The sequence below is a fragment of the Ensifer adhaerens genome (assembly GCF_002007205.1).
Lineage (GTDB): Bacteria > Pseudomonadota > Alphaproteobacteria > Rhizobiales > Rhizobiaceae > Ensifer > Ensifer adhaerens_D.
Window position 1 is genome coordinate 848,580 of the sequence record NZ_LAZS01000006.1, and the last position, 108,065, is coordinate 956,644.

The window sequence follows — 108,065 nt, forward strand, 5'->3', positions numbered from 1 at the left end:
GGCGCTCGAGACCGCCCAAGGCGCGTTTTCCGATCTGGTCGGCGCCTGGTCGACGATCGAGATCGTCAGGCTTGGTCCGGCGCTCGAACAGAACCGCTTCGAACGCTTCCTCTTCTATCCGGACCGCAAAAGCACCGGGCTGAAGCAGGTGCAGGCGATCATCTCGAAAAAGGACGAAAGCGCAACGGACGAGGCCAGGCTCAAGGGCAAGAGCGTCGCCGCCCAAGGGCTGGGCGCGCTCGAATATGTGCTCTACGGCACAGGCTCAGACACGCTTCTGAGCAAGGAGGGCGATTTCCGCTGCCGCTACGGCCTGGCGATCACCAGGAACCTCGACACCATCGCCAACGAGTTCCTGGCCGCATGGCAGAAGCCCGATGGCGTTCAGGCCGCCTGGAAACATCCAGGCCCCGACAATCCGGAGTTCCGCGACAGCCGCGAGGCGGCGACCGAACTGCTGGGCATTCTGGTCCACGGCGTCGAGACGGTGAAGGACCAGCGGCTGAAGCCGTTCTATGAGGGCAAGGACGACAAGGGTCGTCCGAAGCTTGCGATCTACTGGCGGTCCGGCAACACGATGGCGTCGATCGCGGGGAACGTCCGCGGCCTGAAGGCCCTGTTCGACGTTGCCGACATGCAGAGCCTCTTGCCGGAGGACAGCCGCTCGGTCGCAGGCTCCGCCGACTTCGTGTTCAAGTCCGTGATCGGCATGGCCGGCAATATCGACGGGCCGATCGATGCGGCGCTTGCCGATGAAGACAAGCGCGCCAAACTCGCCTTCCTCTCGCTCAACACCAACGATCTGCTCGACCGCCTGAACAAGGACTTCGGCGGCGCGATCGGGCTTGGTGCCGGCTTCTCCTTCGCCGACGGCGACTGAGAAATCCGGCTGCTCGACCGGGTGTTGACAATTCCGGCTTTTGGGCGCAAAGCGCTTCCCGTGTCCGCTCTCGCGGGCACGTTTCACCACAAGGACCAACTCACAATGAACCCCGACAGTCGAAGTCGAGCCTTCACGCTCACGGCCGTCCGGTCCTGATTGATCAGGGCTTCAGGCGGTCGGATGACTCGCCCTATGGAGCCCAATATGCTGCGCATTTTCAAAAGCCAGAACAGCCACCTCGTGCTTGTCGACATGCTCGATGGCATCGCCCTGCCGACCCCTGCCATCTGGTACGACCTTCTCAATCCGTCGCCTGAGGAAACGCGCCTGGTCGAGGGCCAGCTCGGCATCGAGATCCCGACCCGGGACGAGATGCAGGAGATCGAGCTCTCCGACCGCCTCTACCAGGAGGACGGTGCCGAATTCATGACGATGACGGCCGCCGCCAAGCTCGACAGCGATTACCCGGTCAAGGTGCCGGTGACCTTCATCCTGAAGGGCACGACGCTGGTCACCGTGCGCCATGCCGATCCCAAGCCGTTCCAGACCTTCTCCCACCGCATCCAGAAGGCCAACGGCCAGATCTGCGAAAGCGGCGAACTGGTGATGCTGGGCTTGCTTGAAGCGATCATCGACCGCACGGCGGATGCGCTGGAGCGCGCCGGCAGCGAGGTCGACGGAATTTCGCGGGACGTATTCCGCAAGACCAATGCCAGCGCCACCAAGAAGACGCGCGACCTGCAGTCGCTGATCGAGCAGATCGGCCAGAAGGGCGACCTCCTGACGGTCATCCGGGAAAGCCTGGTCAGCATCGGCCGGCTCGTCGCCTATCACGTGGCACTCGAGGGCATGGGACCACGCAAGGCGGCCAAGGAAAGCCGGCAGCGGATCAAGCTGATCCAGCGGGACGCGACCTCGCTCGGCGACCACGCGCTGTTCCTGTCGAACAAGATCAACTTCCTGCTCGACGCGACGCTCGGCCTCATCAATCTCGAGCAGAACCAGATCATCAAGATCTTCTCGGTCGCCGCCGTCGTCTTCCTGCCGCCGACGCTGGTCGCTTCGATCTACGGCATGAACTTCGAGGTGATGCCGGAACTGCAATGGCAGTTCGGCTACCCCGCGGCACTGATGCTGATGGTGATGTCGGCGATCGTGCCCTATTTCTACTTCAAGCGGCGGGGCTGGCTCTGAGCGCTCGATCGGCAAGCCGAAACGGCGGCGCAAGGGCCGCCGTTTCGCGATTAATCTTGTGGCTGGAGGCCATGTCATGCGGGCCGCGACAGACCTGATCGACCGGCGCAGTTTCCTGAAGATGGCGGGTGTGGCCTGGGTGGCGAGCCTTGCGCCTGATCGCGCTTTCGCCCTTACGAGGGCGGATGCGGTCTTCGCCTCGGCCTTCATGGCGCCGGACGGCAGCTATGGCGTTGCGACACTGACGGAAGCGGGCGAGATCATCGACCGCGCGGCGCTGCCGGCCCGGGCCCACGGCATGGCCTATTCGCCGGTGACGCGCCGGGCCGTCGCCTTTGCCCGCCGTCCCGGCACCTATGCGATGATCCTTGCGACCGACGGCACGGCCGAGCCGATCGTGATCGCCGCGGTGGAGGGCCGGCATTTCTACGGCCACGGCTGCTTTTCGGCGGACGGCCGGTTACTCTATGCCACCGAAAATGATTTCGCCTCAAATCGCGGCATGGTCGGCGTCTATGACGGCAGCGACAGGTTCACCCGCATCGGCGAGTTCCCAACCTACGGCATCGGCCCGCACGACATGACGCTTGCCGCCGACGGCCGCCTTCTCGCCATTGCCAATGGTGGCATCGAGACCCATCCGGATTTCGGCCGCACCAAGCTCAATCTCGACCATATGGAGCCGAGCCTGACGCTGGTCGATACCGCGACCGGCGCGCTCGTCCAGAAGCACGGATTGCCCGATGACCTCAGCCGCCTGTCGACCCGGCATGTCGATATCGGCCCGAAGGGCGAGATCTGGTTTGCCTGCCAGTATGAAGGCGCGCGCAACGATCTGCCGCCGCTCGTCGGTTCTTTCTCCAGGGGTGAGGACCTGAAATTCCTGTCGCTTCCCGAGCGCACGACGGAAGCGCTGGCAAACTATGTCGGCGCGATCGCGATCAACCGGCACGAAGGGCTTGTTGGACTGACATCGCCGAAGGGCAACGTGGCCGTGACCATCGATGCCCGCACGGGCGCCGTGCTGAGGCAAGAGCGCGTCGCCGATGCAGCCGGCGTGGCTGCAGCCGGTCACGGCTTTGCGGTTTCCTCCTATGACGGCCACTTCCAGGATTACCAGAGCCGCGTCGCCTGGGATCAGCACATCGTTCGGCTGGCCTAAGCCCGCAGCCGGCCTCAGGCCGAAAGGCGGCCCTCGCCGGCAAGTTTCGCCAGGTCGTTCCAACGGTAGGCTGTCTGGTCATGAATTTCGCCGCCGAGGCTCACCTGCCCTTGGCCGACGGCGACAGCACCGAGATGCTCGTAAAACGCCCGGTTCGGATTGCTGGAAAGCACCCAGGCAAACAGCGACTTTCCACCCAGCTCCCGGCAATGACCGGCGACGCTGCGCACCAGCGCCGAGCCGATGCCGGCGCCCTGGAATTCCTCGAGAACATAGAGCGCATAGAGCTCTCGGTCGAACCGCGGCGGCATCGAGCGGGCTTTTCCATAATTGGCAAAACCGATCACCTTGTTCGTGCTCACATCGACCGCGACCAGATGAAAGACGTCGGCGATGCGCATGCGCCTGGCATGGCGCAGCGCCTGTTCCTCGACGGTCATGGCGTCGAGGAAGCCGTCGGAAATCAGCCCGCGGAAGGTCGATCGCCAGGTTTCGACGATAACGGAGGCGATCATCATGATGTCATCCGGGCCGGCCGGCCGGATGTCGATGCGTCGGAAGGTCTTCATGGCACCTGATATAGGTGGGGCATGATGGCTTCAAAACGGCGGCGCTGCTGGAAAGACGGAAAGTCTGTTCTATCTGGCGAGATCATGAACAGAACCATCGTGTATGCAGTCTTCATCGCCGCCGTTCTCGGCCTCGGTCTCCTCATCGGCACCAACAACATCCCCGGCGATTGGTACCAGTCGCTGGCGAAACCGGCCTTTAATCCACCCGACTGGATCTTCGCGCCGGTCTGGTCGATCCTCTACGTGATGATCGGCATAGTCGGAGCGCGAATGTTTCTCGACCTTCGTCACACCGCCGCGATGCGCCTGTGGCTGGCGCAGATGATCTTCAACTTCCTCTGGTCGCCGCTGTTCTTCGGGATGCAGGACATCGCGTCAGCCCTGATCGTGATCATCGCACTGCTGATTGCGGTTGCCGGTTTCGTGGTGGCAAGCTGGCAGCGGGATCGCCTTTCGGCGCTGCTGTTCCTGCCCTATCTTGCCTGGGTGGCGTTCGCGACCGTGCTCAACGGCTCGATTTTCCTGATGAATTGAACTTGTCGTCCCCTGGCGGCCATGCCAGTGTCCAGCGACCTCAAGGCAATTCTGCCGCCAACAAGGACCTTGCCTGCCGATGGACGAGCGTGATCCTCCCGATTTCCGAAAGCGCATCCGCGACAGCTTTGCGCGGCAGGCGGCGATGCGCACGATCGGCGCCGAACTGACGCTGGTCGAACAGGGCACGGTCGAGATCGAACTGCCCTTCGACGACAAGCTGACGCAGCAGCACGGCTTTCTGCATGCGGGCGTGATCTCGGCGGCGCTGGATTCGGCCGGCACCTATGCGGCCTATTCGGTGATCGACCCGGATGCTTCGATCCTGACGATCGAGTTCAAGGTCAATCTGCTGTCACCGGGGCGTGGCGAGCGCTTTCTGTTTCGTGGCGAAGTGACGAAGCCCGGCTCGACGATCATTGTTTCCGACGGCCGTGGCTATGCGATCCGCGCCGACGGGCCGGCGAAGCTGATCGCCTCGATGACCGGAACGATGATGGTGGTGCGCGGACGCGAGGGGATCGAAGGATGAGTTTTGGGATCAAGGACGTCGCCGGACGCAGGGTTCTCTACGTCATGGCCGTGGACGCCGAATACGGACCGCACCTGAAACAACGGATCAAGCCGCTGATGACCGGCGTCGGCCCGGTCGAAGCCGCCGTCGTCTTGACGCGCACGCTTGCCGAACTCGCGGCCGAGCGGGCGCTGCCCGACCTCGTCGTCTCGCTCGGCTCGGCCGGCGCCGCCACGCTCGAACAGACGGAGGTCTACCAGGCCGTGTCGGTCGGCTACCGCGACATGGACGCTTCGCCGCTCGGCTTCGAGAAGGGCGCAACGCCGTTTCTCGACCTGCCGGCCGTGGTGCCGCTGCCGCTGCGCATCCCCGGCGTTCCGGAAGCGCGGCTTTCGACCGGCGCCAACATCGTCTCGGGCGCGGCCTATGAGACGATCGACGCCGACATGGTGGAGATGGAGACCTTCGCGGTGCTTCGCGCCTGCCAGTCCTTCGGTATTCCCTTGATTGCGCTTCGCGGCATTTCCGACGGCAAGGCAGAGCTCAAGCACGTCAACGACTGGACGGAATATCTTCACGTCATCGACGAGAAGCTTACCGGCGTGATCGACCGGTTGGAGAATGCAGTTTCGAGCGGCGCGATCCGGCTGTAGACGCTGATCCCGCTCTGAAACCCCGGAATTGTCGGGGTGCAATTGAATCGTTGCGCTGTTGGCGGGCTTTCATTAAAGGCTCGCCATGATCAAGCTTGTTTGAAGGCTTCCAATGACCCAGACAGCCCATCCCGACACCGTCCTCATCGTCGACTTCGGCAGCCAGGTGACGCAGCTCATCGCAAGGCGCGTGCGCGAATCCGGTGTCTATTGTGAAATCGTGCCGTTCCAGTCGGCGGAAGATGGTTTCCAGCGGCTGAAGCCGAAGGCCGTGATCCTCTCCGGCAGCCCCGCTTCGACGCTCGACATCGGCTCGCCGCGCGCCCCCTCGGTGATCTTCGATTCAGGTCTGCCGGTTTTCGGCATCTGCTATGGCCAGCAGACCATCTGCGCCCAGCTCGGCGGCAAGGTCGAAAGCGGCCACCACCGTGAATTCGGCCGCGCCTTCCTGGAAGTCGAAAAGGAATGCGCGCTGTTCGACGGTCTCTGGTCCCTCGGCTCGCGCCACCAGGTTTGGATGTCGCACGGTGACCGCGTCACCGCGATCCCCGAAGGCTTCGAGGTCGTCGCGACCTCGGCCAACGCCCCCTTTGCCTTCATCGCCGACGAGAAGCGCAAGTACTACGCCGTGCAGTTCCACCCGGAAGTCGTGCACACGCCCGACGGCGCCAAGCTGATTTCCAACTTCGTGCACAAGATCGCCGGCATCAAGGGCGACTGGTCGATGTCGGCCTACCGCGCCAAGGCGGTGGAGGCGATCCGCAAGCAAGTTGGCGACAAGAAGGTCATCTGCGCGCTTTCGGGCGGCGTCGACAGCTCTGTCGCGGCCCTTCTGATCCACGAGGCCGTCGGCGATCAGCTGACCTGCATCCTCGTCGACCACGGCCTGATGCGCAAGGACGAGGCCAAGAACGTCGTCGCCATGTTCGAGGAGCACTACAACCTGCACCTCCTGCACGTCGACGCGTCCGACCGCTTCATCGGCGAACTGGAAGGCCAAAGCGACCCCGAGACCAAGCGCAAGATCATCGGCCGCCTGTTCATCGAAGTGTTCGAGGAAGAGGCAAAGAAGCTCGGCGGCGCGGACTTCCTCGCGCAGGGCACGCTCTATCCCGACGTGATCGAAAGCGTTTCCTTCACCGGCGGCCCGTCGGTGACGATCAAGTCGCACCATAATGTCGGCGGCCTGCCGGAGCGCATGAACATGCAGCTCGTCGAGCCGCTGCGCGAACTGTTCAAGGACGAGGTCCGGGTGCTCGGCCGCGAGCTCGGCCTGCCCGACAGCTTCATCGGCCGCCACCCCTTCCCGGGTCCGGGCCTTGCCATCCGCTGCCCGGGCGGCATCACCCGCGAGAAGCTCGAGATTCTCCGCGAAGCGGATGCGATCTATCTCGACGAGATCCGCAAGGCCGGCCTCTACGACGCCATCTGGCAGGCCTTTGCCGTGCTGCTGCCGGTGCAGACCGTCGGCGTCATGGGCGACGGCCGCACCTACGAGTTCGTCTGCGCGCTGCGCGCCGTCACCTCGGTCGACGGGATGACCGCCGACTTCTACCACTACGACATGGAATTCCTCGGGCGCGCGGCAACGCGCATCATCAACGAGGTCCGCGGCATCAACCGCGTCGTCTACGACGTGACCTCGAAGCCACCGGGCACGATCGAGTGGGAATAATCCCGCGTCCCGCCGAGTAGCCGAGAATACAGACAAGCCCGCGTAACTGCGGGCTTTTCTCATTCTGGAGCCTGCGCTTGTCTGGCAGGCGGAGGCCATGCACCTGGAGCCAGGAAATCAACGCGCGAAAAGCGCATCTGAAGATCGCGGCGTGCGCTTCCGGTTTTTGGTTTTTCGCATGTCGTTACCGCAAAACCGCTTAGCACTTTTGCGCGCCATGCTTTAGGCGATCTCCAACTCCGCCAGCAGTTCCAGCATGGCGTCCACCTTGGGCAGCAATTGCCGCCCGACGGGCCAGATCAGATTGAGCGACAGACCATCCGTCGTCAGTTCCGGCAGAATTGGCACGAGCTCGCCACGCGCGATCTCGTCGCCGACTAGCCATGTCGCCAGTTGCGCGATGCCGCATCCGGCCTTGGCCGCGGCGACCAGAGCCTCGGCATTGCCAACGGTCATGCGGCCCTCCATCGTCCGCTGCTCGACCGCCCCGGGGGCATGCGCAATCAGCCAGGGGCTGGTCGTGCCATCGGCCTTGCCATAGAGCACGGCATCGTGCCGGGCGAGTTCGGCCGACGATAGAGGCGTGCTCCGCTTGGCCAGGTAGTCAGGCGCGGCGCAGAAGATCAGGCGTTCGCGGCCGAGGTAGCGATGCCCCACGGAGGCGGGCCAGTGATCCGGGCCGCCGATGCGCACCGCCACGTCGACGCCCTCATCCAGCAGGTCGACAAAGCGGTCGGTGAAGGTGACGTGCGGACGCAATTGCCGGTGCTGCTGCGCGAACCGCAGCATTAGCGGCCAGACGCGCAGACGGCCAAACGTCGTCGGCACATCGAGCCTCAGGCGCCCCACCGGCTCGCTGCGCTGCGCGGCGAGCACGGCCTCGGCTTCTTCCAGATCGGCCAGGACACGCACGCAGGTGCTGTAGAACGCCACGCCCGCATCCGTCAGGGCAAGGCGGCGGGTCGTGCGCTCGAACAACCGGGTGCCCAGCCGATCCTCGAGGCGCGCCACGCTCTTGCTGACTGCGGAACTGGTCAGGTGCAGTCGTTCCGCCGCCGCTGTGAAACTGCCTGCGGCAGCCGTTGCCACAAAGGTCTCGATACCCTTGAGGCGCTCCGCTGAAATCATGTTTTCCTCGTCTATTGCGGATCTCAATTCATCAATCCAAGGAAAACATATCCGAGATAAGAACAAAATTCTTGAATAGATTGGGGACATCGAATTCGCACAGGAACTTCTGATGTCATCCCTTGCAGCACCAGGCGACGCGGCTCCTGCCAGCCGCGACAGCCTCTCCATTGCCATCCTTGCGGTGGCGGCCTTCGTCATCGTTACCACCGAATACCTGATCGTCGGGCTGCTGCCGGCACTGGCCCGTGATCTCGAGATTTCGATTTCGGCCGCCGGTCAGCTCGTCACCCTTTTCGCCTTCACGGTCATGCTGTTCGGCCCTTTGCTGACGGCGATGCTGTCGCACCTCGAACGCAAGCGCCTGTTCATCGCCATTCTTCTGATCTTTGCCGCCTCCAATGCGCTCGCCGCGATCGCGCCTAACGTCTGGGTACTTGCGGTCGCCCGCTTCATTCCGGCGCTGGTGCTGCCGGTGTTCTGGGGCACGGCGAGTGAGACGGCCGGCCAGATCGTGGGGCCCCAGCGTGCCGGTCGTGCTGTTTCGCAGGTGTATCTCGGCATCTCCGCCGCCCTGCTCTTCGGCATTCCGCTGGGCACGCTGGCATCTGACGCGGTGGGCTGGCGCGGCACCTTCTGGATCCTGGCAGGTCTTTCTCTGGTGATGGCCTTGGCTCTGGCGGTCTTCATGCCGACCGTGGCGCTGCCCAGACGGCTGCGCCTGGCGGAACAGGCTCGCATCCTTAAAGACCCGTATTTCGCCGGCAACGTCGTTTTATCTGTGGTGGTGTTCACCGCCATGTTCACCGCTTACACCTACCTGGCCGACACTCTGGAACGCGTCGCTGGCGTGGCGCCGGCGCATGTGGGTTGGTGGCTCATGGGTTTCGGTGCCGTTGGCCTCATTGGCAACTGGTTGGGCGGACGTTTTGTGGACCGCAGCCCGCTCACTGCCACCGCCGCGTTCTCGCTGCTGCTGGGCGTCGGCATGGCGGCGAGCGTGCCGCTGGCGGGTTCCTTCGTCTTGCTGGGAATGGCGCTTTCGGTGTGGGGCATCGCCTATACCGCGCTCTTTCCCATCTGCCAGGTGCGGGTGATGAAGTCCGCGTCGCACGCCCAAGCTCTGGCCGGAACCTTGAACGTGTCCGCAGCCAATGCCGGTACAGGCTTCGGCGCAATCATCGGTGGCCTGGTGATTCCGCGGTGGGGATTGGAGAGTATCGGTTACGTCGCCACGGGCATTGCGGCCGTGGCCATTCTGCTCGCGACCTGGATCTCACGCTTGCGACCGCGATGAGCGAGCGTGTCACGACGGAGACTGCTTCACTGCGCTTTTGTTTTGATGCGCTATAAGCTATTGACGAAATTGGATAATTTCCATGGCCCACAATTGGGCGGGAGCAACCACCATGTCAATGCCGTCGGACAAGCTCTATAACGATCCAGATCTTGTGGCGTTCTACGACATCGAGAACGGCTGGACCGCCGATTCGCAATATCTGATGACCATGGCCGAAGGCCGCAACTCGATCCTCGATCTCGGGTGCGGCACCGGCATGCTCACGACTGCGCTTGCGGAGACGGGCAAGCGGGTCGTCGGCATCGATCCGGCAGCGGCCATGCTCGATGTCGCAAGGCAAAGGCCAGGCGGCGACCGGGTGCGCTGGGTCGAAGGCGACGGGCGGACGATCCGGCTTGGCGAGACCTTCGACATGGTGCTTCTGAGCGGTCATGCCTTTCAGGTCTTCCTGACCAGGCAAGATCAGCTCGCCGCACTGAGGACCATCGCCGCGCATCTTTCACCCGAAGGGCGTTTCATCTTCGACAGTCGCAACCCGGTGGTCGAGGAATGGCGGGAATGGACGCCGGAGGAATCCGAGCGGGATATCGTTCATCCGGCCCTCGGGCAGCTTCTCGCCTGGAACGACGTCAGCCATGACCCGGAGACCGGTGTCGTGGAATATGGAACCTTCTACCGGGCTACATCGGACGGGCGCCTTTACGAGGCCCGTTCGAAAATCGCCTTCCCGCCTTATCGCGACCTCGTCGCAATGATCAACGAAGCGGGGCTGGTCGTCGAAACCTGGCTTGGTGGCTGGGATGGCAGACCGTTCGAAGCGTCCGCGCCCGAGATCATCCCGATCGGCCGGCGGCGATAGGCGCGCGGTAGGCGGCCGCCAAGGCCTTCGCCCTACATGGCGCATGCGCGCCGCTGCTACTTCGCCGCGTCGCGCATGCCATCACGCAATTTCCGGACCCGTTCGTTGAGGTCGATCATCTCCGGCACGGTAAAGCCGGAGTTTTCCAGGAGCGCGTCGGTCAGGCAGCCGGTCTTCACATGCAGATCGCGTCCTTTCGCGGTGAGGTGGACTTCCACCTGCCGCTCGTCGGTGACGCTGCGATGCCGGCCGAGGAAACCGGCCGCCTCCAGCCGTTTGACCGCCGGTGTGATGGTGCTCGACTCCAGGCTCAGCCTGTCGGCGATCGCCGAGATCGTCAGCCCATCCTTTTCCCAGAGCGTGCTTAGGACGAGGTACTGCGTGTAGGTCACGCCGAGCGCGTCGAGCATCGGCTTGTACACCCGGTTGATGGCGATCGACGTGGAGTAGATCGAAAAACAGAGCTGGCTGTCGAGCGGCAGCGTCGTCGGTTCGTCGGGCATTTCGGCCTCCTTGCAGCGTGTTCGCAGGTTCCTGCCGCGAAAATCAATATCGCGATAATAAGTATCTTTACAAGAAAACCGAGCCGGCGTATACGATGATTATCGCGATAATGATTTTCGCGAAAACAACTTACCGAAGGAGACCCGAAATGCTCAAGTCCCTCATCGCCGCCGCCGCTTTCGCCCTCTCCGCAAGCGCGCTGACGCCGGCCCAGGCCGCCCCTGCCACCAAGAATGTCGTGCTCGTTCACGGTGCCTTTGCCGACGGTTCCGGTTGGCAGGGCGTCTACAACATCCTGAAGAAAGACGGTTACAACGTCACCATCGTGCAGAACCCGACCTTGACGCTTGCCGGCGACGTTGCGGCTACCAAGCGCGCGATCGCCGCCCAGGACGGCCCAGTCGTACTCGTCGGCCACTCCTATGGCGGCGTGGTCGTTTCGGAAGCCGGCACCGACGCGAAGGTGAAATCCGTCGTCTATATCGCCGCCTTCGCGCCGGATAAGGGCGAGTCCGTTTCCTCGCTCATCGCCAACCCGCCGGCAGGCGCGGCCGTTCCACCGATCCTGCCGCCGGTCGACGGCTTCCTGGCGCTCGACAAGGCGAAGTTCGCCGCCGCCTTCGCGGCCGACGTCGACCCCGAGATTGCCGCCTTCATGGCCGACTCCCAGGTCCCGTGGGGCGTCGAAGCGGCAGCCGGCGCCGTCACCGCCCCGGCCTGGAAGGAAAAGCCGAGCTTCTATCTGGTTGCGACCGACGACCACATGATCCCGCCGGCCGCCCAGCGCCAGATGGCAAAACGCGCCGGCTCCACCGTGGTCGAAACATCCGGCAGCCACGCCGTCTACGTCTCGAAGCCGGACGCGGTCGCCAAGCTGATCGAGCAGGCAGCGCAGGCGAGCGAATAAGCGACATCAACCGACAACGAACGCAAAGGGGCGAAGCGCGACGCTTCGCCCTTTCGCTTGTCTCGAAGCCAATCCGGAGGATCCTGGTGGACGCCAACTGCGTATTGCTCCGCCAGATCTTTGGTTAGAATTTCTGACCGCCCCATGCTCGATCGGCACCTCGATCGAACGGATCGCCCTTTCTATCTTCTGTCTCACCGGCGCTAAGGCCCAACGCCCGAGCCGAACTCAAACAGAAACGAACCATTCGAAAGGGGCATATCCATGGAAAATGTTCACGGAAAAGTCGTGGCCGTGACCGGCGCAAGCAGCGGCATCGGCGAAGCCACTGCGAAGCTGCTGGCGGCTGCCGGAGCCAAGGTCGTGATCGGCGCACGCCGGTCCGACCGGCTGGAACGCATCGCCGGCGAAATCGCCGCCGCCGGCGGCGAGGTCCGCTTTCGCACGCTGGACGTGACGAGCCGGGAGAGCGTTTCCGCCTTTGCCCGTTTCACGCAGACCGAATTCGGCCGCCTCGATGTCATCGTCAACAATGCGGGCGTGATGCCGCTGTCGCCACTGGCGGCGCTCAAGGTCGATGAGTGGGACCGCATGGTCGATGTGAACATCAAGGGCGTTCTCTACGGCATCGCAGCCGCCCTGCCGATCATGAGCAATCAAGGGTCCGGGCAGATCATCAACATCTCTTCGATCGGCGGCCATTCGGTGTCGCCAACGGCCGCAGTCTATTGCGCGACCAAATTTGCCGTCCGGGCGATCTCGGACGGCCTCAGGCAGGAGACCGACCGCATCCGCGTTACCGTCATCTCGCCCGGAACGACGACCTCCGAACTCGCCGATACGATCAGCGATGCGACCGCCCGAGAGGCGATGAACGAATGGCGGGCCATCTGCATCAGCCCGGACGCCATCGCCGCCTCGATCGCCTACGCCATCGGACAGCCAGACGATGTCGACGTCAGCGAGATCGTCGTGCGCCCGACGGCGAGCCCGCATTGAGGCACCCTTCGACCGCGATCGATCCGGCGAGAAAGGGCACGTTTCAAGCGTGTCTTTTCGTTTTATCAGCGTCAAAACAATAGTATTGACTAATCAATCAGTACAGGCTAATGATTTAGCCATGATGATTGAAACCGCCCCCGTCACCGCCGTCATGCGCGCCCTTGCCGATCCGACAAGGCGCGCCGTGTTCGAGCGTATCGCCAATGCCGACGAAATCACCGTCGTCGAACTGACGCGCGGTAGCGGCGTGACCCAGGGCGCGATCTCGCAGCACCTGAAATCGCTGAAACAGGCGGGCCTGGTCGCCGAGCGTCCGGAGGGCCGCAACGTCTATTACCGCGCCGAGCCCGAGGGCCTGGCGCCGCTCGCCGACTGGATGAGCCATTACGGCACCTTCTGGCGCGACCGCTTTGCCAACCTGCGCACCCTTCTCAAGGAGATCGATCCATGACCGACGCAGCCGCCCTGAAACTCGAGACCCAGGACATCGTCGTCGACGAGGTGTTTCCGCATACGCCCGAAACGATCTGGAAAACGCTGACCAACGGCGAGTTGATGGACCAGTGGATCATGCCGCCGACCGGCTTCCAGGCGGTCGAAGGCACCCGTTTCACCTTCCAGACGACGCCCGCCGGCGCGTGGGATGGGACCATCCATTGCCAGGTGCTGGAGGTGCGCCCGCACGAGCGCTTCGTCTATTCCTGGAAGGGCGGCCATGAAGACAATGCCGGCTACGGCTCCCGTCTCGATACGGTCGTCACCTGGACACTGACGAAGGTCGACAACGGCACCCGCCTTCGGCTTGTGCATTCCGGCTTTGTCACACCAAAGAACGACAGCGCCTATGCGAATATGAGCAATGGCTGGCCGAAGGTCCTGTCGCGGCTTGGCACCCTCTCCGACGAACAGCATTGAGGCGCAGGCCGGATCGCCTCGGCGATCCGGTAACGCCCCCCCGAAACAGGCAAAGAAACTCGTCGGCGCCGCGCTTGCGACGCCAGGCTTTGCCGTGCCCGAAACAGGAGCGAATGTATGAGCAAGTCATATATCGGCGGATGCGCCTGCGGTGCGATCCGCTACGAGATCGCAGGAGAGCCGGTCTTTTCCAACGACTGCCAGTGCCGTGATTGCCAGCACGAGAGCGGAACGGGGCATGGATCGCACATGACGTTCCGCCGCGAGGGCGTGAAGCTCGAAGGTAAGGCCACCCATTGGGACATGGTCGCCGACAGCGGCCACGTGAAGACGCGCGGCTTCTGCCCGACCTGCGGCTCGCCGGTCTACATGACCTTCTCGGCCATGCCGGAGTTCTTCAGCGTTCGTGCGGCAAGCCTCGACGACCCCAGCCGCTACAGCCCCCAGGCAGTGACCTACGCGGTGCGCGGCCATGCCTGGGACCGCCTCGATCCGGCCTTGCAGACATTCGACCGGATGCCGACGGAATAGCGACGCGGAGCTTCCGCCAAGGCACGAATTCTCGCCTGCCCGCCTGACGTCCTTGGCATCGTCGCCTGGCATCCCCATCTCCGGTTGAGCGCCCCCATCGTGGCGCGCGGCCGGGCGGAGGAGGATTGCATGTCGTCGAGCCAATTCGCCTTCGATCTCGGCGCTTCCGGCGGGGCGCCGGCAATCGACCTCCTCTACTTCGCACTGCGTCCGGACGCGCGAGCCGCCACGCGGGCAATTGCGATCGCCGAAAGGGATTTCGCGGATCAGGACTCCCACGGGTTCATCTATCGGCCGGACCGGCTGCATGTCTCCGTCGACAAGCGCTGGGAAGGCCGCGGCTTGCCCGACATTGCCATGGCAGATGCAATGAAGCGTGGCGCGCGGGTGGCATTGCCGCCCTTCGAGATCCGGCTCGATCAACTGAAAAGCAACGGCAACGGCGCGAACTGGCCAAGGGCGCTTCTGTCACGCGAGGCATCGCCGGGATTTGGCGCTTTGGTGCAGCAGCTCGGGCAAATGACCGACCGCGCGATCAAGGCCATCCCGCACATGACGCTGTATCGGGCCGACCGGCCGGCACCGGCAATCGAGATCGCCGACGCTATCGCCTGGACCGCGCGCGAACTCGTGCTGATCCATGCGCAGAAGGGAGCGGGTACCGCAAGGATCGCCGCCCGCTGGCCGCTTCGCTGAGCGGTTCAGTGCGCCCCCTCTCCGCTCCGATCGTCGTTTGAGCGCGAGAGGACGGTAACCACGAAGGGCGCGCGAACCGCAAAGCCCAAGGACCTGTAGAGGTCGATCGCCACCGTGTTTGCCGCATAGGCATGAAGAAACGGCGTTTCGCCGCGCCTGAGGATTGCGTCGGAAACCATACGGGAAAGAACCGCGGCATAACCGCGACCGCGAAAATCGGGATGGGTGCAGACGCCGCTCACCTCGGTAAAGCCGTCGAGCTTCATCCTTTCGCCGGCCATGGCAACGAGGCGTCCATGCTGCCGGATGCCCCAGAAGGAGCCGAGCCTGTGAGTGTTTTCGAAGAACGGCCCCGGCCTGGTCAGCGTGGCGAGCGCCAGCATTTCCGGCGCATCCGCCTCGCCGAGCGACTCGATGGGCGCGGCTCCTGCGCCGGCGCGAATTTCGGTCGCGACCATCTGCACGGCCTGCGCACTCACTTCGGCTTGGGTTCCGGCCGGCAACGGGCCTTCACCCGTCCGCAGATGGATGACGGTCCCGTCAGCGGGAATGAGCTCGCGAAACGCCGCATGCGATTCCGGCCGGTCGTTGCGCGCAGCCGCAAAGATCGAAACATCGGCAACGTAGCGCTTCGCAAGGCTGCCGCCGAGGGAGAATTGCGCCTGGCGTGACTGGAGCGCGTGCCAGTCCGGCCGGTCGAGCGGATGGTCAGCCACATTGGCACTCCCTTTTTTCGAGCGCCCGCCGGTCGAGCGACATCTCGTCAAGCCCCGCCTCGATGGCGTCAAGCTGGTCGAGAAGCGAACCCGAGAGCCCCGCGCAAAGGCCGGTGACGGCTGTCTCCACATGCCGCCAAACGTCGCGCTTCGACCGTTCGACGATGTTTCGGCCTTCGCTGCTGAGCACCACCGCTTTCTGCCTGCGATCGCGCTCATTCCGCTCGATCTCAATCAGTCCCTTTTCGGCGAGGAGCGTCAGGCTGCGCGTAACGCCGGGCTGACTGACGCCAAGCGCCTGAACCAGGTCGCCGACAGACAGCGCGCCATGGCGATCCAGGGCGGCGAGCACGGGGTATTGTCCGGCCGGAACGTCGAAGCCGACGCCCTCGCCGAACCGAGTGACATCCGCTTGCAAGCGCTCCGCGATCCGCTTCAGGCGACTGCCGAGGCAGAGGTAACCGAGCTGCCGAACCACGTCTTCCATGCATCAGATCTCCATTTGCATAACTTGATATATAACTTGTTATGTAAATGCAAGCATGGACGCTTGATCTGAAGAAGCAGACAGCCAATCACGCCTTGCCGAGGTGCCGACCCCTCCAGCTGAAGTCCTTATGGCAACTCACGCCGGCGGGATAAAGGGCTGGCTGATCGCCTGGAAAACCGGAAGCGCTTCAAGCTTCTCCGCATGCGCCTTGAGGCGCGGATAGTCTGCGATCGTCACGAGATCAGAGTGCACGTCGTTCAGGAATCGCAGTACGGCCGCAACGGCGATATCGGCGTGGCCGATACGCCCGCCGAACCAGAATTCGCCATTGCTTTCCGCGCGGCTCGCCTCGAGCACGCCGAGCGTTTCCGCGATCTGCCGACGGCACCGACCGACCCAGAGGTCGGAGACCTGTCCATGCAGCCGTTTCTCGTAGAAAAGGCTGACGGCCTTGTCACCGAGCCCGGTCGCAAGCGTGGCGATCCTGAGCGCCCGATGCCGCATCGGCTCGGTTCGCGGGAACAGGACCTGATCGTCGGAAACGAGACTGTCGAGATAATCGAGGATGATGTGGCTGTCGGTCAGCGCCGTCCCGTCGTCCAGCACGAGCGTGGGCACCCGCGTCAACGGATTATAGGCCCGAAGCTCGTCGGCATTGCCGAAGGAGGACCAGGGACGGTGTTCGAACGGGATGGCGTAAAGGCTGAGCGCGATGCCCACACGGCGGACGAACGGTGAGTCATATTGGCCGATCAGGATCATTTTCCATCTCCCGGGTACGCTGGCGGTTTCATGGAACAACAGCCGCACATCCGATGTCAAAGCCAAAGCGACGTCCAACCCGAAACCGCACCCCAGTTCTTAGCGACTTGCGGAGCGCTTTGGGAATGCCGATAAGCGCCACCAACAAACGATACGGGAGGAGCCCATGGACATTTCCGAAATCATCATCGCCGGCGATACGTCCGGCATCGAATGGCGCCTGCCGGTCTTCCGCTTCAAGGGCAGGACGGCGGCAGCACCCAAGACCTATGTCCAGGCGGCGTTGCACGCCAATGAGCTGCCGGGCACGGCGCTCGCGCATTTCCTGTTGCAACGGCTGCAGCAGGCGGAGAAGGACGGTGCCATCCTCGGCGACATCACCGTCGTGCCGCAGGCAAACCCGATCGGCACCGCGCAGTCGCATTTCGGCGAGCTGCAGGGTCGTTTCGACTTGGGCTCGCGCACCAACTTCAACCGCGATTTCCCGCTGATCTCCCTTGCCGATCGCGACGGCCTCATCGACGACCTCGACCGTTACTCGGCGACAGACCGGCTGAAGCGGCAGTTGCTGCATATGGCGCTCGGCGCCGACCTGATGCTCGACCTTCATTGCGACGACGAGGCGCTGCAATACGCCTATATCGACGAGGCCTTCTGGCCGGAGGCGGGCGACCTTGCATCGGCACTCGACATGGAAGCGGTCTTCCTATCGGACGGCGAAAGCTCCGCCTTCGAAGAGGCGGTTGCCTATGCCTGGAAGTACGAGACCGGCCAGAAGAAGACACGGCTGCCCGGGCGGCTTTCAGTGACGGTCGAGCTTCGCGGCACGCGCGATGTCTATCCGGAACTTGCCCGAAAGGATGCAGACGGCGTCTTCCGCTTCCTCATCGCCCGCGGCGTCGTTGCCGGCGACGAAGAGGCAATCGCGCCGTTTTCCGGCATCGTCGCGCCGCTCGACAACATCGAGATGATCCGGGCGCCGGAAGCCGGCGCCATCCTGTTCCACCGCGATATCGGCGAAAGCGTGAAAGCCGGCGACCTGCTCGCAACGATCCTCACGCGACCCGGCCAGATGGGGGGCGCCCTCGAGGTGCGCGCGCCGCAGGATGGGCTGATCGTCACCCGCGTCTCGACGCGCCTTGCGCGCCGCCGCTCGGACCTGATGAAGATCGCCTGCGCCGCGCCATCGAGCGCCGTGCGCAAGCCCGGGCTGCTCGAGGCCTGAGTACCAAGGCGGGCGGAACGCCAACGGCTTCCGTCCGCATTTTTGTCCAATGCGCACTCATCCCGCCGTGGCGCCCATCATTTTCGGGCTGTCGAGCAGGATCGTCGAGCGCAGCGTCTTGATTTCGGCGATCTGCTCGAACTCGCTCCAGAGCAAGCGCTTGTAATCCGCGACGTCGCGCACGGCGATCTTCAAGAGGAAGTCGAAGTCGCCGGCGACCGTGTGGCATTCCACCACCTCCGGCATGCGCGAGACCAGCTCGATGAAGCGCTGGCCGACCTTGCTGGCGGTCCGCTCCAGCGTCACCTCGACAAAGGCCTGGAAGCCTATGCCGGCTGCCTTCGGATCGACGACCACCGTCTGGCGGATGACACCGGCCGCATAGAGCCGGGCAAGGCGGCGCGACAGCGGCGCCGGCGACAGACCGACTCTCGCCGCAAGCGCATTGTTGCTCAAGGACGCATCTTCCACCAGCAAACGGATGATCCGCCGGTCGATCTGGTCCAGTTCCATCGCCATCTTTTCAACCATCGTCCAGCTCCCACGCGCAAATCAGCAAATGAATTGCAGAATTTTGCGCAAATAGCACGCTGTCGTTATTGTCTCCGTGGCAAAAATCCCATCGATTTTGCGCCTTTGCTGACTTAAGAAGGAAGCCGCAGGGCAGCCGGAGGAACGGCGGCCGGCAGGCTTCTCGGCCAACTTCGCATCGCTGCCACTCAAGGGGGAATTTCCGGCATGTTCGACGCTCTGACCCGACAACCCGACGATCCGCTGCTGGCCCTGATCGGGCTTTACCGCAAGGACGAGCGCCCCGGAAAGGTCGATCTCGGCGTCGGCGTCTACCGCGACGAAACCGGCCACACGCCGATCTTCCGCGCCGTGAAGGCAGCGGAGAAGCGTCTGCTCGAAACCCAGGACAGCAAGGCCTATGTCGGCCCCGAAGGCGACCTCGTCTTCATCGACCATCTCTGGACGCTGGTTGGCGGCGATGCCGTCGATCGCAGTCATGTTGCCGGCGTGCAGACGCCGGGCGGTTCCGGTGCCCTTCGGCTCGCCGCCGATCTCATCCACCAGATGGGCGGCAAGCGCATCTGGATCGGGCTGCCGAGCTGGCCGAACCATGCGAGCATCTTCAAGACGGCCGGACTTGAGCCCGCCGGCTACCCGTTCTTCGACGTGCCGACCCAGACCGTGCTCTTCGACACTATGATGACGGCGCTCCAGGGTGCCTCCACCGGCGACGCCGTGCTCCTGCATGCGAGCTGCCACAACCCGACCGGCGGCGTCATCACGCAAGCGCAGTGGATGGAGCTTGCCGCCGTCATCGCCGAGCGCGGCCTGCTGCCGCTCGTCGATCTTGCCTATCAGGGCTTCGGCCGCGGCCTCGACGAGGATGTCGCCGGGCTCCGCCACCTGATCGGCGTCGTGCCGGAAGCGCTGGTTGCCGTCTCCTGCTCCAAGTCCTTCGGTCTTTATCGCGAGCGCGCCGGCGCGATCTTCGCGGTGACGACCTCGTCCTCTTCGGCCGATACGGTCCGCTCCAACCTCGCCGGCCTTGCCCGCACCAGCTACTCGATGCCGCCGGATCATGGCGCGGCGATCGTGCGGATGATCCTTTCCGACGCCGAGCTCAAGCGTGACTGGATGGAAGAGCTCGAAACCATGCGGCTGCGCATCACCAACATTCGCCGGGCACTCGCCGAGGGCCTGCGCGACCGCTGGCAGGCGCTGGGCGCCGTCGCCTCACAGGAAGGCATGTTCTCGCTGCTACCGCTCGCCGAGGCCGACGTCATGCGGCTTCGAAACGAGCACGGCGTCTACATGCCCGGTTCCGGCCGCATCAACATTGCCGGCCTGAAGACGGCGGAAGTCGACGGCGTCATCGCCAACTTCAAGAACCTCTGAGGACCATGATGGCCGAGCGCAGCATCGACGCGACAGAAACCCCGACCGAACGCCATCGCCTCTATGAGGACGCGCTGGCGATTTTGACGGGCACGCTGATCATGTCGCTCGGCATCATCATCTACAGCAAGGCGATGCTGCTCACGGGCAGCACGTCCGGCCTGGCGCTGCTTCTGCAGTATGCGACCGGCGCAGAGTTCTGGCTGGTCTTCTCTCTCGTCAACCTGCCCTTCTACGTGCTGGCGGTCAGAAGGCTCGGCTGGATGTTTGCGCTGCGAACCTTCATCGCCGTCAGCCTGGTGTCGCTGTTCTCGCGGCTGACGGCCGGCTGGGTGGAGATCGCCCGGCTCGACCCGATCTATGCGGCTGTCGTCGGCGGTGGCCTGATGGGCATGGGCCTGTTGATCCTCTTTCGCCATCGCACCGGGCTTGGCGGCATCAACATCGTCGCGATCTATCTCCAGGAAAGGTTCGGCATCCGTGCCGGTTACTTCCAGCTTGCGGTCGATCTCGCCATTCTCGCTGCCGCCTTCTTCGTACTGCCGCCATCGAACCTGGTGCTTTCGGTGATCGGGGCGGCGGTCGTCAACATGACGCTGGCGATCAACCACAAGCCCGGCCGCTACGCCGGCGTGACCTGACAAACGAGCGCTCTTCCCTCCCGCGCATCGGGCGGCTATCACTCCCGTCACTCTTTGAAATCGTGTGATTCCGGTCGGCTTTCCGGACTGAGCGATGACGACGTTGGAGCATGGCAATGACGGTTACGATTTACGGCATCAAGAACTGCGACACGATGAAAAAGGCGCGAACCTGGCTCGACGGCCGCGGCATCGCCTATCGCTTCCACGACTACAAGGCCGAGGGCATCGACCGCCCGCATCTCGAGCGCTGGTGCAAGGAGGCCGGATGGGAAACGGTGCTGAACCGCGCCGGCACGACCTTCCGCAAGCTGGACGAGGCCGACAGGCAGGATCTCGACGAACAGAAGGCGATTGCGCTGATGCTCGCCCAGCCCTCGATGATCAAGCGCCCGGTGCTCGAATCCGGTGGCAACCTGCTGATCGGCTTCAAGCCGGATCTCTACGAGGCAGCGCTGTAGCGCCGGATCCGGAGCCCAACGATGTCGAAGACAACGCGCGCCACGCAGATGCTTTCGAAGGCCGGTGTCGTCTTCAGCGTGCACAGCTATGACTACGATCCCAACGCCGAACGGGTCGGCCTCCAGGCGGCAGAAGCGCTTGGCGAGGATCCATGCCGGGTGCTGAAGACGCTGATGGCTGAGGTCGACGGCAAGCCGGTCTGCTGCATCGTGCCCTCCGACCGCGAAGTGAGCATGAAGAAACTGGCCGCCGCCTTCGGCGGCAAGTCGGCCGCGATGATGAAGCCGGCCGATGCCGAGCGACTGACCGGCTACCATGTCGGCGGCATCAGCCCGTTCGGCCAGAAGAAGCTGGTTCCGACGGCGATCGAGGAGGCGGCGCTTGCGGAAGCGCAGGTCTATATCAACGGCGGACAGCGCGGGCTGCAGGTGCGGCTTGCACCGCGCGACGCTCAGGCAGCGCTGAAAGCAAACGCGGCACCGCTGATCGCCTGAAACAGCCGCCATCAAAACATCACAGATGCCTAATACGTGCCGAATAGCCGGGGCAAAAACTGTGCAGCAATCGCAGGCACACCCGCGCACGAACGCGTCGGATCTGTCTCATGGCATCTGCAGGATTTCTCACCGCGAAGCGTCTAATGAAACGCCTCGCCGCCGGCGGCGTCGCGCTCGTTTCGGCCCTGGTTCTCTATCTCGTGGGCCTGCAGTGGACCGGCAATTTCCACACGCTCGTGGCCGGTGAAGTCTACCGCTCCGCTCAACCGACGCCGGAAGCGATCGCCGGCTATTCCAAGGCCTACGGCATCCGCACCATTCTCAACCTGCGCGGCGAGAAGCCGGGCGAGCGCTGGTATCGCGACGAGGTCGCCGCTGCCGAGCGCAACGGTATCCGGCTCATCAACTTCCCCATGTCCGCCTCGGCGGAGATCGACCGCAAGGAAACCGATGCGCTGATGGCGATCCTCAGGGACGCACCGAAGCCGCTTTTGATCCACTGCAAGGCCGGGGCCGACCGCACCGGGCTCGTCTCGACGATCTACCTGCAGCAGATCGCCGGCGTCGACGAGGAAACGGCGGAGTGGCAGCTTTCGCCGCTCTACGGCCATGTCGCCATTCCCTATCTCTCCGGTACCTTCGCCATGGACGAGACCTGGGAAGCCCTCGAGAAGTCGTTCGGGCTCAGCAGCTAGGCGCATCTTGCTGAGGTCGACACTCCGCTGAACTGCCCCTCATCCCGCTGCCGCGACCTTCTCCCCGCGAGCGGGGAGAAGGGAACTCGTGGCGACTGATCGCCTCGACAACGGCCACCTCTGTTTACCGTGATGGCGGCTCGTTCTGTGACGGCGCCTGCGTTTCGACAACACTGCGAGGGGCACGTCCCCTCTCCCCGCCTGCGGGGAGAGGGTTAGGGTGAGGGGCAAACGTGCGTGGAAGTCGCGACCCAACGTCCACGGCGACGCTGTTCGGCGACTGAAACGCTCTAAAGCTTCGCCAGCAGCGCCGTCAGTTGCCGCGCCTCCGCCTCGCTCAGTCGGGCGCCGACATGGGCTTCGATCGATGGGCCATAGGTCAGCCACATGCGCGCGCGCATCGCCCGGCCAGCCTCGGTGATCACCACCCATTGACCTCGGCCGTCGGCGTCGAAAGACTCTCGGCGAACCAGGCCCTCCTTCGCCAGGCGGTCGATCAGCCGGGAGAGGTTGTACTGCGCCAGCAAGGTGCGCGCCCCGATCTCGAAAGGCCGCAGCCGGCCCCCTTCCGCCTGAACCAATTCCCACAACACGTCGTACCAGCCAAGCGGCGGCAGACTGGCTGCCTTGAAGTCCGTTTCGATCCGCGCAAGCACGCGTTCCCGCGCCCGCATCAGCCCGATCCAGGCTTCGGTCGTTTCCGGTCCGGGCCGCATTGCGTCGTTTTTCGTCCTGTCAGCCATAGATGCAATTACATCCATCTTGAAAGTCGAAGCAAGCCCACATACATGCATATGCATCTATCTTGCTTCAATCGGGAGATTGCCATGCTTACCCTCGTCAGCCACCATCTCTGCCCCTATGTGCAGCGCGCCTCGATCGCGCTCGACGAAAAAGGCGTCCGTTTCGAGCGGACCTATATCGACCTCAAGGCCAAGCCCGACTGGTTCCTGAAGATCTCGCCGCTCGGCAAGGTGCCGCTGCTGCAGGTGCCGCAGCAAGGCGGCGAGACCGTGCTGTTCGAGAGTTCGGTTATCGCCGAGTATGTCGAGGAGAGCCAGGCCGGCCCGAAGCTTCATCCTGAGGACGCATTGGAGCGTGCCCGCCATCGCGGCTGGATGGAGTTCGGCTCGTCGACCCTTTCGGATCTCTGGGGTTTCGAGACCGCCCGGGACCAGGAAACCTATGAACAGAAACGCACGACGCTCGCCGCGAAATTTGCGACCATCGAGGCGGCGCTCGGCGACGGTCCCTACTTCGCCGGCGCAAGGTTTTCGCTCGTGGATGCGGTCTTTGCGCCGATCTTCCGCTATTTCGACCTCTTCGATACGCTCGCCGATCACGGCATCTTCGTCGGGCTCGATCGTGTCGGTGCCTGGCGCACGGCGCTCGCCGCTCGGCCAAGCGTCAAAGCGGCCGTGACGCCGGACTATGGCGAGCGGCTGATGGTTTTCCTCAGGGAGCACGACGCCTATCTGCTGCGTGCCCGGCAGGCGTAAACCGACGGGCGCGGGGTCATGCCGTCCTTCAGTTTGGCGCGCACCTGCTCTATGACAGGGCGCAATCCATGCCGGAGGAGCGCCCTGTGACGGACATGACCTCGACCCTGACGATTCTTGAGCCCTACCCCGGCGTCTACGCCTATTATGACGGGCGTGTCGCCGGAGTGCGGCTGCATTCGGAGGCGCCGAACTGGCTCGATGACGGCGCCTACGAACTCGGCGTCGCCTCCTACGCCATCGTCGATGGCCACGAGGCGCTGGTCTACGATACACATATCTCGCTCGACCACGCCCGGGCGATCCGCACGCACCTCGAAGGCCTCGGCGTCACCGCGATCGGCGTCGTGCTCAGCCATTGGCACAAGGACCATGTGGCCGGAAACGCGGTCTTTGCCGATTGCGAGATCATCGCGCTGAAGCTGACGGCGGAGAGACTTGAAGAAAACCGCGAAAAGATCGAAGCGGCGTCCCCGCCGATCCAGCCTCTTGTCATGCCCAACCGAGTGTTCGAGGCGACGCTTGCACTGACCGTCGGAAAGCGCCGGGTAGAACTGCATCACTTCGCCATTCACAGTGCGGACGGCAACGTGATCTGGCTGCCCGAGGAGAAGGTGCTGCTTGCGGGCGACACGCTTGAAGACACCGTCACCTATATCAGCGAGGCCGATCAGACGGCAACGCACATCGCGGAACTGAAGCGCCTGCGGCAATGGCCGGTCGAAAGGATCCTGCCGAGCCATGGCGACCGCGACCGGATCGCCGCAGGCGGTTACGGACCGGAGCTGATCGATGCCAACAGGCGCTACATCGAGCGGCTGACGCATGCGATCGCGACCGGCGCCCCCATCGACACGCTCAAGGAATTCGCTGCCGATGAGATCGCCTCCGGCGCGATCCTCTATTTCGCGCCCTATGAGGCCGTTCACCAAAGCAATGTCGAGCGGGTGCATTCTGCCCTTAGCGCGCGCTGATTGAAACGAACCGCTGGCGCTCAGCCTTCATTTTCGCCGCAAAGCGCTCTAAGTCTTCTTCTTCCGATTAAAAAAGACAGGCAGATCATGACCTATCCCGCCAATACGCCAGATCCGATCGACCCGGTGAAACTCGACAAGCTCGCGGAAGTCGCGATCCAGGTCGGCCTGCAGCTTCAGCGCGGCCAGGACCTGGTGATGACGGCCCCGGTGGCGGCGATGCCGCTCGTTCGGCTCATCACCAAACACGCCTACAAGGCCGGCGCCGGCCTGGTGACTACGCTCTATTCGGACGAGGACACGACGCTTTCGCGTTATGCCTACGCGCCGGATGAAAGCTTCGACCGGGCGAGCGACTGGCTGTTCAAGGGCATGGCCGACGCCTTTGCCGGCGGCGCTGCGCGACTTGCGGTCTCCGGCGACAATCCGATGATGCTCTCGGCTCAGGACCCGGCCAAGGTCGCGCGCGCCAACAAGGCGAACTCGATCGCCTACAAGCCGGCGCTCGAAAAGATCTCGAACTTCGACATCAACTGGAACATTGTCTCCTACCCGAACCCCAGCTGGGCGAAGCTCGTTTTCCCGAATGATCCGGAAGCGGTTGCCGTCGAGAAGCTCGCCAACGCCATCTTCGCCGCCTCGCGCGTCGATGTCGCCGACCCGGTCGCCGCCTGGAAAGAGCACAACACCAACCTCGCGCGGCGCTCGGCCTGGCTGAACGGCGAACGTTTCGCGGCGCTGCACTTTACCGGCCCCGGCACCGACCTGACCGTGGGGCTTGCCGACGGTCACCTGTGGTGCGGCGGCGCGTCGGAAGCCAAGAACGGCGTCACCTGCAACCCGAACATCCCGACCGAGGAAGTCTTCACGACGCCGCACGCACTGCGCGTCGAAGGCCACGTCTCCTCGACCAAGCCGCTGTCGCACCAGGGCACGCTGATCGACAACATCCAGGTGCGCTTCGAAGGCGGCCGGATCGTCGAGGCGAAGGCTTCGCGCGGCGAGGAGGTATTGAACAAGGTGCTCGACACCGACGAAGGCGCACGCCGGCTCGGCGAAGTGGCGCTGGTGCCGCATTCCTCGCCGATCTCGGCAAGCGGCATCCTGTTCTACAACACGCTGTTCGACGAAAATGCCTCGTGCCATATCGCGCTCGGCCAGTGCTATTCCGGCTGCTTCGTCGACGACACCAAGCTGACGCCGGAACAGATCCGCGCCCAGGGCGGCAATTCGAGCCTGATCCACATCGACTGGATGATCGGCTCGGGTGAGGTCGACATCGACGGCGTGCGCGCCGACGGCAGCCGCGTTCCGGTCATGCGAAAGGGCGAGTGGGCCTGATCACGGCGCTCCCCGGTCTCGTCCGACCTGAAAGACTTGTGGCCGCCGCAACAGATGCGGCGGCCTTTTCTTTGGAGGAGATGGCCCGTCAGCCGTTGACGGCCCGCTTCAGGCGCGGCCTTTCCGCCGACTGGTAGAGCGACAGCACGTGGCCATCCGGATCAGCGAATTCCGCCGACCAGCCACCCGGCGCGTGGCTCACCGGCGTGACGATGGTGGTTCCCTTTTCAGCGAGGCCGGCGACCACATCGTCAATGCCGCCTTCGGGGAGATCGAACACGATGATGGGTGAATTGCCGGGCTTGCTATCCACGACGAAGAAGATCAACTCGACTTCGTCTTCTATCTTCGCCATCAGCCAGGCCCCGGCGTCGTCGTCATCCATGCGCTGCACTTCAAGTCCCAGCACGTCGCGATAGAAGGCCTCCGTCCGGTCGAGATCCGATATGTAGTAGCAGATGGCCCCGATACGTGGTTTCGACAGCATTGGTTGCTCCCTTTCTGTTTGTTACCCCGGCTTGTTGCCGCCGGTTGATGTTTCGTGAGGCGCGCGCGCAGAAAAATTGATCGCGAAGAGATGACCGTCCGGATCGTGGCTGGAGAACGCGGCGCGGCCCTTGCGCGTCACCGGCAGCAGAGACTGGCGGATACGTCCGCTATCCAAGGGGTAACGCAGCCCGGTCAGTTCGCGGATGGGCTCGGCGTGGCCGGCGTCACGCCAGGCACGGCGCAGCATCAGGATGCGCTGGCGCAGTGCCTCGTCGGAAATGCCGAGGAGATGACGGATCTCGGGACGGTTGTGACCGGTGATCGCGAGCAGCATCACGATCCGGAGGCTGGGCGCCAGCGTCGCCGCAAAAGCCATCGGAGCATCGGAGCGCACATCCTCCTCGGCTTCCGGCAAGTCTAGCTGCTGCTCGCGCCGGAAGCGTCGAGCCGCCGTTCGCGCATGCATGGCCGCGAGCTTGCGGACGACGCCGCAGAACCAGGCGCGATCGCCAACGGCCGGAAAACGCCCTGCCTTGAGCGCCACGATCAGCGCCTCATGCAGCAAATCCTCCGCTTCGGCGGCACGGCGGGTTTGCCGTCTGGCGAAACGGAGGAGATCGGAATAATGCGCCGGCGTCAGGTGCTCGGTCATTGCGGCACGCGCTTCTTGAGAGTTGAGGTCCCGGCAATGTGAAGCGCATGCCCAGTGGTTGCAAGCCCTGCTTTCAGGCGCGGGCCGGTCGCACCTTGGGGGTGAACTGCGCCCGCTGGCTGAGCCAGACGCTGGCGAAGACCACGAGGATGCCGAGCGCCTGGACCGGCGTCAGCTGCTCGCCGAGCACGCCCCAGCCGAGCAGGATGGCGACCACAGGGCTCAGGAAACCGAGCGGCGAGACGGCCGACGGTTCGAGGCGCGAGAGGCCGCGGAACCAGAGCAGATAGGTGAAGGCGGCGCCGATCAGGCCGAGATAGGCAAGTCCGAGGATGTTGGCCGTGGTCAGCGGCGGCAGCGACGGCTCGAAGAACAGCGCCACCGGCACGAGCAGCAGGCCGCCGGCTGCCAATTGCCAGGCGGTGAAGGTGAGCGGCGGCACCGGCGGCGCCCAGTGGCGGCTCAGCACCGTGCCGAAGGCCATGGAGACGGCGCCCGAGAGACCGGCGAACACCCCGAGCGGATCGAGCTTGGCGCCGGGCGTCAACACCAGCAGGGCGACACCGAAAATACCCGCGAGGCCGGCAACGACACTGAGCAGGCGGATCGGCGAACCGAGGAAGACACGCGACAACAGAATGACGATCAGCGGCTGGACGGCGCCGACGGTTGCGGCAACGCCGCCCGGCAGCCTGTAAGCCGAGACGAACAGCATCGCCCAGAAGAAGGAGAAGTTGAGCGCGCCGAGCACGAAGGTCCGCGGCCACCAGATGCCTTCCGGCAGGCGCCGGACGATGAGCAGCAGGAGCAGCCCCGCCGGCAGCGCGCGCAACAGGGCGACCGTCAAGGGATAACCGGCCGGCAGAAACTGCGTGGTGACGAGATAGGTGCTGCCCCAGATGGCCGGTGCTAGCGCGGTCAGGGCAAGGTCGATGCTGCGGTTCGAACTCATATCTCCACCTCAAGAATCTCTACATCAAGATAAATCAAACTTACCATGGTTTATCTCTACGTCAAGATACTCTATGCTGAGAAAAACAATGGAGGGACCTGATGGATCGCGTCGACAGGATATTGGCCCAGTGGAACCGGGAGCGGCCGGATCTCGACGTGTCGGCCATGGGTCTGCTCGGCCGTCTCTCGAGGCTCTCGGCACATATCGCCCGGGAGATCGACAAGAGCTTTTCCGAACGTGGCCTCAACGCCTCGAGTTTCGACGTGCTGGCAACGCTTCGCCGGTCGGGGCCACCCTATCGGCTGTCGCCCAGCGAATTGCTGGATACGACCATGGTCAGCTCCGGCACCATGACCAATCGCATCGATCAGCTGGAGAAGGCGGGGCTCGTCGAACGGATCGCCAATCCCGAGGACCGACGCAGCGTGATCATCGCGCTCACGGAAGAAGGCCTGCGCCGCGTCGACGAAGCGGCGACCGCGCATGTGGCGAACCAGCATCGGGTCGTTTCCGAGCTCTCGCCCGAGGAGCGCCTGGTGCTCAACGCACTGCTGCGCAAATATCTCGCCGCGTTCGAATAGCCGCGATCACAGACTGGAGGCAAGCCGGCGGACACGCTCCAAATGCGCCTTGCGCTTGGCGTCGGTCGCCCGGTCCATATCGTGCAGCGCGAGCATGCGGAAGTTCAGCCCCTTGGCGCAGAAGGCAGCGATGCCGCGCTTCAGCAGCCGCTTCACCGGATTGCCCATATAGAGATGCACCACCCACCAGGGCGAGCCGGTCGTCGTCAGCGCCCAGAAGAGCCTGATGTTGTGAAGCCGCGGGATGATGCGACCGCCGGCCGGGTCGTTGTCGAAGGCGACGCCCGGCGCAAAGACGCGGTCGAAGAAACCTTTCAGGATCGCCGGAAAATTGAACCACCATTGCGGGAAGACGAGCACGAGCCCTTCGGCCGCCTGCAGCCGGCCGATCCAATCTGCCGCGCCCGACCGATCATAGGCGTCGCTGAAGTAGCTGCCGCGCTCGGCGACGGTGAGACGCGGATCGAAGTCTTCGCGATAGAGATCGAGCAAGTCGACCGAATGGCCATTCGCCTCCAAAGCCGCGCGCGCTTCACGCGCCACACTGGCGGCAAAACTGTCTTCGAGCGGGTGAGCAAGCACGAGCAGGATACGCATGTTTCTCCCTATCGCCCAGGTGGGCCACTGAGACTCTTTACCGGATTCGGTTGTCGTGCGGCGGCCTAGAACAGGCTGCCCTGCTTCGGCGGGTTGCCCGAGGGCTCTGCGGGCTTCGTCTGTTTCTTGCGCGGCGCCGTCGACGAGGAAATAGGCTCGCTCTCGCCTTCCCCGGCAATGGCTGACACGCGACCGTCGGCAAATTCCAGGCTCAGCGCCATGCCCGGGGCAATCGCCGCAGCCTGGCGCACCGGGCCGCCCTCGCCATCCCGGACCAGCGCAAAACCGCGCTGCAGGACGTTGCGGTAGGAGAGCGACTGCAGGATGCGGTCCTGGGCGACGATGACACTGCGCAGGCGGCGAACGTCGGCGCGTACCGCGGCGTCGGACCGGGCGGCAAGCCCTGCGACACGATCGGATGCGCGATGGATCTGGCCGAGGAGGCGCGACGGCAGCGCGCGCAGCGCGGCATCCGCCGCCGAGATCCGCGCCTCGCCGCGGTGCACCTGCCGTTCGACGATGCGCTCGGCCTTGTTCATGGCATCGGCCAGGCGCTGACGGCGCTCGGAAAGCTTGCCCTTCAGAAGATCGGCGCGCAGTTCGGCAGAGACCCGCTCGAACTGGCGGCGCTTGTTGGCGGTGTTCATCGTGAGGCCGCGCCCGAGACCGAGGGCTGCCTCGTCGAAACGACGTCGTGGCAAGGCGAGCAACTGATCGAGCGAGGGCAGCGCCCGCGCCAGCGAACGCACCGCCTGGCGGCGATTGTCCATCTGGCGCCCCATTGCCGACTTGAGGCGTGCGGAGAGACCGGAAACTCCTGCCTCAAGATCGGACCGGACCGGCACCGCCATTTCGGCAGCCCCCGTCGGCGTTGGCGCCCGCTGGTCGGCGGCGTAATCGATCAATGTCCAGTCGGTCTCATGGCCGACGGCCGAAATCAGCGGGATATCCGAGGCGGCCGCGGCGCGAACGACGGCCTCGTCGTTGAAGCCCCAGAGGTCTTCGAGGCTGCCGCCGCCACGCGCGACGATCAGCACATCCGGCCGCGCAATCGGCCCACCCGGCTCGATCGCGTTGAAGCCGCGGATGGCCGCCGCCACCTCGTCGCCCGAGCCATCGCCCTGCACCCTGACCGGCCAGACGACGACATGAACGGGAAAGCGATCGGCGATGCGGTGCAGGATGTCGCGGATGACGGCGCCGGTCGGCGAGGTCACGACGCCGATCACCTTAGGCATATAGGGCAGCGGTCTCTTACGATTGGCGTCGAACAGCCCCTCGGCGGCGAGCTTGCGCTTGCGCTCTTCGAGCAGCGCCATCAGCGCACCGGCGCCGGCAGGCTCCATCGTTTCGATGACGATCTGGTACTTCGAAGAACCGGGAAAGGTCGTGACCTTGCCGGTTGCGATGACCTCCATGCCCTCTTCCGGGCGGAAACGCAGGCGCGAGAAAGTGCCCTTCCAGATCACCGCGTCGATGCGCGCCCGGTCGTCCTTGAGCGCGAAATAGGCATGGCCCGACGAATGCGGTCCGCGATAGCCGGAGATCTCGCCGCGCACACGCACCTGGTCGAAGGCCTGCTCGACCGTTCGCTTGATCGAGCCCGAAAGCTCGGACACCGAGTATTCGGTGAGGTTGCTCGGAGAATCGCTGTCGAAGAAAGAGGCCATAGCCTCTTTTACCGCACCCTTCGCCGAAGGCCAGCACATCGATCGTGCTTTCCACGCGCCAAAGGCATGGCGCTCAAGGTGTCAGCACATAGAGCCGGATGGGCGAGTCTGGCGAAACCGGTAGCGGCGAGAGGAACGCCGGCACGCGTCCGGCGGCCAGTTGAGCATAGAGGCCGTCGGGAGCGCGGGCGGCGATCACTTGGGTTTGAACCTCGCGCGCGCAGAAGGCAAGTACCGGTCGCCCGAGCTGGCGCAACATGACGCCGGCCGCTTCGGGCTCGGCGAGGCCGATCTTCAATTCCTGAAGCAGGCCGCCGGAATTGCGGTGATAGGGCGCACTGAGCACACGGTGTCCGGTGCGGCGAAGGAGCGTCGCGCCGATATCCGACGGCCCGACGACCAGCGACGGCGCCAGCCCCTTGAGATCGGCAAGCGCCCCCTCCGTCAGGCACGCCCCGCCGTTCGTGGTTGCGGTTTCCGCGACCAATCCCCCGATCCCCTTTGCGGCGAGTGTGCCGGCAACGGCCCACGTCGCCGGAACCGAAATGAGCAGCGCGCCGACATAGAGGAGAGAGGCGCGCGTGCCGGCCGTGCCGCCGTTGGAGCGAGCGCGGAGGTCGGCAAGCAAAAGCGCGATCGGCACGATGGCCAGCAGGTTGGAGAATGCCATCCCGCGCACCTGGACGAGCGCGATCGCCAGGCTCGAAAGCACCAGAGCGAGGAGAACGAGATTGAGGCCGGCCCTGTCACGGCGCCAGATGCGCCAGAGGCAAATGGCCGAAGCAAAGGCGCCGGTGAAATAGTAGGCGCCGATATTGGCGGGCTCCTGCGCGGCGATTGCCGCGAAGGAACGGGCTTCGGTGACATGATCGAGCCATAGCTCGACGAGCAGGGGATCAAGGCTAGCCAGCGGATTGCCGAGGCATTGCGGCGCCACAGCCAGCGCAACCGCGGCGACACCGACGCCGCAGAGAACGAGCGCCCCGAAGCGCATCGCCGGAGTGCTGCGACTTGCCGTGGCGGCAGCAAGCGCCAGCAGCACGCCTCCCGTCAGCGCCAGCGAATAGAAGGCAATCGAGAGATTGTCGCAGGTCGCGACGAAATAGAGGCGCGGCGGCACGGTCGCAAAGAAGATGGCGCTCAGGCCGGCTGCCAGCGACAGGCCAAAGGCGACGGTCGCGCGCGACGCCGGTTGACCCACCCAGAGCCATTGGCAGGCAACGATCGCGCAGACGACGGCCACGAGCGGCGTCGTTTCGGCACCGACAGCGATGGCGAGAGCGGCCGCCATTCCGGCAAGCGCGTAGCCTGCGGCACGATAATGCCGATCGACGAGCATTGCCGCCATGACGGCGGCAAGCACCAACTGCAGATTGTGGTGATCGATCGCGCCCCCGAGGAAACGGTTCGACGTGGCGATGAAGATCACGGTCAGCCCGAGGCAGAAGTGCATGGCGGCGGTGCCGCCTGCGCGGCGCCCGGCCAGCCCCATGGCCGCCAACAGCAAAACCGCCAGCGAGATCGGCCAGATCGCCAGCGCCAGGACCTCCGCCTGTATTGCGCCGACAAGGGGCCGGAACATGGACATGAGCCCGGCGATCGGCAGGTCGACCAGGCGCGACCAGTGCATCAGCGTTCCGCCATCGAGCCCCAGGCGGACCTGCGTCAGGTCGAACCAGCTCTGGCCGGCGAGAAGGTCGCGCACCTCGACCAGGCGCATGGCATCGTCATTGTCGCGACCAACGTAATCGGACGCCCTCAGGAACTGGACGACGAGGAAAAGCACGGTGGGCGCACCATAGGCGAGCAGCATCCAACGCAGGCTCGACCAGAGCTGCCTTTGCCTCCCTATCGCTGCCATTTCCGGTAGTGCCGCCGTGCCGCTCGACATAGGTTCCCGCCCCTCTCGATCCCGCGGGCATGCTACGCCAGCGCGATCAAGAAAGCGTAAAGCGCGAAGCGGCAAGGCCGGGCCTGTCGGCCGTCCCGTGCGGCGCACCTTGGCGTCTTGTTAACACCCTGATGCCTAAGATGGCGCAATCCAACACGAACCGAGCCTTCAGGATGTTCGAACGCTTCAACGTCGCCGTTCTCTTGCCTTGCTACAACGAAGCCTCGACCATCGGGCAAGTGGTCCAGGGCTTCCAGGCGGCGCTGCCGGCGGCGCGCATCTACGTCTACGACAACAACTCGACCGACGGCACGGCACTGAAGGCGATGCTTGCGGGCGCGACGGTCGTGCGCGAGCGCCGGCAGGGCAAGGGACATGTGGTGCGCCGCATGCTCGCCGATATCGACGCCGACATCTATGTGATGGCGGACGGCGACAGCACCTATTGCCCGACCGATGCGGAAGACCTCGTGCGCACCCTGATCACCGAGCGCGCCGACATGGTCGTCGGAACGCGACGCGGCGTTCACGACGACGCCGGCAGGCAGGGGCATGCGCTCGGCAACAGGCTCTTCAACCTGCTCTACCGCTCGATGTTCGGTACCGACTTCAACGACATCTTCTCCGGCTACCGGGTGTTCTCGCGGCGCTTCGCCAAGAGCTTTCCGGCCGTTTCCAACGGCTTCGAGATCGAAACGGAAATGTCGGTGCACGCCTCCCGGCTGAAACTGCCGGTCGCCGAACTCGAGCTCGACTACGGCCGGCGCCCCGAAGGATCCCATTCCAAGCTCTCGACCTTCAGGGACGGCGCAAAGATCCTCTGGACCTTCGTGATGCTGATGAAGGAGACGCGCCCGTTCACCTTCTTCGGCCTCATCAGCCTGATGTTTATGGCGGCAGGCGCGATCTTCATGACGCCGGTCCTCATCGAATATTTCGCGACCGGGCTCGTGCCGCGCATGCCGACCTGGGTGTTTTCCCTGGCGCTGCTTTTGGTGTCGATCATGATGTTTACCGCCGGCCTGATCCTCGATTCGGTGTCGCGCGCCCGCACCGAGCAGCTCCGGCTGCACTATATCGCGACGCCGTTACGGGCTGCACCCCTTGAGCGTTCGAGTGGCGACATCGCCCCAGCCCGGATCGAAGATCAGGAAACCGACTTGCAATCGGCACGGCGGATCGTGCGGGAGCGCCGCGGATGAACCGGGAAACGACCAACCGCATACGCTTCCTCATCGAAGACGTCATTCCGCCTGTTCTCAGGGATTCGCGCCTGTTCAAGGGCATGGCGAGCCTCGCCTGGGGCAAGCACATCGCGCATCTCGCGGAGTTTCGCGCTCGGGCGCCCTTCCTTTCGGCGGGCGAATATGAGGACCTCTACAGGAAGCATCCGCGGGTGCACGAGGGAACGGACAATTCCGAGGCCTGCGTGCGCAAGATCGCGGCGAGTATCGTCGGCAACAGTGTCTGTGATGTCGGTTGCGGAACCGGTGTCCTGTTGAAGCGGATCCGCGCGGCCAGCCCCGCCGTCAAGCGCCTCACCGGCGTCGACTTCGCCATCGACGATGCGGCCCGGATCGAAGGCATCGAATACCACGCGGCGATGATCGAGGACCTGCCCTTTGCGGACGGCGAATTCGACACGGTTGTGTGCACGCATGTGATCGAGCACATCCTCGACTACCGCAAGGCGATCGCCGAGCTCCGCCGGATCACCCGCCGGCGCCTGATCATCGTCGTGCCGCGCGAGCGCGAGTATCGCTACACCTTCAATCCGCACTTCAACTTCTTCCCCTACACCCACTCCTTCCTGCGGGCGATGCATCCCGTTCCGGCCGAGCACAGCTGCATCGATATCGGCCGCGACATCTTCTATTGCGAAGACAGAAATCAGGCGGTGTGAGCCATGGCGATGAACCTCAATCTCGCGCCCACCGTATGGTTCGGACTGTTCTTCACGCCGGTGCTGATTTCGGCCGGGCAGATCCTCTTCAAGCTAACGAGCGCGAAAACCGGGAGCGCCAGCACCCAGAACCTGCTGGCGCTTGCCCTCAGCCCGACCCTGCTGATCGCGCTCGCCGTCTACGGCATCGGCACGATCATCTGGATCTTCACGATCAAGTCGGTGCCGCTGACGATCGCCTATTCCTTCATGGCGCTCACCTTCTGCATCGTGCCGCTGCTTGCCGTCGTCTTTCTCGGCGAAGCGGTGACGCTGCGTTACGCCTTCGGTGCCGCGCTGATCATCAGCGGCATGATCATCATCAACTCTTGAACGGATGGCCAGGATCAGCGCCCCATGATCGTCACTGTTTCCTTCCTGCTCGGCATTGCCATATGCGGCCTCAGATCGGCACGCGCCTGCCTGTTCGCCGGCACGGCGCTGCTGGCGCTGTCTGGTGCCGCCGGCGACTGGATCCAGGCAGCCGCGGCGATCGGCGCCTACAACATGGGCGTCGCGCTGATGCTCTGCGGCGCGATTGCCATCGGCCTTGAGCGCGACCGGTAGTCGCTCATCCCTTCCGCTCGAAGAACAACTTGGTTTCCTCGTCCGCGGGGAAGAAGGACTCGATCAGCACGCCCTCCACCAGCGCATCTTGGGTCGAGCCGAAGGTCTGCAGCGTGGTGATGAAGCTTAAGCGCAGACCGCCGACATCGAGCTCGATCGGCAGCACCGGCAAGCGGTCGGTATCCGGATGGTTCTCGATAGCGCGCGCCACGGCGGGGTTGGACGCGGCCTTCTCCAGGCGCTTGCCGAGGCGGCTGCGCGGTCCCTGCAGCCAGGCTTCCGTGCGCACCCGCTGCACGAGATCGGCGGCCGCGGCCTCCCAATTGACGACCAGCTTGCGCACATTGTCGTTGCCGAGGAAGGTGTCGAGGAAGTTCTCTCCGGGCTGGAACGGAATGTCGGCGGCAACCGCCAGGCTCGCCAGCGCCGGATTGACGACGAGCAGCGTGTACTCGTGGTCGAGCACCAGGCCGGGATAGGGATCGTGGCGCGCCAGGATCAGCCTGATGGCATTGGCAACAACAGGCGGCATGGCGTCCAGTCCCGCGGCGGGCCGTGTCGCCATGCGCGGTCGATAGCCGGCAGCCGAAAACAGCGTGCCCTGGTCACGCGCCGGGATTTCCAGCACCGAGGCCAGCCGCAGGATCATGCCTTCGGATGGTTTCGAGCGGCCCGTTTCAAGGAAGGACAGGTGACGCGCCGAAATGCCGGCGGCGCCCGCGAGGTCGAGCTGGCTCATGCGGCGGTGTCCGCGCCACTCCTTCAGATGTTCGCCAAACTGCATGTGTGGTGATTCTCCGTTTGCCCGGCAGAGTGGCCCGCGTGCTCGGTAAAATCCATTACCTCAGAGGTAATTGGCTTGATGACGTCATCGGCGCAAATTCCGGCCATCGACAAACCGATGGAGCCGACGATGAACCTCTCGAACCGCAGCCTGCTCAACAAGACCTTCCTCGCCGACGGCGTCTTCTCGCTCGTCGCCGGCGCCGTGCTGATCCTCGCAGCGGCGCCGCTTGCCGCGCTGGTCAACGCCGACGCGACGCCCTTCATCACGCCGGTCGTGCTGAAGGCGCTGGGTGCGGGTCTGCTGATCTGGGGTCTGTTCCACCTCTCGGCGGCGCGTAATGGCGGCCCGGTGGCGACAGCGGCGCGCGTAAGCATTGCCGGCGACATGCTCTGGCAGGTGGCAAGCCTGGCACTGCTGCTGTCGGCTTACGCCTCCCTTTCCGCCGAAGGCATCGCCCTCGTCATGATCGGCATGGTCGGCGTTGCCGACTTCCTGTTCTTCAAGCTGCGAGGATTGGCGCGCGAGCGGACGGTGATTGCCTGACGGGGTCGCCTCAAGAATTCGGGAGAGAGGTCCGCCGGCGATGCCGGCGGGCCTTCTCGCATTATTGGGGAGGCTCAGATCGCCTCCCAGCCATCCTTGGCGCTGGCGCGGTAGATCGCATCGATGAATTTCTGGTTGAGGCGCGAGTTCTCGAGCGTCACCACTTCCTCGTCCTCGCCCTTGGCGGCCCGGGCAAAGGCTTCCGCCTGCAGCTTGTACTGGCGCGCATCCTGGAAGCGGAAGAGCTGGGACTGGGCGTGGTTCTGGTTCGTCAGCTCCACCTCCTCGCGGCCGTAGCGGTCGGCGTTGAAGGGCGACTTCACCTCGATGAAGCCCTTGTCGCCATGGAAGACCATGACCTGGCGCGCGGCAAGCTGGGTGGAGATATAGAAACTCAGCTCGAAATCACCGAAATCGGCCCTGACGCTCGAATAGATGTCCGTGCCGAACTCCGGATCGCGATCGGTATTCGCCTGCACCCGCACCGGCTCCTTGCCCGTGACGAAACGCGTGGTGATTGTCGGGTAGACGCCGATATCGGGCAGTCCGCCGCCGCCGAGCGCGGGGATGTTGCGCATGTTGTTGGGGTCGCGATTGAAATAGGTGAAGGCGCCCTGGACGTGCCGCAGCCGGCCGATCGCGCCTTCGGCAATCAGCGAGCGCACCTTGCGCCAGACGGGGCTGTAGGTGACCATGAAGGCTTCGGCGATCAGGACGCCGTTGCGGTCACGCGCGGCGATCAGCTGATCGATCTCCGAGGCGCGAAGCGCAATCGGCTTTTCGCACAGAACGTGCTTGCCGGCGTTGGCGGCCTTGACCGACCATTCCACGTGCTGCGCCGTCGGCAACGGAATATAGACCGCATCGATGACGTCGGATGCCAGCATCTCCTCGTAGGAGCCGAAAGCATGCGGCGCGGAGAAGCGATCGGCCATCGCCCGGGCCCTGGCGAAATCGCGGCTGGCAACGGCTGAAACGACGGCGTTTTCCGCATCCTGAATGGCCGGCACGACGAGATCGCGGCCGATCCGGGCCGTCGACAGAATTCCGAAACGTAACATGGTGGAGCTCCCTGGTTTTTGTCGCCGAGACTAGCGCCGAGGTACGTACCTAGCAAGCGGCAGACAGCAGTTTGGCCGAGAAGGGCGGCATGCAGAAAATTGCCGAAAGGCGGGTGACAATGTCAGCTTTTCTGCCCTATCTTTCCTTCGCAATCCTCCCGATCGCAACATGCCTTCATCCAGTCCAATGGAGCGAAACCATGGAAAAACTGAGACTTGGCCGCACCGACCTGACAATCGCGCCCCTCGTCTTCGGCGGCAATGTCTTCGGCTGGACGGCCGACGAGAAGACCTCTTTCGCGCTGCTCGACGCCTTTTTCGATGCCGGGTTCAACGCCATCGACACCGCCGATGTCTATTCCTCCTGGGCGCCCGGCAACCAGGGCGGCGAGTCCGAAACGATTATCGGCAAGTGGCTGAAACAGTCGGGCCGGTCGCGCGACAAGGCCGTCATCGTCACCAAGGTCGGCTCCGAGCTCGGCCCCGATCGCAAGGGGCTCTCACGCCGCTGGATCCTGCAGGCGGTGGAGGATTCGCTGAAACGGCTCAAGACCGACCATATCGATCTCTACCTCTCCCATTGGCCTGATCCGGACACGCCCTATGAGGAGACGCTTGCGGCCTACGACCAATTGCTGACCGAGGGCAAGGTGCGGGCGATCGGCGCCTCCAACCTGAATTCTCTGCAACTGCGCGAGGCGCTCGACGTTTCCGCCAACCAGGGCCTGCCGCGCTATCAGGTGCTGCAGCCGGAATACAATCTCTACGACCGCGACGCCTTCGAAGGGCCGCTGCGCGATCTTTGCATATCCGAGGAGATCGGCGTCATCAGCTATTTCGGACTGGCCCGCGGCTTCCTTTCGGGGAAATACCGGACGCACAAGGACCTCGAAGGCTCAGTGCGCGGCAGCGGTGTCGAGAAATATCTCGACGGACGCGGCATGCGCATCCTTGGCGTACTCGACGACATCTCGGCCGACACCGGCGCGACCCAGGCGGAAGTAGCCCTTGCCTGGATCCGGACACGCAAGGGCGTCACGGCACCGATCGCCAGCGCCACCAGCCTTGCGCAATTGCAGAGCCTCATTCGCTCCGCTGAACTTGAGTTGTCGGACGAGGCGGTGCGAAAACTCAACGACGTCGGTGAATGACGGGAGCAAAAACAACCAAATGGCATTGACGATACGCGCCGCGACAGGCGGCGACGAGGCGGACTGGCGCCGCCTCTGGGCGGGCTATGTCGCCTTTTCCGGCACCGATCTCGCCGGAGACATCATCGACCTTACCTGGAAGAGGCTGATCGATCCTTCGGCACCGCTCTTTGCGCGGCTGGCGATCCTCGACGCCCAGACGGTCGGATTCGCGATTTTCCAGGAACAGCTCGCGACCTTCTTCCGCCAGCCGATCTGCTACATCGAGGATCTCTATGTCGATCCCGCCGCGCGCGGAAAGGGCGTGGCGCGGACGATGATCGACGATCTCATTGCGCATTGCCAGGACAAGGGCTGGGACCGGCTCTACTGGTACACCGAGGCCGACAATACGACGGCACGGCGGCTCTACGACCGCTACTCCGAAACCGACGAGCACGTGCGCTACAAGGTCAATTTCGGCACATTTCTCAAGTCCGGAAACCCGGCGTAAGCGTCTTCATGACGGCCGGCCTGGTTCGCCATGCCGGCCTTGGTCAAAAGGCCGCGCGGCTGAATGAAACTTGAAATCCGCCGCGCCGGTCGCTCATGCCACTGGATGTTGAAGGCCCAGAGCTTGGGGAAGAAGCAGAGCGACGCGTAGGGCAGATGGTCGTGGATCCACCAGGCGATCGACTGCCAGCCGCCGATTTCGCCGCGCCGGTCCCAGACCCAGGGGATAACGATGCAGGCGGTGGCACCGATGCAGCCGTCGGCGTCGCGCATGTCCCAGATGTGGTCGGCGGCAGAGGCGGCATTGGTCGAGCAGTTGAGACCGTTGGCATTGCCGAAGCCATTGACGGCACGGTTGCGATAACCGGAGCGGATGACGAGACGGCCGAACGTCGCCTCCAGCGGCTCCAACAACTCCTCGCAGAGGCGGCGTCCTGCCTCGATCGCCAGGTCCGGATCATCGGGAATGTTCGGGATGCGGTAGAAATCGGCGATCTCCGAATGCAGGAAATCGCGGAAGAAGAAGTTTCGGGAAAGCCGCACCCGGCCGAGATCTTCAAGGCCTTTCATCGAGCCGGGCTTCTTCATCGTCTTTCCTTCTCGTCTCAATGGACGCGTGGACCAAACCGCAGGTATTCCAGTTCTTGCCCTGCCAGGACACCCGATTTCGCACCGGCGGCTAGCCGCTGTGGCGGAAGAAATCGATGAAGGCGCGCAGCGCCGGCCGCATCTGCCGCCGGCTCGGATAATAGAGATAGGGACCGGCATAGGGTGCGCACCAGTCCTCCATGACGCGCTGCAGCTTGCCTTCGGCGATCGCGGTCTCGACACGGGACAGAAAGAGATAGGCGAGGCCGGCCCCGCCCATTGCCGCCTTGATGATCGGACGGTCCTCGCCGAGGATCAGCGGCCCCTCGACCGATACCGTCAGTTCCTCGCCATCCTTCTCGAACTCCCAGCGATAGAGTGTGCCGTTGGAAAAACGCCGGCGGATGCAGCGATGTGCCGCGAGATCGCGCGGATGCTGCGGCCGCCCATGACGCTCGAAATAGCCGGGTGATGCGACAACGGCGCTTTCGAGCTCCGGCCCGACCTTTACCGCGATCATGTCGGCCTCCAGGCTCTCGCCGAGCCTGATGCCGGCGTCATAGCCCTCCTCGACGATATCGGTGAAACCGTCCTCGTTGGCGATTTCGAGCACGATCTCGGGATAGAGATCGAGGAAGGTCCCGAGCCGCGGCGCGAGAATGAGATCCGCGGCAAAACGCGGCGCGGTGATGCGGAGATTGCCGGCGGGACGCTCGCGGGCATCAGCGGCCGCTTCCAATGCATGGGCGATCTCTTCCAGTGCCGGCGCCAGCCTTTCCAACAAGCGGCGGCCCTCCTCCGTCGGCGCGACGCTGCGGGTGGTGCGTGCCAGCAGGCGAATGCCGAGGCTCGCCTCCAGGCTGCCGACGGCGTGACTGACGGCCGACGGCGCCACGCCGAGTTCCCGCGCAGCGCCGCGAAAGCTGCCATGGGCGGCAACGGCGGCCAATACCGCGAGTTGGGAGAGCTGCGTTCTGTTCATTGATCGAAATAATAGAACAGCCCGTGAGAATTGACAGTGATTTTCAGCCGACGCGTACGGGCCTATTCTCTCTGTGTCGCCAACGTCAGGACGCAGCGAGGATCTCGTCAGCGTTGGCAGAGGGAATCCATCGCTTGGCCACGAAGTGCCGCGACGGACCCAGCCACGAGTTCACGCATTGGACACCAGACGTGCCCTCCCAGCGCGTTTCCGACGCGTATCACCCGAAAGGAAACGACATGAAGACCCGCAAACTCGGGATTGAACTTACCGTCTCCACCATCGGCCTCGGCTGCATGGGCATGAGCTTCGCCTATGGCGCCGCCGACGAGGCGGAATCGATCCGCACGCTTCACCGCGCCGTCGATCTCGGAATCACCTTCTTCGACACGGCCGAAGTTTACGGTCCGTTCGAAAACGAAAAGCTCGTCGGCAAGGCGCTCGGCGCCGTGCGCGACAAGGTAACGATCGCCACCAAATTCGGCTTCCGCATCGAAAAAGGCGTGCCCGCCGCCCAGGCCATCAAAGGCGTCGACGGCCGGCCGGAACAGGCGAAGGCGGTGGCGGAAGCCTCGTTGAAGCGGCTCGGCGTCGATGTCATCGACCTCTACTACCAGCACCGCGTCGATCCCGAGGTGCCGATCGAAGACACTGTCGGCGCCATGGCCGAACTGGTGCGCGAGGGCAAGGTGCGGGCGCTTGGGCTCTCCGAAGCAAGTGCCGCCACCATCCGTCGGGCCCACAAGGTTCATCCGATCGCCGCCGTGCAGAGCGAATATTCGCTGTGGACGCGCGATCCTGAAGAAGAGGTGCTTGCCACCTGCCGCGAACTCGGCATCGGCTTCGTGCCCTACAGCCCGCTCGGACGCGGCATGCTGACCGGCGCCATCCGCAAGGCCGAGGATCTGGAGGCCGACGACTTCCGCCGCTCGCTGCCGCGGTTCCAGGCGGAGAACTTCGATGCCAACGTCCGGTTGGTCGAGACGCTGCAGGCGCTGGCCGAGGAGAAAGGCGTGACCGCCGCCCAGCTCGCGCTCGCCTGGGTGATCAACCAGGGTGACTTCATCGTGCCGATCCCCGGCGCCCGCAAGCTCGACCATCTGGAGCAGAACGCGGCGGCGGCGGATATCAGCCTCACGGCCGACGAGGCTCGCCGGCTCGGCGACACCCTCTCCCCGGCCCTGGTCGCCGGCAAACGCTACACGGACGCCTCGCTGGCGCTGACCAATCGTTGAGCCAAAAATTCTCTCCGCTTCCTGGAGCGGAGAGAATGCCCATCGAAATTCCCGCTGAACGCACTACCTCTGAGCTACAAGCAACCGGGGAGGAGCGGGATGTCCGACGAGCAAGCGATCAGTGCAGTGGTGCACCTCTATGTGGATGGCATGGCCTTTGCCAACGAGGGGGCGCTGCGCAAGGCTTTCCATCCCGATGCCGCGATCATCGGAAACTACAAGGGCGCGCTCGAATGGATGACGCGTGACGGCTTCATCAAGGCTATTCTCGACACCGGCGCTTCGCCGCCCGGCAGCCAGCCGGAAATGGACGTGCAGATGATCGACATCACCGGCGATGCGGCCACCGTGAAAGTCGTCGACAGCTTCGCCGGCGAGCGCTTTTCCGACTATCTGTCGTTGGTCAAGATCGACGGCCGCTGGCTGATCGTCAACAAGATCTACCACCTGCACGCCGGATGACGGAACCGGCACCCGCTCCCCTAACCACGACCGGCCGTCTCATCGCCATCGAGCATGTGCAGCTCGCGATGCCTGAAGGCGGCGAAGACCGGGCGCGCGGCTTTTACGGCGCACTGCTGGGGCTGACGGAGGTTGCCAAGCCGGCCAATCTTCTTGCCCGTGGCGGCTGCTGGTTCGAGCAGGGCAGCATCCGCCTGCACCTCGGCATCGACCGGGAGTTCGTGCCGGCGCGCAAGGCCCATCCGGCCTTCCTGGTCGACGATCTCGAGCGGATGATCCTCAGGCTCGAAGCCGGCGGTGTGGCGATCACCGAGGATGAGCCGCTTGCCGGCTACCGCAGGTGCCATGCCAGCGATCCCTTCGGCAATCGCATCGAACTGATGCAGCGGGCGCAATAGGCCGCAACGAAAAGGGCCGCTGCAGTGCAGCGGCCCTTTCGGTATCCGTTTTGTCGATCGGATCAGGCGCGCAGAACGCCGCCGGTCGTCTTCGTCACATTGGCGACGATCTTGGCGGTGAGCGCCTCGAAATCCTCGTCGGTCAGCGTGCGCTCGACCGGCTGGATGGTCACCTCGATGGCGATCGACTTCTTGCCTTCGCCGAGCGACGCACCTTCGAAGACGTCGAAGACGCTGACGCCGGTCACCAGCTTGCGGTCGGCACCGGAGGCGGCACGCAGGATGGCGCCGGCTTCCACCGCCTTGTCGACGACGAAGGCGAAGTCGCGCTTGACCGCCTGGAACGGCGAAAGGTCGAGCGCCGGCTTGGTGCGGGTCGCCTTCTTCTTCGGTTCGGGCATGGCGTCGACATAGATCTCGAAGCCTGAGAGCGCGCCCGAAACGTCGAGCGCTTCGAGCGTCTTCGGATGGAACTCGCCGAAGGTACCGAGAACGATCTTCGGGCCGAGCTTGATCGTGCCGGAGCGGCCCGGATGATACCAGGCGGGACCACCCGGCTCGAACTGGACGTTGCCCATCGGCACACCGCAGGCTTCGAGCACGGCGATCGCGTCGGCCTTGGCATCGAAGACGTCGACCGGCTTGCCGCCGCCCTTGGCCGCGTTCGACCAAAGACGTCCGGCGCCGTTGAGCGAGGCCGTGCCGCGGCGGATGCCGCCGGCAACGCGGCGCTGGGCGTCCGGCGTGTCGCCTTCATAGGTGCCCGAGACTTCGAAGAGCGCAACGTCGCCGAAGCCCTTGTCGGCATTGCGCTGGGCAGCCGTCAAAAGGCCCGGCAGCAGCGACGGGCGCATGTCCGACATGTCGGAAGCGATCGGATTGGCCAGCTTCAGCGCCGGCGCACCACCGCCGAAGAGCTTCGCCTGCTCTTCCGAGATGAATGACCAGGTGACCGCTTCCAGCATGCCGCGGCCGGCAAGCGCGCGCTTGGCAAGGCGGGTGCGGATCTGCAGCGTCGTCAGGATCTTGCCGTTGACGGTGCCATGGCTCGGCAAGGGGGCAGCGACGATGTTGTCGACGCCGTGGATGCGCATGACCTCTTCGACGAGATCGGCCTTGCCGTCGACATCCGGACGCCAGGACGGAACCGACACCCTGAAGCGCGCTCCGGAACCTTCGACGCCGAAGCCGAGCTTCTGCAGGATCGAGACGCTCTCTTCGGAGGAGACTTCGAGGCCGGTCAGCCGCTTCACTTCGGAAACCGGGAAGTCGACGACCTTCGGCTGGTAGCCGGCATAGCCGACCACTTCGGCCTTGGCAGCCGTGCCACCGCAGAGTTCGAGCACCAGCGCGGTGGTGCGCTCGAGACCGGGCACCATGTATTCCGGATCGACGCCGCGCTCGAAGCGGTAGCGCGCATCGGTGATGATGCCGAGCGTGCGGCCGGTCTTGGCGATGTTCATCGGATCCCAGAGTGCGGACTCGATCAAGACGTCGGTAGTGTTCTCGTCGCAGCCGGAATGCTCACCCCCCATGACGCCGCCGATCGACTCGATCGCCTTTTCGTCAGCGATGACGACGTTGTTGGGGCCGAGCTTGTATTCGCGCTGGTCGAGCGCCATCACCGTCTCGCCGTCCCTGGCGCGGCGGACCGTCAGGTTGCCCTTGACCTTGGCGGCGTCGAAGACGTGCATCGGCCGGCCCTGGTCGAAGGTCATGTAATTGGTGATGTCGACCAGCGCGTTGATCGGGCGCAGGCCGATCGCCAGCAGCCGCTGCTGCATCCACTTCGGCGACGGGCCGTTCTTGACGCCGCGCACAAGTCGCAGCGAGAAGCCCGGGCAGAGATGGGCGTCTTCGTCGAGGTCGAGCGTCAGCTTCACCGGTGTTTCGCCGTCGACGGCAAAGGACGGTGCAGGCCGCGCCTTCAGCGTGCCGAGGCCGGAGGCGGCGAGGTCACGGGCGATGCCATAGACGCTGGTGCAGTCCGGGCGGTTCGGGGTGAGGTTGATCTCGATCATCGGATCGTCGAGGCCGGCGTAAGCAGCATAGCTCGTGCCGACAGGCGCATCATCAGGCAGGTCGATGATGCCGTTGTGATCCTCGGAGATCTGCAGCTCCTTTTCCGAGCACATCATGCCGCGGCTTTCGACGCCACGGATGGTGCCGACGGCGAGCGTCACGTCGATGCCGGGCACGTAGGTGCCGGGTGCGGCGAAGGCGCCGACGAGGCCGGCGCGCGCATTCGGTGCGCCGCAGACGACCTGGACCGGAGCGCCGGAGCCGGTATCGACCATCAGCACGCGCAGCTTGTCGGCGTTCGGATGCTGCTCGGCCGAAACGACCTTGGCGATGACGAAGGGCTTGAAGGCGGCCTTGTCGTCGACATCTTCCACTTCGAGCCCGATCATCGTCAGGCGCGCGCAGATCTCTTCCAGCGAAGCGTCGGTTTCAAGGTGGTCCTTGAGCCAGGAAAGCGTGAATTTCATGATTTCACCTGTGTCCTAATTTTTCGCGATCAGGCCGAAAGACCACCGAACAGCGTCGGCATGTCGAGCGGGCGGAAGCCGTAATGGGTCATCCAGCGAACGTCGGCGTTGAAGAAGTCACGCAGGTCCGGCATGCCGTACTTCAGCATGGCGATGCGATCGAGGCCCATGCCCCAGGCAAAGCCCTGGTACTCGTCCGGGTCGAGGCCGCCTGCGCGCAGCACGTTCGGATGCACCATGCCGCAGCCCAGAATCTCCATCCAGTCGGTGCCTTCGCCGAACTTGACGATCGGACCGGAGCGGTCGCACTGGATGTCGACCTCGAAGGACGGCTCGGTGAAGGGGAAGAACGACGGGCGGAAGCGCATCGTCACCTGGTCGACCTCGAAGAAAGCCTTGCAGAACTCTTCCAGCACCCAGCGCATGTTGGCGACATTCGCCGCCTTGTCGATCACCAGGCCTTCGACCTGGTGGAACATCGGCGAGTGGGTCGCGTCGGAATCCTGGCGGTAGGTCTTGCCGGGGATGATGATGCGGATCGGCGGCTTCTGCGCTTCCATCGTGCGGATCTGCACCGGCGAGGTGTGCGTGCGCAGCACTTTGCGCTCACCCTTCTCGTCCGGATTGAAGAAGAAGGTGTCGTGCATCTCGCGAGCCGGATGGCCCTCGGGGAAGTTCAGCGCCGTGAAGTTGTAGTAGTCGGTCTCGATGTCAGGACCTTCGGCGATCGAGAAGCCCATGTCGCCAAAGATCGCGGTGATCTCGTCGACGATCTGGCTGATCGGATGAATGCGGCCGCGCTCGGCCGGCGACGAGCGCACCGGCAGGCTGATATCGACGGTCTCGCGGGCCAGACGCTCGGCGATCGCCTGGTCCTTCAGCGCCGACTTGCGGGCGGCGATCGCGTCGGCGACCGTGCTCTTCAGCGCGTTGATCTGGGCGCCGCGGGTCTGGCGCTCCTCCGGCGTCATGGTGCCGAGCGTCTTCAGGAGCTCGGAGATCGAGCCCTTTTTGCCGAGCGCGTTGACGCGCACAGCCTCGATCGATCCTTCGTCGCCAGCGGCGTCGATGTCCGCCAGCAGTGTCCGTTCCAGTGTTTCCAGTTCGCTCATTCTGTCCTGCCTCGATGCGGGAATGGGTTCGGTTCTATATCGGTTCTTGTCTTCAGGAATGTGATTGGGTTGCACCCGCCAGATAGTCCGTCGCAGCGATAAAGCGGATGATGTCGTTGCCCTGCCGGATGCGCAGCAGGAAGCGCGCCAGCGGCAGGAAGCGGATGAAGAGCGGCATGATCTCAGCGAGTGCCCTGTTGGCTTCCGCCGGAGCTGCGCGTTTCCAGGCGGCAAAGGCCGCGGCCGGGGTTTCCGGTTGCAAGGCACGGCTCGCCACCTGCAGGAACAGGAGCCAGAGGTCACGCGCTTGGGCGGTCGCCAGAGGCATCACGCTCGCGGGCACTTCTTCGAAATCGAGGAAACCGAACTCGCCGCCCTCAAGGATGAAATCGCGCGGATGCGGACGTCCATGGCAGAGGCCCGCGCGGTGCAGGCGCCCGAGTTCCGCAGCACAACGCACCAGCAGCTGGTCATGTGCGTCGGCGTCGCTGTCGCGCAGCGGTCCCATATGTTTGCTGACGGGCAGGCCAAGGTGGGAGAGAACCAGCACCTTCGGCCCACGGTAAACGACGTCCGGCGTCAAGAAACCGGCCGCGGAGAAGGTCGCGATCTGGCGAACTTCGCGCTCGATCATGCCCTCGACGTCAAGAAGCGGCGATGGCGATAGCACCGGGACGCCGCCGAGCCGGGCGACGAACGCCTGCGCACGCAGAGCAAGACGGGGGCCGGGACGCCGATAGCGCTTGATCCAAACCATCCGATCCTTGAGATCGCAGCGCTCGACGCGCCCCCGGCCGGCGGCAAGCGCTGCCAGCAGAGCCCTCATATCGTCGTCATCAAGCTCCGGGACCGCCGATGGTCCCCTTCGATCGTGGTACACTTTCGTCCCGTACAACAAGAAAAACCCGCGCCAGCCCTGCCAGCGCGGGTTTCCCAACTAATTTCAAAAACGATTTTGGGAAAACGCTGGCTTAACGAACAGCGCTTTCAAACTCGTTTGCCGTGCCGGCTTCCTTGAGGTAGGCGAGCGCCTTCTTGGAAGCTTCGACGAGAGCGCCGAATGCTGCCGGCTCATGGATAGCCATGTCGGACAGAACCTTGCGGTCGACTTCGATGCCAGCCTTGTTCAGGCCGTCGATGAAGCGGCCGTAGGTCAGGCCGAATTCGCGGACGGCAGCGTTGATACGCTGGATCCAGAGAGCGCGGAAGTTGCGCTTGTTGACCTTGCGGTCGCGGTAAGCGTACTGCTTCGAACGGTCAACCGCTGCCTTGGCGGCGCGGATGGTGTTCTTGCGACGGCCGTAGAAGCCCTTGGCTGCCTTCAGCGTCTTCTTGTGCTTTGCGTGGGCGGTAACGCCGCGTTTTACACGTGCCATGTCATGATCTCCTTAACGTGTCCAATATGCCTGAAAGTCTTAGAGACCGTTGGGCAGATAGTTCTTGACGACCTTCTTGCCGTCGGGCTCGGCGAGAACCATGGTTCCACGCGCGTCGCGAATGAACTTATTGGTACGCTTGATCATGCCGTGGCGCTTGCCAGCAGCCGCTGCACGAACCTTGCCGGTTGCGGTGATCTTGAACCGCTTCTTGGCAGACGATTTCGTCTTCATCTTGGGCATTTTGCTACTCCATTGTTCTTAAGAATGCGAAACGGACAGACGAGGTCCATTTCCAGCGTTAAGAACGGCCACGGCATGCCCTGCCGGACCGTTCGGACGGGGGCTTATAACCGCACATCCCGAAAAGCGCAACTGGGGAATCGAAAAGGCGCGCTGCAAGCGGCGATCGAGTACGTCCGCCTCCTGCGCATTCGGCCTTTGCGACGACGCATTGTGCCTAAACCGGATCACGCGGGCGACGGCCGCCGCCGCCGAGGTCGAAAATCAAAGCGACCTCGAGACCGCCGAGGACCGACTGCCCGAGCGACATGGTCGCGCCGTAGGCTTCCGCTATATCGGCACTGATCGCCAGCCCCAGGCCGTTGCCCGAAGCGCGGCCCGTCCCGGCATCGGCGCCATGGGCCCCGCGGCGCGGCGCCTGCTTGCGGTCGCGCTCGGCAATGCCCGGCCCGTCGTCGCCGACGGTGATCCGCACGCGCACGTCGACCACCACCGCCGAAAGGCGGATGCGCGTCCGCGCCCATTTGGCGGCATTGTCGAGCAGGTTGCCGAGACATTCGGCAAGGTCGGCCGGATCGACGTCGAGCGAGAGCGACGGATCGATGTCGACCTCCCAGGCGACGCCGCGCTCGGCGGTCACCGGACGCAGGACACTGACCAGCTTGTTGCCGAGATCGGCGATCAAGGTCGTCGCCATGCGCTCGACGCCCATGCGGGCCGCCTGGAGCTGGCGGTCGGCGCGCTGGCGTACGAGATCGACCTGTTCGAGCGCGATCTCGCGCTGTTCCCGCGGCAGGCCTTCGGCGAGTTGCGCAAGCACCGTCAATGGCGTCTTCAGGCCGTGGGCGAGGTCGCTGGCGCGCGCCCGGGCCTGTGCCAGCGCGGTCGCGCGCTCGGCAAGCAGAAGATTGATTTCGCTGACGAGCGGCTGCACTTCGCTCGGCCCGGCCAGGCCGAAATCCTTCTCCTCGCCGGACCGGACGCGGGCGGCGCGTTCCCTCAATCGCACCAGAGGCAGAAGACCGAGCGCGCCCTGCAGGAACGCGGCGCCGGCAAGCACGGCGGCCGTAGCCAGCAGCATCAGCCGGATACGGCCGTGAAAGGCTGAAAGCGCATCATCGAGTTCGCCGCGCGCAAAGCCGGCAGCAACCGCGAAGCGCTTGGCGTCCGCTCCTTCGCCGAGCGCCAGCGCTTGCCGGTAGACCAGGATCGGCGCGCCGTCCGGCCCCTCCGCTTCGAGGAAGCCCAGGTGATGCGGTGCCGACGGGCGATCGCCATCGATCACCGTATCCCACAGGGAGCGCGAACGCAGAGGAGCACCGCCGTCGCGGTCGAGCTGCCAGTAGCGGCCGCCGGCCGGCAGGCTCAGGCGCGGGTCGGCGGGCTCGCGCGGCAGCACGAGTTCACCGTTGCGCACCCGCACCTGGGCGGCAACGGTATCGACGAGCGTCGCCATTTCGGCGCGGTAGCGCCCGGCAACATAGTCGGTGAAAAGCCTGCTCAAGGAAAGCCAGACCACCAGCAGAACCAGGCCGATGGCTATCGACGCGCCGATCGCGAGCCTCAGCCGCAACGAGCGGATCACGCGCCACCATCCGGCAGGACGTAGCCAAATCCGCGCCGCGTTTCGATCGCACCGCTTTCCGTCTTCCTGCGCAGACGGGCGATCATCGCTTCCACCGCATTCTTGGCGGCATCGTCGTCGCGACCTTGAACATGGCTTGCCAGTTCGAGCGGCGTGACCACCTGGCCCTTGCGTTCGACGAGCAGCGCGAGCATGCGGTATTCCAGCGGGCTGAGATCAAGCGGCTGGCCGTCGAACGTCACCCGGCGCCCGGCCTCGTCGAGCGTGAAGCGCCCGGCTACGCGCACCGATTGCATACGAGGGCCGGCGCGTCGCAGAAGAGCGCGCAGCCGCGCCAGCAACTCCTCGGCCCGGAAGGGTTTCGGCAGATAGTCATCCGCCCCGGCATCGAAACCGTCGACCCGCTCCATCCAGGAGCCGCGCGCCGTCAGGACCAGGACCGGCGTCTCCAGTCCCGCCTGCCGCCAGCGCTTCAGGATCGACAGCCCGTCCATGCCCGGCAGGCCGAGATCGAGGATGACCAAGGCGTAATTGCCGCTTTCCCCCTGCTCCCAGACATCAGGGCCATGGGCGAGCGTATCGACGCCATAACCTTCCGCCTCCAGCCGGCTTGCCACATGGGCCGCAATGTGGGGATCGTCCTCAGCCAGAAGAATCCGCATGCCGCTCCTTTAGAAACCGAATAGGTTCACGAACTTGCCTGTCCGTGCATTGATGCGCAGATTGCGGATCGTGCCCTGGCTGTCGCGGGTGCGCAGCCGGTAAATCTCGCTGCCGCCTGATCGCTTGAGATCGACCGCGATGACCGCGCCGTATCTGTCTTCGTCGATCAGCCGGAGAACCTCCTTCAACGGCAGGATGTCGCCCTTTTCGACGCCGGCGCGGGCGCGCTCCTGGTCGCTCCGGAGGCTGGCACCTCCCTGACCGAGATCATCCTCATCATCCGCGTCGTCGTCATCGTCGTCATCATCATCATCGTTTCCGTGGCCGCCGCCGCCACCATGCGAGCCGCCGTCATCATCGTCGTCGTCATCCTTGGCGAGAGCCGCCATGCCGCCGGGCTGCGGCGCGAGCGAAAGCAGGAGCGAGCAGCAAAAGAGCGCGATCAGATCTCGTCGTGTCATCGCCATGGCTTCATCCTGTCGCGGCGGCTCCTCAGGTCCGGCTGCGTCTTCCCAATGCGCTTGCGGACAGGCCGCGGGAGGGCTGTCCTGCGGCAGGGCCGCGAACATTCGCCGGGGCGAACCTATGCCAGGCTTCGCCGGAACGCCAGCGACGCGCATACCCCCAGCGCCGTATAGGGCACAGAGGGTATGCGCTTGCCGGGTCGGGCCGCCGGGCGGGCTGGTGACGGCCGACCTTTGCTCCGGCGCATGGTGTGGGGCGAATGCGCCGGGCAAATTGCAACCGGGTCAGAACGCCGGCCGGATGGAGACGCTGCCGATCGGCCCGGGATTGCGGCGGATATCGCTGTCGTGCGGCTCGACCGTGACGACGCGAACGCCCCGTTCGTATTCCACCTCGACCTCAAGCACCCGGCCGAGATTGTCGACGGCAACCAGCGAGCCATTGCGCAGGCCCCGCAGGCTCTCGTCTGTAACCCGCAGTTCGATCTCATGATCATCCCGGGCATCGTCGAAGTCGTCATCGATGTCGTCGAAGCCGTCATCGTCGTCGTCGCGGTGACCGGGGCCACGATGATCGTCATCGTCTCGGTCGTCGTCTCGATCGTCGTCGCGGTCGTCATTGCCACCACCACGGCCGCCGTTGTCGTCGTCATCGTCGTCATCGTCGGCGAAGGCCATGGTCGAGAAGGGATGCGCGGCACCGCCGGCAACGAGCGACGCGCCGATCGGCGCCGAAACGAGGCCGCAGACGGCGACCGTAGAAACGAGCAAGGCCTTGCGCAGTACTGAAGTCATGATCTCGGCTCCTTCTCCCGATGTGATGCGGAGAGAATGGCACTGGACGGCTGACAGCTCGCTGAGGGCAATTGTCAGCATTCTGTCAGGAAAGCGCGAAGGATCCCGCAACGAAAAAAGCCGCCCGGAGGCGGCTTTCGTCGATTTCGACGGATGGGCGGCAAGCGCTTAGCGCGGCGCGAGAACCATCATCATCTGGCGGCCTTCGAGCTTCGGCTCGGCTTCCACCTTGGCGATCGCCTGGGTGTCGTCCTTGACCTGCAGCAGAAGCTTCATGCCCAGTTCCTGGTGCGCCATCTCACGACCGCGGAACTTCAGCGTGACCTTGACCTTGTCGCCGTCCTCGAAGAACCGGTTCATCGCCCGCATCTTCACGTCATAGTCGTGCGTGTCGATGTTCGGGCGCATCTTGATTTCTTTGATTTCGACGATCTTCTGCTTCTTGCGCGCTTCGGCCGCCTTCTTCTGGTTGGCGAACTTCAGCTTGCCCAGATCGAGGATCTTGCACACCGGTGGTTCGGAGTTCGGCGCGATTTCCACCAGATCAAGACCGGCCTCGTCCGCCATGCGGAGCGCCTGGTCGATCGGAACGACGCCGATGTTCTGGCCTTCGGCATCGATAAGCTGAACCCGGGGAACCCGGATTTCCTTGTTTGAGCGCGGCCCCTCCTTGACGGGGGCGTCCGCTTTGAACGGTCTGCGAATGGTCGTACTCTCCTCGAGCTATTTCCAAAAATGTTGTTTAATTCGTTCGCCGGCGCGATCCCAAACGAAGCGCCTGAATCTGTCACCGACGGCAATGTGTGAATTGCGGCGCCAGAGTCAATAGCACGGCTTGCAGGGAAAATCACCACCTGTCGATAGCAAGACGAATCTGTTTTAGAAAGAAAATCACCCGCGAAACCGGCCCCTGGAGAGAATTTGCATGCAGAATACGCCAGCCGAGACGGAAATCAGCTTCATCGAGGTCGGCGCGGCGGAGGCCCGGCGCAGGATCGCGATGCGCGTGCGGCACGCCGACAAGCCATCCGGGCAGCCGACGCTCGTCTGGCTCGGCGGCTATCGCTCGGACATGACCGGCACCAAGGCGGTAGAGGTCGAACGCTACGCCATGGAGCGGGGCGCTGCCTGCGTACGCTTCGACTATTCCGGCCACGGCGCTTCCGGTGGGGCCTTCACCGACGGCACGATCTCGCGCTGGCTGGAGGAAAGCCTTGCGGTCATCGATCAGGCGGCACCGGGGCGTGTCGTGTTGATCGGCTCATCGATGGGCGGCTGGGTGGCGCTACGGGCCATCCAGGAGCTCAGGCGCCGGGGCGACGCAAACCGCGTCGCCGGTCTCGTGCTGATCGCGCCGGCACCGGACTTTACCGCCGAACTGATCGAGCCCAACCTGACGGACGCCGAGAGAACCTCGCTTGCCGAGCGCAGCTATTTCGAGGAGCCCTCCGAATACAGCCCCGAGCCGAACATCTTCACCCGCGCACTGATCGAGGACGGGCGGGCCAACCGGGTGCTCGACGGCACGATCACGACCGGCTGCCCGGTGCACATCCTGCAGGGCATGCGCGACCCCGACGTGCCCTATACCCACGCCTTGCGGCTGATGGAACACCTGCCCGCCGACGACGTCGTCATGACGCTCATTCGCGACGGCGACCATCGCCTCTCGCGCGAAGAAGACATTGCTAAAATGAAACAGGCGATCGGCACGATGCTCGCCTGAGCCCAGGGCGGGAAAACACCCGCCCTTCCACCTCCCCCTGTCCAAGAAACCGCCCTGTGCCGTGAACCGCCCAGGATGCAAGGCTTTTGCGCGCCTGCAGCCCCGCCTTTAACCATAAAACCCGATGTCCCGATTCCGGCGATTGACTCTCAAGCGCCGACGCTATTAACTCTTTATTAACGATTAGAGCAGCGCCGGGGACGAACCTAAACAAGCTGCCTTCAACTCAGGATTGCGCGAATACGTCCGGACAAATAGCGTCCGGCATACCGCGTCGCAGGGGACTTGTATGGCGTCTTGGACTGGGGTTAAGGGAAGTATCGCGGCAGTCTGCGCACTTTTCATTTCAGCAAACACGGCAATTCCTGCACAGGCAGGGTCGTCTCCATGGATGCAGACCGGCTCCGCCACATCGCAGCCGATCGGCCACTACGAATTCTGCCAGACGTACAAGAGCGAGTGCAATGTGCGCTCCAAGGGCACGGTGGCGGCGCGTGTGACCGAACGCGGCTGGGCCGCCATCCGGCAGGTGAATGCCGCCGTCAACCGCGAGATCACGCCGATCACCGACCTGGAACTGCACGGCAGGGACGAAGTCTGGTCCTATCCTGACAATGCCGGCGACTGCGAGGACTTCGTGCTCGAAAAGCGCAAGCGCCTGATGAGCAAGGGCTTCTCGGCCAGCGACCTCCTGATCACCGTGGTGCGCAAGCCCGATGGCGAAGGCCATGCGGTGCTGACCGTGCGCACCGCGCAGGGCGACTTCATTCTCGACAATCTCGAAAACGGCGTAAAGCTCTGGACCAACACGCCCTATCGCTACCTGAAGCGCCAGGCCTCGAACCACAGCGGCCGCTGGGTTACCATCCAGAACGGCGCGGAGATCGTCGTCGGCTCGGTCGGCAACTGACCTCAAGGCAAAGCGATGAGTTTCAAAAAGGGCCGGTCGAACCGGCCCTTTTTCGTGGCTGCTATACGCGTCACGCGTTGCCGATCACGATACCGGCTGCCAGCACCAGACCACCGCCGAGCACCACCTGGAACGCGGCCCTGAGGAACGGCGTTTCCATGTAGCGGTTCTGGATGAAGGCGATCGCCCACAATTCGAAGAACACGATCACCGCTGCCGTTACTGTCGCCGTCCAGAAATGCGGGATCAGATAGGGCAGCGCATGGCCGAGACCGCCGAGCGCGGTCATGATACCTGAGGCAAGGCCACGCTTGATCGGCGAGCCGCGCCCTGAAAGCTTGCCGTCGTCGTGGGCGGCTTCGGTGAAACCCATGGAGATGCCGGCGCCGACGGAGGCCGAGAGACCGACGAGGAAGGTCTGCCAGGTGTCCTGGGTGGCAAAGGCGGCGGCGAAGATCGGCGCCAGCGTCGAGACCGAGCCGTCCATCAGGCCGGCGAGACCGGGCTGAACGTAAGTGAGGATGAACTGCCGGCGCGAGGTCTGATCCTCCTCGGCGCGCACGTCTTCGGGCGTGTGCTCTTCGCCAAGCCGCCGGGCGAGCGATTCATGCGATTTCTCGGCGATCGCGAGGTCGCCGAGCAGCTTGCGGGTCGCCGCATCCTGGGTTCTCGCGGCGGCCTGAACATAAAAGCGGTGCGCCGTCTCCTCCATCGCTTCGGCCTCCTCGCGCGCCTTCTCGATCGGCATTTCGGCGATCAGCCAATCGGGCTTGCGGTCGGGAAAGTCGCGCACATGTTCGCGGCGGATCAGCGGGATGCGATTGCCGAAGCGGGCCACGTGCAGGTCGATCAACCATTGCCTGTGGTGGCTTTCCTCCTCCGCCATCTCCTCGAACACCTTTGCCGAGTGGGGATATTGCGCCCGAAGCGCGTCGGCATAGGCAAGATAGATGCGTCCGTCATCCTCCTCGGAGGAGATGGCGAGCGCCAGGATTTCCTGCTCGCTCAGGGAAAGGAACGGGCGTTTCGGACGGGAGAAGAGGCGGGAAAACATTGGGAGAAAACCTTCTTTAGAATAATTCTAAAATAGAAATCTGGGAGGCCACCGTCAAGGCCAAAGCCATGCAATCATGTAACAATCGCTCGACAGAGTGTCGCGGCTCGGCCACCATGCCGGCCACTCGCGAATCTCATTCCCTCCCCCGGAGCGATCGCCTCGATGAGGACCATCTATCCGCTTTCCGAAAGCAGGGACACGCTGCTGGATCGTCTCGGCGCCAGGCTCGCCGCGCGCCTGCAGGCGCAGACGTCCGGCTACGAACCCTATACGCCCTCCGACCAGGAAACGCTGGCGCGCACGCTGCGCCCGGGTGACGTTCTCCTGATCGAAGGCAACCAGAAGGTATCGGCGGCGATCAAGTATCTGACGCAATCGACCTGGTCGCATGCGGCCTTTTTTGCCGGCGACCAGATGCCGCTGACGCTCGATCAGGCGACCTTGCCCGTCATCGAACGGCCGCAGCTGATCGAAGTGAACATCGGAGAGGGCTGCGTCGCGGTGCCGCTGAAGAAATACGCCTCGTTCAATACGCGCATCTGCCGCCCCATCGCGCTGACGCCCGACGACCGCACGGCGCTCGTCGGCTTCATGATCTCGAGACTTGGATTGAAATACGACCTGAAGAACATCCTCGACATGTTGCGCTATTTCATGCCGACGCCGCCGGTGCCGGTGCGCTGGCGCAGGCGCCTGCTGGCCTTCGGTTCCGGCGACCCGACCCGGGCTATCTGCTCGACCTTGATCGCTGCCGCCTTCGAGCAGATCCGCTACCCGATCCTGCCGGAGGTCACCCGCGCGCCCGGGCGGGCGGCGGCAACATCGACCTATTCACGCGAAGAGATCCTGCACATCCGGCATCATTCGCTCTATACGCCCAGGGATTTCGACCTCTCGCCCTTCTTCGCCATCGTCAAGCCGACGCTCGAGTTCGGCTTCGACTACAAGCGGCTGCGCTGGCACGGCGACGGCGATCACCCGTTCAAAGGGTGAGCGCGAGCGCCTGTTCGCGGGCCATGAAATCGCGCTGACGATCGGTGATGTAGTCGCGCACGATCGGCGCCGCATCGCGCGAGCGCGACAGCTGCATGTGGAAGACGAGCTGGCTGCCGGTGCGGAACATCATCTCGGCGCTGATCAGATAGAACTCCCACATGCGGGCAAAGCGCTCGTCGTAGAGGGCGATCACCTTGTCGCGGTTCGCCTCGAAGCGCGCACCCCAATGGGCAAGCGTCGTCGCGTAGTGCACCCGCAGGAATTCGAGATCGCTGACCCAGAGGCTGTTGCGCTCGACCACCTCGAAGACCTCCGAAAGTGCCGGCGAGTAGGCGCCCGGGAAGATGTACTTGCGAAGCCACGAGCTCGCCATGCCGGGCGGGCTCATGTGTCCGATCGAATGCAACACGGCCAGGCCATCGTCGGGCATCAGCGCGTTCAGTTTCTTGAAGAACTCGTCATAGTGGTGGACGCCGACATGTTCGAACATGCCGACCGAGACGATCCGGTCGAACGGCCCGTCAACGTCGCGATAATCCTTCAGCTCGAAGCGTACCCGGTCCGCCAGGCCCGCCTTGCGCGCCCGTTCGGTGGCAAGCGCCTGCTGCTCCTTGGAAAGGGTCACGCCGAGCACCTGAACATCCGCCAGCTGCGCGAGATACATCGCGAGATCACCCCAGCCGCAGCCGATGTCGAGCACCTTCATGCCGGGCTCCAGGCAGAGCTTGGAGGCAAGCAGCCTCAGCTTGTTGCGCTGCGCCGTCTCGAGCGTCTCGTTCGGCTCGCGAAAATAGGCGCAGGAGTAGAGCATGTTTTCGTCGAGGAACAGCTTGTAGAACTCGTTGCCGAGATCGTAGTGATGCGCGACGTTCTGCTGCGCCTTGCCCTTGGGATTGGCCTGCTGGCGCTTGCGGAAGCGCATCTTTACCGCGCGCAGCACCTTCTGGATCGGGTAAGAGCCGAGCGACAGACGGTTGATCGAAAACAGCGTCAGGAAGTCCCGGAGGGTGGAGCCCTCCTCGAAGCGCATGGTGCCGTCCATATAGGCTTCGCCGGCGGCGAGTTCCGCATTGAAGACGAGACTGCGATAGAGCTTCTTGTCGGTGAGCCGCATCGTCACCTCGGGACCGGGAGTCCCGGAAAAAACGTGCCTCTTGCCATCGGCATCGATCACCGTCAGGCGACCCTTGCGAATGAACGACTTCATCATATGCGACAATGGGAACATGCAGACCCTCTCGTGACACGCGTCGTAGCGCCGGCATCCTAGCACCCGTTTTTCGAAATGCGCCCCTTAAATTTCTGGTTGCTCATCCAGGTTTCCGGAAACGAAAACGGGGACGGCAGCTTCAGCCACCGTCCCCGCTCCAATGCGATGTCGGCTTTCGCCTCAGTCCTTGGCGCGCTCGACGTAGGAACCGTCTTCCGTCGCGATGACGACGCGGGTGCCGGCCTGGATGTGCGGCGGAACGAGCGTGCGAACGCCGTTCGACAGAACCGCCGGCTTGTAGGACGACGATGCCGTCTGGCCCTTGACGACCGGCTCGGTCTCGGTGATTTCGAGGGTCACGTGGCGCGGCAGGTCGATGGCGATCGCCAGGCCTTCGTGGATCGAAAGGATGCAGGCCATGCCTTCCTGCAGATAGGCCTTCAGGTCGCCGATGTCGTCGGTGGTCATGACCAGCTGGTCGTAGCTTTCCGGGTTCATGAAGTGGAAGCCTTCGGCATCTTCATAAAGGAAGGTGTGCTCGCGGTCTTCGACGAAGGCGCGCTCGACCTGCTCGGTCGTGCGGTAGCGCTCGGAGACCTTCACGCCGTCGGAAATGCGGCGCATGTCGACCTGGGTGACCGGCGTGCCCTTGCCCGGGTGGAAGTTCTGGGCGGTAAGCACGACATAGAGCTTGCCGTCGACGTCGAGAACGTTGCCCTTACGGACAGATGAAGCGATGACCTTGACCATTAGTCTTCCTTGTAACAGAGGTATGCGCGACACCGCGGGCCGGAAACACTGGCCCTGAAGGACGCGGAAAGAAGGATTTCGCGCCGCCACTACCCTAATTTCGCGCAAATAGCCAGCCTGAGCCGGTCTCTGCGCGAAGAAAGCCTGGACTGAACCGACCATGTCGCATGCCTCACCCTGGTGGACGCCCGACGTCCATGCCGACCGGCGCCCGTTTCTTCTCGGCCGCAACCGGATCCAATCGGCGTTGCGCCGGTTCTTCGAGACGCGCGATTTCATCGAGGTCGACACGGCGACCCTGCAGATCTCGCCCGGCAACGAAGCGCATCTGCACGCCTTCGCAACGCAGGCCCTCAATCACGACGGCTCCGGCCATCCGCTCTATCTGCACACCTCGCCGGAATTTGCCTGCAAGAAGCTGCTGGCCGCAGGCGAAGAGCGCATCGCCTGCTTTGCCCATGTCTACCGCAACCGCGAGCGCGGGCCGCTGCACCATCCCGAATTCACGATGCTCGAATGGTATCGCGCCGGCGAATGCTACGAGGCGCTGATGCGTGACTGCGCCGAGATCCTGGCGCTTTCGGCGGAAACGACGGGCACGAAGCAGTTCAGCTACCAGGGACAGGCCTGCGACCCCTTTGCCACGCCGGAACGATTGAGTGTCGCGGACGCCTTCGCGCGCTTTGCCGGCATCGATCTGCTCGCTTCGATCGCCGCCGATGGCGAAACCGACCGAGAAGCCCTCGCTGCGGCGATTGCCGCCGCCGGGCTCCGGGTCGCCCATGACGACACCTGGGCCGATCTTTTCAGCCGGGTGCTCGTCGAAAAGGTCGAGCCGCATCTCGGCTTCGGCCGCGCAACGATCCTCGATGAATATCCGACAGCGGAGGCGGCGCTGGCGCGTCCCGCCGCGCGCGACCGGCGCGTCGCCGAACGGTTCGAGCTCTATGCCTGCGGCGTTGAGCTTGCCAATGCCTTTGGCGAGCTGACCGACGCGGCGGAACAACGGCGGCGCTTCGATATGGAAATGGCCGAGAAGGCCCGCGTCTATGGAGAGACCTATCCGCTCGACGAGGATTTCCTGGCGGCGCTCGCGATCATGCCCGAAGCGAGCGGCATCGCGCTCGGCTTCGACCGGCTGGTGATGCTCGCAACCAGTGCGTCGCGCATCGATCAGGTGCTCTGGGCGCCAGTGGCGGAGACACGAGCGTGAACGTGCACCGCCCGATCAAGACCGCGCGCGAGCTGGTGGAAACAGGCCTCATCGATGGGGCCAAGGAGGCGGCGGTCGCCGCGGTCGCCGAACGCTATGCGGTTGCGATCAGCCCGGCCATCGCCGGTCTCATCGATCCCAACGACCCCAATGACCCGATTGCACGGCAGTTCGTGCCGGATGCCGCCGAGTTGACCCTGCTTCCCGAAGAGCGCGAGGACCCGATCGGCGACAAGCCGCACAGCCCGGTCACCGGTATCGTGCATCGCTATCCGGACCGGGTGCTCCTGAAGGCCGTGCATGTCTGCCCGGTCTATTGCCGCTTCTGCTTCCGCCGCGAGATGGTCGGGCCGCAGGGTCTGGGCACGCTGGCACCAGCCGAGCTCGATGCGGCGATCGCCTACATTGCAAGCCATGAGGAGATCTGGGAGGTGATCCTCACCGGCGGCGATCCGCTGGTGCTGTCGCCCCGCCGGCTCGCCGAACTCATGGAACGGTTGAAGCCGATCCCGCATGTAAAGATCGTCCGCTTCCACTCCCGCGTGCCCGTGGTCGAGCCGGCACGCATCGACGCCGACCTGATCGCCGCACTCAAAGCCAGCGGCAAGGCGACCTATGTGGCGCTGCATGCCAACCACCCGCGCGAGCTGACGGACGAGGCACGTGCCGCCTCCGCCCGGCTGATCGATGCCGGCATCGTCATGGTCAGCCAATCGGTTCTGTTGAAGGGCGTCAACGACGATGCCGAGGTCCTTGCCAGCCTGATGCGCGCCTTCGTCGAGACGCGGATCAAGCCCTATTACCTGCATCACCCGGACCTCGCCCCCGGCACCAGCCATTTCCGCCTGTCGATCGAGGAAGGCCAAGCACTCGTCGCCAACTTGCGCGGCCGGGTCTCGGGTCTCTGCCAGCCGACCTACATCCTCGACATTCCCGGCGGACACGGCAAGGCGGTGATCAGTGCTGCCACGATCGCGGCCGATGGTGGCGGCTGCTACACGGTCACCGATTTTCGCGGTGGCGAGCACAGCTATCCACCGAAAGCCTGATACACCCGCGAGAAATCGCGACCGTCCAAATTATTGAAACTTCTTCAAAATATTCCGGTCATGCATTTTTCTTGGCGTCCTGCGAGAAAAATCATGAGAGCCGCGTCACAGCTGTCCGGCGTCAATCGTCAAATGGTCATAAGCAACACGACAACGATGGAGTTGAGACCATGACCGATAGCAAAGCCGTCCGCTACGAACAGGAAATCCCGGATGTGCTCGGCGCGCTCGCCGACGTGCACAAGACCATGGACCTGCACGGAATCGACCGGACGATCCACAATCTTGTTCAGCTGCGCGCCTCGCAGATCAACCGCTGCGGCTTCTGCGTGAAGATGCATACCAAGGAATCCCGCACCGAGGGCGAAAGCAACGAGCGGCTCGACCGCATCATCGTCTGGGACCAGGTCAACGATTTCACGCCGCGCGAGAAGGCAGCGCTTGCCTGGACCGAAGCGCTGACCGAGCTTGAGCCGCGCACCGATTTTGCGCCGCTGCGCGCCGAGCTGCGCCAGCACTTCAACGAAAAGGAGATCAGCGTCATCACCGCGACGGTGGCGATGATCAACCTTTGGAACCGCATCCAGATCTCGAGGCACTGACATGAACGACCGGCAGCACATGCAGATCTTCGAGGAGGCGCGCCCGCGCCTTCTCGGCCTTGCCTACCGCATCCTCGGCTCGCGGGCCGATGCCGAAGATGCGGTGCAGGACACGTTCCTGAAATGGCAGGAGGTCGACCGCGCGACGATCGACACGCCGGCGGCCTGGCTCACCACGGCCTGCACGCGCCGCTGCCTCGATCTTTTGAAGGCGGCGCATCGCAAGCGTGTCGACTATATCGGCGCATGGCTGCCCGAGCCGATCCACACGGCAAGCGACGACAACGCGGAAGAAAAGCTGGCGCTGACCTCGTCGCTGACCACGGCGTTCCTTTTGATGCTCGAGCGGTTGACGCCGAAGGAGCGCGCCGCCTACCTGCTGCACGAGATCTTCGGCCAGCCCTATGAGGAAGTGGCCGAAACGCTCGACATGCAGGAAACCGCCGCGCGCAAGCTGGTGTCGCGCGCCAAGACCAACATCGGGCTTGAGAAGGCGCGGCACCAGACGCCACGTGAACGACAGGACGAGCTTCTGTCCGCCTTCCATCAGGCGATCCAAGGCGGCAATGTCACCGGACTTTCGGCCCTGCTTTCGGCCGACGTGAAGCTGACGGCCGACGGCGGCGGCAAGGTGGCGACCGTGCTCGGCGTGCTCTCGGGCAAGGAAACGGTGCTCGCCTTCATCATCGACCGGCTCACCGAATACTGGGCGCATTACGTCTGGGAAATCGGCGACATCAATGGCGGCCGCGGCATCGTGCTTCGGGACAAGGCGAAAAACGAGATCGCCGCGACGGTCGCCTTCGGTTATGACGGCGACGGAAACGTCGATGACATCTTCATCATGCGCAACCCGGACAAGCTGACGCATTTCGGCGAGGCTGCGCTCCACTGATACTCGCGGCATCGCCCCTGCAAACGTGATCTTCCCCACCGGCCAGACCGGTCGCACGTTCGCGGCGATACCGCTGCATGAGGTACTGACATGCTTGAAAAAACATCCGCTCCCCAGCAGGAAACCGGCTGGCGCGCGCTCTTGACTGGCGGCAACGCCGTGCATTCGCTGGTACTGAGCGGCGGCGTCGCGCTGCACGCGCTCAACATCTATGTCGTCACGACGATCATGCCGTCGATCGTGCGCGAGATCGGCGGGCTCGAATATTACGCCTGGAGCACGACCGTCTTCGTCGCAGCGTCGATCCTCGGTGCAGCGCTCTCGGCCCGGCTACTCGGCGCCGTCGGCGCCGGCGGCGCCTACGCGATCGGGGCGCTCGTCTTCGGCCTGGGCACGCTCCTCTGCGCCGCGGCCCCCTCGATGACGATGCTGCTTGCCGGCCGAGCGATCCAGGGCTTTGGCGGCGGCCTGCTCTATGCGCTGGCTTATGGCGTGATCCGCCAGGTCTTCCGGCCGGAACTCTGGACCCGCGCGATCGGCCTGATTTCGGCCACCTGGGGCACGGCGACGCTGGTCGGCCCGGCGATCGGCGGCATGTTCGCCGAGTTTTCCACCTGGCGCGTCGCCTTCTGGTCGCTCTTGCCGCTGACGGCGCTGCTGGCGACCCTCGCCTTCTCGACCTTGCCGCGCAAGGCTGCAGGCGAAGGCGCACGCACGCCGCTTCCCTTGGCGCAACTGGCACTGCTCGTCGCCGTCGTGCTCGCACTTTCCATCGCTAGCACGCTGACCACGGCGGCGGAGCAGGTAGGGTGCGTCGGCGCGGCGATCCTCATGTTCCTGGCGCTGCTCGTCGTCGAGAAGCGGGCGACCGGCAAGCTGCTGCCCTCCGGCAGTTTCACCCCGGCCTCCCCGCTGGCAGCCCTTTATGCTACGATCACCCTGCTGATGATCGGCCTGCAGCCGGAAATCTATGTGCCGTACCTCCTGCAGGAGCTGCACGGATTGTCGCCGCTGGTAGCCGGCTACATTGCGGCGCTGATGTCGATCGGCTGGACCGCCGGGTCGATGACCAGCGCCCACTGGCATGGCGAAAGGGCGAAACGGACGATCTTTGCCGGTCCGGCTTTCGGCTTCGTCGGCCTGGCGCTGATTGCGCTGTTCATGCCGATGGCAGGATCGGAATTCATGGTGATCGCCGCGCCGCTCAGCATCGGCATCATGGCGGTCGGCTTCGGCATGGGCTTTGCCTGGCCGCACATCGTGACGGCCGTTTATGAATTTGCGCCGGAGGGCGAAGCGGAGAAGGCGTCGAGCTCGATTACCACGGTCCAGCTCTTCGCCGCAGCGCTCGGTGCGGCACTGGCCGGACTGACCGCCAATCTTGCCGGCATCGAAACGCCTTCGACGGAGGGCGTCGCGATGGCGACCCGCTGGCTCTTCTGGCTGTTCGCGCTGATGCCGGCGCTGGCGGTGCTGACAGCCGGCCGCGTCTGGCGGACGCGACGGGCGGCCAAATAGGTGCCATTGCGGGCCGCCCCGGAATGGCGGCCCGCAATGCAAGGCGCGCGGCAGGATGCCGGCGCCCTTTGGAGGAGAGGATGGAAGCCGAGGCGATCGGCCTTCACGGCGTACAGGAAACCCTGCTGGTCACGCTCCAGGCGAAGGCCGCTGAGAGCGCGTTCCCGGATTCCCTGCTCAACGATCACTTTGCCGCCGATCTGATAAGGCGGCTCGCCGGCAGGCCGAAACCGCCTGATGCCGGCCACGACATGACCATCGGCATTGCCGTGCGCGCCCACATGCTCGACCGCTGGACGCGCGGCTTTATCGGGCGCCACGCGGACGCGATCGTGCTCAACCTCGGCTGCGGTCTCGACACCCGCGTGCTGCGGCTCGACCCACCCGCGTCCGTCGGCTGGTTCGACGTCGACTTTCCCGATGTGATCGCCCTGCGGCAGCAGCTTTTCCCGGAGCGACCCGGCACCGCCATGATCGCGTCCTCCATCACCAAGAGGGACTGGATCGACCTCATCCCCGCCGACCGTCCGGCGATCGTCGTCGCGGAAGGCGTGTTTCCCTATCTTTTCGAACAGGATGTCCGCGACCTCTTGCGGCGTTTGACCTCTTGCCTTGCGGGCGGGGAAATCATCTTCGACGCCTACAGCCATCTCGGCATCGAGCTCTTGCGGCTGAGCCCGTCCTTGCGGGCGACGGGGGCGGAGCTTCGTTGGGGGCTGGAAAACGCGCGAGCGCTCGAACGGGACGTGCCCGGCCTGACCCTGCTCGACGAGATCAGCGAGTATGATTCAGGCCAGGTCGCGCGCCTGTCGCCAATGGCACGGATAGCGGCGCATGTCGTCAGCGCCCTGCCGATGCTTCGCCGGATGGGCCGCCTGTTGCGCTACGGTTTCTAGATCGAGGGCCAAGAAAAAGGGCCGCGCCTTACGGCGCAGCCCTCTTATTGCAAACCGTCGATTTTGGCCGATCAGGCCTTGATCGGTGCGATCGAGATTTCGACGCGGCGGTTCTGCGCGCGGCCGGCTTCGCTTCCGTTGGATGCGATCGGACGTTCCTTGCCGTAGCCCATGGCCGACATGCGGCGCTGGTCGACGCCCTGGCCCGCCAGGTAGTTGGCGACCGAAGCGGCGCGGCGCTCGGAGAGGCCCTGGTTGTAGGAGGCGCTGCCGGTCGCATCGGTGTGACCGTCAACGTCGATCATCGTCTTGTTGAACTTGCGCAGCACGATCGCCACCGAGTTCAGCGTGTCGTAGAAGGCCGGGATCACCTGGTCACGGTCGGTCGCGAAGGTGATGTTCGACGGCATGTTGAGGATGATGCGGTCGCCGGCGCGGGTGACCGATACGCCGGTGCCCTGGAGCTGGGCGCGCAGTTCGGCTTCCTGGTTGTCCATGTAGTTGCCGATCAGGCCGCCGCCGAGACCGCCGATCGCGGCGCCGACGAGTGCGGAGTCACGCCGTCCTGCGGCACTGCCGCCAACCAGCAGACCGGTTGCCGCGCCGAGGCCTGCGCCGATCAGCGCGCCACCGGCGGTGTTCGACATCTTCTGCTCGCCCGTATAGGGATCGGTGGTGGTGCATCCCGAAAGATAGATGGCCGCGACAGCCAGAATGGCGCATTTCTTGATCATGGAATCAGTTGTCCCCATTGGTGCTCGAATTTGCTTCATACTACGGATTGCGGCAGGAAGATGAAGAGGCGTCCTATTCAGGCCACGGTTTGCCGTCAAATGCCGCTTCGCCCGTGGCGGGCGTGGCGATCAGGGCACACAATAACCGATCCTTCACACGCTCTTGATAGGACGGACACCAAAGAAAAGAGAGGCAAGCTCCAATGGCAATCGAGTTCGGCGACACGCAACGCAGTCTCAGCGACACGCTCAATGGCATGATTGCCTCGATCCGCGGCGAGACGATCACGCTGCGCGAGCTGATGACGGAAATCGGCGAACAGGGCTTCCTGCTGCTGTGCGCGCTCCTGACGCTGCCGTTTCTGCTGCCCGTATCGATCCCGGGCGTCAGCACGGTCTTCGGCGCAGCGATTATCCTGATCTCCATATCGGTCACGCTCAACCGCCTGCCGTGGATGCCGCAGCGCATTCTCGATCGCCGGATCGAGACCGAGAAGCTGGTGCCGACGCTGCAAAAAGGCGCGGATCTCGTTTCCAGGCTCGACCGCTATGTCCGGCCTCGTCTCGGTTTCCTGACGCAGGGCGCGCTGATGAACCGCTTCAACGGCCTGATGATCATGGCCGGCGGCATTCTCCTGATGTTCCCGCTCGGGCTGATCCCGCTGTCGAACACACTTCCGGGGATCGCGATCCTGCTTCTCTCGCTCGGCATCATCCAACGCGACGGGCTCATGGTGGCTGGCGGCTATCTCTTCCTGGTCGCGACGACGGTTTACTTCACCGTGCTTGCCTATATGGCCTTTGCCGCCGGTCAGGGCCTGTCGACATTCTTCGTTTCCTGACGAAACGCGTTCCGTGACATTGGGTGAGCCCGGCCAATCTGCCGGGCCTTTTCATTCTTACTATCTGTTGCACGCAATTCCGGACGGAAAACCGCTGCACACTTTTCCTGGAATTGCGCTAGGCAGCCAGACCACCGAAAGCCCGATAGCTGGCAAAGTCGGTGCGGATGCCGAGCGTCTTCATCAAGGCTTCGCGGTCGAGCCCGAGCTGACGGTCGAACTCGATGAGCGCGGCTGCGACTTTCGGCGCGACGTCGGCACTGGCGAATTCGATCATGGTGATGAAGTCGAACTGGCCGGGGCCGGCATGCTGCTCCAGGAACAGGTCCTTCACATAACCATCCTGCTGGCGGATGACGGCCAGCGTCTTGTCGACCAGTTCGACGAACTGCGGCCGCGCTTCCGCCGGCACGGTGTATTTGTTGATGCGGTAAAGCGGCGCCACGCTATTTGATTGACTGCTCATAGCTCTTTTCCTCTCATCTCTTTTTGAACGAGAGCAGTCGTACGACCTCAAGTATAGTTGAGGTCAATAGTGGCAAAACGCTTTTCCGATGACGGAATCCTAGCCGGAAATACCTCTCAGCACGTTGGCGACGTTGAGGCCGATTTCCGGCACGCCGTAGCCGCCCTCCATGCAGACGACGACCGGCAGGCCGGTGCGCCGCAACGCCTCGCCCATGCGCAGATAATCTTCGGACTTCAGCCTGAAGAACGAGATCGGGTCGCGCTCGAAGGTATCGACGCCGAGCGAAACGACGAGGGCTTCGGCACCGAAGGCCTCGATGCGCGCGAGCGCGTCGGCCATCGCTGTCGACCAGGCGTCAAACAGCGTACCGCGCGGCAGCGGATAGTTCTTCGTCGTTCCGAGCCCGGCACCGGCGCCCTCCTCGTCGGCAAAACCGAGGAAATGCGGGAAGGCCTCGACCGGATCGCCATGCAGCGAGGCGAAATAGACGTCGCCGCGCTCGTAAAAGATATCCTGGGTGCCGTTGCCGTGGTGGAAATCGACGTCGAGCACAGCAACCTTCCGCGCGCCGTGATCCCGCAAGCGCTGCGCGGCACAGGCGGCATTGTTGATGAAGGAATAACCGCCATAGAGATCGATCGCGGCGTGATGGCCGGGCGGGCGGCAGAGCGCGAAGGCGGCACGGCTCCCAGCATGGATGTGGTCGGCCGCCGAGATTGCGCAATCCATCGCCGCGCGGGCGGCGGCGTAGGTACCCTCAGTGATCGCCGTTTCCGCCGCGAAGGAATAGTAACCGAGAGCGCCGTCGATGTCCCTCGGCGGATGCTGCCGCATGCGTCGGGCCGGGAAGCAGGCCGGGATCGCCTCGCGGCGATAACCGTCGGCCACCCAGCGCGACCAGGCGGTTTCCAGGAAATCGAGATAATCGGGCGCGTGCAGCTTGAGGGCGACGTGGAGATCGTGGCGCTCGGGCGCTGAAATATCGAGGAAACCCGCTTCCTTCACCGCCGCCAGGATCCACTCGGCGCGAAACGGTGCCTCGAAAGGCGGCACAAGTTCGCCGCCAAAAAGTTCGGTCTTGGCGTCACGGAGCTTGTGGTCTTCGGAGAAAAAGATGCGCATGCGGGTGTCCTGAAGAGGCAATCGGCGGGTGCCAGTACCCTACCGCAGGTTTCGGACTTGGCAACCTTGGTGGATGCCCCTCATCCGGCCTGCCGGCCACCTTCTCCCCGCAAGCGGGGCGAAGGAGACACGCGGCACTCACTCGACTCGACACCAGCACCGTTGAAGGGCCATAGCCGCTCGGCAGCGTTGCGTACGGGCACGTCCCCTCTCCCCGCCTGCGGGGAGAGGGTTAGGGTGAGGGGCAGTTTCGGCGACTGAGGCAGCCTGTCACCGAGCTGCGATCACCCCTAAGCCGCAATCCTCTTGTAGAAGAATGTCGTGGCGCAGAGGCCGCCTTCCGGCCACATGGCGTAATCCGGGATGACGCCGACGCGCTCCCAACCCATGCGCGGATAGATCGCCTCGGCATCGCTGCCGGTCGCGGTGTCGAGCACCAGCAACGTCTTGCCACGGGTGGCGGCTTCGCGTTCGACCGCGTCCATCAGCCGGCGCGCCAGCCCTTTGCCGCGGGCGTCGCGATGCACCAGCAGTTTCTTCAGGTCGCCGCGATGCGGCTGGTTCGGCATCTGCGCGACGCCGACCTGCACCGTGCCGAGGATGCGCCCTGCTCCCTCCGCCACCATCAGCAGCGTCTCTCCTGCAGCGACCGCTGACGCCACGCCGCGCCAATAGGCAAGTGCCGCTTCCGGCGGATAGGGCTGCATGAAGCCGACCGAGGCGCCGCCCTCGACGCAATCGGACAGCACCTCGGCAAGCGCTGGGATGGCGTCGCGGGCTTGAGTTTCATCGAGCAGACGGATCTGGATATCGGACATGGTCAAACCTTGGTGCGGCAAAGGATGACGGCGTAGTGAGCCGGCTCATCGTGAGGGTTGTGGAAGATATGGCCCGCTCCGAGGCCCATCAAAAGGCAGTCGCCGGCTCCGAGCGAATGGGAACCGGATTCGGTCGTCAAATCCAGCCGGCCGGAGAACAGCCAGAGGTGCTGGGTGATGCCGCGATCGGTCGGCTGCCGCTCGAAGACGACGCGGGCGCCCGGCGGAAACTCGACCTCGACGATATCGACCGGCGAGCCTAGCCCATCGGGCGAAACCGAGCGGCGCAGATAGCCGGATTCCGGATCGCGCCAGAGGCGCTGCTCGGCGCGCCTTGCAAGCGGCGAGGCCGCTTTCGTTTCGAAGGCGAAGAGTGCCGACAACGTGGTCGATAGCGCGCTGCAAAGCCTGGCAAGAAGCTGGGCGGTCGGGCTCGCCTCGCCGCGCTCGATGCGCGAGATCATCGCCCGGCTAACGCCGGAACTGGCGGCAAGTTCGTCGAGGGTCAGGTTTTGCTGCGCGCGCAGGGTTCGAATGCGTTCGCCGATGGCATGTTCGAGGGGGCTGTTGACGTTTTCCATTATTTGAGATTGCATTTCTCATATAATGGAGTCAAGACTGCGAAAGACTGAAAATACAGGCATGCGATGCCGCTTTGGCGACAGCGGAGCGGCTGTCTTTCGGCTATGGTGGCAACTTCGTGCTGCAGATACGAGAAAAGCTTACGCTTCAATACTTTAGACAGTCCTCATCCACCGCATCCGCGTAACAGGGTGGGTCCTCCATCGACAGGTCGGACATGACAAAGCAGCCCTCCTCGCTGACCTCGATCGCCAGTATCGTCGCCTCGATGACCGCGGTGGCAATCGGCAACGGCATGATGCTCGCCTATGTGCCCTTCGCGCTGACGCGCTCGGATGCACCGGACTGGGTGCCCGGGGCTGCGGTGACGATGATCGCTTTCGGTGGGCTCATCGGCTGCGTCATCGCCGGGCCGATGATCCGCCGCGTCGGTCACGCCCGCGCCTTCTCCTGCTCGATGGCGCTCGTCATTCTCTCGGCGCTGACGATCGCGCTTGGCATGCATCCACTCTTGTGGGTGCTCGCTCGCGGCCTTTACGGCGCATCCGGCAACACCAACTTCATCATCGCCCAGAGCTGGCTCAACCACGCGAGCGCAAACCATTGGCGCGGCAAGGCGATGGCGCTGTTCTACATGGCCTATGTCATCGGGCTCGGCACCGGCGCCTGGCTGTTCGGGCAGATCCCGGCCGACGGCAACCTGCCGCCGCTCGTTACCATCTTCTTCACAGCGCTTGCGCTGCTGCCGATCGGGCTGACGCGGCTGCCGACGCCGCCGGCACCCGCCAAGGTCAGCATCGATATCCCCATGGTCTGGCGCAATTCGCCGGTCGCCTTCATCGGCGTGCTCGCCGCCGGTGGCCTGTCGATGGTGGTCCAGGGCTTCACCCCGATCTATGCGGCCGCCAACGACGTCAGCCAGGGCGACGTCGCAAACCTGATGTTCGTCATGCAGTTCGGCCTCATCGCCATCCAGTACCCGATGGGAACGCTGTCCGACCGGATCGACCGCCGCCTCGTGCTGATCGGAACCTGCCTGCTGATCCTCGCCGCCGGTTTCTTCGCGCTGTCGGCCTCCTTCGATAACCTGATCCTTCTGATGCTGGTCTTTGCGCTCTTTGCCGGGGCGGTCGAGACCGTCTATTCGATCGCCAATGCGCATGCCAACGACCGCACGGATCCGGCCGATTTCGTGCCGCTTGCGAGCACCATGCTGGTCGCCTGGTCGGCTGCCGCCACGGTGGTTCCGCTCCTGGTGACGCTGCTGATGCCGACCTTCGGGCCACGAACCTTCATCTATGCGGCGATGGCCGTTGCGGCCCTCTATGCCCTCTTCGTGCTGGCGCGGCTCAGGAAACGGGACGAGGTGCCGGTGGCCGAACGCGAAGGCTTCGAACTGAGGAGCGCGCAGGTGCCGAACGCCGGGGCGCTTGTGGAGGCAGAGGCAAGCGCCGAATAGCCCGATTTATAGTGAACGAAGCCTTCATTTCCCGCTTTGCGGCGGTTGAAGGCACTGCTATATGCGGCCCATGAGCACAACATCTTCGAAGACGCCCCTTTCGCATATCCGCAACTTCTCGATCGTGGCCCACATCGACCACGGCAAGTCGACGCTTGCCGACCGGCTGATTCAGTCCACCGGCGGCCTCGCCGAACGCGAGATGTCCGAGCAGGTGCTCGACAGCATGGATATCGAGCGCGAGCGCGGCATCACCATCAAGGCCCAGACGGTGCGCCTGCACTACAAGGCCAATGATGGCGAGACCTATGTGCTGAACCTGATCGACACCCCCGGCCACGTCGACTTCGCCTACGAAGTCTCGCGCTCGCTGTCGGCCTGCGAAGGCTCGCTGCTCGTCGTCGACGCGTCGCAGGGCGTGGAAGCCCAGACGCTCGCCAACGTCTACCAGGCGATCGACAACAACCACGAACTCGTCACCGTGCTCAACAAGATCGACCTGCCGGCGGCAGAACCCGACCGCATCAAGGAGCAGATCGAGGAAGTGATCGGCATCGACGCCTCGGACGCGGTGCTGATTTCGGCCAAGACCGGCCTCGGTATTCCCGACGTGCTCGAAGCCATCGTCACCAAGCTGCCGGCGCCGAAGAGCGACGGCGGCGATGCGGCGCCCTTGAAGGCGCTGCTCGTCGACAGCTGGTACGACACCTATCTCGGCGTCATGGTTCTCGTGCGCATCATCGACGGCACGCTCAAGAAGGGCATGACCATCCGCATGATGGGCACCGACGCCAAGTACACGATCGAACGCGTCGGCGTGCTGACCCCGAAGATGGTTGCGATGGATGCGCTCGGCCCCGGCGAGATCGGCTTCATCACCGCCTCGATCAAGGAAGTGGCCGACACCCGCGTCGGCGATACCATCACCGAGGACAAGCGCCCGACCGCAACCGCGCTGCCGGGCTTCAAGCCGGCACAGCCGGTGGTCTTCTGCGGCCTCTTCCCAGTCGACGCTGCCGACTTCGAGGACCTGCGCTCGGCGATGGGCAAGCTGCGCCTCAACGATGCGTCGTTCTCGTTCGAAATGGAATCGTCCGCTGCGCTCGGCTTCGGCTTCCGCTGCGGCTTCCTCGGCCTCCTGCACCTCGAAATCATCCAGGAGCGCCTGGAGCGTGAGTTCGACCTCGATCTGATCGCGACCGCCCCTTCGGTCGTCTACAAGCTGTTCATGACCGATGGCTCGGAGCGCGAGCTGCACAACCCGGCCGACATGCCCGACGTCGTCAAGATCGCCGAAATCCACGAGCCGTGGATCCGCGCGACGATCCTTACGCCCGACGACTATCTCGGCGGCATCCTCAAGCTCTGCCAGGACCGCCGCGGCATCCAGATCGAGCTGACCTATGTCGGCACCCGCGCGATGCTGACCTACGACCTGCCGCTCAACGAAGTCGTCTTCGACTTCTATGACCGGCTGAAGTCGATCTCCAAGGGCTATGCCTCGTTCGACTACCAGATCACCGAGCACAAGGAAGGCAACCTTGTGAAGATGTCGATCCTCGTCAACGGCGAGCCGGTCGACGCGCTGTCGATGATGGTGCACCGCATGGCGGCTGAAAAGCGCGGCCGCGAAATGTGCGAGAAGCTCAAGGAGCTGATCCCGAAGCACATGTTCAAGATCCCGATCCAGGCGGCGATCGGCGGCAACGTCATTGCCCGCGAAACCATCTCGGCACTGCGCAAGGACGTGACCGCCAAGTGCTACGGCGGCGACGCCACCCGCAAGCGCAAGCTGCTCGAAAAGCAGAAGGCCGGCAAGAAGCGCATGCGCCAGTTCGGCAAGGTGGAAATCCCGCAGGAAGCCTTCATCGCCGCGCTCAAGATGGGCGACGAGTAAGCGGCAGCGCCGCATGTTTCAACGTTTGAAAGGGCGGCCTTCGGGTCGCCCTTTTTGTTTGGGCTCGAGGCCGAGTTGCGAGTGGCATTCAAGAGCGCCGTGCCGGGACCGGGGGTGTTGTTGACCGGTCCGCGATTGGATCCTCGGGTCAAGCCCGAGGATGACGGAGGAGGACGTGTGGCGCGTGAAGAAGATTGCCATTCTTCAAGCCATTACAGCTATGTCTGTCGCAGCGCCCACGTCGAAACGCCCCCAGGGTAACATCCCTATGGTCGTCATCCCGAGGATCCAAGAACGAGCAACCTCCCCGTAATGGCCGGATTCGTTTACATCGTCACGAACCACAAGCAAGGAACACTGTACATTGGTGTCACCTCCGATCTCGAACGCCGCATCTTCGAACATCGAGGGGGGCTGACGCCGGGGTTTGCATCGAAATACGGTTGCTCACGGCTGGTTTGGTACAAAGAGCATCTGCAAATCGGCACCGCCATCCAGAGGGAAAAATCTCTCAAACGTTGGTACCGACAATGGAAGGTCGAATTGATCGAGAAGATGAATCCGGAGTGGCGCGACCTCTACTTCGAGCTTTGGTGAGCTTGTTAATGGATCCTCGGGTCAAGCCCGAGGATGACGCTGAGAGAGCGAGGCGATGCTAGAGCCGCGGAACTGGCCTCGCGCTTCCCCTCAAAGCAAATACCGCTTCCAGACCCGATCGACCGGCTGGCCGTCGGCCAGCGGCACCGCCTTGTCGACCCTGTAGTCGACGAAGCCCATCTTGCCGTAATAGGTGAGACCGCCGGTGTTGTCGGCGCGGATGGTGGCGTTGAGGGCCGTAAGGCCGATCGAGCGGGCATGGTCGCACGTGGCCTTGAAAAGAGCCGTGCCGGCGCCGGGGACCTTGTTGCCCGGGCGCGAGAAGGTGCCGATATCGGCCCAATCCTCCGGTATGCCGTCCCAGCGATCCAGAGCCTGGAAGGCGCAGGGCGCGCCGTTTTCGTCCTCGGCCACGAAGCAGCTGACGAAGCCGGGCCCCGAGAGATAGTGCTCCACGAAGCGCTCCGGCGTGAATGGCGTCTGGTGGGCCGTGGTGCCGCCGATCGCGATGATCTCGTTCAGGAAGGCGCTGAGTGCTGGCCCATCGTCGGGCCGCGCCGGGCGCACATGGATCGTCCTCGTTTCGTTCGTCATCGAAAATCCTCTCCCTGAAATCGCCTTAGGTGGCCGGTCGGCGGAGCGGGCGCGCCGGGTTGCCGGCGACGACGGCGCCAGCCGGCACGTCCTTCGTTACCACCGAACCCGCGCCGACGATTGCGCCGTCGCCGATCGAAATACCACCGAGAATGATCGCGCCGCCGCCGATCCAGACATCGGTGCCGATCGTCACCGGGCGGGCAACTTCGAGCCCCTGGCCGCGCAGCACGGCGTCCTTGTGGTGTTCGGCGCAGTAGATCTGCACGTTCGGCCCGAGCATCGTGCCTGCGCCGATCGTGACGCGGCCGCTGTCGAGGATGGTGCAGCCGGCATTGAGATAGACGCGGGCGGCGAGGCTGATGTTGATGCCGTAGGAGCAATGGAATGGCGCCTCGATGAAGACGTCATCGCCAACCGCGCCGAAGAGCGCGCGCAAGGCGGGTGCCATGTTTCCGCGCTCGCCTGGCGGCAATGTGTTGTGCTGGTGGACGGCTTCCCGCGCCGTCAGGCGAAGGGTGTCAAGCTCGGCGTCGAGGCACGAGTACCATTCGCCGGCCGCCATCTTGTCGCGTTCGCTGGCGCTCACGTTGCCGCAGCTCTTGCTTCCGCCGCTTGGCGCCGTGCCAGGCTTTCCGGCGGCCATTGGGTCTTCATGTCGTAGTAGATTTCGAAGGCCGGGGCGCTGCCTTCGAGCGACAGCCACTTCACCTTGGAGCGCGTGAAGATATGGGCGTCCGGCGGGAAGTCCGACGGGCGATCGAGGCTGGCGATCCGCAGGAAGGAGAGCCAGCCGCGCCGGCCATAATCGCTCCAGAGCGCCGTCTGGCATTCGGCGCAGCGGAAAACGTCGTGCGGGCGACCGCTGTCGGTCGGCAGCGTCACGACGACGGGCTCGCCTTCGGTGATCTCGATGTTGTCGCGCTCGATAACGCCGTTGACGACGAAGGCGCTGCCGACCTGGCGCTGGCAATCGCTGCAATGGCAGCAGTTGACGAACATCGGCGCCGCCTTCAGCCGGTAGCGGATCTTGCCGCAGAAGCAGCCGCCGTCGATTGTCTCGCTCATCCGTCCATCTCCTCCAGCGCCGGCTGCTCATCCGCCCCGGCGCGCTCCTGGCGAACGATCGTCGCGACCCAGGCGCGCGCCAGCGCGAGGCCTGCGGCATCCGCCTGCCGGCCGTGGCGCGCGGCGTGCTCGCGATAGCGCGCAAGCCACGTGGGATCGAGCCGCTTGATCGTATCAGGGAAAGCGCGGTTCCAGTCCTCGACCAGGTGCGTATCCGCCTCGAAGTGGAATTGGGTGCCGTAGGCGGCGCGGCCGACGCGGAAGGCCTGGTGATGGGTGACGGCGTTTTCGGCGAGATGGACCGCCCCCTCGGGCAGCGTGAACGTGTCGCCGTGCCACTGAAAGATCGGGAAGCTCCCGCCGACAGTGGAAAGGACCGGGTCCTCGGCGCCTTCACCGCGCACCTGCACCTCGCACCAGCCGAACTCCTTGGCCTCACCCAGCAGGTTCCGGCCCCCATAGGCGCGGGCGAGAAGCTGGCTGCCGAGGCAGATGCCAAGTACGCAGCGGTCGCTGTCGCCGAAGCGGCGCATCAGCGCGGCAAGATCCGGCAGATAGGGATAGGCCGCGTCGTCGAGCGCACTCTGTTCGCCACCAAGCACCACCAGCGCGTCGTAGCCCTCAGGTGTTTCGGGAATGACTTCGCCGAGATAGGCGCGGCGAATTTCGATCTCTGCCTTTGCCTGGCGAAGCGCCGTGCCGACCTGGCCAAGCTCGGTCTTCGCCATGTTTTCAACCACCAGCACCCGCATCATCGCATACCCTTCGCATCTCCAGTCGAGATTGACCACGAGCGCGGCCACTGTTCAAGAGGTCACATAGCGATGCGATGATGCGGACGGGTTCATGCGGGCCTTGACTTCGCGAGCGAACTTTCCGACCCTTGGGGCATGATGATGCCGACGATGTCTTCTCATTGCTGCTTCCGGGTGTGCCCGATCGCAGGAACCTGACCCCAGCCCGGACGCTTGCGCTCTCCGGGTCAGGGGAGCCTTTCGCGTCGGCAGAAGAAATTTCCGAGCGCGGCTGAACGAGCGCCTAATCTCCAGAAAACCTATTCGATTGCGCCCGGTCGTGCGCTTCGATCGAACGTGTCAGGTCCCATCATGGCGGCATCCCGCAAGAAACTTCCCCCGATCATCATCAATGCCGAAGACCACAAGCGGCTGACGGCACTCGCCTCATCCGCGCTCGAGCGCGTGCCCGATGTGGCCGAGGCGCTGCTCTTTGAACTCGACCGCGCCAGGATCGGTGCGCCGGACGCGCTGCCCGCCGACAGCGTGCAGATGGGCTCCACCGTGGCTTTCGAGGCGGACAACGGTTTTGCCAAGCAGGTGACGCTCGTCTACCCCGGCGAGGCCGATATCGAGGCCGGACGCATCTCGGTGCTGACGCCTGTGGGCGCGGCGCTGATCGGGCTCTCCGTCGGCCAGTCGATCGACTGGCAGGACCGGTCGGGCAAGGTGCACCGAATGACCATTCGCAGCGTGACGGCGAAGGAAAGCGCCTGAGGGACTGCCGATGGCGAAAGCCACGTCAGCCAACAGACGAAAACGGGGGGGCCGGTTGTCACCGCCTCCCCGTTTTCTGGTTGCGTTCGATTGATCAGAACTGCCTGCCGAGCTTGGCGTCGACCGACTGCCTGTTGCCGCCACGGATGGCGAAAAAGAACAGGATCGCCGCCCAGAGGATCGACTTCTCGGCGCCGAACAGGCCTTCGCCCTGCACGATGCCGTGGAAATAGACCGTAACGAGCAGAACGATCATGCCGGCAAAGGCGGCCGGGCGCGTCAAAAGGCCAATGGCGATCAGGATGCCGCCGAAGAATTCGGTGGCGGCAAGAAGCGGCGACCAGAAGACGCCGGGATAGAAGCCGAGACCTTCAACCATGCCGACCGCGCCGAAGGGATTGGTGATCTTGCCGAAACCATGAACCGCGAGCAGGGCACCGGCCAGGACACGCAGCAGCGTTTCGGCCAAGCTGTCGAGCGGCAGATAGATCTTTTCCAGCGCCGGCAGAATGGCGCGCGGGCGGGAAGTGGTGGCAGTAACGTCGGTCATGGGTGGCCTCTCCGGCGGTTGGGGTGCGACAATTTGTGCAATGCCGCAATGTCTCGCCGCGACGCCCCGCCATTTCAAGCTATCAACCGATAAAAACATGACTAATTTTGTTGACAATTATGTGAGTGCGGCGTGAGCGCGCACGGCGCCATAGAGTTGTTTCCAACCCATACCGCGGTTATGGTCGCCGCCCGAGACACATCCGAGACCGCCCGATGGACCAGAAGCCGCGCATCACCATCCTCTATTGCACCCAGTGCAACTGGCTGTTGCGCGCCGGCTGGATGGCGCAGGAACTGCTGCAGACCTTCGGGCAATCGCTCGGCGAAGTAGCGCTCATTCCTGGCACCGGCGGCAATTTCGAGATCCGTGTCGATGACGCGCTCATATGGGAGCGCAAGCGCGACGGCGGTTTCCCGGGACCGAAGGAACTGAAGCAGCGCATCCGCGACATCATCGAGCCGGAGCGCGATCTCGGCCATACGGACAGGAGCTGATCCTGGATTTCGGAATTCTCGCCGGGGTCTTTTCCGCGGCCTTTCTGTCGGCAACCCTGCTTTTCGGCATGTCGGAAGCTGCGGTCGTGGCAGCAGCCCTGCACGGCGAAGCAAGCCGCCCTGCCCTGTTCTTCGCGGCGACATCCGGCAACGTGCTTGGCGCCCTCGTCAATTTCGCGCTCGGGCGCTTTCTGATCCGCTTCGAGGGGCGGCGCTGGTTTCCGGTTTCACCCGCCAACCGCCAGAAGGCCGAGGCGCTCTTTGCCCGCTACGGCCAGCCCGTGCTGCTTCTCTCGTGGCTGCCGGTCATCGGCGATCCGCTGACGCTGGTCGCCGGATTGCTGCGCATGAAGCTGCCGCTGTTCCTGCTGTTTGTTGCGATCGGCAAGGCGGCGCGCTATGCGGTCGTCCTTTCCCTGACGCCGTAATGCATGCTTCCATTAACCGTAGCCGGCTAAAGGAAAAAATATCCAGGAAATTCAAAGTTCTACAGCGGCCTTTGCGCGCCTGTTCAGACGCGCGGCGCAATAGGCGCGGGCCCGCTCAGCTATGGGCGAATATGTCCGTTTCGTCCCAGCCGAGCAGGTCGAGCTTGGAGCGCGTCGGCAGGAAGGCGAAGCAGGCTTCGGCATGCTCGATGCGGCCGTCGCGGATGAGCCGCGCGGTCAGCTTTTCGCGCAGCGCGTGCAAATGCAGCACGTCGGAGGCGGCATATTCGAGCTGCGCCTGCGACAAGGTCTCCGCCGCCCAGTCGGATGACTGCTGCTGCTTGGAAATGTCGACGTCGAGCATCTCCTTGAGGTTGTCCTTGAGACCGTGGCGGTCGGTATAGGTGCGCGTCAGCCGCGAGGCGATCTTGGTGCAGAAGACCGGCGTCGTCGTCACCCCGAAAGTGTGGAACAGCACGGCGATATCGAAGCGGCCGAAATGGAAAATCTTCTGGCGGGCCGGGTCGGCGAGCATGGCCACGAGGTTCGGCGCTTGCTTCTGGCCGGCGGCGATGCGGATCACGTCGGCCGTGCCGTCGCCCGGCGAAAGCTGCACCACGCACAGGCGGTCGCGGCGCGGAATGAGGCCCAGCGTTTCCGTGTCGATCGCGATTGCACCTCGATAGCGGTCTGCGTCGATCGAAGAGATGTCGCCTTCGTGGAACCGTATTGCATTCGCCATCGAAAATCCCCAGATCAAACGCAGTGGTGTGGCCTATAGCGCAAGTTTGGCGTCGGCGATACCGTTGTCATACTACGCCCGCCGGCTGCCGTTTCGAAAGTCCTGACAATGACGTGGCTTCACTCCGCCTCGACCCTTTCCACACTGGCGCTGGCCGTGACACTCTCGGCGATGCCGGCTGCGGCGCAGACCTATCGGGACCTGCCTGGCGTGCGCCAGATGGATCCGCTGAACGGCGGCGGCGACCAGGTCGTCTGCGAGCAGACCTTCGTCGACCGCAACTACCCGTTCGAATCGACCGCCCGCGGCCGTCCGATCTACGACACGATCTACAATTGCCGCCGCGGCGACGGGCCTGTGTTCCAGGGCAGCGACCTGCCGCCGTCCCTCTATCGGCAAAAACGTGGCCTTGGTTACTAGGCAAGGCGCAGATTTCTTCCTAGCCTGAGGTCAGGGAAGCGGAGGCCACGGCTCCGCCGGGGAGAAACCATGTCCGACACCAAGGCCGGCAACCGGCCACTCGCCATCAGCGCGCCGGCGCCACGCACTCTGGATCTGATCTTCACGCCCGACGCGCTGAACGAGCTGCACCGGCGCTACCGTATTGTCGAAGCGAACCCGGAGGATATCGCCGGCCTTGGCGACGACGTGCTCGCCGACACCCGCTACATCATCGGCCAGCCGCCGCTCGATCACACCACCCTGCAGCACATGAGCAAGCTGAAGGCGATCCTCAACGTCGAAAGCAATCTGATCAACAACATGCCCTACGAGGTGCTGTTCGAGCGCGGCATCCATGTGGTGACGACCGGCCAGGTCTTTGCCGAACCGGTGGCGGAACTCGGCCTTGCCATGGCGCTCAATATCGCGCGCGGCATCGTCGATGCCGACCTTGCCTTCCGCGAGGGCCGCGAACTCTGGGGCGGCGACGGCAACCGGTCGGCACGTCTCCTTTCCGGCTCCGAGATCGGCATCATCGGCTTTGGCGATCTCGGCAAGGCGCTCAACCGCGTGCTCGCCGGTTTTCGTGCGAAGATCCGCGTCTTCGATCCCTGGATGCCAGCCTCGATCCTGAAGGATAACGGTGTCGAACCGGCATCGCTCGACACCGTGCTCGGCGAAAGCGACTTTGTCTTCGTCGTTGCTTCCGTCACCAGCGAGAACGAGGGCTTTCTCGGCGAGAAGGCGTTTGCCCGCATGCGTCCTGGCGCTGCCTTCATCCTCCTCAGCCGCGCCGGAGTCGTCGATTTCGACGCGCTGATGGCCGCGGTTGAGCGCGGCCATATCGTTGCGGCAAGCGACGTCTTTCCGGAGGAGCCGCTGCCGCTCGACCATCCCGTCCGCAAACTGCCGGGCTTTCTGCGCTCGGCCCATCGCGCCGGCGCGCTCGACAGCGCGTTCAGGAAGATGGGCGACATGGTGCTCGAAGACATGGACCTGATGGACCGCGGCCTGCCGCCGATGCGCTGCAAGCGTGCCGAACGCGAAACCGTCGCGCGGATGCGCTCGAAACCGGTAACGGTGAACTGAAACATCGCGCCGCTGGCAGCGCGGAACCGGCACCGTGTTCGATTAACGTGTTTTATGGGAATCGCATATAGGGTTTCAACGCAGACGGCGACCTTGGCCACCGGCACACGCAAGGGTCGCTGCCATTGAACCACAGCAAGATAGAGATCCCGATGGCAGACAACGCGCCCGGCGCTCGACAAGGCAAACCACGCGATGGCTGGAACAGTTCGCTGCGATCGCTGTTCAGCCTGGTCATGGTTGCGATGCTGATTGTCGTTTCCGCCACGCTTGTCGGGCTCGACTACCATCGTTCGCGCAACGCCGCGATCGATGACGCCGAGGCCAATATGCGCGGCTTCATGAGCCGGCTGGTCGATCGGCTGGGCGTGCTGTCGGGCGATACTTCCGCGCTCGTCAGCCTCGTCTCCTCGGTCGCCAACTCCTTCCTCGTGCCGCCACCCGAACGCATGGCCGACAAGGTGGCGGTCCTTCGTGAAGGGATCGCCCGGTCACCGCATATCGACGGGGTCTATGTCGGCTATCCCAACGGCGCCTTCTTCCACATGGTGGACCTCAAGCAGGCTGCATGGCGGATGGCGCTCGATGCGCCGCGGGGTGCCGCCATTGCCGTGCGCTCGATGGAAATAGATGAAGGCGGCAAGCCACTCCAGCGCGTGCTGTTCCTCGACAAGGACGGCACGCAATTCTCCGACCGGATCGTGCCTGCGTCGGGCTTCGATCCGCGCACCCGGCCCTGGTATCGCGCGGCCGTCAACGGCAAGGCCGCCGTCTCGACCGGCCCTTATGAAAGTGCCACGACCGAAACGCTCGGAATGACGATCTCCCAGGCCCATCGCGGCAATCCTGAGATCGTCATCGGTGCGGACGTGGTTCTCGACACGATTACCGACTTCCTCGCCCGCGAACGGCTGACAGCGGGTTCCGTTTCTTTCATCCTCGATGCCGTCGGTCGACCGATCATCCATTCCGATCGGGTGATGATGCGACGCATCATGGCAGCTAAGGACAAGGATAGTCCGATCGTGCAGGCCGACAGCGATCCCCTGATCCAGAGCATCCGCCTGCACCCGCCGTCGCCCGGCAAGGCGGACTTCGTGCAAGTCGGAGACCGCACCTATCTCGTGATGGTCACGCCGCTCGAATCCGCGCAGCTTCTGTCCGGCAACCGCGCCGTGGTCGCCGCACCGCTCGACGAACTGATGGCGGAGGCCAACCAGACGCTCGTTCAGGGCCTGGCGATTTCCGGGGCCGTCGTGGCGCTCGCAGTGCTTGCCTCGCTCGTCCTGGCCCATCTGATCACTAAGGGGCTGAACCAACTCACCGCCAGCGCCAACCGGCTGCAGGACCTCGACTTCACCACGCCGATCGACGTTTCCTCGCATGTCAGCGAGATTTCGACGCTCGGCGGCGCCATGAACCGCGCGCGCGACGCGATCTTCACCTTCGCGCTCTACGTGCCGAAGGAACTGGTGCGCAAGGGCATCGAATCCGGCCATTTCAGCGGCCGCTCCGCCTGGCGCCAGGAGGTGACCGCGCTCTTCACCGACATCTACGATTTCACCACCCTCAGCGAACGGCACGCGCCGGAGGAGGTGGTGGCGATGCTGTCGGAATATTTCGACATCTTCAGCGAGACGGTCGGCGAACACGACGGCACGATCATCCAGTTCCTCGGCGATTCGGTGTTTGCCATGTGGAACGCCCCGGCAGCGGACGACAGGCACGCCGAGAATGCCTGTCGCTGCGCGCTCGCAGTCCAGCAGCGGCTCAGCATCTTCAACGAAGCGCAGCGCAAGAAGGGGCTGCCGGAGTTCCGCACGCGCTTCGGCATCCACACCGGCACCGCCGTCGTCGGCAATGTCGGCGCCAAGGAGCGGCTGCAATACACCGCCATGGGCGACACGGTGAACGTCGCCTCCCGCCTCGAAGGCATGAACAAGAACTACGGCACCATGATCATGGCCAGCGGCGCGGTCGTCGCCCAGGCCGGTGGCGCGATTCACTTCCGGCCGCTCGGCACGGCGCAGGCCAAGGGCCGCGCCTCGGCGCTGGAGATTTATGAGGTGCTGGGCGCCGACCCGACGGAGCCGGCGGCTGTCAATGACGGGCAGGAACGCCGCGACGGTTCTTCGGACAGCTCCGAGAGCGGCGGCTAGAGGTCAGGAGCCGAGGCTGCGTCTCTGCCGCGTGACCCAGCGGATGCCCCCGACCACGGCAAAGGCGAGCAGCGGCCAGATGGCCCAGAACACGCCGCGCCAGGTCACGAGATTGATGGTGAGAAGCACCAATCCGGACAGCACCAGCATGCCGATGCCGCGATCCACCCACGGGTTGGTCCTGAGCCAGGCGAGGCCGGCAAGGATCGCCAGGCCGAGCAGCGGCCAAACGGCCCAGAAGGTTCCGTTCCAGGCGAGCAGGTTGAGGGCGACCAGTCCTGCGGCGACGACGCTGAGAACCGGGAGCGACCCGCTCCTGATCGCCGCAATCACGCCGATCTGTTCTGGCTCCGGGCGCGGCTGCCCCGCATCCGAAGCGGCCCCGTCGGCACGACGGCCGAAGGTCTCGCTCGCAAACGCCGGACGGGCATCGGCAGCACCGATGCGCACGGCATAACTCGGCACTCCGCCATCGATGTTCTTGACCTCGAGCGCCCCGAGAAAATCGAAACCGACGGCGACCTTGTTGCGCACTTGGTCGTAGACGGTGTTGGAGATGACGATGCCGCCGGCCGGTGCGGACGCCTGCAGGCGCGCGGCAACATTGACGCCGTCGCCATAGAGATCGTCACCCTCGGCGATCACGTCGCCGAGATTGATGCCGATGCGAAACAGCATCTGCTCGTCGGGCAGGCATTTGGCGTTGCAGCCGGCGAGCTCGTTCTGCACATCGATCGCTGTGCGCAAGGCCTCGACGACGCTCGGAAACTCGGCGATCAGGCCGTCGCCCCAGGTGTTGACGACACGGCCCCCGTGCGCCTCGATAAGCCGCCCCATGGCATCGCGGTGGCGCTTCAACGTGGCGAGCGTGCCCTCCTCGTCGGCGCGCATCAGTCGCGTGTAGTCCTGGACATCTGCGGAAAAGATCGTCGTCAGCTTGCGACGTGTCTCAGACATCGCTTCGTCCTCCTCAAAGCCGCAGCCGCGGCAGTCGCACCGGTGCCGGCCGAGCCCTGCTCGTGAGACCGCTTGCGCACCTCACCTGGCGGCGAATGTCGCGTGGCAGGCTCCCACTTTATCGTACGCACAGCAATATCGATACGAACGCTCGAAGGTTCAAGCTATGCGTGCGCCAAAAATGCGGATTGCGTCGTCGGGATTGATCGCTCGCCTGACGATAAGGCTGGCGGTCCCGAGCAAGGACGGCCGGATCCTGGATCCAAACCAAGGCACAAACGGAGCTGGACACGTGCAAGAACCGCCAGAAAGCTTCAAGGCCAGGGCGGCACCTGCCGCACCAGGATAGTGTGATCGAACGGGCCACAACGCGCGCCCGAGGCCCAGAAAAACGCTCGCTCCAGAAACGAAAAAACCCCGGATGACCGGGGTTTTTCAGGAACCAAATCAAAGACTTGGTTTGGGAATTTGGTGCCCAGAAGAGGACTCGAACCTCCACACCCTTGCGAGTACCAGCACCTGAAGCTGGCGCGTCTACCAATTCCGCCATCTGGGCGACGAGCGGGGGTGTAAAAGGCCCGAGCCGAAGTGTCAACAGGCTTTTTGAAGTTTTCGTGTCGGAGGACAAAAAACTCAGTTCGAGGCGGTTTTTGCCCAATGCCGGATTGTGGATAGACCGCTCGACAGCAGCCCTTCGGCCGCCTCGGCCGTGTCCGCCTCGACATAACAACGCATCTCCGGCGCATTTCCGGAGGGGCGGAAGTGGATGATCCGGCCATCGTCGAGCGTCACCCTCAGCCCGTCGATGTCGCTGACGGCGACCGGCTGGCCGATCGACGCCAGGAACGCCGCGAGATTTTCGTCGCCGCCGCGCAAATAGGCCATCAGCCGGACGCTGGTTTCGACCGGGAAGTTTTCGAGCCGGTCGCTGAGCGCCACGGGAAGCCGATAGGAGGCGGCCAGCGCCGGCAGCGAGAGTTTGGCTTCTGCCGCCGCAGCCAGTGCGGCGACGATCGGCAGGACGCAGTCTCGGGTGGGCAACGGCTGGAGCGTTGCGCCGTTGACGACGAAGGAGGTGGCCGTCAGCGTGCCGCCATTGGCCTCGAAGCCGGCAACCTTTTGGGCGCCCTCTTCAAGCGCCTGCTGCATTCCGGCGATCACGAAGGGGGATCCGACGCGGGTGCGCAGCACGGAAAGCCCTTCCCGGCGTTCGAGGCCGGAATTCGACGTCACCGGCGTGACGGCAAGCGTCGCTCCGACGAAGCCGCAGGCAATCAGCCCCAGGAGATCGCCGCGCAGCGGCGAACCGTTCTCGTCCGCGACCAGCGGTCGATCACCGTCGCCGTCCGCCGATACGATCGCATCGAGCCTGTGTTCGCGGGCCCACGCCTGAAGCCGTTCGATCGTTTCGGTGGAGACGGCCTCCGTATCGACCGGGATAAAATGTTCCGAGCGTCCAAGGGCCACGACATCGGCGCCAAAGAAGGCGATCAGGTCGGCGAGAAGATCGCGGGCAACGGTGCTGTGCTGGTAGACGCCGACCTTTACGCCGGCGAGCGCGCCGGCGGGCAACAACTGCCGGTTTCGCTCGATGAAAAGCGCGGCGGCGCGCGGCGCGTGATCCTCACCGATTCCCTGATCGGCCACCGGAGCGACCTGACCGGCGATTTCATCGGCAATCCGGCTGATCGCGACCTCGTCTTCCTTGTCGATCTCGCCGTCCGGCCGGTAAAACTTGATGCCGTTGCGGTCGGCCGGGATATGGGAGCCGGTGATCATCAGGCCGGCCGCTCCGCATTCGCGGCCATAGAGCGCAAGCGCCGGTGTCGGCACGGTCCCGCAATCGAAGACGCGCAGCCCCTCCCGCGAAAGTGCCGAAGCGCAGACGGCAGCAATCTCCGGGCTCGAATCGCGAAAATCGCGGGCGATTACGATCGGATCGCCCGGCTGGCTGCGCCCGGAGGTCAGAAGGTACCGCGCAAACGCAGTGGCGTAGCGGGCGGACGGCTCACCCTTCAGTTCCTCTGAAAGGCCGCGCAGGCCGCTGGTTCCAAACTTCAACTGCATCACATTCTCCGCTGCCCGTTGTCGGGCGAAAAAGGGACAAAAATCGAAGGGCGCGTACCCGGGACAGGCGCGCTCCGGGCAAGGTGGCGACCGGCCGGAATTCCGACGCTCCCTTCTGCATGCTCCCCGCCCATTGCCATGAATAAACCAAGAAAAGCAAACGTAATACAGGCAGGGACACAACCGGGAGGCAGTACCTTCCGAAAGCGAGGACAAAATGACGGGATTTCGCAATTTCGTTATCGGCTGCAGTCTGGCCGCCGCCTCCCTGATCACCCCCGTCGGACCTGTTCAGGCGATGCCTCTTCAGGCGCCCGACCTACAGATCAAGGCACAAGGCGACGTGCAGAATGTGCAGTACTACCATCGCCGTTACGGCGGCTATGGCGGATACGGTTGGCGTGGCGGCTGGGGAGGCCCCTACTACCGGCGCGGATGGGGTAGCCCCTACTATGGCGGCTCCGGCCTGACCTTGTACTTCGGCTCGGGCGGCTACTATGGTGGCGGTTATTATGGCGGCGGGTACTATCCCCGTTACGGCTACTACCCGCGCTCTGGCTACTATCGCGACTATTACCCCCGTCGCTATTACGGCGGTAACTCCTACTATCGCGACCGGTATGTCGGTGGCGGCAGCGCGCATGTTAATTGGTGCCTGTCGCGCTACCGTTCCTACAATCCGGCGACCAACCGGTTCCTGAGCTACGGCGGCGCCTACAAGGCGTGCTATTCGCCCTATCGCTAGAGCCGGTTGCGTTCCAGTAGACGTGTACCGAAGTCTCTGGCGCCCTGATCCAGCCCGGCTTGGTCGCGCCGCCTCGGTCTTTCTCTCAGCCCCGCGCGAGCGGGAGGCGGGTATTCCGTGCGATATGCTCTGCATACAGCCCAAGATCTCGGCGGTGCCGGTTAAGCCGGAATTAACCGCGACGGCCTACCGTTTCGAGACGATCCACCATGCTGCCCGGGATGAACCATGCTGCTTCCGACCCAGCAATCCGCCGCCACCGCGACGACCAATCTGGTCGGCTCGATCCTCAAGGACATCGAAAAACGGCAGACGGAGGAACAGGAAAAGGCCAAGGGCACAAAGGACGACAGGATCCTGAGGGCGCAGGTCGAGCCCGACGGCGCGCAAAAGGTCGCCAACGAGAAGATCAACGGTTACTTCTTCGATCATGCGCGCAACGACGCCAACAACAACCGCGCCGTGCTCATCCGTGAGGTCGGAAAATTCTTCGACCTCGAGCGCGAAACGTTCAAGTCCGATGCCGCCTTTGCACGGGAAATCGAGAACCAGCTGAAGCAGCTGGAATCGCCCGCCATTGCGACGATCGAAGAGGAACTGGGGCTCGACAAGCTCGGCCTGTCGCTTGCGGAGTTGGTCGAGGCGCTCAAGAACCCAGGCGGCCCTGAAAACGACGCACTGAAGGTTGCCCTCGGCGAAACGAGCGACAAGGGACCTCAAAGCGCTGCGCAAGCCGCAAATGCCGTCGACCGCCTGAGGAGCGCGGCGGAGCCTGCGTCGACCGAGGAAGCCCAGCTCAACAGCCTGCGCGGCGATCCGACGCGAAGAACAGACAAGCTGTCGCTCGACGAAGAAGAGCAGCAGTTGCGGGCGCTCCAGCTCAAGGACGAGATGGAAGTTATCGCCGACCGGCGCACGGCGGAACAACCACCCTTGCTGCGCTTCGACGACAATGGCCTCTATAGCCTGGCTGCCCTAAGCCTCTGACGGCTTCCTGCGCACGATACCGAGCCGCGCCATGACCTCCTTGGGTATGCCATAGCGGCGCACCGCGTCGCGGCTGTCGCGCAGGCCGCAGATTTCCCGCTGGATGAAGAAGGCCCAGACGGCATCGGCCGCCTCGTCGAGGATCCGCTCGCGCAGATCCGCTGCCACATCCCCTTGCAATGCCGCGAGCGCGGCAAGCGCCTTTTCCACCTTGAGGCCATGCCGCCCAAGCGCATCGGCGCGCTCGGACATCAGTTCGTATTCGAGCACGTTGAAGGCGCCGGCCGTCGAAAAGTTCGGGCTTAAGGCTTTTGGGGGACGGACCGTCATCCGAAACTCCTCGCGCATGGGGCCGCTACCGAACAAGGATACGCCTTGGCGAGCCGCGCACAAGCCGCGGAAGGAGGTACCGAGCGCCCAAACATGGTTAAGAATTCATAAACCTCTTTCCCCTAACCTAAACCCATCATGCCGATTCCCTTATCCGCGGACGAGCCGCGGCTGTCTGGCCCCTGGCCATGACGCGCATGAGGCGCCAACCCGAAAGTGATGAGCAGAAGCGTGCGCACGCAAGCCGGAAAACGGTCTGCGATCAGGCGCATAGCCCGCATCGTCGGTGATCGACGATTGGTCAACGCGAGGTCAAGCGAGATGGAGACCAGAATGCTGATACCCATCCAGGCGGCCCGAACCGCGGCAGCCACCAGCGAAGACAGCAGCGCAAAAACGCAGCCCGTTGCGCCGTTGACGGCCAGCCAGCGCGGCGAGGCGATACAGAAAATCCTCGATGCGTTGACACGGCATCTCTCCGGCCGCGAGATCCTCTCAAAGGACGCGCTGGTGCGGCTGATGGAGGATCTGGCACGCATCCTGAAATTTCCTCCGCTTCCTCAGGAGGGCGGGCGCGATTTCGTCCGGCGGCTGGTCGCCTTCCTCGAAACGATGCCTACGTCCGACCGCCTGCTTCTGGAGCGCCAGCTCGGCGGGCGCAATCTCTCCCTCCGCGTCGGCCTGCTGGCGGACCTGCCGGCGATCCGCAATGGCTCGAGCACGCCGGGCGGTCCCGCGACACCCATGCCCGCCCAGGCGCGCGACGTCATCCTGCGCAACCCTTCGCTCCAGCCGGCCCTGCCGTTCAGCCCGGCCGCCACACGGGCGCCAATCGCCGGTGAAGTCGCGCTGTTGCAGGCGGTCCTGCGCAAGACCTTCGGGGTCGGCAACGACTTGGTCGAGCCGCAGGGCGACGATCTGGAGCAGGCCGGGACCGAAGCGCCATCGAAAAGCCCAGGCGAAAAGCCGACGGAACGAAGCGAGGCGCGCGCAAGCGGCGCAAGGAGCACGTCGTCAGGCGACGCCGCGATCGGCGGCGCTGCCTCCCTGCTCACGGGCGAAGGCGAGATCGCGGAAACGGCATCGCTGGCGGAAGCGATGATCGAGGCCGACGAGGTCCTGCAATCCGCCGAGAGCGGCGAAGTGGAAGTCCCGGTCGAAGACAACGCAACGCCCCTCGAGGGGCATGTCGCCGATGAGATGGAGGCGACCGACACGATCGAAGGCGAAGACCCCGACGGAACCTACGGCCCGCTGCCCGACGCCGACGAGGAAGACGGGCACCGGAACACCCCGGCTACAGGTCGCAACGATCCGGAGGCACGCTCGGCGCGCGTGCTTTCCGAGGCGATCAAGACGCTCATTCGCGACAGCGTGTCCTTGCCCGCCGGGGCATCTGACGGCGACCCTCAATCGTCGGCGGAGCAGGCGGACGAGGCGGCGGCGACACCATCCCAGACCTCCGCCAAGGAAACCGGCACGCCAGCGCGCGCCGCAGACGCTGCCGCCCGCCAGCGCGCCGCCACGGACGCCGGTGCCGCCTTGCCGTCCCTGCTCGACGATGGCGCCGAGGAAACCGCTGCCCCGCAGCGCTCACCCACAGACGTGCGGCCGCAACGCGCCACGGACGAGCAGACGATGCAGCAGATGATCGCCAGGCTGGTGGAGAACGGCCTGCCGCGCGAGGCCATCCCTTTCACCATGATCCCCTACCCTCCGGCCGCCAGCGAGGCGGAAGGCGAAGACCATTCGCGCGGGATGCCCGGAGGCTCCGGCGAAGACGCATCCGGCGAAGAACAGACGGCGGAAGAGGGAAGCGACGGCAATCCGGAAGACGGAGAGCCGGCCGGCGAAGCCATGCCGGATGATGAGGCACCGGAAACGCCTGATGCCTACGATCTTTATCGCAGGCTCGGCGGCCTCGGCTAGGCGGCCCGGGACGCTCAACTTGGGCCGGTCCTTGCGCGGCTTCGGTGGAAAGCCGCTTCAGCGCGCCGGAATGACCTTACAAAGAAAAACCCGCGGAGATCGCTCTCCGCGGGTTTTCCAATTCAAACGTCAGGCAACGATTACTCGTTGTTCTGGCGGTTCTTCAGAGCGGCGCCGAGGATGTCGCCGAGCGAAGCGCCCGAGTCGGACGAACCGAACTGAGCAACGGCTTCCTTCTCTTCCGCGATTTCCAGAGCCTTGATCGACAGCTGGATCTTGCGGTCCTTCTTGGAGAAGTTGGTGACGCGAGCGTCGACAACCTGACCAACCGAGAAACGCTCCGGACGCTGTTCGTCACGGTCACGCGACAGGTCAGCGCGGCGGATGAACGAGGTGATGTCTTCGTGGTTGACGAGCTTCACTTCGATGCCGCCATCGTTGATCGCGATGATCTCGGCCGAAACAACGGCGTTCTTGCGCAGTTCGCCCGAAGCAGCGGCGTCGCCGACTGCATCCTTGCCGAGCTGCTTGATGCCGAGCGAGATGCGCTCCTTCTCGACGTCGACGTCGAGAACAACAGCGCGAACGACGTCGCCCTTGTTGAACTCTTCGATGACCTGCTCGCCCGGACGGTTCCAGTCGAGGTCGGAAAGGTGAACCATGCCGTCAACGTCGCCGTCGAGGCCGATGAACAGGCCGAATTCGGTCTTGTTCTTGACTTCGCCTTCGACTTCGGTGCCAGCCGGATGGCTATGCGCGAATGCCTGCCACGGGTTCTCGAGCGTCTGCTTGAGGCCGAGCGAGATACGACGCTTGGTCGGATCGACTTCGAGAACGACAACGTCGACTTCCTGGCTCGTGGACAGGATCTTGCCGGGGTGCACGTTCTTCTTGGTCCAGGACATTTCGGAGATGTGGATCAGGCCTTCGATGCCCGGCTCCAGCTCGACGAACGCACCGTAGTCGGTGATGTTCGTGACGGTACCGGAGATCTTCTTGCCGACCGGGTACTTCGCACCGATGCCATCCCACGGATCCGACTCGAGCTGCTTCATGCCGAGCGAGATGCGGTGGGTTTCCTGGTTGATGCGGATGATCTGAACCTTGACCTGCTGGCCGATGTTCAGGATCTCCGACGGATGGTTCACGCGACGCCATGCCATGTCGGTGACATGGAGCAGGCCGTCGATGCCGCCGAGGTCGACGAACGCACCGTAGTCGGTGATGTTCTTGACGACGCCTTCGACAACCTGGCCTTCTTCCAGGTTCTGAACGATTTCAGAACGCTGCTCGGCGCGGGATTCTTCGAGAACCGTACGACGCGAAACGACGATGTTGCCGCGACGCTTGTCCATCTTGAGGATTTCGAAGGGCTGCGGGTTGTGCATCAGCGGGGTCACGTCGCGGATCGGACGGATGTCGACCTGCGAACGCGGAAGGAAGGCTACGGCGCCGTCGAGATCGACGGTGAAGCCACCCTTGACCTGGTTGAAGATGATGCCTTCGACGCGTTCGCCGGCTTCGAACTTCACTTCCAGGCGCATCCAGCTTTCTTCGCGGCGAGCCTTTTCGCGCGACAGAACAGCTTCGCCGAGCGCGTTTTCGATGCGCTCAACGTAGACTTCGACTTCGTCGCCAACCTTGAGCGAGCCGTCCTTCGCCTTCGCGCCGAATTCCTTCAGAGCGATGCGGCCTTCGACCTTCAGACCGACGTCGACAACGGCGACGTCCTTTTCGATGGCCGTAACGATGCCCTTGGCAACATAGCCTTCGGCGAGATCGGTCTTCGCGAAGGATTCTTCGAGAAGGGCGGCGAAATCGTCACGGGTAGGATTGGTAGCAGACATGGAATCTCCTGCATGCATCTCAAGAAGAGACGCACATGCGCCGGGGGCTGGTGTTGAACAGGCCTGAACCCAGTCCGCTCCATCCAAGGAGCAATCCGGCGCGTGGACGGAATCTCAGGCTATGCAAGAAGGGCGATCCTGACCAAGTCGGGGATGGGCTCTTCTTCAGATCTTCTTGATCAAGGCCGCATCGATCAAAGTCTTCGCGGCCTGAAACGCCGCCTCTATACTCATTTCGGACGTATCAAGCAAGTGCGCATCCTCGGCGGGACGCAAGGGACTGTCGGCGCGGCCCATGTCGCGCTCGTCGCGCTTCTTCACATCCTCGAAAATCGCCGCGTAATCGGCCGGCTGGCCATTGGCGACGATCTCGTCAAAGCGGCGCTTGGCCCGCACTTCCGGCGATGCCGTGACATAGAGCTTCACCGGTGCGTCCGGGCAGACGACCGTGCCGATGTCGCGGCCGTCAAGCACCGTACCGGGTTCGCGCAGCGAAAAGGCGCGCTGCGCCTCGACCAGCGCCCGGCGCACGGCCGGCATGACGGCGATCTTCGAGGCCGCCTCGCCGATCGCGTGGGCGGAAAGCACGGAACGATCGAGACCCGCCAGTTCGACCTCGCGCGCCATCGTCTCGGCAACCGCTTCATCGTCGAGCGGCAGCCCGGCATCGAGCAGCGCCTTGGCCGTGGCGCGATAGGTGAGGCCGGTATCGAGATGGTGGAAGCCGTATTCCTCGGCGATCCGGCGCGACAGCGTGCCCTTGCCGGCAGCGGCCGGTCCGTCGATGGCGATGGTAATCATGATCGGTCCTGCAATCGATGTTGTCGCTGGCCTGTAGTCGAAAACGGCGCCGGTTTCCATGCTTGTACGGCGACTATCTCATTCAACCCCGTCAAGGAAGCATCCTCCGCCACTGGATCTGTACTGGATGTCAACCGGCCCTCCCACCGCCTTCACTCGATCTTCGCCCCAAGTCCGGTCATCATCTCCGTGAACTCCGGAAAGCTCGTCGCGATCATCGACACGTCATCGACGGTGACCGGGTGTTCGGACGCGAGCCCCATAACAAGGAAGCTCATGGCGATGCGATGATCGAGATGGGTCTTCACCGCCGCGCCCGAAGCGCTTCCGAGGCCTTTGCCGCCGGGGCGCCCACATACGACAAGCGAGGCAGCTCCCTCCTCGCAATCGACGCCGTTGAGCGTCAGACCCTCGGCGACTGCCGACAGGCGATCGGACTCCTTCACCCGCAGTTCGCCGAGCCCGGCCATGACGGTTGCGCCTTCGGCGAAGGCGGCGGCGATGGCGAGAGCCGGGTACTCGTCGATCATCGAGGCGGCGCGCTCTTCGGGAACGGTGACACCGCTCAGTTCGGAGTGCCGTACGCGCAGATCCGCCACGTCCTCCCCGCCGACCTGCCTGCTGTCGATCACCTCGATTTCCCCTCCCATCTCCTTAAGCGTCAGGACCAGGCCCGTGCGCGTCGGGTTCATCAGCACGTTGGTGATCGTGATGTCGGAGCCTGGGACGATCAGGGCTGCAACCAGCGGGAAAGCCGCCGACGAGGGATCGCCGGGCACGTCGATCTCCTGGCCGGTAAGCTTGCCGCGACCCTCGAGGCGGATCTTACGGACGCCGCTGACGTCGGTCTCGACAGAGAGCGCGGCACCAAATCCCTTCAGCATCCGTTCCGTATGATCGCGCGTCATGATCGGTTCGATGACCGTGGTGATACCGGGCGCGTTGAGACCGGCAAGCAACACCGCCGACTTCACCTGTGCGGAGGCGACCGGCACGCGACAGGTAATCGGCGTCGGCGTCTTCGGTCCCCGAAGCGTTACCGGCAGGCGATCGCCGGCAGCCGCCCTCACCTGCACGCCCATTTCGCGCAAGGGGCCGAGAACCCGCGCCATCGGCCGGCGGCTGAGCGAGGCGTCGCCGGTAAAGACCGTTTCGAAATCATAGACGCCCGTCAACCCCATCGTCAGGCGGCAACCGGTGCCGGCATTGCCGAAATCGAGCGGCGCTTCCGGGGCAAGCAGCGCGCCGTTGCCGACACCATTGACGACCCAGCCATCGGCCTCCTTGCGGATGCCTGCGCCCATCGCCTGCATCGCGCGGCCAGTGGCAAGCACATCCGCGCCTTCGAGCAGGCCGGTGATGCGCGTCTCGCCGCTGGCAAGCCCGCCGAGCATCAGCGCCCGGTGCGAGATCGACTTGTCGCCGGGAATGCGGATCGTGCCGCTAAGATCGGCAGACTTTCGGGCGGTGGCGGGCCTCGGGCCCGATCCATGAGACATGCGGCATCCTCTGGCCCGAACGGGCGCTCCAACCACGAGGTGCAACCGCCCCGCTTCCGGAGCACTCCTATCACACCCCTGCTGCCCGTTTCCATAAATCGCGGCCGCACGGTGGTCCCCGCAGGAGGCGGGGCAAGGCGCCGGAAAGCCGGCGACGCCGGGGCTTTGGCGTTTTGCCTTTGACAGATGCGGCCAAGACGATTAAGGGGACCGGCTAATCATCATCAGCTTGATACCCTTTCCACCCGCCGGCTTTCCGGCAAGCGCCGGCACGGCCGGCCATTCAAGAGGCTTTGACAGTGGCAAAACCGGAACTTGGAACAAAGCGCATCGACCCGGAAACGGGGCGCAAATTCTACGATCTGAACCGTGATCCGATCGTTTCGCCTTACACCGGCAAGTCCTATCCGCTGAATTTCTTCGAAGAAACCTCGGTCGCCAAGGTGCTCGAGAAGGAAGAAGAAGAAGACGTCACGGAAGTTGATGCAGAAAACACCGAAGTCGAACTCGTTTCGCTCGAGGATGCCGACGATGAGGCAGCGGGCGGCGACGACCTGCCGGATCTCGGCGACGACGATGTCGAAATCGACGGCGACGATGATGACGACACCTTCCTGCAGACCGACGACGAAGACGATGACGACGACATGAGCGACCTCATCGGCGTGTCGGACGACGAAGAAGACGTCTAAGCGCTTCAAATGACAATGAAATGCTCCCGTCCTCGGCCGAACTGGCCCGGACGGGAGAAAATCGGCCCGGAGAAAAAATAAATCCACAGGCCACGCATTTTTCGGCTTGCCATCCTCAAAAAGGGGAAGTAATAAGCCGCCACTCGCCGAGCACAACAGCCCGACGAACTTCCCGGACCGGCATCGCCGGAACCCGATATGGGGCTATAGCTCAGCTGGGAGAGCGCTTGCATGGCATGCAAGAGGTCAGCGGTTCGATCCCGCTTAGCTCCACCAAATCTTCCTTTGATTGATCAGCGCCCGGTCCTCAGGGACCTTCGTTTGCTGCCATTTCGTCCAGCGAATCCAGGATCATCGTCAACAACCGGATGATGTCGGCGGATTCGAGCAGGGCGTTACGGATTTCGCGCTCGGACCGTTTAGGTATGGAACTGGCGATATCCAGCAGGATGTTGGTCACGTCAGGCGCTTCGGTATTCGGCTCCATGCCCGTCTGCTCGCGCATGCAGCGGATCAGCGCCACTGCGCCTTCAAGCAAACGTTGTGCCTGCAACGGAGTGAGGTCATGGACCTCGTTGGCGGCACGAAACAACTGGGATCTGAAGCCCGCTATCGTTGTCATCTCCCGGATGATACTCCTTTCGGCTTCAAATGAAAGTGGTGGTCCGAGCCGTCTGCGCAACGTTCGGATGAACAGGATGCATGCTCTATCTTGCGCGAGCGCGAACAACCGTTCCGCGCGCACCATCCGGCGTCGCCGTCACGCATTCATGATTTGTTAAGCAGCGGACCGCAGAAGCTGATGCCATGTTCCTGGTTTCGAAAATCTTCTGGCTGATCGCTCAGCCGCTGTCGTTCGCGCTGCTCGCCGTCATCGCCGGGCTGCTGGCGACTGCCATCGGCTGGCGACGCATCGGCGCCCTCCTCGGCAGCCTCGGCGCGCTGGTGCTTTTCGTCAGCCTGTTCACCACCGCGGGCTCCTACGCCCTGCAAGCACTCGAAGATCGATTTGCGCGCCCGGCACCGCCGACAGCGCTTGCCTGCATCATCGTTCTCGGCGGCGCCTTCGAAAACGAAGTCATGGCGGGCCGCGGCGCCACGGAACTCAACCAGGCGGCAGACCGCTTCATCGAGACCGCAAGTCTCGCCAAGCGCTATCCCGAAGCACGGATCCTCGTATCCGGCGGCGACGGCTCGATCAGCGGCGCCTATGAGGGCGATGCGCTGGCCTCGAAGGCCTTCTTCGACACCTTCGGCATCGCCGCCGATCGGGTGATCCGCGAGGAAGATTCGCGCACGACCTTCGAGAACGCGCGCTACACCAAGGATCTGCTGGCGGCAAACGGGCTGACGCAATGTGCGCTCGTCACTTCCGCCTACCACATGCCGCGCTCGGTCGCTCTGTTCCGCGCCAACGGCATCGATGTCCTGCCCTGGCCGACGGACTTTCGCACGAGCGGCAAGGTGCGGCTTGGCTTCGATTTCACCCAGCCCTCGCTGAACGCGCAGCTGACGACGACGGCCGCCAAGGAGTGGACGGGGCTTGTTGCCTATTACCTGCTCGGCCGGACGCAGACGATCCTGCCGACACGCTGAGACAGTTGACGCCGGGGCACGGCATGCCCCAGCTTCGATGACAAGCCGATTCTTGCCCGGAGCGCCCATGCCGATCCTCGAAATCCTCGATTATGCCGGTGTGGCGGTCTTTGCCGCCACTGGAGCGCTGTCGGCGTCACGCAAGCAGCTCGACATCATCGGCTATCTGTTTCTCGCCTCGGTCACCGGGATCGGCGGCGGCACGATGCGCGACGTCGTGCTTGGCGCCACGCCGGTCTTCTGGGTCACCAACCCGACCTACCTTCTGGTTTGCGCCACCGTTGCCGTCCTCCTGTTCTTCACCGCCCATCTCTTCGATTCCCGCTACCGGGTTCTCGTCTGGCTCGATGCGATCGGGCTGTCGGCCTATTGCGTGATGGGTGCGGCGAAAGGCTATGCGGCCACGGGATCGCCGGGTGTCGCCCTCGTCACCGGCATGCTCACGGCCACTTTCGGCGGCGTGCTTCGCGACCTGCTTGCCGGAGAACCCTCGGTGCTGCTGCGGCCGGAGGTCTATGTGACGGCAGCGCTGATCGGTGCCAGCGCCTATGTGCTGGCGACGATGGTGGGGCTGCCGCTTGTGGCCGCCTCGGCGCTCGGCGTGGCCTCGGCCTTTGCCGTGCGCGCCGGTGCGCTCAAGTTCGGCTGGACGCTGCCCACCGGCAAGGCCCTGCCGGGGCGCGATCCCGACGACGTGATGTGAAGGCTTAGGCGCCGACCCACGCGCGCCCAGCAATCAATTTATCTTGATCAATTCTTTGGCGGATCAGCGGCCGTTCTTGCGGCGCAACCGGATGACCACGTCGACATGCGAAATCTCCATGCCCTCGGGCGGCTCCGGCAGATTGTCGATGTGGATGTTGCTCACCGGAATGTCGAGCACCTCGTTCTGGCCCTCGACGAAGAAGTGATGATGATCCGATACGTTGGTGTCGAAATAGGTCTTGGCGCTTTCGACGGCCAGCACGCGGATCATACCGGCTTCGGTGAACTGATGCAGCGTATTGTAGACGGTTGCGAGTGAAACGGGCACACCGGCCATGACGGCCTCCTCGTGCAGTTCCTCGACGGTCAGGTGACGATCACCCTTGGCAAAGATCAGATCGGCGAGGGCAACGCGCTGACGGGTCGGACGCAGGCCTGAGTGGCGCAGCCTTTCTTCCGAACTCACTTCTGTTGCTTTCGTCATCAAGGGTCGTTCCATGTATCCCGGCGAAATTCACAATACTTCCTCCGCGATATAACTTTTACGCCCTCGCCTTTCAATAGATTCCAGCCCTGACAGGCGTTGCAAAGCCCGAAAAACCGGTCAAACTCGGGGAATGCTGGCAATTAACTCTGGTCGCGCCCACATTGATCCTGTAAGCGACGGCGGAGTGAAATCGCCATCTGAAGCGATGGAGACCGGACGGAAAACCGCAAGATCCGGGTCGCCACGCTTCATTTCATACCGAACTTGCTCTAAAGCAGGTCGGACAACACAATTTGTTACGCGGGGAAACATCCATTCATGACGACCAGACAATCCAGCTTCAGCTATGAGGAAATCCTGGCCTGCGGCCGTGGAGAGTTGTTTGGCCCCGGCAATGCCCAGCTGCCGCTGCCGCCGATGCTGATGGTTCATCGCATCACCGAAATCTCCGAGACCGGCGGCGCCTTCGACAAGGGTTACCTGCGCGCCGAGTACGACGTGCGGCCGGACGACTGGTATTTCCCCTGCCACTTCCAGGGCAACCCGATCATGCCCGGCTGCCTCGGCCTCGACGGCATGTGGCAGCTGACCGGCTTCTACCTCGGCTGGCTCGGCGAGCCGGGCCGCGGCATGGCGCTGTCGACCGGCGAAGTGAAGTTCAAGGGCATGGTACGTCCCCACACCAAGCTTCTCGAATACGGCATCGACTTCAAGCGCGTCATGCGCGGACGGCTCGTGCTCGGCACCGCCGACGGCTGGCTGAAGGCCGATGGCGAGACTATCTATCAGGCGACCGACCTGCGCGTCGGACTGTCGAAGGACAAGGCCGAGTAGATCCAGGCCTTTCCGCAGCGAACGAAATAAAGAAAAGGTCAGTACCATGAGACGGGTTGTTGTCACGGGCCTCGGCATCGTTTCCTCGATCGGGAACAATGCAGACGAAGTCACGGCGTCGTTGCGCGATGCCAAGTCGGGCATCACGTTTTCTCCCGATTTCGCCGAGAATGGCTTCAAGTGCCAGGTCTGGGGCGCGCCGTCGCTCGATCCGACCGAACTGGTCGATCGCCGCGCCATGCGCTTCCTGTCGCAGGGCGGCGCCTGGAACCACGTGGCGATGAAGCAGGCGATCGCCGATTCCGGCCTGGAAGAAGCGGTCATCGCCCGCAACGAGCGCACCGGCATCATCATGGGCTCGGGCGGTCCGTCCACCCGCACGATCGTCGAGGCGGCCGACGTCACCCGCAAGAACGTCAGCCCGAAGCGCATCGGCCCGTTCGCCGTTCCGAAGGCGATGTCGTCCACGGCATCCGCCACGCTCGCCACCTGGTTCCAGATCCACGGCGTCAACTATTCGATCTCGTCGGCCTGCTCGACCTCGGCGCACTGCATCGGCAATGCCGCCGAGATGATCCAGTGGGGCAAGCAGGACGTGATGTTTGCCGGCGGCCACGAAGACCTCGACTGGACCATGTCCAACCTCTTCGACGCCATGGGCGCCATGTCGTCCAAGTACAACGAAACGCCGGCAACGGCGTCGCGCGCCTATGACGCCAACCGCGACGGTTTCGTCATTGCCGGCGGCGCGGGCGTCCTCGTTCTCGAAGAACTGGAGCACGCCAAGGCCCGCGGCGCCAAGATCTATGCCGAAATCGTCGGCTATGGCGCCACCTCCGACGGCTACGACATGGTGGCTCCCTCGGGCGAAGGCGCGATCCGCTGCATGCGTCAGGCGCTCTCGACCGTGAAGGGCGAGGTCGATTACATCAACACCCACGGCACCTCGACCCCGGTTGGCGACAGCAAGGAAATCGGCGCGATCCGTGAGGTCTTCGGCAGCAAGATGCCGCACATCCAGTCGACCAAGTCGCTCACGGGTCACTCGCTCGGGGCCGCCGGCGTGCAGGAATCGATCTACGGCCTCCTGATGATGCAGGCCGGCTTCATCGGCGAGAGCGCGCATATCAGCGAACTCGACCCGGAATTCGACGGCGTTCCGATCGTCCGCAAGCGCATCGACAACGCCAAGATCGATACGGTCCTGTCGAACTCCTTCGGCTTCGGCGGCACCAATGCAACGCTCGTCTTCCAGCGCTACAACGGATAATACAATGACGGGACTGATGACCGGAAAGCGTGGCCTCATCATGGGTGTGGCCAACAGTCACTCTATTGCCTGGGGCATCTCCAAGGCGCTTGCAGCGCAAGGCGCGGAACTGGCCTTTACCTATCAGGGCGAGGCGCTGGGCAAGCGCGTCAAGCCGCTGGCCACCGAGCTCGGTTCCGACTTCCTGCTTCCCTGCGATGTCGAGGACATCGCCTCCGTCGATGCGGTCATCGATGCGATCAAGGAACGCTGGGGTAAATTCGACTTCATCGTTCATGCCATCGGCTTTTCGGACAAGAACGAGCTGAAGGGCCTCTACGCCGACACCTCGCGCGACAATTTCAGCCGCACAATGGTGATCTCCTGCTTCTCCTTCACCGAGATCGCCAGGCGCGCGGCCGAGCTGATGGATGAGGGCGGTTCGATGCTGACGCTCACCTATGGCGGCTCGATGCGCGTGATGCCGAACTACAACGTCATGGGCGTGGCCAAGGCGGCGCTCGAGGCTTCGGTGCGTTACCTCGCCGCCGACTACGGCGTTCGCGGCATTCGCGTCAACGCGATCTCCGCCGGCCCGATCCGCACGCTTGCCGGCGCCGGCATTTCCGATGCCCGGGCGATGCTCTCCTGGCAGCAGAAGAATTCGCCGCTGCGCCGCACCGTCACGATCGACGATGTCGGCAATTCGGCGCTTTACCTGCTTTCCGACCTGTCGCGCGGCGTCACCGGCGAAATCCACTATGTGGACTCCGGCTACAACATCACTTCGATGCCGGCGCTCGATGCGCTGAGGACGGCCGACACCGAGTAACGATCCGGCCGATGGGCACTTTCCAAGGCTCATGGACAAGCCCCGGTGAGGTTTTCTCCGGGGCTTTTTTGTTAGAGCGTTTGCGATTTAGACGGAAACACAGAAACGCTCTATGTCTCTGTTTTTACGCATGTCCTGGCGGAAAACCGCTCCGCACTTTTCTTGAAAAGGCTTTCGTGTGTTTTCCAGTTTCGTTCGCTCCGCACTGAGCGCCTGCGGCTAATCCAGGTCCATCGTGGTGAAGACCCGGCAATTGTCGGGTGCAGGCGTAGCACGGCAGATTTCCGCATCGACCAATTGGCCGACGGGCAGGTGGCCCGTCAACAGCAGCTCCAAGGACAATTGATAGGGGTGGAGCCTGCCGGCCGCGTTGCGCAGGCGTTCGGCCAGAGACTGGTAGCGCACGCCCATTTCACCGTAGTAGGCCACCAGTTTGCGGGTGTTTGCCTCGTTTCCGGCCAGCATCGGAATGTCTTCGACGATCGTCCCTTCTCCCGCCAGCCGTCGAATGCCGGACGCAAGGACAAGCGTGCATGCCTGCGAGCAGGCTCCGAGCGAAACCGCCTTGCCGATATGGTCGGCCCCCTTGCCGTCGTTTGCGGTACAGTTTTTCTGATCACGCTGACATCCGGTGAAGACGGTCGTGCCCACCGCGACGTCCAGCTTGCTCTTGCGGATGAGGCGGCCCAGGGCCATCGCCGCCGCCATGTCGCCGCCAGGCGATCGCAGGACCAATGGCAGCCTTCGGCCTGCGAGCGTCTTCAAGGACGCCTTCAGCAGGGCCGGCGTCTTCGGACCGATGGTGCCCGCGGCGGAAATCCATTCCGGACATGTCGGCTCACAACCCGCCTGGTTGGAGCGCACCACGACGAACCGCATCTCCTGCTCGTTCGCCATCGTCGTCTGCGGGCTCAAGAGGCTGCAGGCCACCAGACAGATCGGCAGCAATGCCCCTCGCAGTCGGTGCCGGACCTTGCCACCAAAAGGCATCCACGCCTGCGCTTCGACTTCCATCCTACGCTCCCCGGTCTACCGACGTTTCAGGTCCGACATGACGAAGACGCGGCAGTTGGCGGCCGCCGGCACGGTCTTGCAAACATCGTTGGACGTCAGCAGCTCGACCCCGCCGAGTTGCGTAATCAACTTCATCTCCAGCATCGCCACGGGTTCGATCTTGCGCATGTCGGCGACAGGCGTCACCTTCATCAAATCGACGACGGTGCGGCCGATCCCCATTTCCGAAAGGTAGACCGCAAGCTGGCGCTCCATTGCCTTGGTCATCTCATAGGTTTTGTGGCTGCCGGCATTCTTGCGACTGATCACCTTCTTGCTCGTGACCTTCTTCTTGCCGTTTACGACGCGGTACTGCTCGCGATACCGCGTCTGGATCGTCACGTAGACCGTGGTGACCTGGTGGACGCCCAGATACGCCCACTGGCTCACCACCCGCCGGGCGCCGCCGCCAAGCATCAGCGGACAAGCGGAAGCGCAATAGGCGCCAGCCGAATAGGCGACACCGATGTAGCGAGCGCCCTTGCCGTCGTTTTCATGGCAGTCTTTTTGCTGCGGCTGGCAGCCGGCGAAGCGGGTCTTGCCGACCGCCACGTCAAGCTTTCGTTCCCGGATGAGGCGGCCGAGCGCCAGAGCCGCGTCGATGTCTCCGCCGGGCGACGTCACCACGATCGGCAGGCGGCGTTCGCCGATGGTTTTCAGCAGCTTTTTCAAACGCGCCGGACTGTCTCGGGCGATCGCCCCCTCGGCGGATATCCATTCCGGACAGGTCGGCTCGCACCCCGGCTGGCCGCTGCGAACGACGAAGAACTGCATGTCGGGGCCACCGACCGGCGATGCCAGAACGGCCGAGACCGAGGCCAGGAACCCGAGCAGCAGGCTGACCGTGACGGCGAAACGCGAGAAAACAACCTTCAGGTAAGCCGTGCCGAACAAATACATATACCTCATGCCGGCCGCTTTTTTCTGCGCCGGTCAGAATGGACGGATGGTGCTTGGTCCGATTTCGCTTTCCCGCGCTTTGCCGGGCGAAATAAAGTTCTACGCAGCAATCTTATGTATCCAAACATAGGTCTTTCGCTGATCATCCTGGGATCGTGCGAGAAGAGATAAGGCAATAAACAGGTTGCGCCAGCATCGATTAAAACCCACGATAGCACGCGTCAAGAATATAAGGCAACACTCAGATACACGAAACAGCGAGCGTGGAAGGCGCATGATCGCCGACCATTCCCGGATGGCCGGCACGATCATCCTATCGGCGCAGTAAGGCCAGATCGCAGGAGACGGTTCGGTTTCGCGGGCACGCGTCCTCAAGACGGCCGCGCCGTCGATCCCGAATTCGACGGTGTTCCGGTCGCGGGGCCCTTTGTGCGCTCGGCAGGGGCTTCATGCGATGGCCGGCGCGTCAATCCGGCAGACCGGCCTTGTGGAAACCGTCAACGAAGTGCGCAAGCGTCGCCGCGTCGCGAAACGGTTCCGTCGTGACCCAGAAGCCGGTCGTGAAATGGGGGTTGGCGACGAGGAACAGGTCGACTTCGGCGCGCGCCTCGTCCAACCGCCCAAGCTGTGCGAGGCTCGCCGCCAGGAAGCGACGCGAGCTGGTTCGATAGGTCTCGTCCTTGCGCAGTGTCTCGACCGCCGCTTCGTAATCGCGGGCGGCATATTGCGCCTGGCCGAGCGTCAGATAGTACCAGCTTGCCGGATACGGGTTCAGCCGGAATGCCTTGCGAATATGCTCGAGTCCTTCCTCGACCCGGCCCGCCAGGACGGCGATGTCGGACAATGTCGCCCAGGTGTCTGCCTCGTTCGGGTCAAGCTCGATGGCCTTGGCGAATTCCGCGTCGGCCTCGGCGAAGCTGCGTTCATAGGCAAGCAGATTTGCCAGAACCCAGCGGCACCCGGCATCGTTGGGATCGATTGCGACGGCCTTGCGCGCCAACTCCAGGGCGACGCTGCGCGCCGGCTGGACCGGTTCACCCCAATGCACCCAACCCATCCAGTGGTTCATGGCGAGCCAGCGATAGGCCTCGGCGTAATCAGGGTCGAGCGACAGCGCGCGGGTAAGCATCAGATGCGCTTCACGGGCCGTCTGCGGCGAATCGTCGATCAGCTTGCGCGCGCGCACGCAGAGATCATAGGCCTCGAGACTCTTGGGCCGATTGCGTGGCGGCGGTGTACGCAGCCGGCCGAGCAACGCCTCGACGATCTTGGCCGTCACCTCGTCCTGGACCGCAAAGATATCTTCGAGGTTCCGATCGAAGCGCTCCGCCCAGAGATGTTCGCCAGGGTGCGCATCCACCAGCTGGGCGTTGATGCGCACCCTGTCGGCGGCGCGGCGGACGCTGCCCTCCAACAGGTAACGCACCCCGAGATCCTCTGCGATCGCACGCACGTCCATTGCCCTGCCCTTGTAGGCAAAGACCGAGTTGCGGGCGATGACGAAAAGGCCGCCGCTTCTGGACAGGTCCGTAATCAGGTCTTCGGTCATCCCGTCCGCAAAGGAATCCTGTTCGGGATCGTTGCTGAGGTTGACGAAAGGCAGCACGGCGATCGACGGCTTGTTCGGCAGCGGCAAAGGCTTTCGCGTCACGCCGCCCAGTCGCTCGATGGTCCCGGTAAAACGGTAGCCGACGCGCGGCACGGTCGAGATCCATTCACCGCCATCGACGGCCGGGCCGAGCAGTTTCCTCAGCTGAGCGATCTGAACGGTGAGATTGCCCTCCTCGACGGCCGTGCCCGGCCAGGCCGCATCCATCAACTCGGCCTTGGCGAGGATTTCTCCGGGCCGCCCGACGAGGGCCGCAAGCAGCTTTACGCCACGATAGCCAACGGCCACGGGATCGTCGTTCCGCAGGAGCGTTCCCGCACCCGGATCAAGCACGAACGGACCGAAGGCAAAACGCGTTTCCTGCATGTGGCGATCTATAGCCCGTTTGGAAGTTTTTGAGAACTTTTTGGACGGGTTTAAGTACGGCGCTGATCGCATTGCGCAAAATCCAACCTTCTTCAAGTCGAGGGTCCCGGATCCTCGAAGCCGATAGCGAGGTTGCCATGAACAACACCCCCTTCCCTCCGATTGCTTCGCATGGCCCTATCGAAACGCTCCGACGCATGGTCTCCGCCTGGCGTGAACGGAACCAGTTTCGCGTAGAGCTCGAGCGCAAGCTCAAGGGCGATCCGCATTTGATCGACGACATCGGCCTGACGCGACGCCAGGTCGAGGAAGAGCTCGCCAGGCCCTTCTGGCAAGTGCTTTGAGGCAAACGGCCCAATGACATCGGACCAGCAGTTGCCGCCTGCGTCGCCGGCTCTCGGCCAGCTGATCACGGCGCCCCAAGAGCATCCGGCCCCATGGGCCGCTATGGCGGGCATCATTGCCACCGTCACCGTCTTTGCCGTGGCGCAGGGTCTGACCTACCCGCTGCTCAGCTTCATCCTGGAGCGGCAGCGGACGGCACCGGCCCTGATCGGACTGTCGGCGGCGATGACGCCGCTCGGCTTCATCCTGTCGGCGCCCTTGATCCCGATGCTGTCGCGGCGGCTGGGCGGTGCCCGGCTTGCGATCCTCTGTTCGATCCTGGCCGTCTGCACGCTTGCCGCCATTGGCTGGACACAGGACGTCTGGGCCTGGATGCCGCTGCGTTTCCTGCTTGGCGTTTTCGCCAATCCGCTTTCGGTGATCAGCGAGACCTGGCTGGTGGCAATCACGCCCGCGTCCCGCCGCGGCCGCATCATGGGCCTCTATTCCTCGGTCGTCTCAGCCGGCTTCGGCATCGGGCCGCTGTCGCTCGCGCTGGTCGGAACGGAGGGCTGGTCACCCTTCCTGATCGGCATCGTGGCCTTTCTCCTGTGCGGCCTGATCCTGCTCGCGCTGATACCGCGCCTGTCTGACATGCCGCAGGATGGGGAGGCGACGTCCGTCGCCGGCTTTTTCGCGCTGGCGCCGCTGCTGCTGTTTGCCGTCGCAACGGCCGCCGCCTTCGAGCAGACCCTGCTTTCTCTGCTTGCGGTCTATGGTGCAGCGCTTGGCAGCAGCGAAGAGCGCGTCGCGCCGCTCATCACCTGCTTCATTGCCGGCAACGCGTCGCTGCAGATCCTGATCGGACGCCTGTCCGAACGCAGTGGATCGAGGCAGACACTGTTGTTCTGTGTCCTTTCCTCCCTGGCCGGCTGCCTGCTTCTGCCATGGCTGTTCGACAGCTGGCTCATCTGGCCGTTCGTCTTCGTCTGGGGCGGCGTCACGTTCGGGATCTACACCCTGTCGCTCATTCAACTCGGCGAGCGGTTCACCGGCCAGGCCCTGATTGCCGGCAACGCCGCCTTCGCCTTCGCCTGGGGAATCGGCGGCATGGTCGGCTCGCCTGCAACAGGCGTTGCCATGCAGGTGACTGGACACCAAGGGCTGCCGCTGTCGCTCGGCCTGCTCTGCGCGGTCCTTGCGGGGCTCTTGATCGCCGGGAAAAGGCGCGGCTGACGCGACATGCAGGCCCGTCCGGCCCGCGTGCTTCGGTAAGCGGTTCAAACCAGGACGAAGAGCACGAGCAGAGCCGCAATCACTGCGGCCACGACGAAGCCGGTATGCGTGCGGCGCTCGGGATCGAGCGGTGAACGGTAGAGGCTCCGCAGAAACGACATGGGCACCTCGGAGGTCGCCCCATGTCCCTCACCCTGCTTGATGTCCTTGGCGATGGCTTCGGCCGCATCCTCGCTCAAGGGCGGCCTGTTCACTCCCGACGTCATGGAACTCATCCTCCGGCAGCAAAACCGATCGCATGGTGAGCCGGATCGTCGGCAAAGGCAACGGGCTAAGTCTGGCTTGCCGCCGGATGCAAAAAAGCCGGGTCATGTGCCCGGCTCTTTCCATTCTCGGTTCGCGCAAAAGTGGCCGTGCGGCGCCTCAGCGCTTGGCCCAGAGCACCTTGAAGCGGGCGTTGCGGCAGGTCTCGCCGTACTCCTTGGAATTCTCGGCCAGAACCTGCTCGTAAGGGAGACCACGGTTGGCGACCAGCATCAGCTTTCCGCCCTGCTTCAGCGCCTTCAGCGCCGTCTTGATGATGGCAATCCCGAGCGCCGGCTCGGCGGCGTGGCTCTCATGGAAGGGCGGGTTCATGACGATGAGGTCGTATTTGTCACGCGGCTCTTCGCTCGTCAGGTCGAACCAGTAGAAGCGGGCCGGCATGCGCGGGGCGTTCGCCAACATGTTGACGCGGGCGGCCTCGAGCGCTTCGTGATCGGCCTCGAACAGGTCGATGCCCTTGGTGCCCGGAGACGCCTGAGCGAGCTTCGTCGCGAGATAACCCCAGCCGGCGCCGAAATCGGCGGCATGGCCATGGAAATCGATCGGCAGGCGCGAGGCGAGCAGTTCCGAGCCGGCATCGATGCGGTCGTGCGAGAACATGCCTGGCGACGCCTCGAACAGGCCGTCGACGCGTACCGGCACCTTGGCGAGCTTGCGCACGGCGTCGGTGACATCTTGCGGCCGCGTGAACCAGAAGGCGACGCCGTGATATTTCGGCAGATGGTCGCCGTCCCATTCGAACTTGGCGATGCGCTTCTTCAGCGACTGGATGCCGTCTTCCTTGCCGCCGGCAACGACGATCAGGCCACCCTCGCGGGTGCGCTTCAGCGCCTCGGCGATCCGGTCCTCGTTCTCGCCCTTGTGCTTGCCCGCAAGCACCAGCGCGACGTCGTAGTCTTCGCCGGTGATCTCTGGCGCCACATCGGCACGAGCGGCCTCCAGGGCGCGATAGAGCGGCCGGAGCGGCTGGACGGCTGCGATCGACGCAGCGAAGCCGTCAGGCAGCCTGTAGCCTGCCTCGGCGCCGAGGAAGAGCACGCGCTCGCCCTCGCCCGGCGGGTCGATCACGCCGCTGTCGAACGGGTAAAACAGGGTCTTCAACGCATCTCGGCTCATCGGTCTATCCGTCATCTTCCTACAAGAAAGGGGCGCGGAGCGATCTGCCCCGCGCCCCGAATGCATTCGGGTGAAGCCCGCTTATTCTGCGGCTTCGCCGTCGCCCTTCTTCTCGGACTTTTCGGCAACGACTTCCTTGCCGGTTGCCTGGTCGACGACCTTCATCGACAGGCGAACCTTGCCGCGCTCGTCGAAGCCCATGAGCTTGACCCAGACCTTGTCGCCTTCCTTGACGACGTCGGTCGTCTTGGCGACGCGCTCGGAGGCGAGCTGCGAGATGTGGACGAGGCCGTCACGGGCGCCGAAGAAGTTGACGAAGGCGCCGAAGTCGGCGGTCTTCACAACGGTGCCTTCGTAGATCTGGCCGACTTCCGGCTCGGCAACGATCGAGTGGATCCACTTGCGGGCCGCTTCGATTTCCTTGCCGGACGAGGAGGCGATCTTCACGGTGCCGTCGTCTTCGATGTTGATCTTGGCGCCGGTCTTTTCGACGATTTCGCGGATGACCTTGCCGCCCGAGCCGATGACTTCACGGATCTTGTCGACCGGGATGTTCATGACTTCGATGCGCGGAGCGAATTCGCCGAGCTGGCCGCGGCTTTCCGAGATGGCCTTGGCCATTTCGCCGAGGATGTGGAGACGGCCGCCCTTGGCCTGGTTGAGCGCGATGCCCATGATCTCTTCGGTGATGCCCTCGATCTTGATGTCCATCTGGAGCGAGGTGATGCCGGCTTCGGTGCCCGCAACCTTGAAGTCCATGTCGCCGAGGTGGTCTTCGTCGCCGAGGATGTCGGAGAGAACGGCGAAGCGCTCATCTTCCTTGATCAGACCCATGGCGATACCGGCAACCGGCTTTGCCAGCGGAACGCCGGCGTCCATGAGAGCGAGCGAGGTGCCGCAGACGGTGGCCATCGAGGACGAACCGTTGGACTCGGTGATCTCGGAAACGACGCGCAGCGTGTAGGGGAACTGCTCGGCTTCCGGGAGCATCGGGCGGATAGCGCGCCAGGCGAGCTTGCCGTGACCGATTTCGCGGCGGCCCGGGGAGCCCATGCGACCGGTTTCACCGACCGAGAAGGGCGGGAAGTTGTAGTGCAGCATGAAGCGTTCTTTGTACATGCCGGTCAGGCTGTCGACGTACTGTTCGTCT

Annotated in this window: 121 protein-coding genes and 2 tRNA genes (2 of these 123 cut by a window edge); 66 read left to right on the forward strand and 57 right to left on the reverse strand. The window is 63.9% G+C overall.

Features of this window, described 5'->3' with window-relative positions; genetic code table 11:
• The 3 genes from XB14_RS16720 to XB14_RS16730 all read left to right on the forward strand — a co-directional run.
• Window positions 1-880, forward strand: partial view of an imelysin family protein gene (locus XB14_RS16720; protein ID WP_077962691.1) — the 3' portion only. Its footprint begins 233 nt before the window's first position; 880 of the gene's 1,113 nt are visible here — the last part of the coding sequence; its start codon lies off the left edge, out of view; its stop codon occupies window positions 878-880.
• 207 nt (window positions 881-1,087) lie between these two features.
• The gene (locus XB14_RS16725; RefSeq protein ID WP_077962957.1) at window positions 1,088-2,077 is read left to right on the forward strand and encodes a magnesium transporter CorA family protein; all 990 of its coding nucleotides are present in this window, start codon (window positions 1,088-1,090) and stop codon (window positions 2,075-2,077) included.
• 76 nt (window positions 2,078-2,153) lie between these two features.
• The gene (locus XB14_RS16730) at window positions 2,154-3,239 is read left to right on the forward strand and encodes a DUF1513 domain-containing protein (protein WP_077962692.1); all 1,086 of its coding nucleotides are present in this window, start codon (window positions 2,154-2,156) and stop codon (window positions 3,237-3,239) included.
• 14 nt (window positions 3,240-3,253) lie between these two features.
• Here the strand turns inward: XB14_RS16730 and XB14_RS16735 are convergent, their stop codons facing one another.
• Window positions 3,254-3,808, reverse strand: a complete 555-nt coding sequence (locus tag XB14_RS16735; RefSeq protein WP_077962693.1) for a GNAT family N-acetyltransferase — start codon at window positions 3,806-3,808, stop codon at window positions 3,254-3,256.
• An 84-nt stretch (window positions 3,809-3,892) separates the two neighbouring features.
• Here XB14_RS16735 and XB14_RS16740 point away from each other — a divergent pair, with 84 nt between their 5' ends.
• The 4 genes from XB14_RS16740 (at window position 3,893) to guaA (ending at window position 7,187) form a co-directional block, all read left to right on the forward strand.
• Window positions 3,893-4,345, forward strand: coding sequence for a TspO/MBR family protein (locus XB14_RS16740; protein WP_077962694.1), 453 nt, complete (start codon window positions 3,893-3,895; stop codon window positions 4,343-4,345).
• A gap of 79 nt (window positions 4,346-4,424) precedes the next feature.
• Window positions 4,425-4,877, forward strand: a complete 453-nt coding sequence (locus XB14_RS16745) for a PaaI family thioesterase (protein WP_077962695.1) — start codon at window positions 4,425-4,427, stop codon at window positions 4,875-4,877.
• Window positions 4,874-5,512 (forward strand): 5'-methylthioadenosine/S-adenosylhomocysteine nucleosidase, encoded by a 639-nt coding sequence (locus XB14_RS16750; protein WP_077962696.1) that lies wholly within the window; start codon window positions 4,874-4,876, stop codon window positions 5,510-5,512. The genes XB14_RS16745 and XB14_RS16750 overlap by 4 nt, the downstream gene beginning before the upstream one ends.
• 112 nt (window positions 5,513-5,624) lie before the next feature.
• Window positions 5,625-7,187 carry a glutamine-hydrolyzing GMP synthase gene (gene guaA, locus XB14_RS16755; RefSeq protein ID WP_077962697.1) on the forward strand — a complete coding sequence of 521 codons (1,563 nt, stop codon included), beginning with the start codon at window positions 5,625-5,627 and terminating at the stop codon, window positions 7,185-7,187.
• A 222-nt stretch (window positions 7,188-7,409) separates the two neighbouring features.
• Here the strand turns inward: guaA and XB14_RS16760 are convergent, their stop codons facing one another.
• A complete protein-coding gene (locus XB14_RS16760; protein WP_077962698.1) occupies window positions 7,410-8,315 on the reverse strand; it encodes a LysR family transcriptional regulator in 906 nt (301 codons plus the stop codon).
• 112 nt (window positions 8,316-8,427) lie between these two features.
• Between XB14_RS16760 and XB14_RS16765 the strand changes: the two genes are divergently transcribed.
• Together XB14_RS16765 and XB14_RS16770 are read left to right on the forward strand one after the other, a co-directional pair.
• Entirely contained in the window at window positions 8,428-9,612 is a 1,185-nt protein-coding gene (locus XB14_RS16765) for an MFS transporter (protein WP_077962699.1), read from the forward strand.
• A gap of 112 nt (window positions 9,613-9,724) precedes the next feature.
• On the forward strand, window positions 9,725-10,474 hold the full coding sequence (locus XB14_RS16770; RefSeq protein WP_327326533.1) for a class I SAM-dependent methyltransferase: 750 nt from the start codon (window positions 9,725-9,727) through the stop codon (window positions 10,472-10,474).
• Between the two features lie 56 nt (window positions 10,475-10,530).
• Here XB14_RS16770 and XB14_RS16775 read toward each other — a convergent pair whose 3' ends face one another.
• Window positions 10,531-10,977: a MarR family winged helix-turn-helix transcriptional regulator gene (locus XB14_RS16775; protein ID WP_077962700.1), complete on the reverse strand. Its 447-nt coding sequence runs from the start codon at window positions 10,975-10,977 to the stop codon at window positions 10,531-10,533.
• Between the two features lie 149 nt (window positions 10,978-11,126).
• On the opposite strand from XB14_RS16775, the gene XB14_RS16780 reads away from it, so the two are divergent.
• The 6 genes from XB14_RS16780 (at window position 11,127) to XB14_RS16805 (ending at window position 15,029) form a co-directional block, all read left to right on the forward strand.
• Window positions 11,127-11,885: an alpha/beta hydrolase gene (locus XB14_RS16780; protein WP_077962701.1), complete on the forward strand. Its 759-nt coding sequence runs from the start codon at window positions 11,127-11,129 to the stop codon at window positions 11,883-11,885.
• Between the two features lie 264 nt (window positions 11,886-12,149).
• Window positions 12,150-12,884, forward strand: coding sequence for an SDR family oxidoreductase (locus XB14_RS16785; protein ID WP_077962702.1), 735 nt, complete (start codon window positions 12,150-12,152; stop codon window positions 12,882-12,884).
• A 124-nt stretch (window positions 12,885-13,008) separates the two neighbouring features.
• A complete protein-coding gene (locus XB14_RS16790; RefSeq protein WP_077962959.1) occupies window positions 13,009-13,338 on the forward strand; it encodes an ArsR/SmtB family transcription factor in 330 nt (109 codons plus the stop codon).
• Window positions 13,335-13,802 carry an SRPBCC family protein gene (locus XB14_RS16795; protein ID WP_077962703.1) on the forward strand — a complete coding sequence of 156 codons (468 nt, stop codon included), beginning with the start codon at window positions 13,335-13,337 and terminating at the stop codon, window positions 13,800-13,802. The genes XB14_RS16790 and XB14_RS16795 overlap by 4 nt, the downstream gene beginning before the upstream one ends.
• A 117-nt stretch (window positions 13,803-13,919) precedes the next feature.
• Complete coding sequence (locus tag XB14_RS16800; protein WP_077962704.1) at window positions 13,920-14,333, forward strand: GFA family protein; 414 nt, start codon at window positions 13,920-13,922, stop codon at window positions 14,331-14,333.
• 129 nt (window positions 14,334-14,462) lie between these two features.
• Window positions 14,463-15,029, forward strand: a complete 567-nt coding sequence (locus XB14_RS16805; protein WP_077962705.1) for a 2'-5' RNA ligase family protein — start codon at window positions 14,463-14,465, stop codon at window positions 15,027-15,029.
• 5 nt (window positions 15,030-15,034) lie between these two features.
• Here the strand turns inward: XB14_RS16805 and XB14_RS16810 are convergent, their stop codons facing one another.
• From XB14_RS16810 to XB14_RS16820, 3 genes are all read right to left on the reverse strand, one after another.
• Window positions 15,035-15,745 carry a GNAT family N-acetyltransferase gene (locus tag XB14_RS16810; RefSeq protein ID WP_143348406.1) on the reverse strand — a complete coding sequence of 237 codons (711 nt, stop codon included), beginning with the start codon at window positions 15,743-15,745 and terminating at the stop codon, window positions 15,035-15,037.
• The gene (locus XB14_RS16815) at window positions 15,738-16,232 is read right to left on the reverse strand and encodes a MarR family winged helix-turn-helix transcriptional regulator (protein WP_143348407.1); all 495 of its coding nucleotides are present in this window, start codon (window positions 16,230-16,232) and stop codon (window positions 15,738-15,740) included. Before XB14_RS16815 ends, XB14_RS16810 begins: the two co-directional genes overlap by 8 nt.
• A gap of 138 nt (window positions 16,233-16,370) precedes the next feature.
• A complete protein-coding gene (locus XB14_RS16820) occupies window positions 16,371-16,997 on the reverse strand; it encodes a glutathione S-transferase family protein (RefSeq protein WP_077962707.1) in 627 nt (208 codons plus the stop codon).
• Between the two features lie 166 nt (window positions 16,998-17,163).
• On the opposite strand from XB14_RS16820, the gene XB14_RS16825 reads away from it, so the two are divergent.
• Complete coding sequence (locus XB14_RS16825; protein ID WP_077962708.1) at window positions 17,164-18,222, forward strand: succinylglutamate desuccinylase/aspartoacylase domain-containing protein; 1,059 nt, start codon at window positions 17,164-17,166, stop codon at window positions 18,220-18,222.
• A gap of 57 nt (window positions 18,223-18,279) precedes the next feature.
• Here XB14_RS16825 and XB14_RS16830 read toward each other — a convergent pair whose 3' ends face one another.
• Window positions 18,280-18,753: an Lrp/AsnC family transcriptional regulator gene (locus tag XB14_RS16830; protein WP_077962709.1), complete on the reverse strand. Its 474-nt coding sequence runs from the start codon at window positions 18,751-18,753 to the stop codon at window positions 18,280-18,282.
• 207 nt (window positions 18,754-18,960) lie between these two features.
• On the opposite strand from XB14_RS16830, the gene tatA reads away from it, so the two are divergent.
• The 5 genes from tatA (at window position 18,961) to XB14_RS16855 (ending at window position 22,425) form a co-directional block, all read left to right on the forward strand.
• Complete coding sequence (gene tatA, locus XB14_RS16835) at window positions 18,961-20,130, forward strand: tyrosine aminotransferase (protein ID WP_077962710.1); 1,170 nt, start codon at window positions 18,961-18,963, stop codon at window positions 20,128-20,130.
• An 8-nt stretch (window positions 20,131-20,138) separates the two neighbouring features.
• The gene (locus tag XB14_RS16840) at window positions 20,139-20,771 is read left to right on the forward strand and encodes a YitT family protein (protein ID WP_143348408.1); all 633 of its coding nucleotides are present in this window, start codon (window positions 20,139-20,141) and stop codon (window positions 20,769-20,771) included.
• Between the two features lie 116 nt (window positions 20,772-20,887).
• Entirely contained in the window at window positions 20,888-21,232 is a 345-nt protein-coding gene (locus XB14_RS16845; RefSeq protein WP_077962712.1) for an ArsC family reductase, read from the forward strand.
• A 21-nt stretch (window positions 21,233-21,253) separates the two neighbouring features.
• Window positions 21,254-21,727: a Cys-tRNA(Pro) deacylase gene (gene ybaK / locus XB14_RS16850; RefSeq protein ID WP_077962713.1), complete on the forward strand. Its 474-nt coding sequence runs from the start codon at window positions 21,254-21,256 to the stop codon at window positions 21,725-21,727.
• Between the two features lie 146 nt (window positions 21,728-21,873).
• Window positions 21,874-22,425, forward strand: a complete 552-nt coding sequence (locus tag XB14_RS16855; protein WP_077962714.1) for a dual specificity protein phosphatase family protein — start codon at window positions 21,874-21,876, stop codon at window positions 22,423-22,425.
• A gap of 290 nt (window positions 22,426-22,715) precedes the next feature.
• Here the strand turns inward: XB14_RS16855 and XB14_RS16860 are convergent, their stop codons facing one another.
• Complete coding sequence (locus XB14_RS16860) at window positions 22,716-23,168, reverse strand: MarR family winged helix-turn-helix transcriptional regulator (protein ID WP_234804061.1); 453 nt, start codon at window positions 23,166-23,168, stop codon at window positions 22,716-22,718.
• An 84-nt stretch (window positions 23,169-23,252) separates the two neighbouring features.
• On the opposite strand from XB14_RS16860, the gene XB14_RS16865 reads away from it, so the two are divergent.
• From XB14_RS16865 to XB14_RS16875, 3 genes are all read left to right on the forward strand, one after another.
• Window positions 23,253-23,924 carry a glutathione S-transferase family protein gene (locus XB14_RS16865; protein WP_143348410.1) on the forward strand — a complete coding sequence of 224 codons (672 nt, stop codon included), beginning with the start codon at window positions 23,253-23,255 and terminating at the stop codon, window positions 23,922-23,924.
• Between the two features lie 95 nt (window positions 23,925-24,019).
• A complete protein-coding gene (locus tag XB14_RS16870) occupies window positions 24,020-24,898 on the forward strand; it encodes an MBL fold metallo-hydrolase (protein ID WP_234804071.1) in 879 nt (292 codons plus the stop codon).
• Between the two features lie 87 nt (window positions 24,899-24,985).
• A complete protein-coding gene (locus XB14_RS16875; RefSeq protein ID WP_077962718.1) occupies window positions 24,986-26,239 on the forward strand; it encodes an aminopeptidase in 1,254 nt (417 codons plus the stop codon).
• Between the two features lie 88 nt (window positions 26,240-26,327).
• Here the strand turns inward: XB14_RS16875 and XB14_RS16880 are convergent, their stop codons facing one another.
• The 3 genes from XB14_RS16880 to XB14_RS16890 form a co-directional block, all read right to left on the reverse strand.
• Window positions 26,328-26,726 carry a VOC family protein gene (locus XB14_RS16880; RefSeq protein ID WP_077962719.1) on the reverse strand — a complete coding sequence of 133 codons (399 nt, stop codon included), beginning with the start codon at window positions 26,724-26,726 and terminating at the stop codon, window positions 26,328-26,330.
• A gap of 21 nt (window positions 26,727-26,747) precedes the next feature.
• On the reverse strand, window positions 26,748-27,380 hold the full coding sequence (locus tag XB14_RS16885; protein WP_234804062.1) for an RNA polymerase sigma factor: 633 nt from the start codon (window positions 27,378-27,380) through the stop codon (window positions 26,748-26,750).
• A 73-nt stretch (window positions 27,381-27,453) separates the two neighbouring features.
• Window positions 27,454-28,332: an EamA family transporter gene (locus XB14_RS16890; RefSeq protein ID WP_077962720.1), complete on the reverse strand. Its 879-nt coding sequence runs from the start codon at window positions 28,330-28,332 to the stop codon at window positions 27,454-27,456.
• 101 nt (window positions 28,333-28,433) lie between these two features.
• On the opposite strand from XB14_RS16890, the gene XB14_RS16895 reads away from it, so the two are divergent.
• Complete coding sequence (locus XB14_RS16895; protein WP_077962721.1) at window positions 28,434-28,916, forward strand: MarR family winged helix-turn-helix transcriptional regulator; 483 nt, start codon at window positions 28,434-28,436, stop codon at window positions 28,914-28,916.
• Window positions 28,917-28,922: 6 nt separating this feature from the next.
• Here XB14_RS16895 and XB14_RS16900 read toward each other — a convergent pair whose 3' ends face one another.
• The 3 genes from XB14_RS16900 to XB14_RS16910 form a co-directional block, all read right to left on the reverse strand.
• On the reverse strand, window positions 28,923-29,513 hold the full coding sequence (locus tag XB14_RS16900) for an NAD(P)H-dependent oxidoreductase (protein ID WP_077962722.1): 591 nt from the start codon (window positions 29,511-29,513) through the stop codon (window positions 28,923-28,925).
• 65 nt (window positions 29,514-29,578) lie between these two features.
• Complete coding sequence (xseA, locus tag XB14_RS16905) at window positions 29,579-31,183, reverse strand: exodeoxyribonuclease VII large subunit (protein WP_077962723.1); 1,605 nt, start codon at window positions 31,181-31,183, stop codon at window positions 29,579-29,581.
• Between the two features lie 73 nt (window positions 31,184-31,256).
• Entirely contained in the window at window positions 31,257-33,074 is a 1,818-nt protein-coding gene (locus XB14_RS16910; protein ID WP_077962724.1) for a hypothetical protein, read from the reverse strand.
• 140 nt (window positions 33,075-33,214) lie between these two features.
• Here XB14_RS16910 and XB14_RS16915 point away from each other — a divergent pair, with 140 nt between their 5' ends.
• From XB14_RS16915 to XB14_RS16930, 4 genes are read left to right on the forward strand one after another with little or no spacing between them, the layout of a single operon-like run.
• Window positions 33,215-34,276, forward strand: a complete 1,062-nt coding sequence (locus tag XB14_RS16915) for a glycosyltransferase family 2 protein (RefSeq protein WP_077962725.1) — start codon at window positions 33,215-33,217, stop codon at window positions 34,274-34,276.
• A complete protein-coding gene (locus tag XB14_RS16920; protein WP_077962726.1) occupies window positions 34,273-34,977 on the forward strand; it encodes a class I SAM-dependent methyltransferase in 705 nt (234 codons plus the stop codon). Before XB14_RS16915 ends, XB14_RS16920 begins: the two co-directional genes overlap by 4 nt.
• A gap of 3 nt (window positions 34,978-34,980) precedes the next feature.
• Window positions 34,981-35,349: a transporter gene (locus tag XB14_RS16925; RefSeq protein ID WP_234804063.1), complete on the forward strand. Its 369-nt coding sequence runs from the start codon at window positions 34,981-34,983 to the stop codon at window positions 35,347-35,349.
• Between the two features lie 24 nt (window positions 35,350-35,373).
• Window positions 35,374-35,583, forward strand: coding sequence for a hypothetical protein (locus XB14_RS16930; RefSeq protein ID WP_077962727.1), 210 nt, complete (start codon window positions 35,374-35,376; stop codon window positions 35,581-35,583).
• A gap of 4 nt (window positions 35,584-35,587) precedes the next feature.
• Here XB14_RS16930 and XB14_RS16935 read toward each other — a convergent pair whose 3' ends face one another.
• The gene (locus XB14_RS16935; RefSeq protein WP_077962728.1) at window positions 35,588-36,367 is read right to left on the reverse strand and encodes a helix-turn-helix domain-containing protein; all 780 of its coding nucleotides are present in this window, start codon (window positions 36,365-36,367) and stop codon (window positions 35,588-35,590) included.
• A 78-nt stretch (window positions 36,368-36,445) separates the two neighbouring features.
• Between XB14_RS16935 and XB14_RS16940 the strand changes: the two genes are divergently transcribed.
• On the forward strand, window positions 36,446-36,913 hold the full coding sequence (locus XB14_RS16940) for a hypothetical protein (protein WP_077962729.1): 468 nt from the start codon (window positions 36,446-36,448) through the stop codon (window positions 36,911-36,913).
• A gap of 74 nt (window positions 36,914-36,987) precedes the next feature.
• On the opposite strand, the gene XB14_RS16945 is transcribed toward XB14_RS16940, so the two are convergent.
• Window positions 36,988-37,974, reverse strand: coding sequence for a Gfo/Idh/MocA family protein (locus XB14_RS16945; protein ID WP_077962730.1), 987 nt, complete (start codon window positions 37,972-37,974; stop codon window positions 36,988-36,990).
• Between the two features lie 200 nt (window positions 37,975-38,174).
• Here XB14_RS16945 and XB14_RS16950 point away from each other — a divergent pair, with 200 nt between their 5' ends.
• A complete protein-coding gene (locus XB14_RS16950; RefSeq protein ID WP_077962961.1) occupies window positions 38,175-39,125 on the forward strand; it encodes an aldo/keto reductase in 951 nt (316 codons plus the stop codon).
• A 19-nt stretch (window positions 39,126-39,144) separates the two neighbouring features.
• Window positions 39,145-39,618 (forward strand): GNAT family N-acetyltransferase, encoded by a 474-nt coding sequence (locus tag XB14_RS16955; protein ID WP_077962731.1) that lies wholly within the window; start codon window positions 39,145-39,147, stop codon window positions 39,616-39,618.
• Here the strand turns inward: XB14_RS16955 and XB14_RS16960 are convergent.
• Both XB14_RS16960 and XB14_RS16965 read right to left on the reverse strand, forming a co-directional pair.
• The gene (locus tag XB14_RS16960; RefSeq protein ID WP_077962732.1) at window positions 39,570-40,205 is read right to left on the reverse strand and encodes a hypothetical protein; all 636 of its coding nucleotides are present in this window, start codon (window positions 40,203-40,205) and stop codon (window positions 39,570-39,572) included. The two genes, XB14_RS16955 and XB14_RS16960, sit on opposite strands and share 49 nt — an antisense overlap.
• Window positions 40,206-40,296: 91 nt before the next feature.
• On the reverse strand, window positions 40,297-41,187 hold the full coding sequence (locus tag XB14_RS16965; protein ID WP_077962733.1) for a LysR family transcriptional regulator: 891 nt from the start codon (window positions 41,185-41,187) through the stop codon (window positions 40,297-40,299).
• Between the two features lie 239 nt (window positions 41,188-41,426).
• Here XB14_RS16965 and XB14_RS16970 point away from each other — a divergent pair, with 239 nt between their 5' ends.
• The 3 genes from XB14_RS16970 to XB14_RS16980 all read left to right on the forward strand — a co-directional run bounded on the left by XB14_RS16970 (window position 41,427) and on the right by XB14_RS16980 (window position 43,282).
• On the forward strand, window positions 41,427-42,422 hold the full coding sequence (locus tag XB14_RS16970; protein ID WP_077962734.1) for an aldo/keto reductase: 996 nt from the start codon (window positions 41,427-41,429) through the stop codon (window positions 42,420-42,422).
• Between the two features lie 99 nt (window positions 42,423-42,521).
• The gene (locus XB14_RS16975) at window positions 42,522-42,884 is read left to right on the forward strand and encodes a nuclear transport factor 2 family protein (protein ID WP_077962735.1); all 363 of its coding nucleotides are present in this window, start codon (window positions 42,522-42,524) and stop codon (window positions 42,882-42,884) included.
• A complete protein-coding gene (locus XB14_RS16980; protein ID WP_077962736.1) occupies window positions 42,881-43,282 on the forward strand; it encodes a VOC family protein in 402 nt (133 codons plus the stop codon). The genes XB14_RS16975 and XB14_RS16980 overlap by 4 nt, the downstream gene beginning before the upstream one ends.
• Before the next feature lie 62 nt (window positions 43,283-43,344).
• Here the strand turns inward: XB14_RS16980 and pheT are convergent, their stop codons facing one another.
• The 10 genes from pheT to infC all read right to left on the reverse strand — a co-directional run bounded on the left by pheT (window position 43,345) and on the right by infC (window position 52,714).
• Complete coding sequence (pheT, locus tag XB14_RS16985) at window positions 43,345-45,771, reverse strand: phenylalanine--tRNA ligase subunit beta (protein WP_077962737.1); 2,427 nt, start codon at window positions 45,769-45,771, stop codon at window positions 43,345-43,347.
• Between the two features lie 29 nt (window positions 45,772-45,800).
• Window positions 45,801-46,883, reverse strand: a complete 1,083-nt coding sequence (pheS, locus tag XB14_RS16990) for a phenylalanine--tRNA ligase subunit alpha (protein ID WP_077962738.1) — start codon at window positions 46,881-46,883, stop codon at window positions 45,801-45,803.
• 52 nt (window positions 46,884-46,935) lie between these two features.
• Window positions 46,936-47,709 (reverse strand): hypothetical protein, encoded by a 774-nt coding sequence (locus XB14_RS16995; protein ID WP_077962739.1) that lies wholly within the window; start codon window positions 47,707-47,709, stop codon window positions 46,936-46,938.
• 145 nt (window positions 47,710-47,854) lie between these two features.
• A complete protein-coding gene (rplT, locus tag XB14_RS17000) occupies window positions 47,855-48,259 on the reverse strand; it encodes a 50S ribosomal protein L20 (protein WP_012710091.1) in 405 nt (134 codons plus the stop codon).
• Between the two features lie 39 nt (window positions 48,260-48,298).
• Window positions 48,299-48,502: a 50S ribosomal protein L35 gene (rpmI, locus tag XB14_RS17005; protein ID WP_077962740.1), complete on the reverse strand. Its 204-nt coding sequence runs from the start codon at window positions 48,500-48,502 to the stop codon at window positions 48,299-48,301.
• A gap of 217 nt (window positions 48,503-48,719) precedes the next feature.
• Complete coding sequence (locus XB14_RS17010; protein WP_077962741.1) at window positions 48,720-50,087, reverse strand: ATP-binding protein; 1,368 nt, start codon at window positions 50,085-50,087, stop codon at window positions 48,720-48,722.
• Window positions 50,084-50,749 (reverse strand): response regulator transcription factor, encoded by a 666-nt coding sequence (locus XB14_RS17015; protein ID WP_077962742.1) that lies wholly within the window; start codon window positions 50,747-50,749, stop codon window positions 50,084-50,086. The genes XB14_RS17010 and XB14_RS17015 overlap by 4 nt, the downstream gene beginning before the upstream one ends.
• A 9-nt stretch (window positions 50,750-50,758) precedes the next feature.
• Window positions 50,759-51,217, reverse strand: coding sequence for a PepSY domain-containing protein (locus tag XB14_RS17020; RefSeq protein ID WP_234804064.1), 459 nt, complete (start codon window positions 51,215-51,217; stop codon window positions 50,759-50,761).
• A gap of 282 nt (window positions 51,218-51,499) precedes the next feature.
• A complete protein-coding gene (locus XB14_RS33270) occupies window positions 51,500-52,009 on the reverse strand; it encodes a hypothetical protein (RefSeq protein WP_077962743.1) in 510 nt (169 codons plus the stop codon).
• Window positions 52,010-52,177: 168 nt separating this feature from the next.
• Window positions 52,178-52,714, reverse strand: coding sequence for a translation initiation factor IF-3 (infC, locus tag XB14_RS17030; protein ID WP_077962744.1), 537 nt, complete (start codon window positions 52,712-52,714; stop codon window positions 52,178-52,180).
• A 220-nt stretch (window positions 52,715-52,934) separates the two neighbouring features.
• Here infC and XB14_RS17035 point away from each other — a divergent pair, with 220 nt between their 5' ends.
• Window positions 52,935-53,735, forward strand: a complete 801-nt coding sequence (locus XB14_RS17035; RefSeq protein ID WP_077962745.1) for an alpha/beta hydrolase — start codon at window positions 52,935-52,937, stop codon at window positions 53,733-53,735.
• A gap of 289 nt (window positions 53,736-54,024) precedes the next feature.
• Window positions 54,025-54,645: a transglutaminase-like cysteine peptidase gene (locus XB14_RS17040; protein WP_077962746.1), complete on the forward strand. Its 621-nt coding sequence runs from the start codon at window positions 54,025-54,027 to the stop codon at window positions 54,643-54,645.
• 70 nt (window positions 54,646-54,715) lie between these two features.
• Here XB14_RS17040 and mbfA read toward each other — a convergent pair whose 3' ends face one another.
• Complete coding sequence (mbfA, locus tag XB14_RS17045) at window positions 54,716-55,699, reverse strand: iron exporter MbfA (protein ID WP_077962747.1); 984 nt, start codon at window positions 55,697-55,699, stop codon at window positions 54,716-54,718.
• Between the two features lie 165 nt (window positions 55,700-55,864).
• Here mbfA and XB14_RS17050 point away from each other — a divergent pair, with 165 nt between their 5' ends.
• Window positions 55,865-56,695 (forward strand): lipo-like protein, encoded by an 831-nt coding sequence (locus XB14_RS17050; RefSeq protein WP_077962748.1) that lies wholly within the window; start codon window positions 55,865-55,867, stop codon window positions 56,693-56,695.
• Here the strand turns inward: XB14_RS17050 and XB14_RS17055 are convergent.
• On the reverse strand, window positions 56,685-57,926 hold the full coding sequence (locus tag XB14_RS17055; RefSeq protein WP_077962749.1) for an SAM-dependent methyltransferase: 1,242 nt from the start codon (window positions 57,924-57,926) through the stop codon (window positions 56,685-56,687). The two genes, XB14_RS17050 and XB14_RS17055, sit on opposite strands and share 11 nt — an antisense overlap.
• A gap of 162 nt (window positions 57,927-58,088) precedes the next feature.
• Window positions 58,089-58,658, reverse strand: coding sequence for an elongation factor P (gene efp / locus XB14_RS17060; protein WP_077962750.1), 570 nt, complete (start codon window positions 58,656-58,658; stop codon window positions 58,089-58,091).
• Window positions 58,659-58,818: 160 nt separating this feature from the next.
• Here efp and epmA point away from each other — a divergent pair, with 160 nt between their 5' ends.
• The 6 genes from epmA to XB14_RS17090 all read left to right on the forward strand — a co-directional run bounded on the left by epmA (window position 58,819) and on the right by XB14_RS17090 (window position 64,831).
• Window positions 58,819-59,871: an EF-P lysine aminoacylase EpmA gene (gene epmA / locus XB14_RS17065; RefSeq protein WP_077962751.1), complete on the forward strand. Its 1,053-nt coding sequence runs from the start codon at window positions 58,819-58,821 to the stop codon at window positions 59,869-59,871.
• Complete coding sequence (locus tag XB14_RS17070) at window positions 59,868-60,920, forward strand: lysine-2,3-aminomutase-like protein (RefSeq protein WP_077962752.1); 1,053 nt, start codon at window positions 59,868-59,870, stop codon at window positions 60,918-60,920. The genes epmA and XB14_RS17070 overlap by 4 nt, the downstream gene beginning before the upstream one ends.
• A 170-nt stretch (window positions 60,921-61,090) precedes the next feature.
• A complete protein-coding gene (locus tag XB14_RS17075) occupies window positions 61,091-61,522 on the forward strand; it encodes a carboxymuconolactone decarboxylase family protein (RefSeq protein ID WP_077962753.1) in 432 nt (143 codons plus the stop codon).
• Between the two features lies 1 nt (window position 61,523).
• Entirely contained in the window at window positions 61,524-62,417 is an 894-nt protein-coding gene (gene sigJ, locus XB14_RS17080; RefSeq protein WP_077962754.1) for an RNA polymerase sigma factor SigJ, read from the forward strand.
• A gap of 90 nt (window positions 62,418-62,507) precedes the next feature.
• Window positions 62,508-63,935, forward strand: a complete 1,428-nt coding sequence (locus XB14_RS17085; RefSeq protein WP_077962755.1) for an MFS transporter — start codon at window positions 62,508-62,510, stop codon at window positions 63,933-63,935.
• An 80-nt stretch (window positions 63,936-64,015) separates the two neighbouring features.
• Window positions 64,016-64,831, forward strand: a complete 816-nt coding sequence (locus tag XB14_RS17090) for a class I SAM-dependent methyltransferase (protein ID WP_077962756.1) — start codon at window positions 64,016-64,018, stop codon at window positions 64,829-64,831.
• A gap of 71 nt (window positions 64,832-64,902) precedes the next feature.
• Here XB14_RS17090 and XB14_RS17095 read toward each other — a convergent pair whose 3' ends face one another.
• Window positions 64,903-65,565 carry an OmpA family protein gene (locus XB14_RS17095; RefSeq protein ID WP_029742421.1) on the reverse strand — a complete coding sequence of 221 codons (663 nt, stop codon included), beginning with the start codon at window positions 65,563-65,565 and terminating at the stop codon, window positions 64,903-64,905.
• Window positions 65,566-65,768: 203 nt separating this feature from the next.
• Here XB14_RS17095 and XB14_RS17100 point away from each other — a divergent pair, with 203 nt between their 5' ends.
• Window positions 65,769-66,407, forward strand: coding sequence for an exopolysaccharide biosynthesis protein (locus XB14_RS17100; RefSeq protein WP_077962757.1), 639 nt, complete (start codon window positions 65,769-65,771; stop codon window positions 66,405-66,407).
• Between the two features lie 118 nt (window positions 66,408-66,525).
• Here the strand turns inward: XB14_RS17100 and XB14_RS17105 are convergent, their stop codons facing one another.
• The 4 genes from XB14_RS17105 to XB14_RS17120 form a co-directional block, all read right to left on the reverse strand.
• Complete coding sequence (locus tag XB14_RS17105; RefSeq protein ID WP_143348413.1) at window positions 66,526-66,873, reverse strand: antibiotic biosynthesis monooxygenase; 348 nt, start codon at window positions 66,871-66,873, stop codon at window positions 66,526-66,528.
• A gap of 99 nt (window positions 66,874-66,972) precedes the next feature.
• Entirely contained in the window at window positions 66,973-67,998 is a 1,026-nt protein-coding gene (locus XB14_RS17110) for a histone deacetylase family protein (protein ID WP_077962759.1), read from the reverse strand.
• A gap of 290 nt (window positions 67,999-68,288) precedes the next feature.
• Window positions 68,289-68,816, reverse strand: a complete 528-nt coding sequence (locus tag XB14_RS17115) for a GNAT family N-acetyltransferase (protein WP_077962760.1) — start codon at window positions 68,814-68,816, stop codon at window positions 68,289-68,291.
• Between the two features lie 2 nt (window positions 68,817-68,818).
• Window positions 68,819-69,397, reverse strand: a complete 579-nt coding sequence (locus XB14_RS17120) for a helix-turn-helix domain-containing protein (protein WP_077962761.1) — start codon at window positions 69,395-69,397, stop codon at window positions 68,819-68,821.
• Between the two features lie 218 nt (window positions 69,398-69,615).
• Between XB14_RS17120 and XB14_RS17125 the strand changes: the two genes are divergently transcribed.
• From XB14_RS17125 to XB14_RS17135, 3 genes are all read left to right on the forward strand, one after another.
• Entirely contained in the window at window positions 69,616-70,857 is a 1,242-nt protein-coding gene (locus tag XB14_RS17125) for an MFS transporter (protein ID WP_077962762.1), read from the forward strand.
• Window positions 70,858-70,927: 70 nt separating this feature from the next.
• Window positions 70,928-72,754, forward strand: a complete 1,827-nt coding sequence (lepA, locus tag XB14_RS17130) for a translation elongation factor 4 (RefSeq protein ID WP_370689543.1) — start codon at window positions 70,928-70,930, stop codon at window positions 72,752-72,754.
• Window positions 72,755-73,066: 312 nt separating this feature from the next.
• On the forward strand, window positions 73,067-73,351 hold the full coding sequence (locus tag XB14_RS17135; protein ID WP_077962763.1) for a GIY-YIG nuclease family protein: 285 nt from the start codon (window positions 73,067-73,069) through the stop codon (window positions 73,349-73,351).
• A gap of 90 nt (window positions 73,352-73,441) precedes the next feature.
• Here the strand turns inward: XB14_RS17135 and XB14_RS17140 are convergent, their stop codons facing one another.
• Genes XB14_RS17140 through XB14_RS17155 form a run of 4 tightly spaced genes read right to left on the reverse strand, consistent with a single transcriptional unit; the run spans window position 73,442 to window position 75,765 of the window.
• A complete protein-coding gene (locus tag XB14_RS17140) occupies window positions 73,442-73,945 on the reverse strand; it encodes a GNAT family N-acetyltransferase (RefSeq protein WP_077962764.1) in 504 nt (167 codons plus the stop codon).
• A 25-nt stretch (window positions 73,946-73,970) separates the two neighbouring features.
• On the reverse strand, window positions 73,971-74,534 hold the full coding sequence (locus XB14_RS17145) for a sugar O-acetyltransferase (protein ID WP_077962963.1): 564 nt from the start codon (window positions 74,532-74,534) through the stop codon (window positions 73,971-73,973).
• Window positions 74,531-75,013, reverse strand: coding sequence for a GFA family protein (locus XB14_RS17150; RefSeq protein WP_077962765.1), 483 nt, complete (start codon window positions 75,011-75,013; stop codon window positions 74,531-74,533). The genes XB14_RS17145 and XB14_RS17150 overlap by 4 nt, the downstream gene beginning before the upstream one ends.
• Window positions 75,010-75,765 carry a type 1 glutamine amidotransferase gene (locus XB14_RS17155; RefSeq protein WP_077962964.1) on the reverse strand — a complete coding sequence of 252 codons (756 nt, stop codon included), beginning with the start codon at window positions 75,763-75,765 and terminating at the stop codon, window positions 75,010-75,012. The genes XB14_RS17150 and XB14_RS17155 overlap by 4 nt, the downstream gene beginning before the upstream one ends.
• 354 nt (window positions 75,766-76,119) lie before the next feature.
• Between XB14_RS17155 and rnk the strand changes: the two genes are divergently transcribed.
• Entirely contained in the window at window positions 76,120-76,524 is a 405-nt protein-coding gene (rnk, locus tag XB14_RS17160) for a nucleoside diphosphate kinase regulator (RefSeq protein ID WP_077962766.1), read from the forward strand.
• Between the two features lie 94 nt (window positions 76,525-76,618).
• Here the strand turns inward: rnk and XB14_RS17165 are convergent, their stop codons facing one another.
• Window positions 76,619-77,074: a DoxX family protein gene (locus XB14_RS17165; RefSeq protein WP_077962767.1), complete on the reverse strand. Its 456-nt coding sequence runs from the start codon at window positions 77,072-77,074 to the stop codon at window positions 76,619-76,621.
• Between the two features lie 215 nt (window positions 77,075-77,289).
• Between XB14_RS17165 and XB14_RS17170 the strand changes: the two genes are divergently transcribed.
• Together XB14_RS17170 and XB14_RS17175 are read left to right on the forward strand one after the other, a co-directional pair.
• Window positions 77,290-77,571, forward strand: a complete 282-nt coding sequence (locus XB14_RS17170; protein WP_029742402.1) for a SelT/SelW/SelH family protein — start codon at window positions 77,290-77,292, stop codon at window positions 77,569-77,571.
• 68 nt (window positions 77,572-77,639) lie between these two features.
• Window positions 77,640-77,999, forward strand: a complete 360-nt coding sequence (locus tag XB14_RS17175; protein ID WP_077962768.1) for a YqaA family protein — start codon at window positions 77,640-77,642, stop codon at window positions 77,997-77,999.
• 115 nt (window positions 78,000-78,114) lie between these two features.
• Here the strand turns inward: XB14_RS17175 and XB14_RS17180 are convergent, their stop codons facing one another.
• Window positions 78,115-78,741, reverse strand: a complete 627-nt coding sequence (locus XB14_RS17180) for a ribonuclease D (protein WP_077962769.1) — start codon at window positions 78,739-78,741, stop codon at window positions 78,115-78,117.
• Window positions 78,742-78,849: 108 nt separating this feature from the next.
• On the opposite strand from XB14_RS17180, the gene XB14_RS17185 reads away from it, so the two are divergent.
• From XB14_RS17185 to XB14_RS17195, 3 genes are all read left to right on the forward strand, one after another.
• Entirely contained in the window at window positions 78,850-79,161 is a 312-nt protein-coding gene (locus XB14_RS17185) for a hypothetical protein (RefSeq protein WP_077962770.1), read from the forward strand.
• Between the two features lie 69 nt (window positions 79,162-79,230).
• Complete coding sequence (locus tag XB14_RS17190) at window positions 79,231-80,271, forward strand: hydroxyacid dehydrogenase (RefSeq protein ID WP_077962771.1); 1,041 nt, start codon at window positions 79,231-79,233, stop codon at window positions 80,269-80,271.
• Between the two features lie 152 nt (window positions 80,272-80,423).
• Window positions 80,424-82,430 carry an adenylate/guanylate cyclase domain-containing protein gene (locus tag XB14_RS17195; RefSeq protein ID WP_077962772.1) on the forward strand — a complete coding sequence of 669 codons (2,007 nt, stop codon included), beginning with the start codon at window positions 80,424-80,426 and terminating at the stop codon, window positions 82,428-82,430.
• Window positions 82,431-82,433: 3 nt separating this feature from the next.
• Here XB14_RS17195 and XB14_RS17200 read toward each other — a convergent pair whose 3' ends face one another.
• The 3 genes from XB14_RS17200 to XB14_RS17210 all read right to left on the reverse strand — a co-directional run bounded on the left by XB14_RS17200 (window position 82,434) and on the right by XB14_RS17210 (window position 85,448).
• Window positions 82,434-83,387, reverse strand: coding sequence for an adenylate/guanylate cyclase domain-containing protein (locus tag XB14_RS17200; RefSeq protein ID WP_077962773.1), 954 nt, complete (start codon window positions 83,385-83,387; stop codon window positions 82,434-82,436).
• A 469-nt stretch (window positions 83,388-83,856) separates the two neighbouring features.
• A tRNA-Leu gene (locus tag XB14_RS17205) sits at window positions 83,857-83,943 on the reverse strand.
• Between the two features lie 77 nt (window positions 83,944-84,020).
• A complete protein-coding gene (locus XB14_RS17210) occupies window positions 84,021-85,448 on the reverse strand; it encodes a phosphomannomutase (protein WP_179119607.1) in 1,428 nt (475 codons plus the stop codon).
• 223 nt (window positions 85,449-85,671) lie between these two features.
• On the opposite strand from XB14_RS17210, the gene XB14_RS17215 reads away from it, so the two are divergent.
• Window positions 85,672-86,199, forward strand: a complete 528-nt coding sequence (locus XB14_RS17215) for a BA14K family protein (protein WP_077962775.1) — start codon at window positions 85,672-85,674, stop codon at window positions 86,197-86,199.
• A 228-nt stretch (window positions 86,200-86,427) separates the two neighbouring features.
• Window positions 86,428-87,186 carry a hypothetical protein gene (locus tag XB14_RS17220; RefSeq protein ID WP_077962776.1) on the forward strand — a complete coding sequence of 253 codons (759 nt, stop codon included), beginning with the start codon at window positions 86,428-86,430 and terminating at the stop codon, window positions 87,184-87,186.
• Here the strand turns inward: XB14_RS17220 and XB14_RS17225 are convergent.
• Window positions 87,175-87,516 carry a DUF6665 family protein gene (locus tag XB14_RS17225; protein WP_077962777.1) on the reverse strand — a complete coding sequence of 114 codons (342 nt, stop codon included), beginning with the start codon at window positions 87,514-87,516 and terminating at the stop codon, window positions 87,175-87,177. The genes XB14_RS17220 and XB14_RS17225 overlap by 12 nt on opposite strands.
• Before the next feature lie 333 nt (window positions 87,517-87,849).
• Between XB14_RS17225 and XB14_RS17230 the strand changes: the two genes are divergently transcribed.
• Window positions 87,850-89,445: a hypothetical protein gene (locus XB14_RS17230; protein ID WP_077962778.1), complete on the forward strand. Its 1,596-nt coding sequence runs from the start codon at window positions 87,850-87,852 to the stop codon at window positions 89,443-89,445.
• A 140-nt stretch (window positions 89,446-89,585) separates the two neighbouring features.
• On the opposite strand, the gene rpsA is transcribed toward XB14_RS17230, so the two are convergent.
• The 3 genes from rpsA to aroA form a co-directional block, all read right to left on the reverse strand.
• Window positions 89,586-91,292 carry a 30S ribosomal protein S1 gene (rpsA, locus tag XB14_RS17235; RefSeq protein WP_029742389.1) on the reverse strand — a complete coding sequence of 569 codons (1,707 nt, stop codon included), beginning with the start codon at window positions 91,290-91,292 and terminating at the stop codon, window positions 89,586-89,588.
• Between the two features lie 165 nt (window positions 91,293-91,457).
• The gene (cmk, locus tag XB14_RS17240; protein WP_179119608.1) at window positions 91,458-92,096 is read right to left on the reverse strand and encodes a (d)CMP kinase; all 639 of its coding nucleotides are present in this window, start codon (window positions 92,094-92,096) and stop codon (window positions 91,458-91,460) included.
• A 149-nt stretch (window positions 92,097-92,245) separates the two neighbouring features.
• Window positions 92,246-93,592, reverse strand: a complete 1,347-nt coding sequence (gene aroA, locus XB14_RS17245; RefSeq protein ID WP_077962779.1) for a 3-phosphoshikimate 1-carboxyvinyltransferase — start codon at window positions 93,590-93,592, stop codon at window positions 92,246-92,248.
• 299 nt (window positions 93,593-93,891) lie between these two features.
• Between aroA and XB14_RS17250 the strand changes: the two genes are divergently transcribed.
• Window positions 93,892-94,284 carry a TIGR02300 family protein gene (locus XB14_RS17250; protein WP_077962966.1) on the forward strand — a complete coding sequence of 131 codons (393 nt, stop codon included), beginning with the start codon at window positions 93,892-93,894 and terminating at the stop codon, window positions 94,282-94,284.
• A gap of 200 nt (window positions 94,285-94,484) precedes the next feature.
• Window positions 94,485-94,560, forward strand: a tRNA-Ala gene (locus XB14_RS17255).
• Between the two features lie 31 nt (window positions 94,561-94,591).
• Here the strand turns inward: XB14_RS17255 and XB14_RS17260 are convergent.
• Window positions 94,592-95,032 carry a hypothetical protein gene (locus tag XB14_RS17260; RefSeq protein ID WP_077962780.1) on the reverse strand — a complete coding sequence of 147 codons (441 nt, stop codon included), beginning with the start codon at window positions 95,030-95,032 and terminating at the stop codon, window positions 94,592-94,594.
• A gap of 59 nt (window positions 95,033-95,091) precedes the next feature.
• Between XB14_RS17260 and XB14_RS17265 the strand changes: the two genes are divergently transcribed.
• Window positions 95,092-95,880, forward strand: a complete 789-nt coding sequence (locus XB14_RS17265) for a YdcF family protein (protein ID WP_077962781.1) — start codon at window positions 95,092-95,094, stop codon at window positions 95,878-95,880.
• Between the two features lie 67 nt (window positions 95,881-95,947).
• Window positions 95,948-96,583 (forward strand): trimeric intracellular cation channel family protein, encoded by a 636-nt coding sequence (locus tag XB14_RS17270; RefSeq protein ID WP_077962782.1) that lies wholly within the window; start codon window positions 95,948-95,950, stop codon window positions 96,581-96,583.
• Window positions 96,584-96,646: 63 nt separating this feature from the next.
• On the opposite strand, the gene irrA is transcribed toward XB14_RS17270, so the two are convergent.
• A complete protein-coding gene (gene irrA, locus XB14_RS17275) occupies window positions 96,647-97,069 on the reverse strand; it encodes an iron response transcriptional regulator IrrA (RefSeq protein WP_077962967.1) in 423 nt (140 codons plus the stop codon).
• 321 nt (window positions 97,070-97,390) lie between these two features.
• On the opposite strand from irrA, the gene fabA reads away from it, so the two are divergent.
• The 3 genes from fabA to fabI are packed head-to-tail and all read left to right on the forward strand — an operon-like array spanning window position 97,391 to window position 99,987.
• Window positions 97,391-97,906: a 3-hydroxyacyl-[acyl-carrier-protein] dehydratase FabA gene (gene fabA / locus XB14_RS17280; protein WP_029742379.1), complete on the forward strand. Its 516-nt coding sequence runs from the start codon at window positions 97,391-97,393 to the stop codon at window positions 97,904-97,906.
• A gap of 46 nt (window positions 97,907-97,952) precedes the next feature.
• On the forward strand, window positions 97,953-99,176 hold the full coding sequence (gene fabB, locus XB14_RS17285; RefSeq protein ID WP_077962783.1) for a beta-ketoacyl-ACP synthase I: 1,224 nt from the start codon (window positions 97,953-97,955) through the stop codon (window positions 99,174-99,176).
• A gap of 4 nt (window positions 99,177-99,180) precedes the next feature.
• Window positions 99,181-99,987 (forward strand): enoyl-ACP reductase FabI, encoded by an 807-nt coding sequence (gene fabI, locus XB14_RS17290; RefSeq protein ID WP_077962784.1) that lies wholly within the window; start codon window positions 99,181-99,183, stop codon window positions 99,985-99,987.
• Between the two features lie 219 nt (window positions 99,988-100,206).
• Here the strand turns inward: fabI and XB14_RS32710 are convergent, their stop codons facing one another.
• The 3 genes from XB14_RS32710 to XB14_RS17300 all read right to left on the reverse strand — a co-directional run bounded on the left by XB14_RS32710 (window position 100,207) and on the right by XB14_RS17300 (window position 103,915).
• Window positions 100,207-101,001, reverse strand: coding sequence for a hypothetical protein (locus XB14_RS32710; protein WP_143348416.1), 795 nt, complete (start codon window positions 100,999-101,001; stop codon window positions 100,207-100,209).
• A 15-nt stretch (window positions 101,002-101,016) separates the two neighbouring features.
• Complete coding sequence (locus XB14_RS32715) at window positions 101,017-101,949, reverse strand: hypothetical protein (RefSeq protein WP_143348417.1); 933 nt, start codon at window positions 101,947-101,949, stop codon at window positions 101,017-101,019.
• Window positions 101,950-102,406: 457 nt separating this feature from the next.
• The gene (locus XB14_RS17300; protein WP_077962785.1) at window positions 102,407-103,915 is read right to left on the reverse strand and encodes a winged helix-turn-helix domain-containing tetratricopeptide repeat protein; all 1,509 of its coding nucleotides are present in this window, start codon (window positions 103,913-103,915) and stop codon (window positions 102,407-102,409) included.
• A gap of 137 nt (window positions 103,916-104,052) precedes the next feature.
• Between XB14_RS17300 and XB14_RS17305 the strand changes: the two genes are divergently transcribed.
• Window positions 104,053-104,259 (forward strand): DUF1127 domain-containing protein, encoded by a 207-nt coding sequence (locus XB14_RS17305; RefSeq protein ID WP_077962786.1) that lies wholly within the window; start codon window positions 104,053-104,055, stop codon window positions 104,257-104,259.
• Window positions 104,260-104,362: 103 nt separating this feature from the next.
• On the forward strand, window positions 104,363-105,475 hold the full coding sequence (locus tag XB14_RS17310; RefSeq protein ID WP_419178599.1) for an MFS transporter: 1,113 nt from the start codon (window positions 104,363-104,365) through the stop codon (window positions 105,473-105,475).
• Between the two features lie 44 nt (window positions 105,476-105,519).
• On the opposite strand, the gene XB14_RS17315 is transcribed toward XB14_RS17310, so the two are convergent.
• The 3 genes from XB14_RS17315 to pnp all read right to left on the reverse strand — a co-directional run.
• Entirely contained in the window at window positions 105,520-105,741 is a 222-nt protein-coding gene (locus XB14_RS17315; protein WP_077962788.1) for a hypothetical protein, read from the reverse strand.
• 157 nt (window positions 105,742-105,898) lie between these two features.
• Window positions 105,899-106,915: a class I SAM-dependent methyltransferase gene (locus XB14_RS17320; RefSeq protein WP_077962789.1), complete on the reverse strand. Its 1,017-nt coding sequence runs from the start codon at window positions 106,913-106,915 to the stop codon at window positions 105,899-105,901.
• An 81-nt stretch (window positions 106,916-106,996) separates the two neighbouring features.
• Window positions 106,997-108,065, reverse strand: the 3' portion of a protein-coding gene (gene pnp, locus XB14_RS17325; RefSeq protein ID WP_077962790.1) for a polyribonucleotide nucleotidyltransferase. Its footprint extends 1,085 nt past the window's final position; 1,069 of the gene's 2,154 nt are visible here — the last part of the coding sequence; its start codon lies off the right edge, out of view; it ends in the stop codon at window positions 106,997-106,999.

Coding starts and splice junctions, on each gene's coding strand:
- XB14_RS16725 (WP_077962957.1), top strand. CDS start 1,088: ATGCTGCGCATTTTCAAAAGCCAGAACAGCCACCTCGTGCTTGTCGAC.
- XB14_RS16730 (WP_077962692.1), top strand. CDS start 2,154: ATGCGGGCCGCGACAGACCTGATCGACCGGCGCAGTTTCCTGAAGATG.
- XB14_RS16735 (WP_077962693.1), bottom strand. CDS start 3,808: ATGAAGACCTTCCGACGCATCGACATCCGGCCGGCCGGCCCGGATGAC.
- XB14_RS16740 (WP_077962694.1), top strand. CDS start 3,893: ATGAACAGAACCATCGTGTATGCAGTCTTCATCGCCGCCGTTCTCGGC.
- XB14_RS16745 (WP_077962695.1), top strand. CDS start 4,425: ATGGACGAGCGTGATCCTCCCGATTTCCGAAAGCGCATCCGCGACAGC.
- XB14_RS16750 (WP_077962696.1), top strand. CDS start 4,874: ATGAGTTTTGGGATCAAGGACGTCGCCGGACGCAGGGTTCTCTACGTC.
- guaA (WP_077962697.1), top strand. CDS start 5,625: ATGACCCAGACAGCCCATCCCGACACCGTCCTCATCGTCGACTTCGGC.
- XB14_RS16760 (WP_077962698.1), bottom strand. CDS start 8,315: ATGATTTCAGCGGAGCGCCTCAAGGGTATCGAGACCTTTGTGGCAACG.
- XB14_RS16765 (WP_077962699.1), top strand. CDS start 8,428: ATGTCATCCCTTGCAGCACCAGGCGACGCGGCTCCTGCCAGCCGCGAC.
- XB14_RS16770 (WP_327326533.1), top strand. CDS start 9,725: ATGTCAATGCCGTCGGACAAGCTCTATAACGATCCAGATCTTGTGGCG.
- XB14_RS16775 (WP_077962700.1), bottom strand. CDS start 10,977: ATGCCCGACGAACCGACGACGCTGCCGCTCGACAGCCAGCTCTGTTTT.
- XB14_RS16780 (WP_077962701.1), top strand. CDS start 11,127: ATGCTCAAGTCCCTCATCGCCGCCGCCGCTTTCGCCCTCTCCGCAAGC.
- XB14_RS16785 (WP_077962702.1), top strand. CDS start 12,150: ATGGAAAATGTTCACGGAAAAGTCGTGGCCGTGACCGGCGCAAGCAGC.
- XB14_RS16790 (WP_077962959.1), top strand. CDS start 13,009: ATGATTGAAACCGCCCCCGTCACCGCCGTCATGCGCGCCCTTGCCGAT.
- XB14_RS16795 (WP_077962703.1), top strand. CDS start 13,335: ATGACCGACGCAGCCGCCCTGAAACTCGAGACCCAGGACATCGTCGTC.
- XB14_RS16800 (WP_077962704.1), top strand. CDS start 13,920: ATGAGCAAGTCATATATCGGCGGATGCGCCTGCGGTGCGATCCGCTAC.
- XB14_RS16805 (WP_077962705.1), top strand. CDS start 14,463: ATGTCGTCGAGCCAATTCGCCTTCGATCTCGGCGCTTCCGGCGGGGCG.
- XB14_RS16815 (WP_143348407.1), bottom strand. CDS start 16,232: ATGGAAGACGTGGTTCGGCAGCTCGGTTACCTCTGCCTCGGCAGTCGC.
- XB14_RS16820 (WP_077962707.1), bottom strand. CDS start 16,997: ATGATCCTGATCGGCCAATATGACTCACCGTTCGTCCGCCGTGTGGGC.
- XB14_RS16825 (WP_077962708.1), top strand. CDS start 17,164: ATGGACATTTCCGAAATCATCATCGCCGGCGATACGTCCGGCATCGAA.
- XB14_RS16830 (WP_077962709.1), bottom strand. CDS start 18,753: ATGGTTGAAAAGATGGCGATGGAACTGGACCAGATCGACCGGCGGATC.
- tatA (WP_077962710.1), top strand. CDS start 18,961: ATGTTCGACGCTCTGACCCGACAACCCGACGATCCGCTGCTGGCCCTG.
- XB14_RS16840 (WP_143348408.1), top strand. CDS start 20,139: ATGGCCGAGCGCAGCATCGACGCGACAGAAACCCCGACCGAACGCCAT.
- XB14_RS16845 (WP_077962712.1), top strand. CDS start 20,888: ATGACGGTTACGATTTACGGCATCAAGAACTGCGACACGATGAAAAAG.
- ybaK (WP_077962713.1), top strand. CDS start 21,254: ATGTCGAAGACAACGCGCGCCACGCAGATGCTTTCGAAGGCCGGTGTC.
- XB14_RS16855 (WP_077962714.1), top strand. CDS start 21,874: ATGAAACGCCTCGCCGCCGGCGGCGTCGCGCTCGTTTCGGCCCTGGTT.
- XB14_RS16860 (WP_234804061.1), bottom strand. CDS start 23,168: ATGGCTGACAGGACGAAAAACGACGCAATGCGGCCCGGACCGGAAACG.
- XB14_RS16865 (WP_143348410.1), top strand. CDS start 23,253: ATGCTTACCCTCGTCAGCCACCATCTCTGCCCCTATGTGCAGCGCGCC.
- XB14_RS16870 (WP_234804071.1), top strand. CDS start 24,020: ATGACCTCGACCCTGACGATTCTTGAGCCCTACCCCGGCGTCTACGCC.
- XB14_RS16875 (WP_077962718.1), top strand. CDS start 24,986: ATGACCTATCCCGCCAATACGCCAGATCCGATCGACCCGGTGAAACTC.
- XB14_RS16880 (WP_077962719.1), bottom strand. CDS start 26,726: ATGCTGTCGAAACCACGTATCGGGGCCATCTGCTACTACATATCGGAT.
- XB14_RS16885 (WP_234804062.1), bottom strand. CDS start 27,380: ATGACCGAGCACCTGACGCCGGCGCATTATTCCGATCTCCTCCGTTTC.
- XB14_RS16890 (WP_077962720.1), bottom strand. CDS start 28,332: ATGAGTTCGAACCGCAGCATCGACCTTGCCCTGACCGCGCTAGCACCG.
- XB14_RS16895 (WP_077962721.1), top strand. CDS start 28,434: ATGGATCGCGTCGACAGGATATTGGCCCAGTGGAACCGGGAGCGGCCG.
- XB14_RS16900 (WP_077962722.1), bottom strand. CDS start 29,513: ATGCGTATCCTGCTCGTGCTTGCTCACCCGCTCGAAGACAGTTTTGCC.
- xseA (WP_077962723.1), bottom strand. CDS start 31,183: ATGGCCTCTTTCTTCGACAGCGATTCTCCGAGCAACCTCACCGAATAC.
- XB14_RS16910 (WP_077962724.1), bottom strand. CDS start 33,074: ATGTCGAGCGGCACGGCGGCACTACCGGAAATGGCAGCGATAGGGAGG.
- XB14_RS16915 (WP_077962725.1), top strand. CDS start 33,215: ATGGCGCAATCCAACACGAACCGAGCCTTCAGGATGTTCGAACGCTTC.
- XB14_RS16920 (WP_077962726.1), top strand. CDS start 34,273: ATGAACCGGGAAACGACCAACCGCATACGCTTCCTCATCGAAGACGTC.
- XB14_RS16925 (WP_234804063.1), top strand. CDS start 34,981: ATGGCGATGAACCTCAATCTCGCGCCCACCGTATGGTTCGGACTGTTC.
- XB14_RS16930 (WP_077962727.1), top strand. CDS start 35,374: ATGATCGTCACTGTTTCCTTCCTGCTCGGCATTGCCATATGCGGCCTC.
- XB14_RS16935 (WP_077962728.1), bottom strand. CDS start 36,367: ATGCAGTTTGGCGAACATCTGAAGGAGTGGCGCGGACACCGCCGCATG.
- XB14_RS16940 (WP_077962729.1), top strand. CDS start 36,446: ATGACGTCATCGGCGCAAATTCCGGCCATCGACAAACCGATGGAGCCG.
- XB14_RS16945 (WP_077962730.1), bottom strand. CDS start 37,974: ATGTTACGTTTCGGAATTCTGTCGACGGCCCGGATCGGCCGCGATCTC.
- XB14_RS16950 (WP_077962961.1), top strand. CDS start 38,175: ATGGAAAAACTGAGACTTGGCCGCACCGACCTGACAATCGCGCCCCTC.
- XB14_RS16955 (WP_077962731.1), top strand. CDS start 39,145: ATGGCATTGACGATACGCGCCGCGACAGGCGGCGACGAGGCGGACTGG.
- XB14_RS16960 (WP_077962732.1), bottom strand. CDS start 40,205: ATGAAGAAGCCCGGCTCGATGAAAGGCCTTGAAGATCTCGGCCGGGTG.
- XB14_RS16965 (WP_077962733.1), bottom strand. CDS start 41,187: ATGAACAGAACGCAGCTCTCCCAACTCGCGGTATTGGCCGCCGTTGCC.
- XB14_RS16970 (WP_077962734.1), top strand. CDS start 41,427: ATGAAGACCCGCAAACTCGGGATTGAACTTACCGTCTCCACCATCGGC.
- XB14_RS16975 (WP_077962735.1), top strand. CDS start 42,522: ATGTCCGACGAGCAAGCGATCAGTGCAGTGGTGCACCTCTATGTGGAT.
- XB14_RS16980 (WP_077962736.1), top strand. CDS start 42,881: ATGACGGAACCGGCACCCGCTCCCCTAACCACGACCGGCCGTCTCATC.
- pheT (WP_077962737.1), bottom strand. CDS start 45,771: ATGAAATTCACGCTTTCCTGGCTCAAGGACCACCTTGAAACCGACGCT.
- pheS (WP_077962738.1), bottom strand. CDS start 46,883: ATGAGCGAACTGGAAACACTGGAACGGACACTGCTGGCGGACATCGAC.
- XB14_RS16995 (WP_077962739.1), bottom strand. CDS start 47,709: ATGAGGGCTCTGCTGGCAGCGCTTGCCGCCGGCCGGGGGCGCGTCGAG.
- rplT (WP_012710091.1), bottom strand. CDS start 48,259: ATGGCACGTGTAAAACGCGGCGTTACCGCCCACGCAAAGCACAAGAAG.
- rpmI (WP_077962740.1), bottom strand. CDS start 48,502: ATGCCCAAGATGAAGACGAAATCGTCTGCCAAGAAGCGGTTCAAGATC.
- XB14_RS17015 (WP_077962742.1), bottom strand. CDS start 50,749: ATGCGGATTCTTCTGGCTGAGGACGATCCCCACATTGCGGCCCATGTG.
- XB14_RS17020 (WP_234804064.1), bottom strand. CDS start 51,217: ATGGCGATGACACGACGAGATCTGATCGCGCTCTTTTGCTGCTCGCTC.
- XB14_RS33270 (WP_077962743.1), bottom strand. CDS start 52,009: ATGACTTCAGTACTGCGCAAGGCCTTGCTCGTTTCTACGGTCGCCGTC.
- XB14_RS17035 (WP_077962745.1), top strand. CDS start 52,935: ATGCAGAATACGCCAGCCGAGACGGAAATCAGCTTCATCGAGGTCGGC.
- XB14_RS17040 (WP_077962746.1), top strand. CDS start 54,025: ATGGCGTCTTGGACTGGGGTTAAGGGAAGTATCGCGGCAGTCTGCGCA.
- mbfA (WP_077962747.1), bottom strand. CDS start 55,699: ATGTTTTCCCGCCTCTTCTCCCGTCCGAAACGCCCGTTCCTTTCCCTG.
- XB14_RS17050 (WP_077962748.1), top strand. CDS start 55,865: ATGAGGACCATCTATCCGCTTTCCGAAAGCAGGGACACGCTGCTGGAT.
- XB14_RS17055 (WP_077962749.1), bottom strand. CDS start 57,926: ATGTTCCCATTGTCGCATATGATGAAGTCGTTCATTCGCAAGGGTCGC.
- efp (WP_077962750.1), bottom strand. CDS start 58,658: ATGGTCAAGGTCATCGCTTCATCTGTCCGTAAGGGCAACGTTCTCGAC.
- epmA (WP_077962751.1), top strand. CDS start 58,819: ATGTCGCATGCCTCACCCTGGTGGACGCCCGACGTCCATGCCGACCGG.
- XB14_RS17075 (WP_077962753.1), top strand. CDS start 61,091: ATGACCGATAGCAAAGCCGTCCGCTACGAACAGGAAATCCCGGATGTG.
- sigJ (WP_077962754.1), top strand. CDS start 61,524: ATGAACGACCGGCAGCACATGCAGATCTTCGAGGAGGCGCGCCCGCGC.
- XB14_RS17085 (WP_077962755.1), top strand. CDS start 62,508: ATGCTTGAAAAAACATCCGCTCCCCAGCAGGAAACCGGCTGGCGCGCG.
- XB14_RS17090 (WP_077962756.1), top strand. CDS start 64,016: ATGGAAGCCGAGGCGATCGGCCTTCACGGCGTACAGGAAACCCTGCTG.
- XB14_RS17095 (WP_029742421.1), bottom strand. CDS start 65,565: ATGATCAAGAAATGCGCCATTCTGGCTGTCGCGGCCATCTATCTTTCG.
- XB14_RS17100 (WP_077962757.1), top strand. CDS start 65,769: ATGGCAATCGAGTTCGGCGACACGCAACGCAGTCTCAGCGACACGCTC.
- XB14_RS17105 (WP_143348413.1), bottom strand. CDS start 66,873: ATGAGCAGTCAATCAAATAGCGTGGCGCCGCTTTACCGCATCAACAAA.
- XB14_RS17110 (WP_077962759.1), bottom strand. CDS start 67,998: ATGCGCATCTTTTTCTCCGAAGACCACAAGCTCCGTGACGCCAAGACC.
- XB14_RS17115 (WP_077962760.1), bottom strand. CDS start 68,816: ATGTCCGATATCCAGATCCGTCTGCTCGATGAAACTCAAGCCCGCGAC.
- XB14_RS17120 (WP_077962761.1), bottom strand. CDS start 69,397: ATGGAAAACGTCAACAGCCCCCTCGAACATGCCATCGGCGAACGCATT.
- XB14_RS17125 (WP_077962762.1), top strand. CDS start 69,616: ATGACAAAGCAGCCCTCCTCGCTGACCTCGATCGCCAGTATCGTCGCC.
- lepA (WP_370689543.1), top strand. CDS start 70,928: ATGAGCACAACATCTTCGAAGACGCCCCTTTCGCATATCCGCAACTTC.
- XB14_RS17135 (WP_077962763.1), top strand. CDS start 73,067: ATGGCCGGATTCGTTTACATCGTCACGAACCACAAGCAAGGAACACTG.
- XB14_RS17140 (WP_077962764.1), bottom strand. CDS start 73,945: ATGACGAACGAAACGAGGACGATCCATGTGCGCCCGGCGCGGCCCGAC.
- XB14_RS17150 (WP_077962765.1), bottom strand. CDS start 75,013: ATGAGCGAGACAATCGACGGCGGCTGCTTCTGCGGCAAGATCCGCTAC.
- XB14_RS17155 (WP_077962964.1), bottom strand. CDS start 75,765: ATGCGGGTGCTGGTGGTTGAAAACATGGCGAAGACCGAGCTTGGCCAG.
- rnk (WP_077962766.1), top strand. CDS start 76,120: ATGGCGGCATCCCGCAAGAAACTTCCCCCGATCATCATCAATGCCGAA.
- XB14_RS17165 (WP_077962767.1), bottom strand. CDS start 77,074: ATGACCGACGTTACTGCCACCACTTCCCGCCCGCGCGCCATTCTGCCG.
- XB14_RS17170 (WP_029742402.1), top strand. CDS start 77,290: ATGGACCAGAAGCCGCGCATCACCATCCTCTATTGCACCCAGTGCAAC.
- XB14_RS17175 (WP_077962768.1), top strand. CDS start 77,640: ATGTCGGAAGCTGCGGTCGTGGCAGCAGCCCTGCACGGCGAAGCAAGC.
- XB14_RS17180 (WP_077962769.1), bottom strand. CDS start 78,741: ATGGCGAATGCAATACGGTTCCACGAAGGCGACATCTCTTCGATCGAC.
- XB14_RS17185 (WP_077962770.1), top strand. CDS start 78,850: ATGACGTGGCTTCACTCCGCCTCGACCCTTTCCACACTGGCGCTGGCC.
- XB14_RS17190 (WP_077962771.1), top strand. CDS start 79,231: ATGTCCGACACCAAGGCCGGCAACCGGCCACTCGCCATCAGCGCGCCG.
- XB14_RS17195 (WP_077962772.1), top strand. CDS start 80,424: ATGGCAGACAACGCGCCCGGCGCTCGACAAGGCAAACCACGCGATGGC.
- XB14_RS17200 (WP_077962773.1), bottom strand. CDS start 83,387: ATGTCTGAGACACGTCGCAAGCTGACGACGATCTTTTCCGCAGATGTC.
- XB14_RS17215 (WP_077962775.1), top strand. CDS start 85,672: ATGACGGGATTTCGCAATTTCGTTATCGGCTGCAGTCTGGCCGCCGCC.
- XB14_RS17220 (WP_077962776.1), top strand. CDS start 86,428: ATGCTGCTTCCGACCCAGCAATCCGCCGCCACCGCGACGACCAATCTG.
- XB14_RS17225 (WP_077962777.1), bottom strand. CDS start 87,516: ATGACGGTCCGTCCCCCAAAAGCCTTAAGCCCGAACTTTTCGACGGCC.
- XB14_RS17230 (WP_077962778.1), top strand. CDS start 87,850: ATGCTGATACCCATCCAGGCGGCCCGAACCGCGGCAGCCACCAGCGAA.
- rpsA (WP_029742389.1), bottom strand. CDS start 91,292: ATGTCTGCTACCAATCCTACCCGTGACGATTTCGCCGCCCTTCTCGAA.
- aroA (WP_077962779.1), bottom strand. CDS start 93,592: ATGTCTCATGGATCGGGCCCGAGGCCCGCCACCGCCCGAAAGTCTGCC.
- XB14_RS17260 (WP_077962780.1), bottom strand. CDS start 95,032: ATGGTGCGCGCGGAACGGTTGTTCGCGCTCGCGCAAGATAGAGCATGC.
- XB14_RS17265 (WP_077962781.1), top strand. CDS start 95,092: ATGTTCCTGGTTTCGAAAATCTTCTGGCTGATCGCTCAGCCGCTGTCG.
- XB14_RS17270 (WP_077962782.1), top strand. CDS start 95,948: ATGCCGATCCTCGAAATCCTCGATTATGCCGGTGTGGCGGTCTTTGCC.
- irrA (WP_077962967.1), bottom strand. CDS start 97,069: ATGACGAAAGCAACAGAAGTGAGTTCGGAAGAAAGGCTGCGCCACTCA.
- fabA (WP_029742379.1), top strand. CDS start 97,391: ATGACGACCAGACAATCCAGCTTCAGCTATGAGGAAATCCTGGCCTGC.
- fabB (WP_077962783.1), top strand. CDS start 97,953: ATGAGACGGGTTGTTGTCACGGGCCTCGGCATCGTTTCCTCGATCGGG.
- fabI (WP_077962784.1), top strand. CDS start 99,181: ATGACGGGACTGATGACCGGAAAGCGTGGCCTCATCATGGGTGTGGCC.
- XB14_RS32710 (WP_143348416.1), bottom strand. CDS start 101,001: ATGGAAGTCGAAGCGCAGGCGTGGATGCCTTTTGGTGGCAAGGTCCGG.
- XB14_RS32715 (WP_143348417.1), bottom strand. CDS start 101,949: ATGAGGTATATGTATTTGTTCGGCACGGCTTACCTGAAGGTTGTTTTC.
- XB14_RS17300 (WP_077962785.1), bottom strand. CDS start 103,915: ATGCAGGAAACGCGTTTTGCCTTCGGTCCGTTCGTGCTTGATCCGGGT.
- XB14_RS17305 (WP_077962786.1), top strand. CDS start 104,053: ATGAACAACACCCCCTTCCCTCCGATTGCTTCGCATGGCCCTATCGAA.
- XB14_RS17310 (WP_419178599.1), top strand. CDS start 104,363: ATGGCGGGCATCATTGCCACCGTCACCGTCTTTGCCGTGGCGCAGGGT.
- XB14_RS17315 (WP_077962788.1), bottom strand. CDS start 105,741: ATGACGTCGGGAGTGAACAGGCCGCCCTTGAGCGAGGATGCGGCCGAA.
- XB14_RS17320 (WP_077962789.1), bottom strand. CDS start 106,915: ATGAGCCGAGATGCGTTGAAGACCCTGTTTTACCCGTTCGACAGCGGC.